General features: G+C 62.9%; 105 protein-coding genes, 1 tRNA gene and 1 other RNA gene (1 of these 107 cut by a window edge). 71 read left to right on the plus strand and 36 right to left on the minus strand.

Going from position 1 to position 113,383, the window contains the following annotated elements; translation table 11 throughout:
- Nucleotides 1-241 precede the first annotated feature (241 nt).
- Entirely contained in the window at nt 242-1,816 is a 1,575-nt protein-coding gene (locus NKJ40_RS07855) for an alkaline phosphatase D family protein (RefSeq protein WP_352465597.1), read from the plus strand.
- A gap of 46 nt (nt 1,817-1,862) precedes the next feature.
- On the opposite strand, the gene NKJ40_RS07860 is transcribed toward NKJ40_RS07855, so the two are convergent.
- Nucleotides 1,863-2,144: a hypothetical protein gene (locus NKJ40_RS07860; protein ID WP_352465598.1), complete on the minus strand. Its 282-nt coding sequence runs from the start codon at nt 2,142-2,144 to the stop codon at nt 1,863-1,865.
- Between the two features lie 198 nt (nt 2,145-2,342).
- On the opposite strand from NKJ40_RS07860, the gene typA reads away from it, so the two are divergent.
- Nucleotides 2,343-4,172 carry a translational GTPase TypA gene (gene typA / locus NKJ40_RS07865; protein WP_352465599.1) on the plus strand — a complete coding sequence of 610 codons (1,830 nt, stop codon included), beginning with the start codon at nt 2,343-2,345 and terminating at the stop codon, nt 4,170-4,172.
- Between the two features lie 57 nt (nt 4,173-4,229).
- Here the strand turns inward: typA and NKJ40_RS07870 are convergent, their stop codons facing one another.
- On the minus strand, nt 4,230-4,856 hold the full coding sequence (locus NKJ40_RS07870) for a DUF1062 domain-containing protein (protein ID WP_352465600.1): 627 nt from the start codon (nt 4,854-4,856) through the stop codon (nt 4,230-4,232).
- 394 nt (nt 4,857-5,250) lie between these two features.
- Here NKJ40_RS07870 and NKJ40_RS07875 point away from each other — a divergent pair, with 394 nt between their 5' ends.
- Complete coding sequence (locus NKJ40_RS07875) at nt 5,251-5,865, plus strand: LysE family translocator (RefSeq protein WP_292664324.1); 615 nt, start codon at nt 5,251-5,253, stop codon at nt 5,863-5,865.
- Nucleotides 5,866-5,874: 9 nt separating this feature from the next.
- Here NKJ40_RS07875 and NKJ40_RS07880 read toward each other — a convergent pair whose 3' ends face one another.
- Both NKJ40_RS07880 and NKJ40_RS07885 read right to left on the minus strand, forming a co-directional pair.
- On the minus strand, nt 5,875-6,198 hold the full coding sequence (locus NKJ40_RS07880; RefSeq protein WP_023678126.1) for a YciI family protein: 324 nt from the start codon (nt 6,196-6,198) through the stop codon (nt 5,875-5,877).
- Between the two features lie 137 nt (nt 6,199-6,335).
- Complete coding sequence (locus tag NKJ40_RS07885) at nt 6,336-6,899, minus strand: peroxidase-related enzyme (RefSeq protein WP_352465782.1); 564 nt, start codon at nt 6,897-6,899, stop codon at nt 6,336-6,338.
- Between the two features lie 137 nt (nt 6,900-7,036).
- Here NKJ40_RS07885 and NKJ40_RS07890 point away from each other — a divergent pair, with 137 nt between their 5' ends.
- A complete protein-coding gene (locus NKJ40_RS07890; RefSeq protein WP_352465601.1) occupies nt 7,037-11,845 on the plus strand; it encodes an NAD-glutamate dehydrogenase in 4,809 nt (1,602 codons plus the stop codon).
- A 173-nt stretch (nt 11,846-12,018) separates the two neighbouring features.
- On the plus strand, nt 12,019-13,395 hold the full coding sequence (locus tag NKJ40_RS07895; RefSeq protein ID WP_352465602.1) for an MFS transporter: 1,377 nt from the start codon (nt 12,019-12,021) through the stop codon (nt 13,393-13,395).
- Between the two features lie 40 nt (nt 13,396-13,435).
- Here NKJ40_RS07895 and purH read toward each other — a convergent pair whose 3' ends face one another.
- The 4 genes from purH to htpX form a co-directional block, all read right to left on the minus strand.
- Nucleotides 13,436-15,043 carry a bifunctional phosphoribosylaminoimidazolecarboxamide formyltransferase/IMP cyclohydrolase gene (purH, locus tag NKJ40_RS07900; RefSeq protein WP_352465603.1) on the minus strand — a complete coding sequence of 536 codons (1,608 nt, stop codon included), beginning with the start codon at nt 15,041-15,043 and terminating at the stop codon, nt 13,436-13,438.
- An 84-nt stretch (nt 15,044-15,127) separates the two neighbouring features.
- The gene (locus tag NKJ40_RS07905; protein WP_352465604.1) at nt 15,128-16,876 is read right to left on the minus strand and encodes a heparinase II/III family protein; all 1,749 of its coding nucleotides are present in this window, start codon (nt 16,874-16,876) and stop codon (nt 15,128-15,130) included.
- A gap of 146 nt (nt 16,877-17,022) precedes the next feature.
- Nucleotides 17,023-18,411, minus strand: a complete 1,389-nt coding sequence (locus tag NKJ40_RS07910; RefSeq protein ID WP_352465605.1) for an RsmB/NOP family class I SAM-dependent RNA methyltransferase — start codon at nt 18,409-18,411, stop codon at nt 17,023-17,025.
- The gene (htpX, locus tag NKJ40_RS07915) at nt 18,402-19,418 is read right to left on the minus strand and encodes a zinc metalloprotease HtpX (protein WP_352465606.1); all 1,017 of its coding nucleotides are present in this window, start codon (nt 19,416-19,418) and stop codon (nt 18,402-18,404) included. Before htpX ends, NKJ40_RS07910 begins: the two co-directional genes overlap by 10 nt.
- A 118-nt stretch (nt 19,419-19,536) precedes the next feature.
- Here htpX and NKJ40_RS07920 point away from each other — a divergent pair, with 118 nt between their 5' ends.
- Complete coding sequence (locus tag NKJ40_RS07920) at nt 19,537-19,749, plus strand: DUF1674 domain-containing protein (RefSeq protein ID WP_352465607.1); 213 nt, start codon at nt 19,537-19,539, stop codon at nt 19,747-19,749.
- An 18-nt stretch (nt 19,750-19,767) separates the two neighbouring features.
- On the opposite strand, the gene NKJ40_RS07925 is transcribed toward NKJ40_RS07920, so the two are convergent.
- A complete protein-coding gene (locus NKJ40_RS07925; protein ID WP_352465608.1) occupies nt 19,768-20,439 on the minus strand; it encodes an HAD-IA family hydrolase in 672 nt (223 codons plus the stop codon).
- Nucleotides 20,440-20,617: 178 nt separating this feature from the next.
- On the opposite strand from NKJ40_RS07925, the gene NKJ40_RS07930 reads away from it, so the two are divergent.
- From NKJ40_RS07930 to NKJ40_RS07940, 3 genes are all read left to right on the plus strand, one after another.
- Nucleotides 20,618-21,487, plus strand: a complete 870-nt coding sequence (locus NKJ40_RS07930; protein ID WP_352465609.1) for a transglutaminase-like domain-containing protein — start codon at nt 20,618-20,620, stop codon at nt 21,485-21,487.
- A gap of 328 nt (nt 21,488-21,815) precedes the next feature.
- On the plus strand, nt 21,816-23,177 hold the full coding sequence (locus NKJ40_RS07935) for a pilus assembly protein TadG-related protein (RefSeq protein ID WP_352465610.1): 1,362 nt from the start codon (nt 21,816-21,818) through the stop codon (nt 23,175-23,177).
- Between the two features lie 387 nt (nt 23,178-23,564).
- A complete protein-coding gene (locus NKJ40_RS07940; protein WP_352465611.1) occupies nt 23,565-24,833 on the plus strand; it encodes a class I SAM-dependent methyltransferase in 1,269 nt (422 codons plus the stop codon).
- Here the strand turns inward: NKJ40_RS07940 and NKJ40_RS07945 are convergent, their stop codons facing one another.
- Entirely contained in the window at nt 24,834-25,577 is a 744-nt protein-coding gene (locus NKJ40_RS07945) for an MOSC domain-containing protein (protein ID WP_352465612.1), read from the minus strand.
- Nucleotides 25,577-27,532: an acetate--CoA ligase gene (gene acs, locus NKJ40_RS07950; protein ID WP_352465613.1), complete on the minus strand. Its 1,956-nt coding sequence runs from the start codon at nt 27,530-27,532 to the stop codon at nt 25,577-25,579. Before acs ends, NKJ40_RS07945 begins: the two co-directional genes overlap by 1 nt.
- Before the next feature lie 305 nt (nt 27,533-27,837).
- On the opposite strand from acs, the gene NKJ40_RS07955 reads away from it, so the two are divergent.
- Nucleotides 27,838-28,110 carry an usg protein gene (locus tag NKJ40_RS07955; RefSeq protein ID WP_023719720.1) on the plus strand — a complete coding sequence of 91 codons (273 nt, stop codon included), beginning with the start codon at nt 27,838-27,840 and terminating at the stop codon, nt 28,108-28,110.
- Between the two features lie 45 nt (nt 28,111-28,155).
- Here the strand turns inward: NKJ40_RS07955 and NKJ40_RS07960 are convergent, their stop codons facing one another.
- Nucleotides 28,156-29,190 (minus strand): aldo/keto reductase, encoded by a 1,035-nt coding sequence (locus NKJ40_RS07960; RefSeq protein ID WP_352465614.1) that lies wholly within the window; start codon nt 29,188-29,190, stop codon nt 28,156-28,158.
- A 56-nt stretch (nt 29,191-29,246) separates the two neighbouring features.
- On the minus strand, nt 29,247-30,428 hold the full coding sequence (locus NKJ40_RS07965) for an MFS transporter (protein WP_352465615.1): 1,182 nt from the start codon (nt 30,426-30,428) through the stop codon (nt 29,247-29,249).
- A gap of 137 nt (nt 30,429-30,565) precedes the next feature.
- Between NKJ40_RS07965 and NKJ40_RS07970 the strand changes: the two genes are divergently transcribed.
- The gene (locus NKJ40_RS07970; RefSeq protein WP_352465616.1) at nt 30,566-31,474 is read left to right on the plus strand and encodes a LysR family transcriptional regulator; all 909 of its coding nucleotides are present in this window, start codon (nt 30,566-30,568) and stop codon (nt 31,472-31,474) included.
- Between the two features lie 58 nt (nt 31,475-31,532).
- Here the strand turns inward: NKJ40_RS07970 and NKJ40_RS07975 are convergent, their stop codons facing one another.
- Nucleotides 31,533-32,582: an aldo/keto reductase gene (locus NKJ40_RS07975; RefSeq protein WP_352465617.1), complete on the minus strand. Its 1,050-nt coding sequence runs from the start codon at nt 32,580-32,582 to the stop codon at nt 31,533-31,535.
- Nucleotides 32,583-32,690: 108 nt separating this feature from the next.
- Complete coding sequence (locus NKJ40_RS07980) at nt 32,691-33,353, minus strand: YggS family pyridoxal phosphate-dependent enzyme (protein WP_352465618.1); 663 nt, start codon at nt 33,351-33,353, stop codon at nt 32,691-32,693.
- 146 nt (nt 33,354-33,499) lie between these two features.
- On the opposite strand from NKJ40_RS07980, the gene leuS reads away from it, so the two are divergent.
- Nucleotides 33,500-36,124 (plus strand): leucine--tRNA ligase, encoded by a 2,625-nt coding sequence (gene leuS, locus NKJ40_RS07985; RefSeq protein ID WP_352465619.1) that lies wholly within the window; start codon nt 33,500-33,502, stop codon nt 36,122-36,124.
- A complete protein-coding gene (locus tag NKJ40_RS07990) occupies nt 36,111-36,692 on the plus strand; it encodes an LPS assembly lipoprotein LptE (protein WP_352465620.1) in 582 nt (193 codons plus the stop codon). Before leuS ends, NKJ40_RS07990 begins: the two co-directional genes overlap by 14 nt.
- Before the next feature lie 157 nt (nt 36,693-36,849).
- On the opposite strand, the gene fsa is transcribed toward NKJ40_RS07990, so the two are convergent.
- Complete coding sequence (fsa, locus tag NKJ40_RS07995; protein ID WP_352465621.1) at nt 36,850-37,503, minus strand: fructose-6-phosphate aldolase; 654 nt, start codon at nt 37,501-37,503, stop codon at nt 36,850-36,852.
- Nucleotides 37,504-37,593: 90 nt separating this feature from the next.
- Between fsa and NKJ40_RS08000 the strand changes: the two genes are divergently transcribed.
- A complete protein-coding gene (locus NKJ40_RS08000) occupies nt 37,594-39,777 on the plus strand; it encodes a primosomal protein N' (RefSeq protein ID WP_352465622.1) in 2,184 nt (727 codons plus the stop codon).
- Nucleotides 39,778-39,837: 60 nt separating this feature from the next.
- On the opposite strand, the gene NKJ40_RS08005 is transcribed toward NKJ40_RS08000, so the two are convergent.
- A complete protein-coding gene (locus tag NKJ40_RS08005; protein ID WP_352465623.1) occupies nt 39,838-40,083 on the minus strand; it encodes a type II toxin-antitoxin system Phd/YefM family antitoxin in 246 nt (81 codons plus the stop codon).
- Nucleotides 40,084-40,299: 216 nt separating this feature from the next.
- Between NKJ40_RS08005 and NKJ40_RS08010 the strand changes: the two genes are divergently transcribed.
- From NKJ40_RS08010 to lepB, 7 genes are all read left to right on the plus strand, one after another.
- Entirely contained in the window at nt 40,300-40,695 is a 396-nt protein-coding gene (locus NKJ40_RS08010; protein ID WP_352465624.1) for an AGROH133_08824 family phage infection protein, read from the plus strand.
- Between the two features lie 246 nt (nt 40,696-40,941).
- Nucleotides 40,942-41,502, plus strand: coding sequence for a F0F1 ATP synthase subunit delta (locus tag NKJ40_RS08015; protein ID WP_352465625.1), 561 nt, complete (start codon nt 40,942-40,944; stop codon nt 41,500-41,502).
- The gene (gene atpA, locus NKJ40_RS08020) at nt 41,502-43,031 is read left to right on the plus strand and encodes a F0F1 ATP synthase subunit alpha (protein ID WP_352465626.1); all 1,530 of its coding nucleotides are present in this window, start codon (nt 41,502-41,504) and stop codon (nt 43,029-43,031) included. The genes NKJ40_RS08015 and atpA overlap by 1 nt, the downstream gene beginning before the upstream one ends.
- 28 nt (nt 43,032-43,059) lie before the next feature.
- Nucleotides 43,060-43,944: a F0F1 ATP synthase subunit gamma gene (locus tag NKJ40_RS08025; RefSeq protein ID WP_352465627.1), complete on the plus strand. Its 885-nt coding sequence runs from the start codon at nt 43,060-43,062 to the stop codon at nt 43,942-43,944.
- A gap of 67 nt (nt 43,945-44,011) precedes the next feature.
- A complete protein-coding gene (gene atpD / locus NKJ40_RS08030; protein ID WP_023678097.1) occupies nt 44,012-45,577 on the plus strand; it encodes a F0F1 ATP synthase subunit beta in 1,566 nt (521 codons plus the stop codon).
- 118 nt (nt 45,578-45,695) lie between these two features.
- Nucleotides 45,696-46,103, plus strand: coding sequence for a F0F1 ATP synthase subunit epsilon (locus tag NKJ40_RS08035; protein ID WP_352465783.1), 408 nt, complete (start codon nt 45,696-45,698; stop codon nt 46,101-46,103).
- A gap of 277 nt (nt 46,104-46,380) precedes the next feature.
- The gene (lepB, locus tag NKJ40_RS08040) at nt 46,381-47,175 is read left to right on the plus strand and encodes a signal peptidase I (protein ID WP_352465628.1); all 795 of its coding nucleotides are present in this window, start codon (nt 46,381-46,383) and stop codon (nt 47,173-47,175) included.
- A gap of 2 nt (nt 47,176-47,177) precedes the next feature.
- On the opposite strand, the gene uxuA is transcribed toward lepB, so the two are convergent.
- Both uxuA and NKJ40_RS08050 read right to left on the minus strand, forming a co-directional pair.
- Nucleotides 47,178-48,356 (minus strand): mannonate dehydratase, encoded by a 1,179-nt coding sequence (gene uxuA, locus NKJ40_RS08045; RefSeq protein WP_352465629.1) that lies wholly within the window; start codon nt 48,354-48,356, stop codon nt 47,178-47,180.
- Entirely contained in the window at nt 48,353-49,855 is a 1,503-nt protein-coding gene (locus NKJ40_RS08050) for a mannitol dehydrogenase family protein (RefSeq protein ID WP_352465630.1), read from the minus strand. The genes uxuA and NKJ40_RS08050 overlap by 4 nt, the downstream gene beginning before the upstream one ends.
- A gap of 175 nt (nt 49,856-50,030) precedes the next feature.
- Here NKJ40_RS08050 and uxaC point away from each other — a divergent pair, with 175 nt between their 5' ends.
- The 9 genes from uxaC (at nt 50,031) to recQ (ending at nt 59,370) form a co-directional block, all read left to right on the plus strand.
- Entirely contained in the window at nt 50,031-51,440 is a 1,410-nt protein-coding gene (gene uxaC, locus NKJ40_RS08055; protein ID WP_352465631.1) for a glucuronate isomerase, read from the plus strand.
- Nucleotides 51,441-51,478: 38 nt separating this feature from the next.
- Nucleotides 51,479-52,456 carry a TRAP transporter substrate-binding protein gene (locus tag NKJ40_RS08060; RefSeq protein WP_352465632.1) on the plus strand — a complete coding sequence of 326 codons (978 nt, stop codon included), beginning with the start codon at nt 51,479-51,481 and terminating at the stop codon, nt 52,454-52,456.
- 103 nt (nt 52,457-52,559) lie between these two features.
- On the plus strand, nt 52,560-53,087 hold the full coding sequence (locus tag NKJ40_RS08065; protein WP_352465784.1) for a TRAP transporter small permease: 528 nt from the start codon (nt 52,560-52,562) through the stop codon (nt 53,085-53,087).
- A 4-nt stretch (nt 53,088-53,091) separates the two neighbouring features.
- On the plus strand, nt 53,092-54,372 hold the full coding sequence (locus NKJ40_RS08070) for a TRAP transporter large permease (RefSeq protein ID WP_292656436.1): 1,281 nt from the start codon (nt 53,092-53,094) through the stop codon (nt 54,370-54,372).
- Nucleotides 54,373-54,382: 10 nt separating this feature from the next.
- On the plus strand, nt 54,383-55,159 hold the full coding sequence (locus tag NKJ40_RS08075) for a FadR/GntR family transcriptional regulator (protein WP_352465633.1): 777 nt from the start codon (nt 54,383-54,385) through the stop codon (nt 55,157-55,159).
- Nucleotides 55,160-55,187: 28 nt separating this feature from the next.
- Entirely contained in the window at nt 55,188-56,045 is an 858-nt protein-coding gene (gene kduI / locus NKJ40_RS08080) for a 5-dehydro-4-deoxy-D-glucuronate isomerase (RefSeq protein WP_352465634.1), read from the plus strand.
- The gene (kduD, locus tag NKJ40_RS08085; RefSeq protein WP_352465635.1) at nt 56,042-56,809 is read left to right on the plus strand and encodes a 2-dehydro-3-deoxy-D-gluconate 5-dehydrogenase KduD; all 768 of its coding nucleotides are present in this window, start codon (nt 56,042-56,044) and stop codon (nt 56,807-56,809) included. The genes kduI and kduD overlap by 4 nt, the downstream gene beginning before the upstream one ends.
- Before the next feature lie 24 nt (nt 56,810-56,833).
- Complete coding sequence (locus tag NKJ40_RS08090; protein WP_352465636.1) at nt 56,834-57,172, plus strand: cupin domain-containing protein; 339 nt, start codon at nt 56,834-56,836, stop codon at nt 57,170-57,172.
- Between the two features lie 362 nt (nt 57,173-57,534).
- Nucleotides 57,535-59,370 (plus strand): DNA helicase RecQ, encoded by a 1,836-nt coding sequence (gene recQ, locus NKJ40_RS08095; RefSeq protein WP_352465637.1) that lies wholly within the window; start codon nt 57,535-57,537, stop codon nt 59,368-59,370.
- Between the two features lie 21 nt (nt 59,371-59,391).
- Here the strand turns inward: recQ and NKJ40_RS08100 are convergent, their stop codons facing one another.
- Both NKJ40_RS08100 and NKJ40_RS08105 read right to left on the minus strand, forming a co-directional pair.
- Nucleotides 59,392-59,715: a hypothetical protein gene (locus NKJ40_RS08100; protein ID WP_352465638.1), complete on the minus strand. Its 324-nt coding sequence runs from the start codon at nt 59,713-59,715 to the stop codon at nt 59,392-59,394.
- Nucleotides 59,716-59,820: 105 nt separating this feature from the next.
- Entirely contained in the window at nt 59,821-60,738 is a 918-nt protein-coding gene (locus tag NKJ40_RS08105) for an alpha/beta fold hydrolase (protein ID WP_352465639.1), read from the minus strand.
- Nucleotides 60,739-61,476: 738 nt separating this feature from the next.
- Here NKJ40_RS08105 and NKJ40_RS08110 point away from each other — a divergent pair.
- Both NKJ40_RS08110 and NKJ40_RS08115 read left to right on the plus strand, forming a co-directional pair.
- Nucleotides 61,477-62,076 carry a TetR/AcrR family transcriptional regulator gene (locus NKJ40_RS08110; protein ID WP_352465640.1) on the plus strand — a complete coding sequence of 200 codons (600 nt, stop codon included), beginning with the start codon at nt 61,477-61,479 and terminating at the stop codon, nt 62,074-62,076.
- A gap of 77 nt (nt 62,077-62,153) precedes the next feature.
- Nucleotides 62,154-62,729 (plus strand): DUF308 domain-containing protein, encoded by a 576-nt coding sequence (locus NKJ40_RS08115; RefSeq protein WP_352465641.1) that lies wholly within the window; start codon nt 62,154-62,156, stop codon nt 62,727-62,729.
- Between the two features lie 1,697 nt (nt 62,730-64,426).
- Here the strand turns inward: NKJ40_RS08115 and NKJ40_RS08120 are convergent.
- Complete coding sequence (locus NKJ40_RS08120; protein WP_352465642.1) at nt 64,427-65,401, minus strand: hypothetical protein; 975 nt, start codon at nt 65,399-65,401, stop codon at nt 64,427-64,429.
- A 113-nt stretch (nt 65,402-65,514) separates the two neighbouring features.
- Nucleotides 65,515-65,604 (minus strand) — tRNA-Ser (locus NKJ40_RS08125).
- A gap of 338 nt (nt 65,605-65,942) precedes the next feature.
- Between NKJ40_RS08125 and NKJ40_RS08130 the strand changes: the two genes are divergently transcribed.
- The 3 genes from NKJ40_RS08130 (at nt 65,943) to NKJ40_RS08140 (ending at nt 67,722) form a co-directional block, all read left to right on the plus strand.
- On the plus strand, nt 65,943-66,650 hold the full coding sequence (locus tag NKJ40_RS08130) for a 50S ribosomal protein L21 (protein ID WP_352465643.1): 708 nt from the start codon (nt 65,943-65,945) through the stop codon (nt 66,648-66,650).
- A 97-nt stretch (nt 66,651-66,747) separates the two neighbouring features.
- Entirely contained in the window at nt 66,748-67,017 is a 270-nt protein-coding gene (gene rpmA / locus NKJ40_RS08135; RefSeq protein WP_023678077.1) for a 50S ribosomal protein L27, read from the plus strand.
- 117 nt (nt 67,018-67,134) lie between these two features.
- Nucleotides 67,135-67,722, plus strand: coding sequence for a GNAT family N-acetyltransferase (locus tag NKJ40_RS08140; protein ID WP_254820471.1), 588 nt, complete (start codon nt 67,135-67,137; stop codon nt 67,720-67,722).
- A 10-nt stretch (nt 67,723-67,732) separates the two neighbouring features.
- On the opposite strand, the gene NKJ40_RS08145 is transcribed toward NKJ40_RS08140, so the two are convergent.
- Nucleotides 67,733-68,602 carry an endonuclease/exonuclease/phosphatase family protein gene (locus NKJ40_RS08145; RefSeq protein WP_352465644.1) on the minus strand — a complete coding sequence of 290 codons (870 nt, stop codon included), beginning with the start codon at nt 68,600-68,602 and terminating at the stop codon, nt 67,733-67,735.
- Between the two features lie 171 nt (nt 68,603-68,773).
- On the opposite strand from NKJ40_RS08145, the gene obgE reads away from it, so the two are divergent.
- Complete coding sequence (gene obgE / locus NKJ40_RS08150; RefSeq protein ID WP_352465645.1) at nt 68,774-69,805, plus strand: GTPase ObgE; 1,032 nt, start codon at nt 68,774-68,776, stop codon at nt 69,803-69,805.
- A gap of 2 nt (nt 69,806-69,807) precedes the next feature.
- Nucleotides 69,808-70,953 (plus strand): glutamate 5-kinase, encoded by a 1,146-nt coding sequence (gene proB, locus NKJ40_RS08155; protein ID WP_352465646.1) that lies wholly within the window; start codon nt 69,808-69,810, stop codon nt 70,951-70,953.
- 7 nt (nt 70,954-70,960) lie between these two features.
- Here the strand turns inward: proB and NKJ40_RS08160 are convergent, their stop codons facing one another.
- Nucleotides 70,961-71,449: a hypothetical protein gene (locus NKJ40_RS08160; protein ID WP_352465647.1), complete on the minus strand. Its 489-nt coding sequence runs from the start codon at nt 71,447-71,449 to the stop codon at nt 70,961-70,963.
- Nucleotides 71,450-71,526: 77 nt separating this feature from the next.
- Between NKJ40_RS08160 and NKJ40_RS08165 the strand changes: the two genes are divergently transcribed.
- The 3 genes from NKJ40_RS08165 (at nt 71,527) to NKJ40_RS08175 (ending at nt 75,009) form a co-directional block, all read left to right on the plus strand.
- Nucleotides 71,527-72,807 carry a glutamate-5-semialdehyde dehydrogenase gene (locus NKJ40_RS08165; RefSeq protein WP_352465648.1) on the plus strand — a complete coding sequence of 427 codons (1,281 nt, stop codon included), beginning with the start codon at nt 71,527-71,529 and terminating at the stop codon, nt 72,805-72,807.
- 250 nt (nt 72,808-73,057) lie between these two features.
- Nucleotides 73,058-73,645 (plus strand): nicotinate-nucleotide adenylyltransferase, encoded by a 588-nt coding sequence (locus NKJ40_RS08170; RefSeq protein ID WP_352465785.1) that lies wholly within the window; start codon nt 73,058-73,060, stop codon nt 73,643-73,645.
- Nucleotides 73,646-73,719: 74 nt separating this feature from the next.
- Nucleotides 73,720-75,009, plus strand: coding sequence for an MFS transporter (locus NKJ40_RS08175; protein WP_352465649.1), 1,290 nt, complete (start codon nt 73,720-73,722; stop codon nt 75,007-75,009).
- Between the two features lie 26 nt (nt 75,010-75,035).
- Here the strand turns inward: NKJ40_RS08175 and NKJ40_RS08180 are convergent, their stop codons facing one another.
- On the minus strand, nt 75,036-75,893 hold the full coding sequence (locus tag NKJ40_RS08180) for a mechanosensitive ion channel family protein (RefSeq protein WP_352465650.1): 858 nt from the start codon (nt 75,891-75,893) through the stop codon (nt 75,036-75,038).
- Nucleotides 75,894-76,132: 239 nt separating this feature from the next.
- Here NKJ40_RS08180 and rsfS point away from each other — a divergent pair, with 239 nt between their 5' ends.
- The 8 genes from rsfS to NKJ40_RS08220 all read left to right on the plus strand — a co-directional run bounded on the left by rsfS (nt 76,133) and on the right by NKJ40_RS08220 (nt 84,403).
- Nucleotides 76,133-76,510, plus strand: a complete 378-nt coding sequence (gene rsfS / locus NKJ40_RS08185; RefSeq protein WP_023678068.1) for a ribosome silencing factor — start codon at nt 76,133-76,135, stop codon at nt 76,508-76,510.
- Between the two features lie 61 nt (nt 76,511-76,571).
- The gene (gene rlmH, locus NKJ40_RS08190) at nt 76,572-77,054 is read left to right on the plus strand and encodes a 23S rRNA (pseudouridine(1915)-N(3))-methyltransferase RlmH (RefSeq protein ID WP_352465651.1); all 483 of its coding nucleotides are present in this window, start codon (nt 76,572-76,574) and stop codon (nt 77,052-77,054) included.
- 151 nt (nt 77,055-77,205) lie between these two features.
- A complete protein-coding gene (locus NKJ40_RS08195; RefSeq protein ID WP_352465652.1) occupies nt 77,206-78,549 on the plus strand; it encodes a murein hydrolase activator EnvC family protein in 1,344 nt (447 codons plus the stop codon).
- Nucleotides 78,550-79,875, plus strand: coding sequence for a S41 family peptidase (locus NKJ40_RS08200; RefSeq protein ID WP_023719673.1), 1,326 nt, complete (start codon nt 78,550-78,552; stop codon nt 79,873-79,875).
- Nucleotides 79,876-80,074: 199 nt separating this feature from the next.
- Entirely contained in the window at nt 80,075-81,274 is a 1,200-nt protein-coding gene (locus NKJ40_RS08205; RefSeq protein WP_352465653.1) for a divergent polysaccharide deacetylase family protein, read from the plus strand.
- 1 nt (nt 81,275) lies between these two features.
- Nucleotides 81,276-81,797, plus strand: coding sequence for an RNA pyrophosphohydrolase (locus NKJ40_RS08210; protein ID WP_352465654.1), 522 nt, complete (start codon nt 81,276-81,278; stop codon nt 81,795-81,797).
- 29 nt (nt 81,798-81,826) lie between these two features.
- Complete coding sequence (gene alr, locus NKJ40_RS08215) at nt 81,827-83,008, plus strand: alanine racemase (RefSeq protein WP_352465655.1); 1,182 nt, start codon at nt 81,827-81,829, stop codon at nt 83,006-83,008.
- 66 nt (nt 83,009-83,074) lie between these two features.
- Nucleotides 83,075-84,403, plus strand: coding sequence for a D-amino acid dehydrogenase (locus NKJ40_RS08220; protein ID WP_352465786.1), 1,329 nt, complete (start codon nt 83,075-83,077; stop codon nt 84,401-84,403).
- A 39-nt stretch (nt 84,404-84,442) separates the two neighbouring features.
- On the opposite strand, the gene NKJ40_RS08225 is transcribed toward NKJ40_RS08220, so the two are convergent.
- Nucleotides 84,443-85,324 (minus strand): LysR family transcriptional regulator, encoded by an 882-nt coding sequence (locus NKJ40_RS08225; protein ID WP_352465656.1) that lies wholly within the window; start codon nt 85,322-85,324, stop codon nt 84,443-84,445.
- Nucleotides 85,325-85,714: 390 nt separating this feature from the next.
- On the opposite strand from NKJ40_RS08225, the gene NKJ40_RS08230 reads away from it, so the two are divergent.
- The 3 genes from NKJ40_RS08230 to NKJ40_RS08240 all read left to right on the plus strand — a co-directional run bounded on the left by NKJ40_RS08230 (nt 85,715) and on the right by NKJ40_RS08240 (nt 88,435).
- A complete protein-coding gene (locus tag NKJ40_RS08230; protein WP_352465657.1) occupies nt 85,715-87,211 on the plus strand; it encodes a CoA-acylating methylmalonate-semialdehyde dehydrogenase in 1,497 nt (498 codons plus the stop codon).
- Between the two features lie 307 nt (nt 87,212-87,518).
- Nucleotides 87,519-87,815: a hypothetical protein gene (locus tag NKJ40_RS08235; RefSeq protein ID WP_292658513.1), complete on the plus strand. Its 297-nt coding sequence runs from the start codon at nt 87,519-87,521 to the stop codon at nt 87,813-87,815.
- A gap of 305 nt (nt 87,816-88,120) precedes the next feature.
- Nucleotides 88,121-88,435 carry a hypothetical protein gene (locus NKJ40_RS08240; protein ID WP_352465658.1) on the plus strand — a complete coding sequence of 105 codons (315 nt, stop codon included), beginning with the start codon at nt 88,121-88,123 and terminating at the stop codon, nt 88,433-88,435.
- 14 nt (nt 88,436-88,449) lie between these two features.
- On the opposite strand, the gene NKJ40_RS08245 is transcribed toward NKJ40_RS08240, so the two are convergent.
- Entirely contained in the window at nt 88,450-89,103 is a 654-nt protein-coding gene (locus NKJ40_RS08245; protein ID WP_352465659.1) for a GntR family transcriptional regulator, read from the minus strand.
- A 103-nt stretch (nt 89,104-89,206) separates the two neighbouring features.
- On the opposite strand from NKJ40_RS08245, the gene NKJ40_RS08250 reads away from it, so the two are divergent.
- The 13 genes from NKJ40_RS08250 (at nt 89,207) to NKJ40_RS08310 (ending at nt 103,799) form a co-directional block, all read left to right on the plus strand.
- Nucleotides 89,207-90,100 (plus strand): dihydrodipicolinate synthase family protein, encoded by an 894-nt coding sequence (locus NKJ40_RS08250; protein WP_352465660.1) that lies wholly within the window; start codon nt 89,207-89,209, stop codon nt 90,098-90,100.
- A 48-nt stretch (nt 90,101-90,148) separates the two neighbouring features.
- Nucleotides 90,149-91,399, plus strand: coding sequence for an NAD(P)/FAD-dependent oxidoreductase (locus NKJ40_RS08255; protein WP_352465661.1), 1,251 nt, complete (start codon nt 90,149-90,151; stop codon nt 91,397-91,399).
- Nucleotides 91,400-91,427: 28 nt separating this feature from the next.
- A complete protein-coding gene (locus NKJ40_RS08260; protein ID WP_352465662.1) occupies nt 91,428-92,429 on the plus strand; it encodes a 4-hydroxyproline epimerase in 1,002 nt (333 codons plus the stop codon).
- Nucleotides 92,430-92,762: 333 nt separating this feature from the next.
- Nucleotides 92,763-93,665: a branched-chain amino acid ABC transporter permease gene (locus NKJ40_RS08265; RefSeq protein WP_023678052.1), complete on the plus strand. Its 903-nt coding sequence runs from the start codon at nt 92,763-92,765 to the stop codon at nt 93,663-93,665.
- A 4-nt stretch (nt 93,666-93,669) separates the two neighbouring features.
- Entirely contained in the window at nt 93,670-95,298 is a 1,629-nt protein-coding gene (gene livM / locus NKJ40_RS08270) for a high-affinity branched-chain amino acid ABC transporter permease LivM (protein WP_352465663.1), read from the plus strand.
- Nucleotides 95,298-96,446 carry an ABC transporter ATP-binding protein gene (locus tag NKJ40_RS08275; protein WP_352465664.1) on the plus strand — a complete coding sequence of 383 codons (1,149 nt, stop codon included), beginning with the start codon at nt 95,298-95,300 and terminating at the stop codon, nt 96,444-96,446. The genes livM and NKJ40_RS08275 overlap by 1 nt, the downstream gene beginning before the upstream one ends.
- Nucleotides 96,446-97,174, plus strand: coding sequence for an ABC transporter ATP-binding protein (locus NKJ40_RS08280; protein ID WP_254816420.1), 729 nt, complete (start codon nt 96,446-96,448; stop codon nt 97,172-97,174). Before NKJ40_RS08275 ends, NKJ40_RS08280 begins: the two co-directional genes overlap by 1 nt.
- An 18-nt stretch (nt 97,175-97,192) precedes the next feature.
- Complete coding sequence (locus NKJ40_RS08285) at nt 97,193-97,540, plus strand: DUF6867 family protein (protein WP_254816421.1); 348 nt, start codon at nt 97,193-97,195, stop codon at nt 97,538-97,540.
- Between the two features lie 138 nt (nt 97,541-97,678).
- Entirely contained in the window at nt 97,679-98,809 is a 1,131-nt protein-coding gene (locus tag NKJ40_RS08290) for a branched-chain amino acid ABC transporter substrate-binding protein (RefSeq protein ID WP_352465665.1), read from the plus strand.
- A gap of 234 nt (nt 98,810-99,043) precedes the next feature.
- Entirely contained in the window at nt 99,044-102,502 is a 3,459-nt protein-coding gene (gene pyc / locus NKJ40_RS08295) for a pyruvate carboxylase (protein ID WP_352465666.1), read from the plus strand.
- 160 nt (nt 102,503-102,662) lie between these two features.
- Nucleotides 102,663-102,923, plus strand: a complete 261-nt coding sequence (locus tag NKJ40_RS08300; RefSeq protein WP_023719653.1) for a DUF2312 domain-containing protein — start codon at nt 102,663-102,665, stop codon at nt 102,921-102,923.
- Nucleotides 102,924-102,973: 50 nt separating this feature from the next.
- On the plus strand, nt 102,974-103,414 hold the full coding sequence (locus tag NKJ40_RS08305; protein ID WP_292658543.1) for a hypothetical protein: 441 nt from the start codon (nt 102,974-102,976) through the stop codon (nt 103,412-103,414).
- 70 nt (nt 103,415-103,484) lie between these two features.
- Nucleotides 103,485-103,799 carry a hypothetical protein gene (locus NKJ40_RS08310; RefSeq protein WP_352465667.1) on the plus strand — a complete coding sequence of 105 codons (315 nt, stop codon included), beginning with the start codon at nt 103,485-103,487 and terminating at the stop codon, nt 103,797-103,799.
- A gap of 3 nt (nt 103,800-103,802) precedes the next feature.
- Here the strand turns inward: NKJ40_RS08310 and msrB are convergent, their stop codons facing one another.
- The 5 genes from msrB to NKJ40_RS08335 all read right to left on the minus strand — a co-directional run bounded on the left by msrB (nt 103,803) and on the right by NKJ40_RS08335 (nt 107,743).
- Nucleotides 103,803-104,207, minus strand: a complete 405-nt coding sequence (msrB, locus tag NKJ40_RS08315; protein WP_352465668.1) for a peptide-methionine (R)-S-oxide reductase MsrB — start codon at nt 104,205-104,207, stop codon at nt 103,803-103,805.
- A 110-nt stretch (nt 104,208-104,317) separates the two neighbouring features.
- The gene (locus NKJ40_RS08320) at nt 104,318-105,139 is read right to left on the minus strand and encodes an MBL fold metallo-hydrolase (protein ID WP_352465669.1); all 822 of its coding nucleotides are present in this window, start codon (nt 105,137-105,139) and stop codon (nt 104,318-104,320) included.
- A complete protein-coding gene (locus NKJ40_RS08325) occupies nt 105,140-106,330 on the minus strand; it encodes a vWA domain-containing protein (protein WP_352465670.1) in 1,191 nt (396 codons plus the stop codon). It abuts the gene before it with no gap.
- 8 nt (nt 106,331-106,338) lie between these two features.
- The gene (locus tag NKJ40_RS08330) at nt 106,339-106,785 is read right to left on the minus strand and encodes a GNAT family N-acetyltransferase (RefSeq protein WP_352465671.1); all 447 of its coding nucleotides are present in this window, start codon (nt 106,783-106,785) and stop codon (nt 106,339-106,341) included.
- 118 nt (nt 106,786-106,903) lie between these two features.
- The gene (locus NKJ40_RS08335) at nt 106,904-107,743 is read right to left on the minus strand and encodes an AAA family ATPase (protein ID WP_352465672.1); all 840 of its coding nucleotides are present in this window, start codon (nt 107,741-107,743) and stop codon (nt 106,904-106,906) included.
- Between the two features lie 176 nt (nt 107,744-107,919).
- On the opposite strand from NKJ40_RS08335, the gene ssrS reads away from it, so the two are divergent.
- From ssrS to NKJ40_RS08355, 4 genes are all read left to right on the plus strand, one after another.
- Nucleotides 107,920-108,075, plus strand: a non-coding RNA gene (gene ssrS, locus NKJ40_RS08340) — 6S RNA.
- Nucleotides 108,076-108,197: 122 nt separating this feature from the next.
- Nucleotides 108,198-108,785 (plus strand): 5-formyltetrahydrofolate cyclo-ligase, encoded by a 588-nt coding sequence (locus tag NKJ40_RS08345; protein ID WP_352465673.1) that lies wholly within the window; start codon nt 108,198-108,200, stop codon nt 108,783-108,785.
- A gap of 80 nt (nt 108,786-108,865) precedes the next feature.
- On the plus strand, nt 108,866-109,690 hold the full coding sequence (locus NKJ40_RS08350; protein WP_023678036.1) for a TIGR00282 family metallophosphoesterase: 825 nt from the start codon (nt 108,866-108,868) through the stop codon (nt 109,688-109,690).
- Between the two features lie 70 nt (nt 109,691-109,760).
- On the plus strand, nt 109,761-110,525 hold the full coding sequence (locus NKJ40_RS08355; protein ID WP_352465674.1) for a TerC family protein: 765 nt from the start codon (nt 109,761-109,763) through the stop codon (nt 110,523-110,525).
- A 21-nt stretch (nt 110,526-110,546) separates the two neighbouring features.
- Here the strand turns inward: NKJ40_RS08355 and NKJ40_RS08360 are convergent, their stop codons facing one another.
- The 3 genes from NKJ40_RS08360 to NKJ40_RS08370 are packed head-to-tail and all read right to left on the minus strand — an operon-like array spanning nt 110,547 to nt 111,903.
- Complete coding sequence (locus tag NKJ40_RS08360) at nt 110,547-111,014, minus strand: SRPBCC family protein (protein ID WP_352465675.1); 468 nt, start codon at nt 111,012-111,014, stop codon at nt 110,547-110,549.
- A gap of 32 nt (nt 111,015-111,046) precedes the next feature.
- A complete protein-coding gene (locus NKJ40_RS08365; RefSeq protein ID WP_352465676.1) occupies nt 111,047-111,409 on the minus strand; it encodes a VOC family protein in 363 nt (120 codons plus the stop codon).
- A gap of 11 nt (nt 111,410-111,420) precedes the next feature.
- Nucleotides 111,421-111,903: an SRPBCC domain-containing protein gene (locus NKJ40_RS08370; protein WP_352465677.1), complete on the minus strand. Its 483-nt coding sequence runs from the start codon at nt 111,901-111,903 to the stop codon at nt 111,421-111,423.
- Between the two features lie 51 nt (nt 111,904-111,954).
- On the opposite strand from NKJ40_RS08370, the gene NKJ40_RS08375 reads away from it, so the two are divergent.
- The 3 genes from NKJ40_RS08375 to NKJ40_RS08385 form a co-directional block, all read left to right on the plus strand.
- Nucleotides 111,955-112,278: an ArsR/SmtB family transcription factor gene (locus NKJ40_RS08375; protein ID WP_352465678.1), complete on the plus strand. Its 324-nt coding sequence runs from the start codon at nt 111,955-111,957 to the stop codon at nt 112,276-112,278.
- Between the two features lie 235 nt (nt 112,279-112,513).
- Complete coding sequence (locus tag NKJ40_RS08380) at nt 112,514-113,263, plus strand: YebC/PmpR family DNA-binding transcriptional regulator (RefSeq protein ID WP_023678028.1); 750 nt, start codon at nt 112,514-112,516, stop codon at nt 113,261-113,263.
- Nucleotides 113,260-113,383, plus strand: the 5' portion of a protein-coding gene (locus NKJ40_RS08385) for an Rdx family protein (protein WP_352465679.1). It continues 188 nt past the right edge of the window; 124 of the gene's 312 nt are visible here — the first part of the coding sequence; it begins with the start codon at nt 113,260-113,262; the stop codon falls past the right edge of the window. Before NKJ40_RS08380 ends, NKJ40_RS08385 begins: the two co-directional genes overlap by 4 nt.

A 113,383-nucleotide genomic window follows, 5' to 3' on the forward strand; every position in this document is an offset into this window, starting at 1 on the left:
GCTGCCAAAGTTCCCATCAGCCATCGCATCAAGAAATGCGCCTGGAACGACGACTATCTCATCAATGCCATCACTCATATGCGATAGCCCTGCCCAGGAGGGGGAGATCAGCAGCTTCGCCGCCGAGCGGTCCAGCCTCCCCGCTTGTTGGTTGTAACGAAACCTTCATCGTTTCGAAATGTGCCTGAAACATTGAAGCTGGAGCTTGGCGGCGACGTTCAATGCCATCCAGGAGACAGCCATGAACAAGATTTCGATGACACGGCGCGCTTTCGTCACGTCGGCCAGCGCCGTTGGCCTGGTCGGCGCCTCGGGCCTCGCCCTTCCCTATTACTCGCGCGCCAATCAGCGCCCGGCTTTTACCCACGGTATCCAGTCCGGCGACGTCGACGCGACCAGCGGCATGGTCTGGACGCGCACGGATCGGCCGTCGCGCGTCATGTTCGAAGTGTCGTCGACCGAAAGTTTCGCCAATGCCGTCCGCCTGGCGCCGCTCGATACCTCGCCGGCCAGCGATTACACAGTGAAGCGGCTGCTCACCGATCTCGCCTCCGACCAGGACATCTTCTACCGCATGGTCGCGGCCGATCTTGCCGACATCAACGCCGTTTCGGAGCCGATCATCGGCCGCTTCCGCACGGCGCCTGCCTCGAAGCGCGACATTCGTTTCGCCTGGTCGGGCGACACCGCCGGCCAAGGCTGGGGCATCGACGACACCGGCATGAAGACCTATGCCACGATTGCGAAGCACACGCCCGACTTCTTCCTGCATTCGGGCGATACGATCTATGCCGATGGCGCGATGAAGGACGAGGTCGACCTGCCCAATGGCAGCAAGTGGAAAAACACAGTGCTGATCGACGAAAAGCGCAAGGTTGCCGAGACGCTGGACGAATACCGGGCGCAGTGGAAATACAACATGATGGACAGGCATGTGCTGGCGCTCAGCGCCATCTGCCCGACCTTCTATCAGTGGGACGACCACGAGGTGCTGAACAACTGGTCGGACTCGAAGGACCTGAGCGCCGACGATCGCTACACTGAAAAATCCATCCATGTGCTGGCGGCACGTGCGGCGCGCGCCTTCCACGAAATGACGACGATCCGTTACGAGCCGTCGGAGCCCGGTCGCGTCTACCGCAAGATCGCCTATGGTCCGCTGCTCGACGTGTTCTTCCTCGACATGCGTTCCTACCGCGGCCCCAACGGTCCGGATATGCAGGAGACGATGACGCCGCAATCGCGCATCCTCGGGGAACAGCAGATCAAGTGGCTGAAGCGTGAACTGGCGAATTCCAACGCAACCTGGAAAATCATCGCCGCCGACATGCCGCTCGGCCTCGTCGTCTGGAACGACGGCACCAAGAAGGTAGGGGCCGAGGCGGTCAGCAATGGCGACAATGGCCCGGCCAAGGGGCGTGAGCTGGAAATTGCCGACCTTCTTCGCTATATAAAGAATGCGGGTATCAGCAACACTGTCTGGCTCACCGCAGACGTGCATTACACAGCCGCCCATTACTACAATCCGGACAAGGCGCAGTTCCAGGACTTCAACCCGTTCTGGGAATTCGTTTCGGGTCCGATCCATTCCGGCACGTTCGGGCCTAATGGTTTCGACATGACATTCGGCCCGGAGCTGAAGTTCATAAAGGCACCAACTGCCGAACAAGGTCAAAACCTGCCGCCGTCGGCCGGCCTGCAGTTCTTTGGGCTCGTCGACATCGATGGCGCCACCGAGCAGTTGACGGTGCGGCTGATGGATCGCGACGACAGCGAACTCTACAAGGTCACGCTCGATCCGGTGCGGTCGGCGTGAGCGACTGCGCCACTACCCTCGGGCTAGCCCGAGGGTAGGACGTGTATCAATCGGGATAGCAAACGACGGGAATGTTGGGCCAGACGGCGCTGTCGCATCCAGCGTTTTGCTGCCTTTGCTTGAAGGCGGCGCTGACTGGCCCGGTCACAACCGGGTCGACGCCATCGGGAGCATCGGCAAAAAGCTGCTCGGCCGAAGGCGTGTCGGATTGCAGGGCAGGCCGCGTCTCCTTGAACGACGCCGCCGACTGCGCCGCGCCTGCCGCGAGGAGGACGGCGAGTGCGCTACATGCCAAAATCGGCCGGAGTCTGATGCCTGCGTCCATCATGAAATTCGAACTGCCCGGACCATGAAAGGTTCCGCCTTGTTTAATAATTCCACTTCACACCAAGACATTTAAGATTTGGTGACTTTATTTGGTGGCTCGCCTCCTCTTTCGCAATTGCGAAAAACCCTGTATGAGCCGCCCAACCGAAAGAGGCAGCGCCTTTTGGCCTGCTGCCTGCAACGCTCCCGAGACCAAAACATGAAAATCCGCAATATCGCGATCATCGCGCACGTCGACCATGGAAAAACCACCCTCGTCGACCAGCTTCTGAAACAGTCCGGCTCGTTCCGCGACAACCAGCGCGTCGCCGAGCGCGCCATGGATTCGAACGATCTCGAAAAAGAACGTGGCATCACCATCCTGGCCAAGGCGACCTCTGTCGACTGGAAGGATACCCGCATCAACATCGTCGACACGCCCGGCCACGCCGACTTCGGCGGCGAGGTCGAGCGCATCCTGTCGATGGTGGATTCGGCCATCGTGCTGGTCGACGCCGCCGAGGGGCCGATGCCGCAGACCAAATTCGTCGTCGGCAAGGCGCTCAAGGTCGGACTGAAGCCTATCGTCGTCATCAACAAGATCGACCGGCCGGATGCCCGCCACGTCGAAGTGGTCAACGAGGTGTTCGACCTGTTTGCGGCGCTTGACGCGACCGACGAGCAGCTCGACTTCCCGATCCTTTACGGTTCAGGCCGCGACGGCTGGGTCTCGGAAAACCCCGAAGGTCCGAAGGACCAGGCTCTGGCGCCGCTGTTCGACCTCGTCATAAAGCACGTACCGGCGCCGACAGTTCATCCCGGCCCGTTCCGCATGATCGGCACCATTCTGGAAGCCAATCCGTTCCTCGGCCGCATCATCACCGGCCGTATCGAATCCGGCACGCTGAAATCCAACCAGGCAGTCAAGGTGCTGCACCATGACGGCACCCAGGTCGAAACCGGCCGCATCTCGAAGATTCTCGCTTTTCGCGGGCTCGAGCGCCAGCCCATCGACGAAGCGCAGGCAGGCGACATCGTCGCCATCGCCGGCTTGTCGAAAGGCACCGTCGCCGACACGTTCTGCGACCTGTCGGTGACCGAGCCGCTGCACGCGCAGCCTATCGACCCGCCGACGGTGACGATGTCGTTCCTGGTCAACGATTCACCGCTGGCCGGCACCGAAGGCGACAAGGTGACCAGCCGCGTCATCCGCGACCGCCTGCTGCGCGAGGCCGAAGGCAATGTCGCGCTGAAGATCGAAGAATCGCCGGACAAGGATTCGTTCTTCGTCTCCGGACGCGGCGAATTGCAGCTGGCCGTGCTGATCGAGACGATGCGCCGCGAAGGTTTTGAGATCGCCGTGTCGCGGCCGCGCGTCGTCATGCAGAAGGGCGAGAACGGCGAATTGCTGGAGCCGGTCGAGGAAGTCGTCATCGACGTTGACGAGGAGCATGCCGGCGTCGTCGTGCAAAAGATGTCGGAGCGCAAGGCCGAGATGGTCGAGCTGCGCCCTTCGGGCGGCAATCGCCAGCGCATCGTCTTCCACGCGCCGACGCGCGGCCTGATCGGCTACCAGTCGGAGTTGCTCACCGATACGCGCGGCACCGCCGTGATGAACCGGCTGTTCCATGCCTATGAGCCTTACAAGGGCGAATTGCCCGGCCGCACCAACGGCGTGCTGATCTCCAACGAACAGGGTGAATCGGTGGCTTATGCCATGTGGAACCTGGAAGATCGCGGCCCGATGGTCATCGACCCAGGCGTCAAGGTCTATCAGGGCATGATCATCGGTATCCATTCCAGGGACAACGACCTCGAAGTTAATGTGCTCAAGGGCAAGAAGCTGACCAACATCCGCGCCGCCGGCAAGGACGAGGCGGTGAAACTGACGCCGCCGATCCGCATGACGCTGGAACGCGCGCTGGCCTGGATCCAGGACGACGAGCTGGTCGAAGTAACGCCGAAGACCATCCGCCTGCGCAAGCTCTATCTCGACCCGAACGAGCGCAAGCGTTTTGAGAAGTCGGCGAAAGTGGTCGGCGCGGCATAAGCCACTTTTCTCAGCAATTATGAGGGAGGGAGCACGTGCGTGCTTCCTCCCTTTATCTTATCCGCCGGCAGCCGCGATAATGCCGTCCCGGTCTGGTTCGCCAGACAGGTGGATGCGGATCGCCGTTTCCGCCCGGGCTGGCCTGCGCAAGGCTTTGGCCCCGTCCGGACCAACCACCAGCAATCGCTTCTCTTCCCAAACCTGTAGCCGCGAGCGCGGGACACCGAGTTCGCTGGCCAGCAACCGGTCGAGCCGCAAGGCTGTCGGCATTTCGAGGCCGAGCTGAAGTTCGAGAGCGCTGGTATTTTCCGGCCTGTCCCCGAGCACCTGCTTATGAACGATGGCTTCAGGAAACTCCTCAACGCGCCCGATCCTGCTTCGCAATGCGGCAACATCGAAAGCATGGCGCCGCGCCAGGACCGGATCGTTGCTTTCGAGCGCCTGCAATATTGCCGGTTCGATATCGCGGCGGCTGCAGCGCTCCAGAATGCCGAAATTCCAGGAATTGTCGCAGTCGATGCAGCGGTAGATCAACCAGGCGTCAATGCGTTTGCCATTGGCGTTGACGCGGAATTTGCCGCTGTAGCGATAGGCTTTCAGGCCGCCGCAGCGATTGCAGTTGAGGTGAGGTCGAGGTGCGGTTTTGGGCGCGATCGCCCAGCGGATACGCAGTATCGAAGGCATGCCGAAAAGCCCTTCCCGTCGGGAAGTTCGTCAGATCGGCGATGTCGAGATACCCATGCGGGCACGGCGTGGCGAGAGACTGCGGCAGTTGAAATCAGGTGTCGCGGGTGGCTATGCGCGACAGCGGTTCAGCAGTGCCAAACCGGTCTCGAACCGCCACCCTGAAGAACAGATCATGTGAAAACAGGCACCGCGACTGCGACGCCCTGCTCTGTGCTGGGGGAGTTGACGAGACCGGCGGTTACGTAGGCAAAATGAAGCTCGAAATGATGTCGGGACGATATTTCTAGCCGCGAGGCGCCTGGCCGACAAGCCTTGTTTCGGTGGACGCTACCGTCGCCGGAACAGTTGGGTTATGTTGAACGATCCAAAAATTTCAAACGAGATCCGCGTCATGCATTTCACATCGCTGCTGATTTTTGCCGGCGCCCTGCTTGTTGCCGCCGGCTCGCCCGGCCCATCGATCGCCGCTCTTGTGGCGCGGGTCATCGCAAAGGGGTTTCGCGACGTGTTTCCGTTCCTGGTTGCCATGTGGATCGGCGAAGCGATCTGGCTGTCACTGGCGGTGTTCGGCCTCGCCGTGGTGGCGCAGACGTTCCACTTTGCCTTTGTCGTCGTGAAATGGGTTGGCGTCGTCTATCTCGCCTGGCTTGCCTGGAAGATGTGGACGGCACCGGTCGAGGCCAAGGAAGGCACGCTGCCGCGCGAAGATTCGCCCGTCAGACTGTTCTTTGCCGGCATGGCGGTGACGCTCGGCAACCCCAAGATCATGATGTTCTATCTGGCGCTGCTGCCGACCATCATCGATCTCGGTTCAGTCAGCGTGATCGGCTGGGTCGAGCTGACGGCGACCATGGCCGTGGTCCTGGTCGCCATCGATTTGACATGGGTGCTCGCCGCATCGCAGGCGCGCAAGCTCTTGAGGAGCAAGCGGGCGATGAAGATCGCCAACCGCGTCAGCGCCGGTACCATGGCCGGCGCTGCGGCGGCGATCGCCGCGCGGTCCTGAGCCGGCGCGTCAACCCATTTCGATTATCGGCGCAATCTCGACGCTGAAACCCGGGTCCGTCAGGATAGGACAATCCTTGGCTTTGCCGACGGCATCGTCGATGTCTTTCGCTTCGATGATGGTGTAACCGGCGGTCGGATTGCTGCCGCCATTGTTCTCGACCTTGCCGCCGGGCAGCAGGGTCTTCGACATGCCGACTGGATTGCCACCGTCGACCACGGCGGAGCCAAGCTTGCCGTACCAGCCGTTCCAGGCATCCATCGCTGCCTTCCGTTCGGCCTCCTCGGTCGGCATCTTGCCCGAGCCGTGATAGACGTAGAGAAATTTCGCCATGTTCTCCTCCTTTGATCGGCGGCATCGAACCGGCATGCGGTCATGCCGCATGCCGATCATCGGACCAAACCGGCAAACAAGCAACGAGAATGCGAAGTAGCTAATATAATGTGCGGTTGGATCCCACCATCGGCGCCCTATCGCGCCATCGCGTGGTATTCATCGTTCGGCCGCATATCGATCGCCGATGCCAGCCGGTTCGACATGTTGAAGAACGCCGCGGTCGAGGCGACGTCCCAGATGTCGCGGTCGGAAAAGCCGACTTGCCGCAGCGCCGCCCGGTCCGCTTCGACGATCTTTGCCGGCTGTTCGGTCAGCTTCACCGCGAATTCGAGCATGGCGCGTTGCCTGTCCGACAGCTTGGCGGCGCGAAAATTCATCACCATCATCTCGCCCAAGGCCGGGTCGCCGGAAAGCTGGCGGACCGCCGCGCCATGCGCGACCAGGCAATAGTAGCAATGGTTGACCGACGAGACGGCCACCGCGATCATCTCGCGCTCGAGTTTCGACAGACCGGATTCACCCAGCATCAAATCATTGTACATGTCGGTGAAAGCCCGCAACTTCTTCTCGTCGAACGCGTAGGCGAATAGCACATTGGGGACGAGGCCGAGTTTCTCCTGGCATTTGGCGAAATAGGCCTTGGTCGCTTCGCTCAGCTCCGCCGGTGCGAGGTCAAGCGCGGTAATTTTGTCCATCATCATGGCGGATTTCTCCTCGTTTTTCGCCAGGCTGCCGGTGAATTCCGACATTTCGTCGCAAGCCGTCAAACCTTTGTCGCCAAATACCCGTCATCTGCTACCATAGTTGTAAAAACATGACGGGAGGGAATTAGCTCATGGCCGGCCTGAAATCCGCAAGCCAGTTGAAAAAGATGAGCGCGGCCAAGGGTAGCGAAAAGCCCGGCAGGCTTGCCGACTACTTGCTGGCCCGAGCTCCGGCCGAAGATGTCGCCGCCTACGACGTCATCGATCTCGAACGTGCTGCCGAACTCGCCGGCCGCGCCGTGGCCAGGCACAAGAAGGACGACTGCGTCGTTGCCATAGACGTCGATTCCGGTGTCGTCCGCCAGGGCCGGCCGATGACGGTGATCACCGTCGTCAACGACAACATGCCGTTCCTGTTCGATTCCGTCCTCGGCGAGATTACAGAAAGCGCCGGCGAGCCGCTGCTGGTTACCCATCCGGTCATCGTCGTCAGGCACGGCAAGAACGGCGTCGAGGAAATCCTCGGCGATGGCGGTTATGCCAAGGGCGACCACAGCCATGACCGGCTGAGCGTCATCCATGTCCATATCGGCCGCCTTTCGGCCGAGCAGGCCGAAGGCTTGGCCGCACGCCTGACGAAGCTGCTCGGCCAGGTACGCGCCGCCGTCATCGACTGGAAGCCGATGCTTGCCCGCCTCGACCAGGCGATCTCGGAATTCCGCTACTCGCCGGTGCCGCTCGACAAGGCCCATGTCACCGAGGCGATCGCCTTCCTCGAATGGCTGCGCGACGACAATTTCACCTTTCTCGGCATGCGCGAATTCAACTACACCGGCGGTGAGACGAGCGGCATGCTCGAGCGCGCCGAAAAGCCCGGCCTCGGCATCCTTTCCGATCCCGACGTGCTGGTGCTCAGGCGCGGCACCGAAGCGGTGAGCACGACGCCGGAAATCCGCGCCTTCCTGCATGGGCCGGAACCGCTGATCGTCACCAAGGCCAACGCCAAGTCATCGGTGCACCGCCGCATCTACCTCGACTACATCGGCATCAAGACCTACACCGGCAAAGGCGTGCTTTCAGGCGAGCTCCGCATCGTCGGCCTGTTCACCTCGACTGCCTATACGCGCTCGGTGATGAAAATCCCTTATCTGCGCTCGAAGGCGGAAACCGTCATTGCCAAATCCGGCTTCAATCCAAGCGACCATTCCGGCAAAGCTTTGATCAACGTGCTGGAGAGCTATCCGCGCGACGAGCTGTTCCAGGTTCCGGTGCCGATCCTGCGCAAGCATGCCGAAGCCATCCTGGGCTTGATCGAGCGGCCGCGCGTCAGGGCATTGGTGCGTGTCGACCAGTTCGACCGCTTCGTCTCCGTGCTCGTCTTCGTGCCGCGCGACCGCTACGACAGCGTCGTGCGCGAGAAGATCGGCACCTATCTGAAGACCGTCTTCGAAGGCCGGCTGTCGGCCTATTATCCGGCCTTCCCGGAAGGCGGGCTCGCGCGCGTCCATTTCATCATCGGCCGCTCCGGCGGCAAGACGCCGAAGGTCGAGCAGGCGACGATCGAGGCGGCGATCCGCGACATCGTACGGACCTGGGACGATGCACTGCGCGAGACCGCGACCGAGACCGGCGCCGATGCGAGACTCACGGCCATCGCCTCGCGTTTTTCGGAAAGTTATCGCGACAGTTTTCCGCCGGGCGTGGCGCTGGCCGACGCCGGGCGCATCGCCAAGCTCGATGCGTCAAATCCGATCGCCATCGACTATTACCGTCACGCCGCCCAGAAGCCGCATCAGGCGGCGCTGAAGATCTACCACCATGGCAGCCCGGTGGCGCTGTCGCGGCGCGTGCCCGTACTGGAAAACATCGGTTTCCGCGTCATCAGCGAGCGCACTTTCGAGGTCGGCGACAATCAATCCGGCATGATCAATGGTGATCAGCCCGGCATGGTCTTCATCCACGACATGGAACTCGAGAACAGCTACGGCACGCCGATCGACCTCGGCAATGGCGGCGCGCTGTTCGAGGATGCGTTCCTTTCCGTCTGGCGCGGCGATGTCGACAATGACGGCTATAACGGCCTTGCCCAGACCGCCGGCCTGTGGTCGGGCGAGATCACCGTCCTGCGCGCCTATGGCCGCTATCTGCAGCAGGCCGGTATCCCGCAGAGCCAGGATTTCATCGCCGCCGCACTCAACCGTTATCCCGAGATCGCCCGCGGCCTGCATGCGCTGTTCGTCGCCCGGCTCGGCCCGACGGCTGAAACGGAAGGCGTCGTCCAGGCCAAACATCTGAAGGCCAAGATCACGGATGCGCTGGAAGACGTTCCCAACATCGACGACGACACCATCATCCGCCGTTATCTGAACCTGATCGAAGCCTCGCTGCGCAGCAATCATTTCGTTGCCGATACGAAAGAGAAAGGCCAATCGCTGGCGATCAAGCTCGATTCGCAATCGGTCGACGGGCTGCCGGCGCCGCGGCCATGGCGGGAGATCTTCGTCTACGGCTCCGAGGTCGAGGGTGTGCATCTGCGCTTCGGCCCGGTCGCGCGCGGCGGCCTGCGCTGGTCGGACCGTGCGCAGGACTATCGCACCGAGGTGCTCGGCCTGGTCAAGGCACAGCAGGTCAAGAATGCGGTGATCGTGCCGGTTGGCGCCAAGGGCGGCTTCTACCCGAAAAAGCTGCCGATGAGCGCCGGGCGCGACGCCATTTTCGAGGCCGGCACGGCCGCCTACAAGAATTACGTCTCCAGCCTGTTGTCGATCACCGACAATATCGGGCTGGACGGCGTCATCCCGCCAGCCGGCGTGGTGCGGCGCGACCAGGACGATCCGTATTTCGTCGTCGCCGCCGACAAGGGCACGGCGACCTTCTCGGACACCGCCAACGCCATCAGCGAAAAGCACGGCTTCTGGCTCGATGACGCTTTCGCAAGCGGCGGTTCGGCCGGATACGACCACAAGAAGATGGGCATCACCGCGAAGGGCGCCTGGGAAGCGGTCAAGCGCCATTTCCGCGAGATGAACCGCGACATCCAAACCACGCCGTTCACTGTCGTCGGCGTCGGCGACATGTCGGGCGACGTGTTCGGCAACGGCATGCTGCTGTCGGAGCAGACCCGGCTGATAGCCGCCTTCGATCATCGCGACATCTTCATCGATCCCGATCCCGACATGGCGGCTTCGATGGCCGAGCGCCGGCGTATGTTCGCTCTCGCCCGTTCAAGCTGGCAGGATTACGACAAGACGAAGCTGTCCGAAGGTGGCATAATCGTCTCGCGCAGCCAGAAGTCGATCACCTTGCCGGCGGCCGCGGCTGCAGCGATCGGCCTCGGCAAGACAACGGCCACGCCGGTCGAGATCATGAGTGCCATCCTCAAGGCGCCGGCGGACCTTTTGTGGTTCGGCGGCATAGGCACCTATGTCAGGGCATCGGGCGAGACCAACCAGGATGTCGGCGACCGTGCCAATGACGCGATCCGGATCACCGCACTCGACCTGCGTGCCAAAGTCATCGGTGAGGGCGCCAATCTCGGCGTCACGCAGCGGGCGCGCATCGAATTCGGATTGAATGGCGGCCGCTGCAACTCAGATGCGATCGACAATTCGGGCGGCGTGAACTGCTCCGACGTTGAGGTCAACATCAAGATCGCGCTGGCTTCCGCCATGCGCAAGGGATCGTTGACCCGGACAGCGCGCAACAGATTGCTGGCCGAGATGACCGATGAGGTCAGCGCCCTGGTGCTGTCCAACAATTACCAGCAGACGCTGGCGCTGTCCCTTGCCCGTAAGCGCGGCCTCGCCGACATCGCCCATCAGAGCCGCTTCATGGCGGCGCTGGAGGCGCGCGGACTACTGGACCGTGCCGTCGAGACGCTGCCGTCGCCGGCGGCCCTTGCCGAGCGCGAGACGCGCGGCGAGCCGCTGACCCGGGCTGAGCTCGGCGTGCTGCTTGCCTATGCCAAGATCGTGCTGTTTTCCGATATCGTCGCCAGCGATGTACCGGACGATCCGCATTTCGACCGCGACCTGATGGGCTACTTTCCCGACCGCATGGCAAAGAAATATGCTGCGGAAATCCACCGCCATCGCCTCCGCCGCGAGATCATCGCCCGTGTCGTCGCCAATGATCTGGTCAATCGCGGCGGCCCGTCCTTCGTCAACCGGCTGCAGGAAGCGACTGGGCGCAGTGCGGCCGATGTCGTGCGCACCTTCGCTGTGGTGCGGGACGGCTTTGCGCTGCCGGCGCTCTATCGCCAGATCGACGCGCTCGACAACCAGATCGACGGGCAGATCCAGCTCGATCTCTATCAGGCCGTCAGCCGGCTGATCTTTGTGACCAGCGGCTGGTACCTGAAGAACGATGCCGGCACTGCACCGCTCGGGCAGCGGATTGCCGAGTTGCAGGATGCGCGCAAGGCGCTGGAGCCGAAGCTCGTTTCGCTGTTGCCGGCCTTCTCGCGCGAGCGGATCGAGGAACGGCGGCACAGCCTGTCGAAGGGCGGCGCGCCCGAGAGCCTTGCCGAGCAACTGGCGTTGACCGATGTGGCGGAACTCATCCCCGACATTGCGCTGACAGCGCGGACGTCAAATGCCGGCATCGTCGCTGCCGCCAAGGCGTTTTTTGCAGTCAGCGATGTCTTCCGCATCCCGCGCGTCGAAGATGCGGCGCGCTCGATCACGCCCTCGGATTATTACGATCAACTGGCGCTTTCCCGCGCCACCGACACGATCGGCGCGGCCAGGCGCGGCATCGCCGTGGCGGCACTCACCAGTCATGCCGAGGCGGCGGATCCAGTGACGGCATGGTTGGAGGCCGGCGGCGAACGGGTCGGACGCATCCGCGAGCGGCTGCAGGCTCTGACCGAGGGCGGCGACATCACCGTGTCGCGGCTGTCGGTGGCGTCCGGCCTGATGAGCGATCTGACGGGGCTGTGAGACGTCTTCCACATCGCGCGGGATTGCCGGGAAGAACTGCGCTATAGAGCGAATGGCGCGCTGCCTTGGGGGCCCAAAAGTGACGATCGGCTTTTGGACAAGATCGTGCTCAACAAGAAGACGGAGCGTCATTCCGATTCGATCGGCAGGGAGCAAGCTCCAGCGGAGGGGACATGGCTGAGATGGCAGTGCAGCGGGCATCGGGACGCGGCATCTGGGGATGGATGCTGTTCGACTGGGCGGCACAGCCGTTTTTCACGGTCGTCACCACCTTTATCTTCGGTCCTTATTTCGTCTCGCGCATGGCCAGCAATCCGGAGACCGGACAAGCGGCCTGGGGCTACGGCATTGCCGCCGCCGGCCTCGTCATTGCCGTTTTGTCGCCGGTCCTCGGCTCGATCGCCGATCAGACCGGACCACGCAAACCGTGGATAGCCTTCTTCGCAGCGGTCAAGATCACCTGCCTCACCCTGCTGTGGTTCGCCGCGCCCGGCTCTAATCTTTTTCTGGTCGTGGCGTTGTTCTCGCTGGCGTCGGTCGCGGCGGAATTCTCGACCGTGTTCAATGATTCGATGATGCCGCGCCTGGTGCCGAAGAGCGACATCGGCAGGATCTCGAACATGGCCTGGGGGCTCGGCTATCTCGGCGGCATGATCGCGCTGATCTTCGTCGTTACCGTCATGGCCGGCTCGCCTGAAACCGGCAAGACCGTCGTTGGGCTCGACCCGATCTTCGGCCTCGATCCCAGGCTAGGCGAGGACGCGCGCGCCACCGGACCGTTGTCGGCGGCCTGGTATTTCCTGTTCATCCTGCCGATGTTCTTCTTCACGCCTGATGCGATCAAAGGCATTCCAATCGGGCCGGCGGTGCGCGAGGGACTATCGGAACTGAAGTCGACGCTGGCCGAAGTGCGCAAGCGTAGCGGCATTTTTCGCTTTCTCGTCGCCCGCATGATCTATCAGGACGGCGTCAACGCACTGCTGGCGCTGGGCGGAACGTTTGCGGCGGCAATGTTCCATTGGTCGATTACCGAGATCGGCCTGTTCGGCATCATCCTCAACGTCGTTGCCATCGTCGGCTGCCTGGTTGCCGCACGCCTCGACACAGCACTGGGTTCCAAGACCATAGTGATGATTTCGCTTGTCATGCTGAGCATCGCCACGATCGGCATCGTCTCGACCGGCCCGGGCTATACGCTGTTCGGTGCCTGGGTGATGCCCGGACTGGACGGCGGGGGATTGTTCGGCACGGCGGCGGAAAAAGCCTACATTTTCTACGGCCTGCTGATCGGGCTTGCCTTTGGGCCGGTGCAGGCATCGTCGCGCTCCTACATGGCGCGCAGCGTCACCGCAGCCGAATCGGGCCGCTATTTCGGCATCTATGCGCTGGCCGGTCGGGCAACGAGTTTTGCTGCACCCTTCATGGTGGCCACGATCACCCTGGCCAGCGGCTCGGCGCGGCTCGGCATGGCGGCGATCGTGCTGTTCCTCGGCGCCGGCATGGCGATCCTGATCGGCACGCCCTATCCGGCGGATCGGCCGGCGGAGTGAGCTGCTCTTCCCTCCTCCCCCAAGGGGGAGGGTAAGGCGTTCAATGCCGGAAATGCCTCACTCCGGTGAAGACCATGGCAATGCCGTGGTCGTCGGCGGCGGCGATGACATCGTCGTCGCGCATCGAGCCGCCGGGCTGGATGACCGCGGTGGCGCCGGCTTCGATTGCCGACAAAAGCCCATCCGCGAACGGAAAAAAGGCATCCGAGGCGACGACCGAGCCCTTGGTCAAAGGCTCCGTCAGACCGGCCGCGTCGAGCGCCTTGCGCGCTGCGATGCGTGAGGAATCGACCCGGCTCATCTGGCCGGCGCCGATGCCGACAGTGGCGCCATCCCTGGCATAGACGATGGCGTTCGACTTGACGTGCTTTGCCACGCGAAAGGCGAATTTCAGATCGGCCAATTCGGCCGGCGTCGGAGCGCGCCGGGTCACTATTTTCAGGTCGAGATCATCCACCACCGCATTGTCGCGGCCCTGGACCAGCAACCCGCCGGCAACCGATTTTAAGCCAAGGCCCGCCGCGCGCGGGTCGGGCAGGCCGCCGGTGACCAGCAGGCGTAGGTTCTTCTTGGCGGCAATGATGCGGACCGCTTCTTCGGACGCCTCCGGCGCGATGATTACTTCGGTAAAGGTCTTGACGATCTCTTCGGCGGTTGCGGCATCGAGGGTGCGGTTCATGGCGACGATGCCGCCGAAGGCCGAGACCGGATCGCAGGCCAGCGCCTTGGCATAGGCCGCCTGCAGCGAAGCGCCTTCGGCGACACCGCACGGGTTGGCGTGCTTGATGATGGCAATTGCGGCGGAGCGTGACGGGTCGAACTCGCCGACCAGCTCGAAGGCGGCGTCGGTGTCGTTGATGTTGTTGTAGGAAAGCTGCTTGCCCTGAAGCTGGCGCGCCGTGGCGACGCCCGGCCGCCTGTCACCATTGACATAGAAGCCGGCGCCCTGATGCGGGTTTTCGCCATAGCGCATCACCGATTGCAGCTTGCCGCCGAAGGCGCGCCATGTCGGATGCTCGATCTCAAGCGCCTCGGCGAACCATCCCGAGATCGCCGCATCGTAGGTGGCGGTGCGGGCAAAGGCCTTGGCTGCCAGCTTCTTGCGGAAATCCAGCGACAACGAGCCGAAATTCATCTCCAGCGCGTTGAGCACCGAGGCATAGTCGTCGGGGTCGGTGACGATGCCGACATAGGCGTGGTTCTTGGCCGAGGCACGGATCATCGCCGGGCCGCCGATGTCGATGTTCTCGACTATCGCCGCGTAGTCGGCGCCGGAGCGACGCACCTCCTCGAACGGATAAAGATTGGAGACGACGAGATCGATCGGCTCGATGCCGTGATCGCGCATCGCCGCGGCGTGCTCGGGATCGTCGCGCACGCCAAGCAGTGCGCCGTGCACCGACGGGTGCAGCGTCTTGACGCGGCCGTCCATGATCTCGGGAAAGCCGGTGAGCTCGGACACGTCGCGCACCGCCATGCCTGCCTCGGCAAGGGCCCTTGCGGTGCCGCCGGTCGAGACCAGCTCGACGCCGGCCGAAACCAGCGCCCTGGCGAAATCGATCAGGCCGGTCTTGTCGAAGACGGAGAGCAGCGCGCGACGGATGGGTACAAGGTCGGGCGCGGGAATATTCTTGGCGGCGACGGCCATGGGCTGGCGGCCTTTCCAGTTCTGGTTGGAGAGCGTCCGCGGGCCGTAGCATATGAGGCCCGGAAATCAAGCCGCAAGGCTTGATCAGTGTCTGCCGTTGCCACCCGCTTCAGCTTTTTCCGGACGGCCGGCGATGATGGTGCGCGTCAATTGCCAGTGGACCTCGGAAATTTCCGAGGCCTTGAACGCAAGCACGATCTGGCGGCTGCGGCGCGGGCCGCCGAGCCCGGCGAAATAGATCGATTCCTCGACCTCGGGTGCCACTTCGGTAGAGGTAAACACCCAGGTGTCGGCGTGGTCGGCGGCCAGCACCAGACGGTCATGCTCATCCTGGAGCAGGTTTATGTCGGGATGGACATGGAAACGCACCGTAACGAAATCACGGCCATTGTTGCGGATAGAGGCGCCGCCCGGCCGCAGGAAGCGGTCCCTGCCGGCAAGCACATTGCCTTCGGTCGATAATTTCAGCTCGCGCTCATGCAGGAAGCCGAAGCGCGCCACATAGCCGTCATGGCGGGCGATGAAGCCTTGGCTGCCCTTCTGGTCGGTACGCTTGCAAGGCACATGCTGCGGCCCGCCGATCAAGGGCGTGCCGAGCAGGTCGTTGACGCGTAGGGAGTGGTTGAAGCGCGCCGACGACGTGTCGTTGATGGTGGCGGTCGAGTGGGCGGCGGTGGCGCGCGCAAGCGGCCGGAATTCGGCGGCGCCATAAGTGTCTATTCCGGCGTTGACGATATAGTGCTGGCGGCCCGACGACAATTCGAAGGCGAGGCATCCGGCGTGAGCGGCATTGGATACGTCGACGGGCGGCGGTGAGCCGGTATCGGCGATCACAGTGGCACCACCCATCGACAGGCGCTCATAACCCGAATGCGGCGCGTGCAGCAATGGTGCGCCGGCGGTGTCGTCGTGATGCAGGATGCTGGCGATACGGTCGTGAATGGTGGCGCCCATGCCGTTGAAGCGGGCAAGGCTACCATCCTGATGGCGAAAGAAGCGCAGTGCCGGCAGCATCCGGTCGATGGCGCCGATCAGGGCGACCGGCGGCGTCTCGGCCTGATTGGCGTATGTCTGGCGCAACGGCAGAAGGTCGGCGAGTATTTCAAGCACCGCCATCGGATTGCGCGAGATATGGCCGCCGTCAGGCAGTATCTGCCGGTCGAGCTCGTCGGCGAGATTGCGGGTGGCACCGCGCAGCGCCGAGGCTGGCGCCGGCAGCGACAAAGCGGCAAAGGCCAGCGCAATGCGCGCGCGCAGCCTGTCCTTGCCGTCCGGCATCTCGCGCGCCATGGCGCGCAGATAGCGGATCTGGACGGCGAGCGATTTCAGAAACGCGCGGTAGAACGGAAATTCGGCGCCCTGCAACACGATCGAGGAATGCTGCAGCCAGGCAATGACACGCTTGGCCGTCGTGCCGGGCTCCCAGGCGACGCCGGAAATATAGCTGCCATGGATTGCAATCCAATCGGAAACCAACGCCCGCGCGTTGGCGGCGGCGAGCTCGGTACCCGCGGCACGCATATGGCGCAGCCAGCGAAAGCCATGCAGCGTTTTTTGCCAGCCGGGGTTGGGCACGTCGATCTGGAAGGGCGATTTGCCACCGGTCTCGACCAGATGCCCCGAAAGCGGATAGCGGCCGTAATAGATCTCGAGCGCGATCTGAGGATCGGCGAGGCGCAGGTCCGGCGGGGCAATCAGGACGCGCTCCGGCGTGCGGCCGGAGTAGCGCCAGCGATAGAGTGGCCCGGCGCGCAAGCGCCGGCGCGTCTTGCGCCAGAACTCCCTCGCGACAAGCGTCCACAGACGCGTCGTGTTACCGGCAGCGATTGCCAAAACCCCTCCTGATCGTCCTCACCCAAGCACAAGTTTATATGATTCAAGAACTTGTGCGAAGGCGAATTCCGCGGCAGCGTGGCCGTTCAGCCTGTTTTCCATGCCTCCTCGCCCCAAGAAGTCGGATGGCGCTTCAAGATCGGCCCTTAGCCGGCTCTGCGCATGCGGGCGGCGAAGAAGCCGTCCAGCCCGGAGCGGCCCGGCGAGCCTAGCTCCAGATCGGCAGGCGTGGTGCGCAACGTGCCTTGCGGCGTCAGGAACGGGTCGATGCCGGCGATCTCACCCGGCCGAAGCGGGTCGTCGACAATCTCCGCATTGCCGGCGAGAAAGTCGCGATAGAGCTCTTCGCCTTCCAGCGGATCGAGCGAGCAGTTGGAAAAGACGATGCGTCCACCATGCTTGACCAAGGTGACGGCGCGGGCAAGCAGCCGGCGTTGCAGGTCGGCCAGTTTTTCGACGTCGGCCGCCGTCTTCGTCCAGGGGACGTCGGGATGCCGCCGCACCGTGCCGGTCGAAGAGCAAGGTGCGTCGAGGAGGACGGCGTCGAAGAGGTCCTTCGGCTCGTATTTGAGCAGATCGGCCTGGACGATCTCGGCGGCCAGACCGAGCCGTTCGAGGTTCTGCGTCAGCCGTGCCAGCCGCGTTTTGGACATGTCGAGCGCGGTGACGTGGGCGCCGGCGAGGATCAACTGGGCGGTCTTGCCGCCGGGGGCGGCACAGAGGTCGGCGATTCGCAAACCATTGACGTCGCCGAACAGCCGGGCCGGCAGGCTGGCCGCCGCGTCCTGAACCCACCAGGCGCCTTCCGCGAAACCGGGCAGTTCGGTCACGGAAGCGCTGAGCTTTTCCACCCGCACCGTGCCGGTCGGCAAGACGAAGCCACCGAGCCGTTCGGCCCACAGCGCCGGGTCCGACTTGACCGAAAAATCGACCGGCGCCTCATGGCGATGGGCGAGCAGTATCTGCCTGGCCTTGTCGAGGCCGTAGACCGTTTTCAAACGGTCGGAAAACCATTTTGGCGCCTCGTCGGTGGCGGCAAGTGCGGCCGCGAGCTCTTCCTGCTTGGCCCGCGCCAGCGTGCGCAGCACGCCGTTGACGAGGCCGGAAAAGCGTGCCGTGCGCGGATCGGACTTGGCGTGCGTCACGGCGAGGTCGACGGCGGCGCTGTCGGGAACATCGAGGAACAGGATCTGCGCTGCCGCCACATGCAAGATGTGCGAAAGCGCCGTGGCGTTGGGCGGCAGCGGCTTTTCCAGGCGGCGGGCCAAAAGGCCTGATATGGTCATGCGGTAGCGCAGGGCGGTGACCAGAATCGCACGCACCAGGGCGCGGTCGCGCAGGTCGAGCGCCTTGTATTGCGGATGGCCGTTCTCATGGTCGGTCAGCCCGTCGAGTGGCGTTTTCGCGTCAATGACGGCGGCAAGCAGGCGCGCGGCCGCCTTGCGCGCGGCGAGACCGGCTACGGCCTCGCCGCCCGAATTGTGTTCACGATCGCCTGAAATTCCGTGCCGGCGCTTCGCTGAACTCACGACCACGGGCCTTTGGGTCCGGTCGGATTGCGTCCCCAGGGATTGGGTCTCGGCTTAGCCGGCTCAGCCGGCCTCTCGGGCCGGGCGGCCCTGTCCCACGGACCAGACGGCTGCTGCCCGGTCCCTTCCGGCGCCGGCCTTGGCGTCGCGGCCGCTTCGGGTGCGCCGGCCATTTCGCTCGACATCCTCTGCAACGCGGCGATGCGGTTTTCTGTGCTCGGGTGAGTGGAAAACAAACTGTCCATACGCTCGCCGGAAAGAGGATTGATGATGAAGAGATGGGCGGTTGCCGGATTGCGCTCGGCATCCGGGTTGCGGATGCGTTCGGCGCCCCGCGCGATCTTGTCAAGTGCCGAGGCGAGCCACAGCGGGTGTCCACAGATTTCGGCACCGCGCCGGTCGGCCTCGTATTCGCGAGTGCGGCTCACCGCCATCTGCACGATCATGGCGGCCAGGGGCGCGACGATCATCGCCACCAGCACGCCGACGATGCCAAAGGAATTGTTGTTGTCGCGGTTGCCGCCGAAAAAGAAGGCGAAATTGCCGAGCATCGAAATTGCGCCGGCAAAGGTGGCGACGATCGTCATGGTCAGCGTATCGCGGTGCTGCACATGGGCGAGCTCATGCGCCATCACCGCCGCGACTTCTTCATGCGAGAGCTGCTCGAGCAGGCCGGTGCTGGCGGCGACAGCGGCATTTTGCGGATTTCGGCCGGTGGCGAAGGCATTGGGCTGCGGATTGTCGATGAGATAGGTTCTCGGCATCGGCAGGCCGGCACGTTGCGCGAGACCCTTCACGATGGCGTAATATTCAGGCGCGTTGCGTTCGTCGACCTCGATCGCACGGTGCATCGACAGCACCATCTTGTCGGCGTTCCAATAGCTGAACAAATTGGTGCCGGCGGCGATCAGCAAGGCAATCATCATGCCGCCGGATCCGCCGACCAGATAGCCGACGCCCATGAACAGGGCCGTCATTGCGGCCAAAAGCATGGCGGTGCGAAGGGTGTTCATCGTCTGCTCCGTTCTGGCCCAACAAAGGGGGTCGATCCTTGTGGGCCCATCGCTATATGATGGGAAACAGCGGTTCCCGTTTCAATCGGGGGCCTGTTTCAATCTAGCGGAAGATCGCATGATCGACGAAACCAGCACAACGAATGCTAACGGCGAGCCGCAACAGCCGGTGACGCCAGCAGCACGGCGTGCCTTGGCCGAGGCCGAGGCCCGGCGGGAGAAATATCGCGAGAAGGAAGCCGCACAACCGAGAGAGATCGGCGGCCGCGGCGGCAAGGAGCCCGGCCGCTATGGTGACTGGGAGGTCAAGGGTCTGACCAGCGACTTTTAGCCCAAGCAGGGTGCCAAACTACGCAGGCTGCGCGGTCCGCTCCGCTTCGATGGCAATCCAGCCGCTGGCATCGACGGCGATGCCGATCGCTTGATAGCCGGCGATGGTGGCATGCGGCGTCTCCAACGGATGCCGGTGCGTGGCGCTGATCACCACGATTGCGGCGCCCGCGGCTTCGGCCGCCGCAATGCCGGCCGGCGCGTCCTCGAAGACGAGGCAGTTGCCCACATCGACGCCGAGCCGTTCGGCCGCCAGCCGGAAGCAGTCGGGTGCCGGTTTGCCGCGGGAGACGTCCTCCGCGGCAACGATCACGGCGGGAGCCGGAATACCCGCGGCCTGCAGGCGCAGCAGGGCAAGCTCGCGCGGCGCCGAGGTCGCGATCGCCCAGCTTCCGGGCGGAAGCGACGCCAGGAACGCCGCGGCGCCCGCAATCGGGCGAATGCCCTCGACATCGGCCGCCTCGGCCTGCAGAAGCGAATCGGCTTCGCGGGCAGGATCGACGCCTGGGAGCGCCAGCCGGCCGATGGTCTCGATCGCCCGCACGCCGTGGATGGTCGGCAGGAATGCGGTGACGTCAAGACCTTGCCGATGCGCCCAAGCTGCCCAGACCCTTTCCGCCGCGGCAATCGAATTGAGAATCGTGCCGTCCATATCGAACAGGAAGGCCGCGAATTTTCTGCCTGCAAACATCGGTTTTCCCGGGTCATCTTGGAGGGATTATTTCGAAGGAAGCATGTCGATCGACCGTAACGTTGCCGCGTCCGTATGGGAAGCCGCGAGGCGTCGTTTTCGACGTTCGCAAGGAACCGCCGCGCACTCTCCTGCGTTGACCAGCACTATCTTCCATGACGATCGTAGGGGGACGGCGATGCTGATCAGGCTCGGCTATGAAATTGCCATCGAATGCCCTGCAGCCACGCCGGTCGTTTCGCTGCTCGATATCCACAGGGATCGCCAGGCCGACATCAAGCGGCAGACGCGCGTGCTGACGTCACCGTCGGTCCCGACCAGGGCCTACCACGATCTTTTCGGCAATAGCTGCCGCCGCTTCACGGCGCCAGCCGGAAGCTTCCGCATCCTCTATGACGCGGTGGTCGAGGACAGCGGCGGGCGGGACGAAGTCAACACGCTGGCCAGGGAAGTCCCGGTCGCCGAATTGCCGGACGAGGTGCTCGGCTATCTGCTCGGCAGCCGTTACTGCGAGACCGACCATCTCGGCGACTTGGCATGGCAACTGTTCGGCCAGCTCCCGCCGGGCTGGGCGCGGGTGCAGGCGATCGTCGACTATGTCCACAACCGGCTGTCGTTCGGCTACGGCTATGCGCGCTCGACCCGCACGGCGGCGCAGGCGCATGAGGAACGCGTCGGCGTCTGCCGCGATTTTGCCCATCTGGCGATCACGCTCTGCCGCTGCATGAACATCCCGGCCCGTTACGTGAACGGCTACCTCGGCGATATCGGCGTGCCCGCCGATCCGGCGCCAATGGATTTCTCGGCGTGGGTGGAAGTGTTCCTCGACGGCAGATGGTACACTTTCGATCCTCGCCACAATGTGCCGAGGATCGGCCGCGTCGTCATCGCCCGCGGCCGCGACGCCACCGACGTGCCGCTGCTGCACAGTTTCGGCCCGCATCGGCTCAGCCTGTTCAAGGTCTGGACGCACGAGCAGGAAGGCAATCTGTTCAAGCCGCCTTATCGTGGCGTCGACAAGACCGTCAGCGCACGGATGCTGGCCTAGTCTTTCGGGACACATTCACAGTCCGTGTTTCCATTTCCCGCCACCGCGGTCGTGCTGAACCGGTTCGATACATCTCGTCTGTACCGGATTGGGACGCAGTCCAGTCGTCCTGAATTGCGCGCCTGATCTTGGTAAGCGCTTTGTCAACAAAGCCGCGCCGACGCGGCTTTCGTTTACCCGCTGTTTACCTTGCCGCCGCTCGAAACCGTTTGGAAACAATGCCTGGGCGGGAGCCGCTCGCTTTCCCGCGCCCGGCGGCGCGATCCGGCCGGATTCCTGCAATGCACGTTCGGACAGCTGCAGGCTGTAGCGAATGGAGGCGGAAGGAATGCGGCGTTTCGGGGGTCTTGTTCAGACGATCGGCGGCTTTGCCGGGGATCGCAGCGGAAATTTCGCGGTCCTGTTTGGGATAATCGGCTCAGTGCTGGCACTGAGTGTCGGCTTTGCCGTCAACGTATCCCAACTCTACAATGTAAAATCGAGCCTGCAAGGCGTCGTCGATGCAGCGGTCACCTCGACGGCCCGCGACCTGACAACCGGCGTTATCAGCGAGGCCGACGCCAGCAAATCGGTGCAGGCCTTTCTCGATGCCAACAGCACGGCGGGTATCCTCCAGGACAACCAGATCGTTCTCGACAATCTGGTTGTCGACAGGACAGCCAAGACTGTCGAGGCGGACGCCCATGTCAACGTCAACTACTATTTCCCGCTTTTCAGCACGGGTGGCATGCAGCGCGTTCCAGCATCGACGACGGCGCTCTACTCGGACAAGCAGATCGAAGTCGCGATGATGCTGGACGTGACCGGGTCGATGGCCGGCCAGAAAATCATCGATCTGCGGGCGGCTGCGGCGAATGCTGTCGACAGCTTTCTGGGCGGCCAGGACCCTGCCAACCCGCGAGTGCGCGTCTCCATCGTGCCCTACGCGAATTCGGTGAATGCCGGCGCGCTTGCCGCCAGCAGCGTCTATGTCGAAACCTCCACCAGCCAGCGCAAGCAGGCGCCCGGCAATGGCGCCGTACAGTATGTCTCCGGCTTTGTGCGTCCGGACAATTGTGCCACCGAGCGCAAAGGGACCTATCAGTATTCGGATGCAGGCCCCGACGTCAGCATGGTCAATCGCGACTACCTGCTGTCATCCTTCGCCTGGCAGACCGGCACGGCTGCCTGCCCTGCCGCCGCGTTGAAACCGCTGACGGCGGACGCCACGGCGCTCAAGAACGTCATCAAGACCTTTGTCGCGTCGGGTGGCACCGCCGGCCATGTCGGCGTGCAGTGGAGCTGGTACATGCTTTCGGAAAACTGGGGCAGTGTGATGAAAGCCTCGGAACGGCCGGCCAAGATGGATCCAAAGAAGGTTGCCAAGATCGCGATCCTGATGACCGATGGCGAATTCAACCTGTCCTATTTCGACGCCAGCACCGTCGGTGACGTCTACAATAGCGCGGGCAAGGAGCCGCCCCGCACGGCGGCCAAGACACTCTGCGCTGCGATGCGCAACAAGGGCATCGAGATATTCACCATTGGGTTTGACCTAAACGAAACGAATGCCAAGGTGACGCTCCAGGATTGTGCGAGCCCGGACACCGCCAAGATCAAGCACTTCTATCAGGCGGCCAATGGAACGGAACTCAACCAGGCTTTCCAGGATATAGCGCGCAACGTCGAGATGTTGACCGTAACCAAGTAGGGGACAACAGCCCAAAAAGGAAAAGGCCGCCGCTTCTCGCGAAGCCGGCGGCCTTCCGTGTTTCCGTCCATGGCGCGGCTCCTGGCGGCGACACTGGTCGCCAGCCGCGCATTTCGCGCCTTAACGGGAAGACTGCTTCCCGAAAGTGCAATCCGCTGAGGCCACGTTCTGGAAAACGAAATCACTCGACATCGGATCACCTCCTTTCGATTTGTTGAACACTTCCTCATGATGGGGTGTCATCCGGCAAATGGCAAGGCGCGGCGCCCGAAAATCCTGAACAAGCGTGCTTGCGCGCCCAAGCGGCTTGCGGCCCGCCGATCGGGCAGGCAAGATCGAGCCGCTATTGTTCCGGGCCACTATTTTGCCGGGTAAGGGAGGACGGGGATGGAAGCAGCCGAGAGAGCGGCCCGGATTGTTCGGACGGTCATCGAAACGCTGAAGCCGGGTTTCGCGGTGAGGCTGTGGACAGGCGAGCGGATCGGCCCGGCTACCGGCCCGGTGCTCACCATCAACGATCAGGACATCGTCTGGCAGATCGTACGTCGGCCCTCTTTATCGACGCTGATCGAGATGTGGATTGCCAAGGCGGTCGACGTCGAAGACGGATCACTGTTCGATTTCTACGCCTTGCCGACGCATGGCAAGCTCAGGACCAAGCTCAAGACACTGCCGAAGCTGGCGATCCTGCGCGACCTGCCGGCGGTGCTGTTTTCGCGAAAACAGATGACGACGCGAACCGATCTTTCCGGCCGCAATCCTTACGTCAGCGGTTCGAGCCAGGAGGCGATCCAGCATCACTACGACATTTCCAACGCATTCTACCGGCTCTTCCTCGACGAGCGCATGGTCTACAGCTGCGGCTACTTCAAGGATTTCGCCAACGATATCGATCAGGCCCAGAGAGACAAGCTCGACCATATCTGCCGCAAGCTTCGGCTGAAGCCCGGCGAAAAACTGCTCGACATAGGCTGCGGCTGGGGAGCAATGCTCATCCATGCGGTGAAGAATTATGGCGTCGTCGGCCACGGCGTCTCGCTGTCGGAGGCACAGACCGAGCTCGCCCGCGAACGCATCCGCGCCGAGGGGCTGGAGGACCGCATCACCATCGAGATCAAGTCCTATGCCGAGCTGTCCGGCTCCTTCGACAAGATCTCGTCGATCGGCATGTTCGAGCATCTGGGGCTTGCCAACCATGCGGCCTATTTCTCGAGGATCCATCGCCTGCTCAAGCCCGGCGGCATCTATCTGCACCACGCCATCACTCGGCGCGACAAGGGCAACATGAAGAAGACGCTGCGCAAGGGGCCGGAATTCAAGGCGCTGATCAAATACATTTTTCCGGGCGGCGAACTCGATACGATCGGCATGACGCTCGGCAATCTCGAGGCGCACGGCTTCCTCGTCTACGACGTCGAAAATTTGCGCGAGCACTATGCGCGCACCTGCAGGCTGTGGGCCGAGCGCCTCCACGCACGCTTCGACGAAGCCATCGCCGAGGTCGGCGAAGCCAAGGCGCGGCTCTGGCTGCTTTATCTCACCGGCTGCTCGATTACCTTCGAACGCGCCTCGGCGCAGATTTTCCAGACCGTCGCCACCAGGCGCGCGCGTGGGCCGAGCGGCCTGCCGCCGACGCGGGCGGATTTGTACCGATAGCTACAGGAGGCGCATCGGGGCGCCGATCTCGACGCAGGCCGGTCGATCGACGGTACAGTAGACGCCGAGGTTATGGGCGTTGTGGCGGACCAGGCTGCGCAGGATTGCCGGGTCGTGGTCGAACCCGTCCTGGCCAATGATGGTGAAGCCGCAGCGGCGGCACGGCTCGGAGATGGTCAGGAGCAGGTCGCTGATTGCCAGCTTGCGCCCGATCCATTCCGTTTCGGGGAACGACCCCTCGACCTCCGGCATATCGACGACGATGTTGGGGCGGAAGCGGCGCGGGTTGGCGGTGCCCTCTGGATGCAGCACTTTCAAACGCGCCAGTGAGGCGGTGGTCAGCAGATGAATAGGGGCTTTGACGTAGCGTTCCGTCAGCAGAGGGCCGGCGTAATCCGGAGCCGCATTTTCCCGGCGGAACGGCCGGATGGAAGCCGCAAAGCCGAGATAGGCGGAAATGGCGCGGTCGCTATCGGCGCCAGGTGCGGCCAGCCAGTCGCCGTCCGGGACCGCGACTTGCAATTCGCCGGCCTGCGACAGCCGGGTGCGGATGCGGGGCACCTTGTGCCATTTCGCTTCGCGGTCGGGCCGTGCGATTTCATCGGTTGAGGTATCGACAAGACCAAACAGGCGGTCGCCTTCGACGGTATACCAGTCGACGGAGATCGCCTCCTGGAACTCGCCGGCGAGCGAGCTCGCGGGATAGCGCCAAAGCTCGGTGACGGCGCCCAATGCGGGTTGCATCAGCCCTTCTTGTTTTGCCGGTTGGCGATCAGGTCGTCGACGACCGCCGGATCGGCGAGCGTCGAGGTGTCGCCGAGCGTGGCAAAATCGTCCTCGGCGATCTTGCGCAGAATGCGCCTCATGATCTTGCCGGAACGCGTCTTCGGCAGGCCGGGCGCGAACTGGATCTTGTCGGGCGAAGCGATGGCGCCGATCTCCTTGCGGACATGGGCGACGAGCTCCTGGCGCAATTCCTCGCTTGGCGTCTCGCCGGCCATCAGCGTGACATAGCAGTAGATGCCCTGGCCCTTGATATCGTGCGGGTAGCCGACGACGGCCGCCTCTGAGACCTTCTCATGCGAAACCAGCGCCGATTCGACCTCGGCGGTGCCCATGCGGTGGCCTGAGACGTTGATGACGTCGTCGACGCGGCCGGTGATCCAGTAGTAGCCGTCAGCATCGCGGCGGCAGCCGTCGCCGGTGAAGTACCTGCCCTTGTAGGTCGAGAAATAGGTCTGCACGAAGCGGTCGTGATCGCCATAGACGGTGCGCATCTGGCCCGGCCATGAGTCGGCAATACAAAGATTGCCGCTGGCTTCGCCTTCCAGTACCTTGCCGTCGGCATCGACCAGCTGCGGGTTGACGCCAAAGAAGGGCCGCGTCGCCGAACCCGCCTTGAGGTGGGTGGCGCCCGGAACCGGCGTGATCATGATGCCGCCGGTCTCGGTCTGCCACCAGGTGTCGACGATCGGCACCTTGCCGTTGCCGACGACGTTGAAATACCACTCCCAGGCTTCCGGATTGATCGGCTCGCCGACGGTGCCGAGCACGCGCAGCGACTTGCGCGACGTTTTGGTGACATGGGCATCGCCAGCACCCATCAGCGCGCGCAGCGCCGTCGGCGCAGTGTAGAAGATGTTGACCTTGTGCTTGTCGATCACGTCCCAGAAACGCGACTGCGACGGGTAGTTCGGCACGCCTTCGAACATCAGCGTGGTGGCGCCGTTGGCGAGCGGCCCGTAGACGATATAGCTGTGGCCGGTGACCCAGCCGACATCGGCGGTGCACCAGTAGATATCACCGTCGTGATAGTCGAAGACATATTGGTGGGTCATCGAGACATAGACGAGATAGCCGGCGGTGGTGTGCAGCACGCCCTTCGGCTTGCCGGTCGAGCCGGATGTGTAGAGGATGAACAGCGGGTCCTCGGCGTTCATCTTCTCGGGCTTGCATTCGGCCTTAACCGTGGCGACCTCGTCATGGTACCAGACGTCGCGCCCGGCAGCCCAGCCGGTCTTGCCGCCGGTGCGGCGTACTACCAAGACCTTTTCGACTTTCGTTCCAGCCTTGGCGGCGATCTCGATCGCCTTGTCGGTGTTGTCCTTCAACGGGATAGACTTGCCGCCGCGTAGGCCTTCGTCGGCGGTGATGACGAAGGTCGACTTGCAGTCGTCGATGCGTCCGGCCAGCGCATCCGGCGAAAAGCCGCCGAAGACGACCGAATGAATGGCGCCGATGCGCGTGCAGGCGAGCATCGCATAAGCGGCCTCCGGGATCATCGGCATGTAGATAGTGACGCGGTCGCCCTTCTTGACGCCGTGCTTCTTCATCACATTGGCGAGGCGGCAGACATGCGCGTAAAGCTCGTTATAGGTGATCTTCCTGTCGTCGTAGGGATTGTCGCCTTCCCAGATGATGGCGGTCTGTTCGCCGCGCTTCTTCAGATGCCGGTCGATGCAGTTCCAGGAAACGTTGGTCTGGCCATCCTCGAACCATTTGATCGAGACCTTGCCGTCGAAGGACGTGTTCTTGACCTTGCTGTACGGCTTGAACCAGTCGATGCGCTTGCCGTGCTTGCCCCAAAACTTGTCCGGGCTCTTGACGCTGTCGGCGTACCATTTCAGGTAGGTGTCATTGTCAATCAGCGCGTACTTCTTCCACGCCGGCTGGACGCGATGGACATGAACATCGGACATTCTTCACCTTCCTCCCCAAAACCAAACCGCCGGCTTGACTGCCGGCAGGATCGCAGCGATGCGGCTGCGAATTCGCGCGCATTATTAACAGTTCGGCCGCGACGGCAACATTAGACGTTGGATTCGCGCGGCGGGATGCCGCAGGCGCCTTTACCAGGCGGTGTCAGCACTCTCGTGAGGTGGCTGCTAAGCACATGTTTTTGCGGGAGGAATCTGGTTCGATCATAGAAATATCAATAGACGATTAAGCAAATGGGGTGCACAATTTCAGGCCGGGAGGAAGGAGAATCAACCAGGGGACCGCAATGCGCGACCATTCCGAAATGGACCTGATGCTCAAGGGCTATGGCTTGACCACGGCCAAGATTCTTTATCACTTTCCCGATCATCCGCATCTGCTGCAGAGCTTCATCTGGCAGGATTACGACATCGCCCCGAAATTTCCGGTGCTGATCCGCTTCATCGAGTTCTGGCAGGCCAAGCTCGAAGGCCCGCTGCATTCGGTCAGCTACACGCATCAGAAGCTGATCGCGCCGAACGAATGGCGCAAGGTCGACGGCGAGTTCGTGCTACATTAGCCGGGCGGGCGGCAGCCTGGGAGCCGCCGCCCAGCTTTTGGAGCGTCAGACTGCGGGCGGGTTCAGCCGGGCAAACCCCTCCTGCCGGCGATAGGGAAAATACGGGTAGGGTGCGGTGACCTCACTTGCCGTGTCGAGCTTCTCCATCTGCTCGGCTGTCAATGACCATCCGACGGCGCCGAGATTCTGGCGCAACTGCTCCTCGTTGCGCGCGCCGATGATGACGGAGGCGACGGTCGGCCGCTGCAGCAGCCAGTTGATGGCGATCTGCGGTACGGTCTTGCCGGTTTCCTCGGCGATAACATCAAGCGCGTCGACCACCCGATAGAGATGCTCGTCCTCGACGGGCGGTCCGAAGCTTGCGGTATCGTGCAGTCGGCTTTTCTCCGGCAACTTTTCGCCGCGGCGAATCTTGCCGGTCAGGCGGCCCCAGCCGAGCGGGCTCCACACCAGCGCACCGACGCCCTGGTCGAGGCCGAGCGGCATCAACTCCCATTCATAGTCGCGCCCGATCAGCGAATAATAGACCTGATGGGCGACGTATCGGGGATAGCCGTATCTGTCCGCCAGGCCGAGCGATTTCATCGCTTGCCAGCCGGAAAAATTGGAGACGCCGACATAACGCAGCTTGCCGGCGCGCACGAGACTGTCCAGTGTCGACAGCACCTCCTCGATCGGTGTTGCGGCGTCGAAGGCGTGCAGTTGCAGCAGGTCGATGTAATCGGTGCCAAGACGCTTCAGCGCGTCTTCGACGACCTTGATCAGGCGTGAACGTGACGAGCCGGCATCGTTGGGACCGTCGCCCATCGGCAGCGAGGTCTTGGTCGAGATCAGCACGGCGTCGCGGCGGCCCTTGATGGCAGCGCCGAGCACTTGTTCGGAAGCGCCATTCGAATAGACATCGGCGGTGTCGAACAGGTTGACGCCGGCCTCAAGGCAGATATCGACCAGCCGCCGTGCTTCCGTCGCATCGCTGTTGCCCCAGGCGCCGAACAGCGGGCCTGAACCGCCGAAGGTTCCAGCGCCGAACGAGAGCGCCGGGACCTTCAGGCCTGATGCGCCAAGATTTCGATAATCCATGGGTTTGCTCCTTGTGGAAGGATGGCTGTTTCAAAGATTGGTTGAGGTTTGCTGTTCTATGACCGCGCGATTTCCGGTGTGGCGAGGACAGGATCTCGGTCGAGGCGCAGCGCAAACGCCGCCACGGCAAGCGCTGAAAGCGGCAACAGGGCCGCGACCCAGGTGACGGCGTCGAGGCCGGGACCATGGGCGATGACCACGCCGCCGAGCCAGGCGCCGGCCGCATTGCCGAGGTTGAAGGCGGCGATGTTGAAGGATGAGGCGAGGCTCTGGCCGGCGCCTTGTGCCTTTTCCAGTACCCACATCTGCAGCGGCGCCACAGTGGCGAAGGCGGCGGCGCCGAGCAGGCCGACATAGATAACGGCCATGACCTGGCTGTGCAGGGCGAAGGTCATGGTGCCGAGCACCAGCGCCAGGACGACGAGACTTCCGAGAACGGAAGGTACCAGCCAGCGGTCGGCGAACTTGCCGCCGGCGAGGTTGCCGGCGATGAGGCCGCCGCCGAAGACCAGCAGGATAGGCGACACCGCTGCTTCCTCAAAACCGGTGATCTCGGTCAGCAACGGGGCGATGTAGGTGAAAACGGCGAAGACGCCGGCATAGCCAAGCACGGTGGTGGCAAAGCCAAGCAGGACAGGCGTGCGGCCGAGCACGGCGAGATCGGCGCGCAAATTGCTCTCCTCAGGTTCTGTTCGGCTGCGCGGCACCAGCAGGAGAATGATGGCGAAGGCGGCGATGCCGACCAGCGTCACCGCCCAGAAGGTCGCGCGCCAGCCGAAGGCCTGGCCGAGCCATGTGCCGAAGGGCACGCCGAGGATGTTGGCGATGGTCAGGCCGGTGAACATCAGGGCGAGCGCCGAGGCTTTCTTGTTGGGCGCCACCAGTCCGGTCGCCACGACCGAGCCGACGCCGAAGAAGGTGCCGTGGGCGAAGGCGGTCAGCACGCGCGCACCCATCAGCGTCCAGTAGTCTGGGGCAAGCGCACAAGCGAGGTTGCCCAGCGTGAAAATTGCCATCAGCGCCAGAAGCACGGTTTTGCGCGGCCAGCGGCCGGTTGCGATCGTCAGCAGCGGCGCGCCGATGACAACGCCGAGCGCATAGCCGGAAATCAGCTGGCCGGCAGCTGAGATCGAGACGCCGAGATCGGTGCTGACGTCGAGCAGCAGGCCCATGATGACGAATTCGGTGACGCCGATGCCAAAGGCGCCGGCGGCTAGAGCGTAAAGAGCAAGGGGCATGGCGGTTCCCACTTCGATGACGACCGGTTTTGACGACGGGCGCCGTGTCCTCCCACGCCCCAATCCGGAAGATCGTGCCGCGATGTGCTGTGAACCAGCCTTGCATCGGGCACATCGTCTGTGAAATAGATTCACCAATGGCTAGGCCCGACATCAATCGCTCCGGCGAGATCGAAGTGTTCGTCCGCGTCGTCGAGGTGGGCAGCTTTTCGGCCGCTGCCCGCGCGTTGCGGATGACGCCGTCGGCGGTGAGCAAGCTGATCGCGCGGCTGGAGGCGCGGCTTGGCGCGCGGCTGGTCAGCCGTTCGACGCGCAAGCTGCAACTGACGCCGGAGGGGGCGGCGTTCTTCGACAGCGGCGTGCGCATCCTGGCCGACATGGCAGCGGCCGAGCGCGAGGCAGCGGCGGGTGCCGCGCCGCGTGGCCGGCTGCGGATCAACAGCTACGTGCCTTTCGGGCAGCATCGGCTGATCCCGCTTTTGCCGCGTTTCCTAGAACGCTACCCCGAAATCTCGGTCGATCTGGTGTTGACCGACGATGTCATCGACCTGATGGAGGAGCGCGCTGACGTCGCCATCCGCGCCGGACCGCTCGGCGAATCGCGGTTGGTGGCGCGCAAGCTCGGGCAGAGCCGGGTGGTCGTCGTTGCGGCGCCGTCGTATCTCGAAGCGCGTGGCACGCCCAAGACGCCCGCCGATCTCGATCGTCACAACCGGATGGGCTTCCGTTTCGTACGTCACCTCGAGGGCTGGCCTTTTATCGACGCGGCCGGCAAGCCGACCACCCTGTCGATCATCGGAAATACGCTGGTCAGCGACGGCGAGGCGATGCGGCTGATGGCGCTCTCTGGGGCGGGCATTGCCCGGTTAGCACGTTGGCACGTGGAGGCCGACATTGCCGCCGGCCGGCTCCTGCCGCTGCTGGAAGAGTTCAACCCCGGCGACGAGGAACTCACCCACGCCGTCTATGTCGGCCAAGGCAAGCATCTGCCGGCGCGGGTGCGGGCCTTTTTGGACTTTTTGGTCGAGACTGTCCGGCTGACCTGAGCCCAAAACGATCGGGAGCCGGCCGGCTCCCGAAGCATCAAATCGAAGGTAAGATTAACTACTTTTTCGGCACAAAGGGCGCCGGACGCCGACCGGCCGCCTGACGCTCCAGCATCCAGCCAGGGTATTCGGCGGGCAGGGCACTGACTTCGTCGAGCCGAACAAGGTCATCGGCATCGAGCTGCAACTCGGTGGCCGCAAGGTTCTGTTCCAGCTGCTCCATGCGGCTGGCGCCGATGATGACGCTCATCACGAACGGTTTGGCCAGGACATAGCCGAGCGCCACCGTGGCGACGCTGACACCGTGCTTGGCCGCGATCTCGCGCATGACGGCGACCGCTGCCCAGGCACGGTCCTCATTGACCGGCGGGAAATTGAAGCTGGCGCGGCGGCCCTCGCCATTGCCGGGGGCGCCCGGTCCGTATTTGCCGGAGAGCAGGCCGCCCGCCATCGGCGACCAGACCATCAGCCCGAGCTTCTCTTCGTTGAGCAGCGGCACGATCTCGCGCTCGAGATCGCGGCCGGCGATCGAATAATACGATTGCACGGTCTCGAAGCGGGCAAAGCCCTTGCGCTCGGCAATACCCAGCGCCTTGGCGATGCGCCAGGCCTGCCAGTTCGAGGCGCCGACATAGCGGACCTTGCCGGCGGCAACCAGGTCGTCGAGCGCCCGCAGTGTCTCGTCGATCGGCGTCACTGTGTCGGTGCCGTGCAGTTGGTAGAGATCTATGTGATCGAGCTGTAGCCGCTCGAGGCTGCTCTCGACCGAATCCATGATGTGGCCGCGCGAGGAACCGCGCTGGTTCGGGCCGCCGCCCATGGCGCCATGAACCTTGGTGGCGATGATCACGTCCTGTCGGTTGACGCCAAGGTTCCTGAGCGACTGGCCGAGAAGCCGTTCCGAGGCGCCGAAGGAATAGACATCCGCCGTGTCGAAGAAATTGACGCCGGCGGCGAGCGAGCGGGCGACGATCTCGTCGACGCCCCTCTGGTCGAGGCTGGCGATCAGACCCCATTGGGCATTCTCGCCGGCCGCGCCGAACGTCATCGTGCCGAGGCAAAGTTCGGAGACGAACATCCCCGTATTTCCAAGTTGATTGTAACGCATGGTGGCTCCAGACGGGTTGAGAATAACTCGACCATATAGGAACGAAACGTTCCGTTTCTATACGCTGGCTTAGTCAATGTCAGCCTGTGGCCTAAGGCCGGCTGCGCCTCATCTGGCGCCGAAAATCGCCGATCCAACCCTGACACTGGTCGCGCCGAAGGCGATCGCGGTTTCGTAGTCGGCGGACATGCCCATGGAGAGCTTGTCGACGCCGGCCTCAAGCCCAAGCTTTTCCAGCAGCGCGAAATGCGGACCGGGGTTCTCGTCGGCCGGCGGGATGCACATCAGCCCTTCGATGGCGAGGGCGTGAACCGAGCGGCAGCGGGCGACGAAGGCGACGGCCTCGCGCGGCTCGATGCCGGCCTTTTGCGGCTCGGAGCCCGTGTTGACCTGGACATAGAGCCTTGGTGACCGGCGCTGCCTGGCGATCTCCTTGGCCAGTTCCGCGGCAATCTTTTCGCGATCGACGGTCTCGATGACGTCGAACAGCGCGACCGCTTCCTTTGCCTTGTTCGATTGCAGCGGACCGATCAGATGTAGCTCGATGTCGGGAAACACCGCCCGCAGGGCCGGCCATTTGGCTTGTGCTTCCTGGACGCGGTTTTCGCCGAAGACGCGCTGGCCGGCTTCGATGACCGGACGGATATCGGCGGCGTCGAAGGTTTTCGAGACCGCGACCACCGTCACCGCTCCGGCCTCGTGTCCTGCCTCGCGCTCGGCGGTAGCGATCCTTGCTTTGACGGTGAAAAGCTGTTCGACGGCGCTCGCCATGCCTATATCCTGCCTGTGTTTGGCTTTTCGCCGGATCGCCGCAGTTGACGGGTCCGGTAATCCATGGTGAACACCGCGACGACATTTCCTGAGCCGCCTGGGCATTGTCCGGCGGCTCGCGCATGCTTTTAAGTGAAAAACACCCGATGGCAACCGAACGATACAATCCGCGCGCGTCAGAGCCCAAATGGCAGAAGGCCTGGGACGCCAAGAAGCTGTTCGAAGCCGACAATGACGACCCGCGCCCGAAATACTACGTGCTGGAGATGTTCCCCTATCCTTCGGGCCGCATCCATATCGGCCATACCCGCAACTATACGATGGGCGACGTGGTGGCGCGCTACAAGCGGGCCAAGGGTTTCAACGTGCTGCACCCGATGGGCTGGGACGCCTTTGGCATGCCAGCCGAAAACGCAGCGATGCAGAACAAGGTCCATCCCAAGGACTGGACCTATCAGAACATTGCCGCCATGCGCGAGCAGCTCAAGGTCATGGGCCTGTCGCTCGATTGGGCGCGCGAGTTCGCCACCTGCGATGTCGACTACTATCACCGCCAGCAGATGCTGTTCCTCGATTTCGTCGAGAAGGGTCTGGTGACGCGCAAATCCTCCAAGGTCAACTGGGATCCGGAGGACATGACGGTGCTTGCCAACGAGCAGGTCATCGACGGGCGCGGCTGGCGCTCGGGCGCGCTGGTGGAACAGCGCGAGCTGACGCAGTGGTTTTTCAAGATCTCCGACTACGCGCAGGATCTGCTGGATTCGCTCGATCAACTCGACGACTGGCCGGAAAAAGTGAAGCTGATGCAGGCGAACTGGATCGGCCGTTCGGAAGGCCTGCTGATCCGCTGGCCGCTGGCCAAGCCGGTCGCCGGCGAGCATGAGCTCGAAGTCTATACGACCAGGCCCGACACCATCTTCGGCGCCTCCTTCATGGCGATTGCGGCCGACCATCCGCTGGCCAAAAAGGCCGCCAAAGACAATCCGGCGCTGGCAAAGTTCATCGACGAAGTCCGCCACATGGGCACTTCGGTGGCGGCCTTGGAGACGGCCGAGAAGAAGGGTTTCGATACCGGCATCCGCGTCGTCCATCCGTTCGACGAGAAGTGGACGCTGCCCGTCTACGTCGCCAATTTCGTGCTGATGGACTACGGCACCGGTGCCATTTTCGGCTGCCCGTCCGGTGACCAGCGCGACCTCGACTTCGCCAACAAATACGGCCTTCCGGTCATTCCGGTGGTGATGCCGGAAGGCGAGAATCAAGGAAGCTTCCAGATCATCGACGAGGCCTATGTCGGCGACGGCGTGATGATCAATTCGCGCTTCCTCGACGGCATGAAGCCGGATCAGGCATTCGACGAGGTGGCGAAGCTGCTCGAACAGAAGACCATCGGCAACCGGCCGATGGCCGAGCGCAAGGTGAATTTCCGCCTGCGCGACTGGGGCATTTCGCGCCAGCGCTATTGGGGCTGCCCGATCCCGATGATCCATTGCGAAGATTGCGGCGTGGTGCCGGTGCCGAAAGCCGACCTGCCGGTCAAGCTGCCGGATGACATCGAGTTCGACCGGCCTGGCAATCCGCTCGATCGCCATCCGACATGGCGGCACGTCAAATGCCCGCGTTGCGGCAAGGATGCGCGGCGCGAAACCGACACGATGGACACGTTCGTCGATTCTTCGTGGTATTTCGCGCGCTTCACCGCGCCCTGGGCCAACGATCCGACCGATCCCAAGGCCGCGACTGAATGGCTGCCGGTCGACCAGTATATTGGCGGCATCGAGCACGCGATCCTGCATTTGCTCTATTCGCGCTTTTTCACCCGCGCCATGCGCGAGACCGGCCATGTCGATCTCGCCGAGCCGTTCAGGGGCCTGTTCACGCAAGGCATGGTGGTTCACGAGACCTATCGGGTTGGCGGCGCCTCGAACGGCCGCTGGCTCGCGCCAAGCGAGGTCAGGCTGGAGGACGCCGACGGCAAGCGCCGCGCCTTCGAAATCGCCACTGGCGAAGAGGCGGTGATCGGTCCGCTCGAAAAAATGTCGAAGTCGAAGAAGAATACGGTGAGCCCGGAAGAGATCACCGACGGCTACGGCGCCGATACGGCGCGCTGGTTCATGCTGTCGGACTCGCCGCCCGAACGCGATGTCGAATGGACCGACGAGGGTGCGGCCGGCGCGCATCGCTTCATCCAGCGCATCTGGCGGCTGGTGTCGACGGCTGCCGAATCGCTCGCCGGAGTTCGGCCAGAAAAAGCGAAGGACGGCGAGGCCGGGGCAGTGTCCAAGGCAGCGCACAAGATCCTGAAGTCGGTCGGCGAGGATATCGAAAAGCTCGCCTTCAACCGCGCCATCGCGCGCATCTATGAGCTCGCCAATGCCTTGACAGTACCGCTCAACGAGGCGGCTGAGGGCAAGGCCGGTCCGGCGCTGCAAGCGGCCTGCCGTGAGGCCGTCGAGATCCTAGTGCACCTGATCGCGCCGGTCATGCCGCATCTTGCCGAAGAGTGCTGGCAGATGCTCGGCGGCACCGATCTTGTCGCCGAACGGCCCTGGCCGGACTACGATCCGTCGCTTGTCGTCGACGCCGAGATCGTGCTGCCGGTCCAGGTCAACGGCAAGAAGCGCGGCGATTTGACAATTGCCCGCGACGCGGACCAAGGTGCGGTCGAAAAAGCGGTTCTGGCCCTCGACTTCGTGCAGAAAGCGCTCGAAGGTAAGGCGCCGCGCAAGGTGATCATCGTGCCGCAGAGGATCGTCAATGTTGTTGCCTGATCCGAAAAAAGCGGAGCTGACGCTGCGCCGTTTCGTGCTTTGCGGGCTGCTCGCCTCGGTGGCGCTGGTTTCCGCCTGCACGGTGCGGCCGCTCTATTCAAGCGCGCCGCTGGTCGCCGGCTCGCAGTTCGGCGCTGCTGCCGAACTGGCATCGATCTCGGTCAAGCCGGTCAAGACCCGCTACGCCCAGCAGGTCCGCAACAATTTGATCTTCGCGCTCGGCCAGGGCGCCGGCGAGCCGGCTTCGCCGGTCTATTCGCTTGATCTCGGCGTCTCCGAACTCGTCGAATCGGCGGCAATCGAGCAGGTCACGACCGACGAGGACGAGCCGACCGCCGGCACGGTGACGCTGACCGCGAACTATGTGCTCAGCGATGCCAAGACCGGCACGGTCATAGCGAGGGGCAAGCGCTCGATTCCGGCCTCATACGACAGGCCGCGCCAGGAATTCGCGTCATACCGGGCACAGATCGACGCCGAGAACCGTGCGGCGCGCGAACTGGCAGATGTGCTGCGGCTGTCGATCGCCCAGGATCTGATCAAGCACGGCAAAACAGTGGCGGGTTAGAACCTCGGCACGGCGGTCGTCGATAAATCTTTCAGCGGCAAGCCTTCGACATTGGCCGAAACATCTTTCGCTTCGTCATCCCAGGGCCTGCGCTCCGCTTCGCGTTCGCTTCGCCCCGGGAATGACGAAGGTGTGATGGCCGCCGCCGACCTTCGCTTCAGCCGATCGTCTGGCCAGTCTTTGCCCAGTCGGCGAGGAACAGCTCCAGGCCCTTGTCGGTCAGCGGGTGCTTGACCAGTGCCTTGAGCGTCGCCGGCGGGGCGGTGATGACATCGGCACCGATCAGCGCCGCCTGCTTGACATGGTTCACGGTGCGCACCGAAGCGGTCAGGATTTCGGTCTGGAAGTCATAATTGTCGTAGATGGTGCGGATATCGGCAATCAGCTCCATGCCGTCCCAGCCGCTGTCGTCGATGCGGCCGACGAAGGGCGAGATGAACGAGGCGCCGGCCTTGGCGGCGAGCAGCGCCTGCGTGGCCGAGAAGCACAGCGTGACGTTGACCATGCGGCCGTCCGACCGGATGTCCTTGCAGGCTCTCAGGCCGTCGAGCGTCAGCGGCACCTTGATGCAGACATTGTCGGCGATTCTGGCCAGGATCTTGGCCTCCGCCATCATGTCCTTGTATTCGGTGGCGACGACTTCGGCCGAGACTGGGCCCTTGACGATCTCGCAGATCTCTCTTGTGACGTCGGCGATCTTGCCGCCGGATTTCAGGATCAGCGACGGATTGGTGGTTACGCCGTCGAGCAGCCCCAAATCGTTCAGCTCGCGGATTTCCTTGACATCGGCGGTGTCGACAAAAAATTTCATGGCTGTCTCCTGAAGATTTTTCATGCGCATGTCATGCACATTTGGGGTCGGACTTTGATCTAGACCAAAGTCGGGGCAAGGTCACGCCTCATGATCGAAGATTCGCCCTTTGTCGCGGCCGCACCGGTGCTGGTGCCGATGCCCGCCGAGCGCCCCTACACCTATGCCGTGCCGGCTGGCATGCGCGTGGTGCCGGGCTCGATCGTGCGCGTTCCGCTTGGGCCCCGCCAGGTCGCCGGCATCGTCTGGGACGGCGCCGTCGAAAAGGTCGACGCGAAGAAATTGCGACCGATCGAGCAGGTTTTCGACTGCCCGCCGATCGACCGCGCGATGCGGCGTTTTGTCGATTGGGTGGCGCAATACACGCTGTCGCCGCCCGGCATGGTGGCGCGCATGCTGCTCAGGGCACCGGAGGCGTTCGACCCGGAACCGTGGATCGAAGGGCTGCAGCGCACCTTCGCCAAGCCCGACCGGATGACGGAGGCGAGGACGCGCGTGCTGGAGACAACTGAAGGCGGACTTGCCTGGACGCGGTCGGGCCTGGCGCATGCGGCAGGCGTGTCGTCGACGGTGGTGGACGGGCTGAGGGCGCAGGGCGTATTCGAGACGGTGATGATCCCGCCGCGGCCGGTGGTCGCAGCACCCGATCCCGGCTACGCCGTGCCGGCACTGATGCCCGACCAGAGCGATGCCGCCGAGACGCTGCGCGCCAATGTCGCGACCGGTACATTCGGCGTCACCCTGCTCGATGGTGTAACCGGATCCGGCAAGACGGAGGTCTATTTCGAGGCGGTCGCGGCCGCGCTCGACCGTGGCACGCAGGTGTTGATCCTGCTGCCGGAAATTGCGCTGACCCACGCCTTCCTCGAACGTTTCCAGGAGCGGTTCGGCGCCAAGCCGGCGGAGTGGCACTCGGACCTGCCGCCAAGGATGCGCGAAAAGGTTTGGCGGCAAGTAACGGAAGGCGGCGTGCGGGTCGTCGCCGGCGCTCGTTCGGCGCTGTTTCTGCCGTTCAGGGAACTTGGACTGATCATCGTCGACGAAGAGCACGATCCCGCCTACAAGCAGGAGGATCGCGTCTTTTACAACGCCCGCGACATGGCCGTGGTGCGCGGCCATATCGGCGGTTTTCCGGTCGTGCTCGCTTCGGCCACACCGTCAGTCGAAAGCCGGGTCAATGCTAGCCAGGGCCGCTACAGCAGGGCGGTGCTTTCGGCGCGCTTTGCCGAGGCGGCACTTCCCGATCTCAAGACGGTCGACATGCGGCGCGCGCCGCCGGCACGCGGCGGCTTCCTGTCGCCGGTGCTGCTCGGCCATATGCGGCAGACGCTGGAAAGAAAGGAACAGTCGCTGCTGTTCCTCAACAGGCGCGGCTATGCGCCGCTGACGCTCTGCCGGGTCTGCGGCCACCGCTTCGGCTGTCGGGTCTGCTCGGCCTGGCTGGTCGAGCACCGCTTTCGCGGCCAGCTCGTCTGCCACCATTGCGGGCACAATGAACGCCGGCCAGAGGCCTGCCCCGAATGCGGCACGCTCGACCATCTGGTCGCCTGCGGGCCGGGCGTCGAGCGCATCGCCGAGGAGGTCGTCGCGCATTTCCCCGATGCCCGCACCATCGTACTGTCGTCCGACCTGATGGGTGGCGTGCGGCGGCTGCGGCTCGAGCTCGAAGCCATCGCCAACGGCGAGGCCGACATTGTCATCGGCACGCAACTCGTCGCCAAGGGGCATAATTTTCCCAACATGACGCTGGTCGGTGTGGTCGATGCCGATCTCGGCCTTGCCAATGGCGATCCGCGCGCCGCCGAGCGCACGTTCCAACTGCTCAGCCAGGTGACCGGCCGCGCCGGCCGCACCGGCAAGAAAAGCCTCGGCCTGCTGCAGACCTTCCAGCCGGACCATCCGGTGATGCGGGCGATCGTCTCCGGCGATGCCGAGGCCTTCTACGAGCGCGAGATCGCCGAGCGTGAGCGGGCGGGGCTGCCGCCCTTTGGCAGGCTCGCCGGCGTCATCGTCAGCGCGGCGACACGGGCCGAAGCCGAAGGGCACGCCCGTGGCCTGCGTCGCGCCGCGCCGCAAGCCATCGACCTGTTCGTGCTCGGCCCGGCCGAGGCGCCGCTGTCATTGATCGGCGGCCGCCATCGCTTTCGCCTGCTGATCCAGGGCGAACGGCGCGCCGACATGCAAGGGTTCATTCGCACCATGCTGGCCGAAGGACCGAAGATAAGGGGCTCGGTGCGAGTCCAGGTCGACATCGACCCGCAGAGCTTTTTGTGAGGTATCGAATTACGCTTCCGAGCAGTCAAACGGACAGGCTGTTCCCCAGCAGTTAGCCGGTCAGAGCTCCGCTTCCCGCGATGGCGATTCGTTCCGCTCAAGCTCCATGCCGCCTGGATACTGAAGCAGGAAATCCACGAAATCTTTTTGGCTGTTCTTCGGATGGAGCTTTCTTCCTTCATCAATTGGCCCAACCATGGCTGCGGGCTCGCCGTGCTTGGTGATGACCGTGGGCTCGCCGTTCTCCGCAGCCTCAACCAGTGCGGAAAGGCTGGCCTTCGCTTCTCGTAGTTGCATTGTCTTCATGCGCCGAACTCCTTGTGGTCTTATGTGCTTACAATAAACGAATTGTACGGAGAGCCACAGCTCATCCTATGGAGTCCTTAGTCAGCGCGGTCGAAGCGACAGTCGCGTTCACGTTGGGCTTATAGCTTTCCGTAAATTGCCGGTGCCTATCTGGCGCATGTCTCTTGCTTCGCTAGAATGCGCGAAATTTCGAGCATGCATTTACGAGGGGACAAGATGGAATTTGCGTTTCCATGGCCGATGAGCCAGGGCGAGTGGCTGGCATGGTCGAGCGCCGTCGTGACCCTGCTGTTCGGCCTGCTGCTGTTCCTGGCTCCACAGCTGGCGTTCCGCATCCTGCGGCTGCAGGTCAGACCGGAGAAGGCAGCGGCCATCGCCGAGGGGCGCGGCCGGATGTCGGGGTTCTATCTCGGCCTCAGCTTGTGCTGCATCCTCTTGGCGCAGCCGCTACTCTACATGGCGCTCGGCTTCTCCTGGCTATTCACCGCCTTCGGCCGGCTGCTGTCGATGATGTCGGACGGCGCCAACACGCCGTTCAACTGGGCGTCCATCGTCGTCGAGCTGGTGCTGGCGGCGCTGCCGCTTGCCTTCGCCTTCGGCTTTTTGCCCTGAATCGGGGACCAATCCGGGGTTGGTTGCTGAACTCGCCCACCGGATGCGACAATAGTGCCTGAAAACCATGCCGGACGACGCATTGCGGTCTGAAAATGCCTGTGCTAGACGGCAATCGACTTTCGACCGGGGATAGCGGAAGCCGCGCCTCCGTGCTTGGAAAAATGCAGTAAGGTCAAAGATTTAGCCAGAGTTTTTGCTCGCGCCAACAATCTGCGGCCTGTCAGACAAGAGAAAAGACGGTCCGTGGCCCAATCGTCATCGCCAATCTCAGGTGTCGCAGAACGCTATGCGGGTTCGCTGTTCGAACTCGCGCTGCAGACCAATTCGGTCGCCAGCGTCGAGGCCGACCTCAACAGGTTCGAAACGATGCTCGAAGGCAGCGCTGACCTTTCGCGGCTGATCAGGAGCCCTGTCTTCTCCAGCGAGGACCAGGCCAAGGCGATCGCCGCGATCGCCGACAAAGCAGGGATTACCGGCCTCACCGGCAATTTCCTGCGCGTCGTTGCCCAGAATCGCCGGCTGTTTGCCGTGCCCGGCATGATCAAGGCGTTCCGCCAGATCGCCGCCGAACACCGTGGCGAGACCGCTGCCGAGGTCACCTCGGCGCATGCGCTGACGCCTGCCCAGGAAACCGAGCTGAAAGCGGCGCTGAAAAGCGTCGCCGGCAAGGACGTGGCGATCACCGTCACCGTCGATCCGTCGCTGCTCGGCGGACTGGTGGTCAAGATCGGCTCGCGCCAGATCGATACGTCGCTCAAAACCAAACTCAATTCGCTCAAGCTTGCACTGAAAGAGGTCGGCTGATGGACATCCGCGCCGCGGAAATTTCCGCAATTCTGAAAGATCAGATCAAGAATTTCGGCAAGGAGGCCGAGGTCTCCGAAGTCGGCCAGGTGCTGTCCGTCGGTGACGGTATCGCCCGCGTCTACGGCCTCGACAATGTCCAGGCCGGCGAGATGGTCGAGTTCCCCGGCGGCATCCGCGGCATGGCGCTCAACCTCGAAGCCGACAATGTCGGCGTCGTCATCTTCGGCGCCGACCGCGACATCAAGGAAGGCGACACCGTCAAGCGCACCGGCGCCATCGTCGATGCGCCCGTCGGCATGGGCTTGCTCGGCCGCGTCGTCGACGCGCTCGGCAACCCGATCGACGGCAAGGGCCCGATCCAGGCCACCGAACGCAAGCGCGTCGACGTCAAGGCGCCCGGCATCATTCCGCGCAAATCGGTGAACGAGCCGATGTCGACCGGCCTCAAGGCCATCGACGCGCTGATCCCGGTCGGCCGCGGTCAGCGCGAGCTGGTCATCGGCGACCGCCAGACCGGCAAGACCGCGATAATCCTCGACACCATGCTCAACCAGAAATCGGTGCACGACAACGGCCCTGAGAAGGAAAAGCTGTACTGCGTCTATGTCGCCGTCGGCCAGAAGCGCTCGACGGTGGCGCAGTTCGTCAAGGTGCTGGAAGAGCGCGGCGCGCTCGACTATTCGATCATCATCGCCGCAACCGCCTCCGATCCGGCGCCGATGCAGTTCCTGGCGCCGTTCACCGCCTGCACCATGGGCGAATATTTCCGCGACAACGGCATGCACGCGCTGATCAGCTACGACGATCTGTCGAAGCAGGCCGTCGCTTACCGCCAGATGTCGCTGCTGCTGCGCCGTCCGCCGGGCCGCGAAGCCTATCCCGGCGACGTTTTCTACCTGCACTCGCGCCTGCTCGAGCGCGCCGCCAAGCTCAACGACGAAAACGGCGGCGGTTCGCTGACGGCGCTGCCGATCATCGAGACGCAGGCTAACGACGTTTCGGCCTACATCCCGACCAACGTCATCTCGATCACCGACGGCCAGATCTTCCTGGAAACCAATCTGTTCTTCCAGGGCGTCCGTCCGGCGGTCAATGTCGGCCTGTCGGTGTCGCGCGTCGGCTCCTCGGCGCAGATCAAGGCGATGAAGCAGGTTGCCGGGTCGATCAAGGGCGAGCTCGCGCAGTACCGCGAAATGGCTGCTTTCGCGCAGTTCGGCTCCGATCTCGATGCCGCCACGCAACGCCTGCTCAACCGCGGCTCGCGCCTGACCGAGCTGTTGAAGCAGCCGCAATTCTCGCCGCTCAAGGTCGAGGAGCAGGTCGCGGTGATCTTCGCCGGCGTCAACGGCTATCTTGACAAGCTGTCGATCAACCAGGTCGGCAAGTTCGAGCATGGTCTGTTGTCGCATATGCGCTCGGCCGGCAAGGATGTGCTCGACGGCATCCGCAAGGAGAAGGCGCTGTCCGACGATTTGCGCGCCAGGCTGAAGGCAGAAATCGACGCCTTCGCCAAGACCTTTGCTTGAGCGGGACGGACGGGATCAGGTTTGAAGCATGCCTTCGTTAAAAGACCTTCGTAACCGTATCGCCTCGGTCAAGGCGACGCAGAAGATCACCAAGGCGATGCAGATGGTCGCCGCGGCGAAGCTGCGTCGCGCGCAGGAAGCGGCGGAAGCGGCGCGTCCCTATTCGGAGCGCATGGGCGCGGTGCTGGCCAACATCACCCAGGCGATCGGCGGCGGCGGCGATGCCCCGGCGCTGATGACCGGCACCGGCAAGGACGACGTGCATCTACTTGTCGTCTGCACGGCCGAACGCGGCCTGTGCGGCGGCTTCAATTCGCAGATCGCCCGTTTTGCCCGCGACCACATCCGCAAGCTTCTGGCCGATGGCAAGCAGGTCAAGATCATCTGCGTCGGCAAGAAGGGGTTCGACATATTGCGCCGCGACTACGGGGCGCTGATCATCGAGCGTGTCGACCTGCGCGAGGTCAAGACGCTGGGCTTCGTCAATGCCGATGCCATCGCCAAGAAGGTGATCCACCTGTTCAACGAAGGCGGCTTCGACATCTGCACGCTGTTCTATTCGCAGTTCAAGTCGGTGATCAGCCAGATCCCGACGGCGCAGCAAATTATTCCGGCGGGCGCGCCTTCGGCTGCCGCGGAAGTGAGGGATGGCGGCAGCGCCGTCTACGAATACGAGCCGGAGCCGGGCGAAATCCTCTCCGATCTCATCCCGCGCAACATTTCCGTGCAGGTTTTTCGCGCGCTGCTCGAGAATGCTGCCGGCGAGATGGGCGCCAAGATGAGTGCCATGGACAATGCGACGCGCAACGCCGGCGACATGATCAACAAATTGTCGATCACCTACAACCGCCAGCGGCAGGCGCAGATCACCAAGGAATTGATCGAAATCATTTCGGGCGCCGAGGCGCTCTAGGCACGCTCACAAGGAGGTCATCGACCTCAAGCGTGTGAGAAACAAAGAGACGAAAAGGGTAAAGACGATGGCGAAAGCAGCGACCCCGAAGACGGCAGCCCCTAAGGCCGCGGCACCAGCAAAGGCTCCGGCAGCAGCAAAGGCCGCTCCGGCCAAGAAGGCGGCAGCTACCAAGGCCGCCGCTGTGAATACGCCGGCCGCCACCATCAAGAAAACCGGTCTGGCAGGCAAGGTTCGCCAGGTCATCGGCGCCGTTGTCGACGTCCAGTTCGGCGAACATCTGCCCGCGATCCTGAACGCGCTTGAGACGATCAATGTCGGCAATCGCCTGGTGCTCGAGGTTGCCCAGCATCTCGGCGAGAACACCGTGCGCTGCATCGCCATGGACTCAACCGAAGGTCTGGTCCGCGGCCAGGACGTCTATGACACTGGTGCACCGATTACCGTGCCGGTCGGCCCGGGCATGCTCGGCCGCATCATCAACGTCATCGGCGAGCCGGTCGACGAGGCGGGCCCGGTCGACGGCATCGAGATGCGCTCGATCCACCAACCGGCGCCGACCTATGTCGAGCAGTCGACGGAAGCGCAGATCCTGGTCACCGGCATCAAGGTGCTCGACCTGCTGGCGCCCTATGCCCGCGGCGGTAAGATCGGCCTGTTCGGCGGCGCCGGCGTCGGCAAGACGGTGCTGATCCAGGAACTGATCAACAACGTCGCCAAGGCGCATGGCGGCTTCTCGGTGTTCGCCGGCGTCGGCGAGCGCACCCGCGAAGGCAACGACCTCTATCACGAGTTCATCGAGTCCGGCGTCAACAAGAAGGGCGGCGGCGAAGGCTCGAAGGCCGCGCTCGTCTATGGCCAGATGAACGAGCCGCCGGGCGCGCGCGCGCGCGTCGGCCTGACCGGCCTGACGGTTGCCGAATATTTCCGCGACCAGGGCCAGGACGTGCTGTTCTTCGTCGACAACATCTTCCGCTTCACGCAGGCGGGCTCGGAAGTGTCGGCGCTGCTTGGCCGCATTCCTTCGGCCGTGGGCTACCAGCCGACGCTGGCCACCGACATGGGCGCCCTGCAGGAGCGTATCACCACGACCACCAAGGGCTCGATCACCTCGGTGCAGGCGATCTATGTGCCGGCCGACGATCTGACCGACCCGGCACCGGCGACCTCGTTCGCCCACCTCGACGCGACCACCGTGCTCAACCGCGCGATTTCGGAAAAGGGCATCTATCCGGCGGTCGATCCGCTCGATTCGACCTCGCGCATGCTCGACCCGATGGTTGTCGGCGAAGAGCATTACCAGGTCGCCCGCCAGGTGCAGTCGATCCTTCAGCGCTACAAGTCGCTGCAGGACATCATCGCCATTCTGGGCATGGACGAGTTGTCGGAAGAGGACAAGCAGACGGTGGCCCGCGCCCGCAAGATCGAGCGCTTCCTGTCGCAGCCCTTCTTCGTCGCCGAAGTGTTCACCGGCGCGCCGGGCAAGCTGGTCGACCTCGCCGACACCATCAAGGGCTTCAAGGGCCTTTGCAACGGCGACTACGACCATCTGCCGGAGGCCGCCTTCTACATGGTCGGCGGCATTGAGGAAGCGGTCGAGAAGGCACAGCGCCTGGCCGCCGAAGCGGCCTGATGGCGAATGGTCGATAGTGAATTGTGAATGGGGAGTAGCGGATAGGAAATCGGGGCTGAGTGAAGGTCATTCTTTCTGACCATTCACCATTCACCATTCACCAGTCGCTAAACTGATGATGCCTGAAGCTTTCAAATTCGAACTGGTCTCGCCGGAGCGCCTCTTGGTTTCCGAGCAGGTCGAAACCGTCGTCATCCCGGGCGCCGAAGGCGAGATGACCGTCATGGCGCATCACGCGCCGGTCATGACCACAATCAAGCCGGGCGTCGTTACGCTGAAGACCGCGCAAGGCAAGGAAGAGCGCTATGTGGTGTTCGGCGGCTTTGCCGACATCGTTCCGGCCGGCTGCACGCTGCTGGCGGAATCGGCGGTGGCCGTCGGCGACATCGACCGCGCCGACCTTGCCCGCCGCATCCAGGAAGCGAGGGAAGACGCCGCCGACGCCAAGGACGACCAGACCCGCAGCAAGGCCGAGCAGTTCCTTAGCCAACTCACCACGCTAGAAGGTGCCATCCTGCCGGCTTGAGGTTCGCTCAAATGACCGACTGAAAAAGCGGGCTTGCCCCGCTTTTTTGTTTGGTGGACAGTCTGGCTGCCTGGGCATTGAGGGGTGGCCGTGACGGAAGAAACAGCGCAACGAGAAACTGCCTCGCGATCCCTGTGGTCGACGGCCCTGGTGTCAGCCTTTGGCGGACCGTTCGGCGGGTTCCTCTGGGTCGGCAGCGGCAGACTGGCGGTTGCCAGCCTGCTAGCTAGTGATCGGCGCCCTCGTTTTCGCGCTTGTCTATATCGGATTTCCGGTATTGCCCGGCGTCGATCTTGCCTGGCTGGCCGATCTTTCAAGTATCGGCTTGATGATCTTGTGGGCAGCGCTTGTCGTGCCGTTCGCGCGCCGATTCAAGCCGGATAGATGGTATGCGCACGGGCTTTGGGTGCTGGCGCTTGTCTTTCTCACTTCGCCCCTAGCCGCCTTTGCGATCCGTTCCTTTCTGTTCCAGCCATTTTCGATCCCATCTGGCAGCATGGTGCCGACACTGCAGGAAGGCGACCATCTCTTCGTCTCCAAAAGTGCATACGGCTACGGTCGCTACAGCGTGCCGTTCAACGTGCTTTCAGTTGAAGGACGCATATTCGGTGCGGAGCCCAAGAGAGGGGACGTGGTGGTATTCAAGTTCCCGCCTGACCCGAAGGTGGACTACATCCAGCGGGTCGTCGGCCTCCCCGGCGAGAAGATCCAGATGGTCGATGGGGTGCTTCACATCAACGATGTCGCGGTGGGACTCGACGATATCGGCACTTTTTCGTCTGAAGAGTTCTCGAAAGCCAAACTTCAACGCGAAACTCTGCCAGGGGGCGTCACCCATTCCGTCCTCGACCTCAACGACAACTCGATTGGTGACAATACGCGCGTTTTTGAGGTGCCCGCAGGCCATTATTTCGTCCTTGGCGACAACCGCGACAATGCCTCCGACAGCCGATTCACTGTCGGCTTTGTTCCCTACGAGAATCTGGTCGGCAAGGCTGTGCGGTTGTTCTGGAATTCCAAGGGCACCGATTATTCATCTCGACAGACGCTGGACGACCAGGCCAGCAAGTAGCCTCAGACCGTCAGTGCCTCCACTGTGCGCATGACGCCGCGCAGTTCGGCGAGACCCTTCAGGCGGCCGATGCAGGAATAGCCGGGGTTCACCTTCTTGCCGATGTCGTCGACGATGGCGTGGCCATGATCTGGACGCATCGGCACCAGCCAGTCCGCCCTGCCTGCCGTCTTGCGCCGCCGCTCTTCGGCAAGCAGCGCCGACACGACGGCCACCATGTCGGTGTCGCCGTCGAGGTGCTCGGCTTCGTGGAAGGAGCCGTCGGGCTCCTTGGTGACGTTGCGCAGATGGGCGAAGTGGATGTTTTCGGCGAAGGCCCTGGCCATTGCCGGCAGATCGTTCTGCGCGCCCGCGCCGTAGGAGCCGGTGCACAGTGTCAGCCCGTTAGCCGGCGAAGCGACGGCGTCGAGCAGCGCGCGGGCATCATTGGCGTTGGAAACGATGCGCGGCAGGCCGAACAGCGAAAAGGGCGGGTCGTCGGGATGGATCGCCATCCTGACGCCGGCCTCTTCGGCCACCGGCACGATCTCGCGCAGGAAGGCAAACAGGTTTTCGCGCAGGCCTTCAGTGGAGACGTCCTTGTAGAGGTCGAGGGCGCGGCGGAAGCTTGCCCGGTCGAAGATGAATTCGCGCGCTGGCACCCAGCCAATCAGGTTGCGCTCCAGTCTTGCCTTGTCGCTTTCGCTCATGCCTTGCAGCCGCACACGCGCGGCCTCGACGCGCGCCGGTGGGTGATCGGCCTCGGCGCCTTCTCGCTCAAGGATGAAGACGTCATAGGCGCAGAGCTCGACGACATCGAAGCGCAGCGCGGTGCCGCCATGCGGCATCGGATAATCGAGGTCGGTGCGCGTCCAGTCGGTGATCGCCATGAAATTATAGCAGACGGTGTTGATGCCGGCGGTGGCGACGGCGCCGATCGAGGCCTTGTAATTGTCGATCAGGGTCCGCCAGTCGCCGCTGCGGGTCTTGATGTCCTCATGGACGACGATGCTCTCGACCACGTCCCAGGTCAGGCCTGCTGCCTCGATCTCGGCCTTGCGCCTGGCGATCTCGTCCACCGGCCAGGCGCGGCCGTCATTGAGGTGATGCAGCGCGCTGACGATGCCGACGGCGCCGGCCTGACGGACATGGGCGAGCGTCACCGGATCGTCGGGCCCGAACCAGCGCCAGGTCTGTCTCATGGCTTCTCACTCCCTATGCCAAGCGCCGCGAAGGCAGCGGCAGGGCCGCCCCGCCGCAGGCGCTCGAGATGGGCTGCCGTCAGATCGATCAGTGTCATGCGATGTGAATGGTCCTTGGCGAAGCCGGCGAGATCGAACATCGCTGTCACCGTTTCGACAGCCAGCCGGCTGCCGAGCGCCGTAAGCCGAGTGTCGATCGGGTCGGTAAAATGGGCTTCCGGCAAAGTTTTCCCGCGCGCCTCGCAAGCGGCGATCCAGGCCGCCACCACCAGCATGAGGTGCGCAGGCGGATCACCGGCACCCAGCCGTTCGAGGGCCGAGGCGACGATGCGCTGCGGCAGCTTCTGGCTGCCGTCATTGGCGATCTGCGCCGTGCGATGGGCGAGCGCGGTGTTCGAGTACCGTTCGGCGAGCTGGGCCGTGTAGCCGGCCGTATCGAGCCCGGCGTCCTGCGGCAGTGTCGGGATGGCCTCGGCCCATAGTCCGTCGACGAATTGCCGGATCGCTGGGTCGGCAAAGGCGCGGTCGACCGTGTCGTAGCCGCTGAGCAGGCCGAGATAGGCGATTGCCGAATGCGAACCGTTGAGCAGCCGCAGCTTCATGTCCTCGAACGGCCCGACGTCGCCGACCATGGTGACGCCGAACTTTTCCCAGGCCGGCCTGCCTGCCGGGAAATCGTCCTCGACCACCCATTGGCAGAACGGCTCGGTCATCACCGGCCAGGCATCCTCGACGCCGAGCTCGACGGCGATACGCGCCCGGTCGGCGTCGGTAGTCGCCGGCACGATACGGTCGACCATGCTCGACGGAAACGCGACGCCGTCGGCGATGTGTGCGGCGAGCCTGGCATCGCCTGAAGTGACGAGCCTGGAATCGCGCAGTGCGGCGAATTCGACCAGCAGGCGGTGCAGCGTGGCGCCATTTGCCGGAAGGTTGTCGCAGCAGAGCACGGTGAAAGGCTGGATGCCGGCGGCACGGCGACGCGACAGCGCTTCGGTGAGAAAACCATGCGCCGTCCGTGGCATTTGTGGGTTAGCCAAATCATGGGCGATGTCCGGATGGGTGCTGTCCAGACCGCCGCCGGCTGCTCTCAGATAAGCCTTTTCGGTGATCGTCAGCGTGACGATGCGGGTGCGCTGATCGGTCAGGGCGGCGAGCACGGCAGCCGGATCTTCCGGCGCCACCAGCAGCGTCAGGATCGAACCGACGACGCGTAGCTCTTCGCCGATGCTGCTCCTGATCGCCAGCGTGTAGAGGCCATCCTGCGGCGCTAGTGCGTCGCGCGTGTCTGGACTGCGCAAGGACACGCCGACAATGCCCCAGTCCGCCTCTCCCGCCGCCAGGCAGTCGTCGACATAGGCCGCCTGGTGGGCGCGATGGAACGCACCGACGCCGAGATGGACGATGCCCGGTGCGACGCCGCCGCGGTCGTAGCGCGGAACCGCGACCGAAGCCGGCAGTGCCTTCAGCGTGCTGTTGGAAAGGCGTCTATTGGTCATTGCGCCACGTGTCTGATCGAGATTGTTGGGTCACTGCTTGCAGGCGGCGTAACACCCGATGCCGTCACGCACAATGGGCAATAGCCGTCGAAAAGTCATCATACAACAACCCAGTTTTTGTATGTTGACATTATTTCTTTCCAACCCTACCGATGTCCGGATTGGGAGGATTTACGTGGCCGCATTGACGGATCCGGATCTGCTGTTTGCCGCCGAGGGGCGCCCGCTTTCGCTGGCCCGCGATCTCTATGCCGCGGTCAAGGACCTGCCGATCGTAAGCCCGCACGGCCACACCGACCCGCGCTGGTATGCGCTCAACGAGGCGTTTCCCGATCCGGCGCAGTTGCTGATCGTGCCGGACCACTACATTTTCCGCATGCTGTTCAGCCAGGGCGTTCGGCTTGAGGAGCTTGGCGTGCCGACGCTTGACGGCTCGCCGGTGGAGACCGACGGCAGGACGATCTGGCGGCGCTTCGCCGAGCATTACTACCTGTTCCGCGGCACGCCGACCCGGCTGTGGTTCGATCATGTTCTTGCCCATCTGTTCGGCATCGACGAGCCGCTGAATGCCAAGACGGCCGACCGTCATTACGACATGATCGCGACCTTGCTGCAGTGGGAGAATTTTCGCCCGCGAGCGCTGTTCGAGCGCTTCAACATTGAGGTCATCGCGACGACCGAAGGCGCGCTCGACGATCTCAGATGGCACCAGATGATCCGCGACAGCGGCTGGGAGGGCCGCGTTGTCACCGCCTATCGTCCGGATGCGATCGTCGATCCCGACTTCGAAGGCTTTTTGGCCAATCTCGACCGGCTTGGCGAGGTCACCGGCTGCGACACCGGCAACTGGACCGGCTATCTCGATGGGCATCGCCAGCGGCGGGCCTTCTTCAAAAGTTTCGGTGCGACGTCCTCCGATCACGGCCATCCAACGGCCGAAACCGCCAATCTCTCGGATGCCGCCGCGCAGGAGTTGTTCAACCGCATCCGCCGAGGCTCGGACGACGAGCGGGAGCGAAAACTGTTTCGCGCCCAGATGCTGACCGAGATGGCCAAGATGAGCCGCGACGACGGGCTGGTCCTGCAGATCCATCCCGGCTCCTGGCGCAATCATTCGCCGGCTATCTTTCACAGGTTCGGCAGGGACAAAGGCTTCGATATTCCGACGCGGACCGATTATGTGACGGCGCTGAAGCCGTTGCTCGACTGTGTCGGGCTGGAGCGCGACCTCACCATCATCCTCTTCACCCTCGACGAGACCAGCTATGCGCGCGAGCTGGCGCCGCTCGCCGGCGTCTACCCGGCATTGAAGCTCGGGCCGGCCTGGTGGTTCCACGACAGCCCCGAAGGGATGCGCCGGTTCCGTGAGATGACCACCGAAACGGCCGGTTTCTACAACACCGTCGGTTTCAACGACGACACCCGCGCGTTTCCATCCATACCGGCCCGCCATGATGTGGCGCGCCGGGTCGATTGCGCATATCTGGCGCGTCTCGCCGCCGAGCATCGGCTCGGCGAAGACGAGGCGCACGAGCTGGCGCAGGAACTTGCCTATACGCTCGCGAAAAAGGCGTACCGGCTCTAACGGCGCTTGCCGCCATCGTTCAAAACGGGAGGAAACCAATGCTGCATTTTTCGAGACTGGCGGGAGCTACGCTACTTGCCGCCGCACTGATGGCCGGAACGGCAAGCGCCCAGACGGTCCTGCGCTCGTCCGACACGCACCCGGACGGCTATCCGACGGTCGAGGCGGTCAAATATTTCGGCGAGCTGGTGAAGGAGCGCACGGCCGGCCGCTATGTGGTCGAGATCTATCCTTCCGCGCAACTCGGCGAGGAAAAGGACACGATCGAGCAGGTGCGCACCGGCGTGATCGATCTCAACCGCGTCTCGATGGCGCCGTTCAACGGGCTCATCCCGGAGACCACCGTGCCCTCGCTGCCCTACATCTTCCGTTCTGAAGAGCATATGCACAAGGTCATGGACGGGGCGATCGGCGACCAGATCGCGGCGGCGTTCGACCAGGTCGGGCTGGTGCTGCTCGCCTTTTACGACGGCGGCTCGCGCTCCTTCTACAATTCGAAGAAGCCGATCAACACCGTAGCCGACATGGCCGGGATGAAGTTCCGCGTCATCCAGTCCGACATCTTCGTCGACATGGTGGCGGCACTCGGCGCCAACGCGACGCCGATGCCGTATGGCGAGGTGTATTCGGCGATCGAGACCGGGGTCATCGACGGCGCGGAGAACAATTTTCCGAGCTACGACACCGCCAAGCATGCGGAAGTCGCCAAGTACTATTCGCTCGACGAGCACACGATGGTGCCGGAAGCCTTCGTCATGGCGAAGTCGAGCTGGGACAAGCTGACGCCGGAAGACCAGGCGATCTTCAAGGCGGCCGCCAAGGAAAGCGTCGCCAAGCAGCGCGAGCTGTGGACTGCCAAGGTCAAGGAATCGCGCGCCAAGGTCGAGGCGGCCGGTTCGCAGATCACGACGCCGGATAAGCAGCCCTTCATCGACGCGATGGGGCCGGTCTACGAGAAGCATGTCAAGGACGACAAGCTGAAGGCCATGGTCGAAGCCATCAAGGCCGTGCAGTGATCAAGCGGCGGCGCGGACATTCCGCGCCGCCATCCTCCTGGGGAGAAAACCGGTGACTTCCAGCCCAAAACCAACACCGCTCCTGTCGGGCGTCGCGCAAGTGATGTCGCGCGTCAGCACGGCGGCGCTGTCGATCGCCGGCATCGGGCTGGTGCTGATGACCGCGTTCGTCGCCTGGCAGGTGTTCGGCCGCTACGTCCTGAACCGCTCGCCGAGCTGGACCGAGCCGGGTTCGGTGATGCTGATGAGCTGGTTCATTTTCCTCGGCGCTGCCGTGGGTGTGCGCGAGAACTACCATCTTGGCTTCGACGTCCTGCTCTACGTGCTGCCGAAAGGCGGCAAGCGCTGGCTGCGGATGATTTCGGATCTCGTCGCGCTCGCCTTCGGCATCGGCATGATCTGGTATGGCAGCCAGCTGGTCGCATTGACGTGGGGCTCTGTCTTGCCGTCACTCGGCATATCGGGGGGCTGGGATTACGTCCCACTTGTCGCCGGAGGCGCGCTCATCGTGCTTTTTACACTGGAGCGCATCGTGCTTCGCGTCTCCGGCGCACCGATCGACGATGCCCTCGATGAACTGCCGCCGGCCGAAGTCGCGGCCGAACTCGACACCGCCAACGTGAAGGTCTGACGCCATGGAACTGTGGATTCTGTTCGGCGTCTTCACCCTGCTGATGCTTATCGGCACGCCGATCGCTTTCTGCCTCGGCGTCGCAAGCCTTGCCACCGTCCTTTATATGGGCCTGCCGCCGCTCATCGTGTTCCAGCGCCTGAATTCCGGCATGAGCGTCTTTTCGCTGCTGGCCATTCCGTTTTTCATCTACGCCGGCGATTTGATGGTGCGCGGCGGCATCGCCAGCAAGATCGTTGCCTTCGCCGGCTCGCTCGTCGGCCATTTGCGCGGCGGCCTCGGCCAGGTCAACATCGCCACCGCCACACTCTTCGGCGGCATTTCCGGCTCGGCGGTTGCGGAGGCAGCGGCGGTAGGCGGCCTGATGATCCCGCAGATGAAGGCGCGTGGATATGGAGCGGACTATGCCGTCAATGTCACGTCGATGGCGGCGCTGATTGCGCTGCTGCTGCCGCCGTCGCACAACATGATCATCTACTCGATCTCGGCAGGCGGAAAGATCTCCATCGCCGATCTGTTCACGGCCGGTATCATCCCGGGCCTGCTACTGGCCCTGTCGCTGATGGTCACCGCCTATATCGTGGCGCGCTCCCGCGGCTATCCGACCGAGGCGTTTCCAGGCTTTACCGCCGTCGCGCATCTCTTCGCCGTTGCGGTGCCCGGCCTGCTGCTGATCGCGATCATCTTCGGCGGCGTACGATCGGGCGTCTTCACCGCCACCGAGAGTTCCTGTATCGCCGTCATCTATGCGTTGCTCGTGACCGTCTTCGTTTACCGGCAAATGACCTGGGAAGGGTTCGTTCATGCCACCCATGGCGCCGTGCGCACCACGGCCATGGTGCTGCTCATCATCGGCATGGCGGCGGCGTTCTCGTGGCTGATGGCCTTCCTGAAAGTGCCGGCAGCGTTGATAGCCTCCATGAACGCGATCTCGGACGATCCGCTGGTCGTGCTTCTGCTGCTCAACCTCTTGATGCTGTTCCTCGGCACGTTCATGGACATGGGGCCGACGATCATCATTTGCACGCCGATCTTCCTGCCTGTGGCGCAGGCATACGGCGTCGATCCGGTGCATTTCGGCGTCATCATGATCCTCAATTTCGGCATCGGACTGAACACGCCGCCGGTGGGCGCAGTGCAGTTCGTGGCGTGTGCCGTGGGCAAGATATCCGTCTGGGAATCGATGCGCTCGATCTGGCCGTTCTATGCGGCAGGCCTCGTGGTGCTGGCGCTCGTCACTTACATTCCGGCCATTTCGCTATGGCTGCCGAGCGTCTTCAAATAGGGGGTGCGACATGGCCTCGGACACCGCAGTCGACCTCCGCGTCGAACGAAGACCGAAGCTTTCGGAAATCGTCGTCGCGGCGATCCGCAAACAGCTGCAGGCGGGCGAGATCCAGCCGGGGCAAAAGCTGCCGACCGAGGGTCAGTTGACTGAAACCTTCGGGGTCAGCCGCACCGTGATACGCGAGGCGCTGGCCAAGCTTGCCGCGGACGGCCTGGTCGAACCGCGCCAAGGCGCCGGCGTCTTCGTCACCGAGCATATCTCGACAGCGTTCGGTGCTCTGGCAGCAGAGATGGGCAGCAAGGATTCGATCGCCCTCAACGTGCTCGAAGTCAGGTTGGCGATCGAGATCGAATCCGCCGGGCTCGCTGCCATCCGCCGCAACGCCGCACAGGAAGCGGCCATCCAGGAAGCTTTTTTCGAATTCGAACGGCTGCTCCTCAACAGCGAGCCGACAGGACCGGCCGACCTTGCCTTCCACCGCGCAATCGCCAGCGCCACCAATAATCCGTTCTATGTCGAGATGCTCGACGTGCTCGGCCGCCGCGCCATCCCTTGCGATGTGACCTCGCCCTGGTCGACCGAGATCGCCCAATCGAACGCCTATCAGCGCGGCCTGCAGCGCGAGCATCTGGTGATCCTCAATGCCATCTCGGCAGGCGATGCCGAGGCGGCCCGGGAGGCAATGCGCGCGCATCTCGGTGCCAGCCAGCAGCGCTATCGCGAGCGCCTGCACGCGCGCCAGGTTTTTTATGCCGACTCGGTCAAGGCCGCGGCAACTGAATAAGCAATTGAGGCAGCCCCATGGGACAGCAATGAATCACACTGACAATCATACGGATTTCACCTCCCGCTTCGCCATCGATCCTGTTTCTGCCGGAGCCATGGGAACGGACGAACTGCGTCACAATTTCCTGATCGAGGACTTGTTCCAGCCCGGCCGCATCAGCCTGACCTACACCCATTACGACCGCATGATCGTCGGCGGAGCCATGCCCGCCGGCGCACCGCTGCCGCTGCAGGCGATCAAGCCGACCGGGACCAAGAATTTTCTCGACCGCCGTGAGATGATCATCGTCAACATCGCCGGTGCCGGCGTCGTGAAAGCTGGCGGTCAATCCTACGAGCTGCAGGCGCGCGACATGCTCTACCTCGGCATGGGCACGGATGAGGTATCGTTTGCTGCGACCGATCCGGATGAGCCGGCTAAATTCTATCTGCTCAGCGCGCCGGCGCATCAGGGCCATCCCAACCGGCTGATCCGCATCGACGATGCCAAGCGGCTCGATCTCGGCAGCCAGGCGACTTCCAACGAGCGCTCGATCTTCCAGTTCATCCATGCCGACGGCGTAAAGACCTGTCAGCTGGTCGTCGGCATGACGCAGCTTGCCCCGGGTTCCGTCTGGAACACCATGCCATGCCATGTGCATGACCGGCGCATGGAGGCCTATCTCTATTTCGACCTGCCGGAGGCGGCGCGGGTGTTTCACTTCATGGGCGAACCGGACGAAACGCGCCATCTCGTCATGCGCAACGAGGAGGCGGTGCTGTCGCCGGGATGGTCGATCCATTCGGGCGCCGGCACCTCGAACTACGCCTTCATCTGGGCGATGGCCGGCGACAATGTCGACTATACCGATGTCGACCTGGTGGCGATGGAGGAGCTCAAGTGAGCGACCTCTCGGCCTTCAGCCTTACCGGCAAGCGTATCCTCGTCACCGGCGCCAATACCGGCATCGGCCAGGGCATCGCCATGTCGATCGCGCGCGCCGGCGGCGCGGTCGTCGGCGTCGGCCGCTCGGCGATGGACGAGACGGCGGAGAAGATTGCAGCGGCCGGCGGCCGCTTCGAGGCGGTCCGCTGCGATCTTGGCGACGATGCCGCCGCCCAGGCGATGCTTGACCGCGTCTGGGACGATACGGGGCCGCTCGACGGCCTGGTCAACAATGCCGGCATCATCCGGCGTGCCGATGCGGTCGACCTGACCGAAGCCGACTGGGACGACGTCATCGGCGTCAATCTGAAGACCGTGTTCTTCCTCAGCCAGCGCTTTGCCAGGCGTGTGCTCGCCGATCAGGCGCGGCGCGGCAAGATCGTCAACATCGCTTCGGTGCTGAGTTTCCAGGGCGGCATCCGCGTCGCCTCCTACACCGCCTCCAAACATGGCGTGCTCGGCATCACCCGGCTGCTTGCCTGCGAGTGGGCGGCAAAGGGCATCAACGTCAACGGTATTGCGCCCGGTTATATCGAGACCAACAACACCGAGGCGCTGCGCGCCGATCCCGACCGCAGCGCTTCGATCCTGGCGCGTATTCCGGCCGGACGCTGGGGTGCGCCGGAAGACATCGGCGACGCAGCCGTATTCCTGCTGGCGCCCGCGTCGAACTACATGCATGGCGCGGTGGTACCGGTGGATGGCGGCTGGCTGGCGCGATAAGCAGCAAATGATAAGAGTTTGGCGATGACCGGAACCAAAATCTTCTCGCATGCCGACGAGGGTGCGTGGACGCCGACGCCGGATGGCAACCGCAGACGCGTGCTCCTGCACACGGATGAACTTATGATGGTCGAGTTCGGTTTCGACAAGGGCGGCGTCGGCGCGCTGCACTCGCACCCGCACGTCCAGGCGAGCTACGTCGCCGAAGGCCGTTTCGAGGTCACCATCGACGGCAGGACCGAGATCCTGGAGACCGGAAGCAGCTTCATCGTCCCGTCCAACCTTGTCCATGGCGTCAAGGCGCTGGAGGCGGGACGACTGGTCGACAGTTTTACGCCGCACCGCGCCGATTTCCTCGACTGAGCCGCTGGCCCGAAGATCAGGCAGCCGGTTCTCGGAACGAAAAACCCGCGCCTCCGGAGAGACGCGGGCGTGTTGCCTGGGCGCTTGTGGCGCCGCGGTACTCAAAACATCACCGCAGAACCTGAACCTGCCGAATGATGGTGAAGATAGGATTAACCGCTCCGAGGCGGCGCGATATTCACAGCCAAGGCGAATAGGGGCTGGAACGACGGTCCGATATCGGCCAATGAGAGAGAAGGTCGCCTCAGGCGGTGCCGCGGACAGGACCAGAGGGGTCGATAAATGTTCGAATCTGCTGTCCAGGCAATCACCGGGCGATTCGCCGGAGAATTTCGGCAGGTCGCGTCCCCGAAAGTTCTGTAATGCAGATTGCAGCGAGCATCCCGGCAGAGGATTCCAAGCGGCGCGTTCTGAAGGATGTGTTCGGCTTCGATGATTTTCGTCTCGGCCAAGCGGCCGTGATGGAGGCGCTGCTGGCCGGGCGCCATGTGCTGGCTGTCATGCCGACCGGCGCCGGCAAATCGCTCTGCTACCAGGTCCCGGCGCTGGTGCTGGGCGGGCTCACCATTGTCGTTTCGCCGCTCGTGGCCCTGATGCAGGATCAGGTCGCCGCATTGCGCCTTGCCGGCGTGGCGGCCGATACAATCAATTCCTCACTCGACCGCGATGCCAATGTCGCTGCATGGCGCCGCGTCGCGGCAGGCCAGACGCGCCTGCTCTACCTTGCACCGGAGCGGCTCATGACGGTGCGAATGCTCGAGGCGTTGACCAAGCTCGATGTCCGGCTGATGGCCATCGACGAGGCGCATTGCATCTCGCAATGGGGACCAGCGTTCCGGCGCGAATACGAAGAATTGTCACGGCTGCGCGGCATCTTCCCCGATGTGCCGATCATTGCGTTGACGGCGACGGCGGACGAGGCGACGCGCACCGACATTGCCGCGCAACTGTTCGACGGGCGCGTCGATACCGTGGTGCTCGGCTTCGACCGGCCGAACATCAAGCTAAGCATTGAGCCCAAGCAGGACAGCAAGCGCCAGTTGCTAGGCTTCGTGCAGCGCCATGCGGGCCGCAGCGGGATCGTCTATTGCCTGTCACGCAAAAAGACCGAGGAGATGGCGGCGTTCCTCGAGCGGAACGGTGTACGTGCGCTCGCCTATCATGCCGGCATGAGCAAGGACGCGCGTGAAGCGAATCAAAACGCTTTCATGACCTTGTCCGGCGTGGTGATGGTGGCGACCATCGCCTTCGGCATGGGGATCGACAAGCCGGATGTCGCCTATGTCTTCCACACCGACCTGCCGGGCAGCTTGGAGGCCTATTATCAAGAAATCGGGCGGGCGGGCCGCGACGGGCGGGCGGCCGAGGCACATATGCTCTTCGGTCTCGGCGATATCCGCATGCGCCGGCTTTTCATCGAAGACGAGGACGCGCCGGCTGAGCACAAAAGGCGCGCGCATGGCCGACTCGATACGCTGATCGGTTATTGCGAGACGACGCAGTGCCGCCGTCAGATCCTGCTTGGCTATTTCGGCGAAAGTGCTTCGCCTTGCGGCAATTGCGACAACTGCCTCGACCAGGCGCCGCATGCGGATGGTGAGGCGGAGGCGCGGCTCATCTTGGCGGCGATCGCACAGACCGGCGAGCGCTTTGGCGGCGCCCATGTCGTCGATGTCTTGCTCGGCCATGAGACCGAGAAGGTCCTGGACAGGAACCACCACAGGCTTGCCAGCTTCGGCACCGGTGTGGCGCACAAGAAGAATCTCTTGCTGTCGCTGCTCCGCCAACTCGTCGCGGGAGGGTTCCTGACATTGGACTCAGCCGGCCACGGCGGCCTCGCCATTGCCGAGAAGGGCCGTGCGCTGGCTCGGGGTGAGGCCTCGTTCCGGTATCGCGTGGACGCGCGCCAGTCATCGCGAGGCAAGATACGTCCTGAGGATACCGCAGCAGGCACGGAAGGTCTGGATTCGGCGCTCCTGGCCGCGCTCAAGGCTGTACGGCTGCGTCTTGCCCGGGAACGCCAGGTGCCGGCCTTCGTGATCTTTTCGGATCGTACACTGATCGATATGGCCGAACGCTGCCCGCGTGATCTGGACGCCTTCGCCGCGGTCAACGGCGTCGGCGCCGCCAAGCTCAAGGATTTCGGCGAGATATTCCTCGGCGCGATCGCTGCGCATCAATCCGGTCTGTCGGGTTGAAGACCCATTCCAGCGGCGCAATCAGCACCGGCTTCGTCTCGCCGCTGCAATCGCTGCCTCCTGCTGCCGCAAGCGCTCGATCTTCGCACTCTGGCGGGCAGCGACGGTCGCGGCGACACGCTGTCCTCCCAACAGCCAGCTCGGAATGTTGGTGTGGACGACTTTGCCGCGAGCAATGGCCGTTGCCAACATTTCGTCGGCGACCGCGCCCATCGCCACGTTGAGCTCGACGCAACTCATCTTGTCGTATTTCGCAGCATCAAAGGATGCTGGCAAAGGCGATGCGCAACTTCCGACAAACATCAGGCTGCATATTACAGGCGCGGCCGTGGAGATCGCCTTCATTCCCTTATCAAGCACGTTGATGCCGGACGGGCGGATTTCCGGAGGGTTCTCGATCTCGGGCCGCGAAGCGCTCCCGAGGTTCCGCGTACCTGAAGCATGTGACCTCTACAATACTCTGTGCTGACCGTCCTGTTTGTCTTCGAAGAATTCCGAGAGAACCGCTGCGATCTTTTCGGGGTGCTCTTCTGGGAAAAAGTGCCCGCCTTGGACAGCGCGTCCTTCCACTCTGTCGGCCCATTTCCTCCAGATGGCCAGCGGCCCGCCTTCTTGCGCGTACCAATTCTCCAGGGCGCCTTCGCCACTCCATAGGGCCATTAGCGGACACTCGATGCGACGACCGTTTGCCTGGTCCAGCGCATCATGTTCACGATCGATCGTCGCAGCGGCGCGGTACTCTTCGCAGATAGCGTGAATATGAGCGGGCTCGCGAAGCGCATCAATATAGGCGTCCCTGACCTCTTTGGAGACCATTTTCGCCGACGATCCCCATTGCGTTATTGCATCGTCGACGACAGCATCGGGAGCCGCGCCGATCAGACGCTCCGGCAGGGGCTCCGGCTGGGCAAGAAGGCTCCAGGGCCAGAAGCCGAGCGCCAGTCTGGCATCCGCCCGATCCCATGTTGCGGCGGTGGGAATGATGTCGAGGACCGCGATTTTGAGCACTTTGTCGTGACGATCGAGCGCCAGGCGATAGGCAACCCGCCCGCCACGATCATGCCCGGCAACCATGAACCGCTCAAACCCCAGCTGCTTCATGGCCTGAACCATGTCGCCGGCCATGGCGCGCTTGGCGTATGGGCTATGATCGGCAGAGGAAACCGGGCATCCGCTTTGCCCATAGCCTCGAAGGTCGGCGGCGACCACCGTGAAGCGGGGCGCCAAGGCTGCGGCGACATCCCTCCACATCAGATGCGTTTCTGGAAAACCGTGAAGAAGCAGCAGCGGCGGACCGGTGCCTCCGACCCTTGCGAAAATGGTCGTATCGTCCAGTCGTAGGCTGGTGGCTCTGAAACCTGCAAACACCGTCAGCCTCCTCGGGCGCCCTTAGGCAAGCTCTCTAAGGGCGCTAACGGTCGCCTGAGGCAAAAACCCCGGCCGCGATGGCCAGGGTTCAAGCCGGCTAGTTGCTAGAATCGAAACCAGACCCACACTCGCCTGCGGAAGCACCGCCTGCGCCGATAGCCATTTCGCCAGTAAACGCGACAGACCCTTCTCCAAGCACGCCGGCGGCGGCGACGCGGCCGGTGCCACCGGCGATGGTAGACTGGTTGCAACTCTGCTTGAGTTTCGTCGTCGTCGAAGGTCTCGACATCCGGCGCCTCGAGTTCATCGAGAATGCCGCTTCTGGCAGTTGGAACGCCGGCCACTGCGTTGATTGGCCGAACTGTGCTTGCAAGGGCCGCAGCCCCGGCAATGCCAAACATTCCTGTCAAAAATAGTCGCCGATCCATGGAAACCTCCCGATCTTCAACCAGCGATAGAACAAGGCTAACGATGGGGAGATAGCGCAGTCGGTGCAAACGCCCAGAGCCGCGCGGCGATTAGCGGTGGTCCGGTCGGCCGGAGGGTGTTGCCTCGCCCTCGAAGTGGGATGGCTACCTCGATCGACAAACACCCGGACTTTCTGAATGGATGGCGGGCCGAAAACAATGAAAATCGAATGACGTCTACGCCATAGCCACCCAATTCCACGCTACTCTCTCTTTGGCGCTGCGTTACAAGAAGGCTTGACTACCATCCTACCAGAAGGTAGGTAAGGGCATGAGCAACTTGTCTACCACCTCTGACGACATCCTGGCTTGTGCACGTTCACTGATCGTCGCTGGCGGCTACAACGGTTTCAGTTATGCTGACATCGCTGATGTGGTCGGGATCCGTAAGGCGAGCATCCATCACCATTTCCCAAGCAAGGTCGATCTGGTCCGAACGCTGGTTGCGCGGTATCGGGAAGAAGCTGAAGCGGGGATGGCAAATGTCGAACTTCACGAATCCGATCCGCTCGAACAGTTGCGGATCTATGCCGGGTATTGGGAAGCCTGCATTGCGGACGCCAGCGCCCCGTTTTGTATCTGCGCGCTGTTGGCAAGCGAGCTCCCCGTTCTGCCCGAGGAAGTTGGCCTTGAGGTCCGGGCGCATTTCCGCTCCCTGTCGGCTTGGCTGACATCCGTGCTGGAGCGCGGCGTGCGGCACGACCGATTTCAACTGATGAGTACCCCTCGTGCCGAGGCTGAAGCGTTCATGGCGACTGTCCACGGCGCGATGCTTTCGGCACGGGCCTATGGCGATCCGAAGATATTCGGCGTCGTGACGGGCCCGCTCCTGGAGCGGCTCGCTCCGCGTTCCCTCCAGATACAACCCTAAGACCTCAACCAACCATAGCCGTAACGGCTCCGCGACGTTCGTCGAGAGCCCTACCTACTAGTCGAAAGGATGATCCAATGACGATTCACGATGGCGATCTTTCCCGCGCCAGCCAGGAACAATGGCTCAAGCTCTATTACTTCGCTCGGACGGCGTTCTCGGCTGTCTGGGTGGCGGCTGCCTTTACGGTGGGACAGCATTCCGGGGTGGTCGCGGCGGTTTTGCTCGTGGCTTATCCTGCATGGGATGCCCTGGCCAATTTTGTCGACGCATCGCGCAGCGGAGGATTGGGACGGAATCGCACGCAGACCATCAACGTCGTGGTCAGTGTGGCGACGACGCTCGCGGTCGTTGTTGCGCTGAAGATGAGCATGAATTGGGTGCTCGGGGTGTTCGGCCTATGGGCGATAATGTCTGGCCTGCTTCAACTCGGCACCGCTGTCCGCCGTTGGAGGAGCTCTGGTGCGCAGTGGGCGATGATCCTGAGCGGAGGGCAATCAGCACTGGCAGGCACGTTTTTCATCGCGCAAGCGCGGATGCCGATGCCGCCATCCATCAGCAACGTGGCTGGCTATGCCGCAGTAGGCGCCCTCTACTTCCTGGTTTCGGCGGTGTGGCTGAGCGTGAGCCAATTGCGGCGGAGGGCTGCATAGCGCGCCATCTTGAGCCAGCACCGACCTTGTCTTTAAGGAACTGGAAAGCAGACCGATAGTTGGGATTTCACCACGCGGCTGGGTGCATTCACGCGGCAGCCTGCCTGTCTCCGGCTACTCGCCCAGCGGTCGAGGTCGAGGAACAAGGAGGTCCGCATTATGGGGTCCAAGAGCAACCTGCTTCCGAACCTTATGGCGATCTCTTAGCTCCGGCGCAAAATTTGACACCCTGGGCGTGGCCAGTTTTGTTCTGAAATGGCGGAGAAGGAGGGGCACATTCCTCCAAGGCTCCACACGAGTGGAAAGTTGATGCTGAACATCTTTGGGGCAATCGCCGAGTTCGAACGAGCGCTAAATGCTTGAGAGGCAACGCGAGGGATCGCGAAGGCCCAGGCAGAGAGCATATGCTGGGAGGCAACCAACGGCCCGCGCAAAGCAGGAGACGTGTTGAGGGTGCGAGCGGACGGGAAATCTGTTAGCGATACTGTCGCGGCGTTGGGCATCAGCCGTGCCAGCGTCTTTCGGATACTGGCGCAACACACTGTGGCAAGACCTTCGAGCGAATTCGCGGAAGGTGAGACAGAGTGCACGTCGCCGAGTGGCACTCGTGGGTTCGCCCGATGCTTCGGGCCGGCTGCCGGTGAACTCTTGGGGGTTATTTTAAATGAATGACGTGCCAACATCAAGAATAAAAAAGGCCGTGGATTTCACAACGAGTAATTTCGCCCTCGTATCCGCATCTGCCTTCATTTTGGCGATAATATCATCGGCGATGTTTACCACAGGATATTTAGGAGTTTTCAATAGAGGCTTAATCTGGATAGTCGAGTATACAGACTTGGTAAAAATTAGTCTAGTAATTACTCTATTCTTGACTGGCTTTTTTTGGTTCATTGACAGTTATCTATCTGGTGTACTGTTTTTATTCGATGAGAATGCAACGCGGAAATCGAAGATAATAAACTCCGCTGTCCTGCTAACGCTTGTGTCAATTTCCTTTGTTATTTTGTTATATGTCGACTACCTATCCGGAAAACCGAGAATCGTGGAACGCATAGCTCAGGCGTTGGCTGTATTCCTCTTTGTTGCACTCCTTTTCAGGATAAACAACTGCAAACGTCAAAGACTTTTCCGCCATTTGAGAAGATATTTAGCGACATCGGTATTCTGCTTGTGTTTCTAACAACTTGTGGTGCACTGTTTGGGTTTTACACCAAGAACACACCTTCCCTCAAAGAAACTATTTACCTAGATGATCGCATTCTATATGATGGAGTTTTGGTTCTGTTCACGTCAAGTTACGCCGTTTTTTACACGAGCGATAACGCTGTCTTGGTGGTCCCTGCCTCTAGGGTGCGTGAGATCAGATCCAAGAGCAGTCTCTAAGGGCGTTATGTGCAACCTCTACAATATCGCCACGTCGCAAGGAGCTGTCCGCCAATGGACCCGGACTTGCGGGGGCATCCTAGGCACCCTTGAGCCGTCCATAGACATCTATTTAACCAGTTCGGTCCGGTGGTCCGCAATGCACCGGACGGTGAGCGCGAGCTTGCCAATCTGCGGTGGGGAATGCCGACGCCGTTGGAGCGGGTCAGGGTCAACGCGGACTCTTGTACCACGAACATCCGCAATCCGCAGTACGGCCATTGGCAGCAGTATGTCGGCGTAGCTGGGCTGCGGCGAGCGCGACTTCCAGCTCAGTTCCAAAAAACCACGTCTTGAATGTTGTACTCCGCCATAGCTAGCAAACCGGGGTCGTCGTAGTAATAGGCGCGAAGACGTTCAATCACGTGGACGGGAATGCGGTCGATACCTGATACGTCAAAAAAGACATTTGGCAGTGCCCGACCGTCACCGAAATCCATTCCGTCCTTGCGATCCATAAGGTCACGTTCGGCGGCTCCCTCGATGAAATAGTTCAAGTGTCGAAGGACAACGACGGCGTCTAGGTTGGGGTAGGTTCGGGGTTCGCCGTTTTGGTCCCGCTCAAAAGTGTTCGGCGTGAGAAGGCCGGACCGCTGGTTGGCCAGTATGGAGATGGGCTCGTAGATGAAGTCGTCCCATACGACTACGAGCAGTGAGGCCGTATTGCCGTCCCTGAATCCGGCAAACTTTCGATCCGCATCCGCCAAAAAATCTCTAACAGGGTAGTCGCGTGGCAACGTCAGGCCGTCTTGGCCTGCGGTCCTTCGGGCATCATCGGGAGTGAGAACGCCCCGATAAGCAAGCTGAGCGCCATTCGCGTGTCGTTGTCGAACATGGTTCAACATGGAAGGCGTTTTGACCTCAACCACTAGACGTCCGCCTGGGAAGGCTACTAGAAGCTCGGGACGCGGTCCGCCGGAAAAAGCGGATGGCTCGTGTTCAAAAGTAGTACCTTCGGGCCAGTCAGAAGTGACGATCCGCTCGATCACCAGAATTTCAGCGAGCTTCTGCATGAGCTGTTCGTAGTGCGGCTGGTGCCTATCGACACCGCCTATGCTGAGAAGCTCTCGAAACAGTGTCGTGCCCATTCCGGCCGAGTGATCGTTGATCCTCCCACAGGCCTCGATAATGCACCTAGCAAAAGGCCGAGGACCGTTGAAGAAATGGAACGAAAACCAATGCCAGCCTGTCTTCTCCAGCTCTTCCCACGCGAGTGTCAAAAAGACTCCAAATTCCGGAGCGGTCATCGGCGATCCGTAGTTTCGAATAGTTCATTTTGGGGCACCTGTATGGGGCACCGGCTGACTGGGCTTCTGCAAAATCTAAAGACTATGAGCCACTTATACGGCCACGGTCGACATGGCGGAGAGGGAGGGATTCGAACCCCCGATGGGCTTGCACCCATGCCGCATTTCGAGTGCGGTGCATTCGACCACTCTGCCACCTCTCCGCGGTCATGGTCCGCCGTTGCCGACGCGGCGCACTAGATAACGGCTGGACAGGCAGGTTACAAGGGCCAATCTGCCCCGGCGCCACAGGTTCCCGTTCGTGCTTTCTTCAAGGCTCCGGTAGCCGCTGTTCGATATTTGCCGGACTGGGCTCAACTCATTCGCCGCTTGCCCGCGGCGCTTGCCTTGACTCAAGCCGAACCTTCGGTTAGGGACAGCGCGCAATCGGCGTGGAGGGATCTTCCGCGCCGCTTGTTTTTTGAACCCGCAGACTGACAAAAAGACGGCCGAACCGCCTGAGGCGGTTCATCAAGGCCGACCGAACAGCGAAAGGCAAAAAATGTTCGCAGTCATCAAAACGGGCGGCAAGCAGTATCGCGTTGCCGCCAACGATCTCCTGAAGATCGAAAAACTCGAAGCCAATGTCGGCGATATCGTCGAAATCGGCAATGTGCTCGCGCATGGCGAGGGCGAGAACGTCACGTTCGGCGCGCCGTTCGTCGATGGTGCGATGGTCACCGCCGAAGTCGTCGAGCAGGGCAAGAACCGCACCGTCATCGCCTTCAAGAAGCGCCGCCGGCAGAATTCGCGCCGCAAAATCGGCCATCGCCAGCTTTTGACCACCGTCAGGATCGCCGAGATCCTGCTGGGTGGCGCCAAGCCGGCGAAGAAGGCCGCGGCCAAGACCGAAGCGAAGGCCGAGGTTGCGGCCAAGACCGAGGCGAAGGCTGAAGCCGCGCCGAAGGCCGCAGCGAAGGCAGAGCCTGCGCCGAAGAAGGAAGCCAAGGCCGAGACGACCGAGGACAAGACTGCCGAAGCCGCCGCACCGTTGTTCAAGGCGCCGAAGGGCGAGCCGGACGATCTGACGGTGATCAAGGGCATCGGTCCGGTTGCCGCCGGCCAGCTCAACGAACAGGGCATCACCACTTTCGCCCAGATCGCCAAGCTGTCCGACAAGGACGTCGCCAAGATCGACGAGCACATGCCGTTCAGCGCCGACCAGATCAAGGACTGGCGCGAGCAGGCCAAGGAATTGGCGAAGAAGTAAAACGAACGGCGCAATCGTCGCCGGATCGGACTTGAAACGGAACGCGAACGCGTTCATAAGATCGTTTAGGCGCCTCGCGGCGCATCGGAGTAGTTAGATGGCACACAAGAAAGCTGGCGGATCGTCGCGCAATGGTCGCGACTCCCATTCCAAGCGGCTCGGCGTGAAGAAGTTCGGCGGCGAAGCCGTGATTCCGGGCAACATCATCATTCGTCAGCGTGGCACGACGTGGCATCCCGGCACCAATGTCGGCATTGGCACGGACCACACGCTGTTTGCGCTGGAAGCTGGCGCAGTCACCTTCAACAAAAAAGCCAATGGCCGAACCTACGTATCGGTGAACCCGATGACGAAGGCAGCGGAGTAGCCGGTTCCGCACGAGAACACCGGCACCCATCTCGGGACCGGTGTCTGGCCAAGCCAGGAAAAGGATCAGGGGAGATGGGTTTCCATCTCCCTTTTTTCTTGCCTGGAGGACTTTGACATGGTTGCCGAAGCGGAAGACTCAGACGACGAAAGTTACACGATAGATTGCCCGGTGCTCGCGACCGAGCGGCTGGTCATGCGTGCCCCGCGTGAAAGCGACATCGAGCAATTGGTGGCGCTCGCCGACAACCGCCATGTCGCGGAAATGCTGGCCCGCATGCCGCATCCCTATGGCGAGGCCGAGGCACGCGCTTTCCTGGCCATGACGGCATCGCGCCGGGCCGGAATCGCCTATGCGTTGACGCTGGCCGGCACCGAGACCTTCGTCGGCTGTGCCGGGCTCAACACCACGGATCGCGGGCTGGAGCTCGGCTACTGGATCGGCGAGCCGTACTGGAAACGCGGCTACGCGACGGAGGCAGCGCACGCACTGGTCGACCTTGCCTTCCAGAGAACCACGATCCAGGTGCTGCACGCCTCGACGCGGGTGATCAATCCGGCCTCGCGCCGGGTCATCCACAAATGTGGCTTCCAGTATGCCGGCCAGGGCATGCTGAATTCGATCGTTGCCGGCCAGGTGCCGGTCGAGCGCTACCGCCTCGATCGCAAGACCTGGACCAGCCTGCGGAACTGGGTGCATTTTTGATGGATGCGGCTCACGCCATCTCGAGCCAGACCGGCAGGTGGTCCGAACCGGCCGCTTGCCGGTCGACCCACAGGCGCTTCAGCGATTTGGCAAGCGAAGCGCTGGTGAAGATGTAATCGATGCACTTGTGGCGGCTGGCATCGTCCGGCCGCTTGGGGTCGACCCAGGTGACGAGATCGGCGCCGGCAGCGCCGAGGCGCGCGGCGGCATCGACGGCGAGGTCGGCGGTCACCGGCATGCCGAATTCATGGTCAGGCTGGCCGGCGAGTTCGACATGTTCCGGCGATCCGGCCAGCATGTTGAAGTCGCCCATGACGACGAAGGCATCGGGACAAGGCAGCTCCGGCAAGCCGATCTCGGCGACGCCGGAGAGCCCGCCGCCCTCGAGCGGGTAGTTCAACAGGCGCTGGCGCAGAAAGCGGATCTGGCTCAGGCGCTCGACCGGGCTGCGGTGGTCGAGATGGGTGGAATAGAAGCGGATCGGACCAAGCGGCGTTTCGATCAGCGCCTCCAGCGCGCCGCGCTGGAAGTTCATCGCCTCGAAACTGCGGCTGCGCGGCAAAAGGAGATTGCGCGACAGATGGATCGGCGTCCTCGACAGCACCATGTTGCCGAGCTGGAAGGTGGTCGTGATGGCACGGCCGTTCTCCAGGCGCGAGCCGGCGTCGGCCTCGAAATTGCTGCCGTAGACGGCAAAATAGTCGGGCAGCGCCTCGCCGAGCTCGGCCACCATGTCGCGGCCGCCATTCTTCGGGTTGGCGCGGGTGACCTCCTGCAGCGCGATCACGTCGGCGCCGCGCACGGCATCGGCGATACGGCCGACATCGTAGCGGCTGTCGAGTCCGACGCCGTAGTGGATATTGTAAGTTACCAGCTTCATTCCGACATCTCGCGCTTGAAAAGCCGAGGATCTATTTTCGGCAAGGATCAACCAAATGCTACGCGTCCAGAGATACACGCGACGTTACAGTAGCAAAAACGGCCCTCGCCCTTCGACCCGCCTTGGTTTAGAGCAATCCCGCAAAGCCAATAACAGAAACCATACAATCCGATGAAATTTCTCGATCAAGCCAAGGTCTACATCCGCTCCGGCGACGGCGGCGCCGGTTCGGTGTCGTTCCGGCGCGAAAAGTTCATCGAGTTCGGCGGCCCGGACGGCGGCGATGGCGGCCGCGGCGGCGATGTCTGGGTCGAGGCGGTCGATGGGCTGAACACGCTGATCGACTATCGCTACCAGCAGCATTTCAAGGCCAAGACCGGGACGCACGGCATGGGTCGCAACATGACCGGCGCCAAGGGTGCCGACGTGACGCTGAAAGTGCCGGCCGGAACACAGGTCTTTGCCGAGGATAATGAGACGCTGATCTGCGATCTGACGGTCGTCGGCCAGCGCTTTCTTTTGGCCAAGGGCGGCAATGGCGGCTTCGGCAACCAGCATTTCAAGACCTCGACCAACCAGGCGCCGCGCCGCGCCAATCCCGGACTGCCGGGCGAAGAGCTCAATATCTGGCTCAGGCTGAAGCTGATCGCCGATGCCGGCCTTGTCGGGCTGCCCAACGCCGGCAAGTCGACCTTCCTGGCGGCGGTCACCGCGGCCAAGCCGAAGATCGCCGACTATCCCTTCACCACGCTGCATCCGGGCCTTGGCGTTGCCCGCATCGACGGTCGCGAATTCGTCATTGCCGATATTCCGGGCCTGATCGAAGGCGCGCATGAAGGCGTCGGTATCGGCGACCGCTTCCTTGGCCATGTCGAGCGCACGCGTGTCCTTCTGCATCTTGTCTCGGCGCAGGAAGAAAATCCGGCCAAGGCCTACAAGACCGTGCGCGCCGAACTCGACGCCTACGGCAACGGGCTGACCGACAAGGTCGAGATCGTCGCGCTTTCCCAAGTCGACATACTCGATGCCGCCGCGCGCAAGACGAAAGCCGCCTCGCTGAAACGCGCCGCCGGCCGCGCGCCGATGCTGCTTTCGGCGGTCACCGGCGAAGGCGTCGAGGCGGTGTTGCGCGCGCTGATGGCTGTGGTGGCCGATGCGCGCGAGGCTGTCGCTGCGCCGGTCGAGACGCGCTGGAACACATAGCCATGGCCGCGCAATCGCTGAAAAATTATCGGCGCATTGCCGTCAAGATCGGCTCGGCGCTGCTTGTCGACCGCACGGCGGGCCTGAAGCGCGACTGGCTGGCCTCGCTTGCCGACGACATCGCCGTGCTGGCCAATGGCGGCGCCGAAATTCTCGTCGTGTCTTCCGGGGCGATTGCACTTGGCCGCACCATCCTCGGCCTCGGCAGGCGAGCGCTGAAGCTCGAGGAGAGCCAGGCCGCTGCTGCCGTCGGGCAGATCGCCTTGGCCGGCGCCTGGTCGGATGCGCTCGGCAAGAATGGCTTGAAATCGGGCCAGATCCTGCTGACGCTCGGCGACACCGAAGAGCGCCGCCGTTATCTCAACGCGCGGGCGACGATCTCGACGCTACTCAAGATGAAGGCGGTGCCGGTCATCAACGAGAACGACACGGTGGCCACCTCCGAAATCCGTTATGGCGATAATGACCGGCTGGCGGCGCGCGTCGCCACCATGATGGGCGCCGATCTACTGGTGCTGCTCTCCGACATTGACGGGCTCTACACGGCACCGCCCGCGCGTGACCCGCAAGCTCGGTTCATTCCGGTCGTCGACCGCATCACCCCCGATATCGAGGCGATGGCGGGCGCCGCCGCTTCGGAATTGTCGCGCGGCGGCATGCGCACCAAGCTCGACGCCGGCAAGATCGCCACCGCAGCCGGCACCGCCATGATCATCACGTCAGGCACGCGGCTGTCGCCGCTGCTGGCAATCGAGCGCGGCGAGCGCGCCACGTTCTTCCGGCCGAGCGCCAATCCGGTCAAGGGCTACAAGACCTGGATCGCCGGGCAGCTCGAACCGGCGGGGCGGCTGACCGTCGACGCCGGCGCCATCGGCGCGCTGCTCTCCGGCAAATCGCTGCTGCCGGCCGGCGTTAAGCTGGTCAGCGGCAATTTTGCGCGTGGCGACACGGTGGCGATCCTGTCGCCCGAGGGCCGCGAGATAGCGCGCGGACTGGTTGCCTATGATGCCGCCGATGCCGTAAGGATCGCTGGCCTGAAGACGACCGAGATCGAAACGGTGCTCGGCTACGAAGCGCGTTCGGCGATGATCCACCGTGACGACCTCGTGGTGAGCGGCGCGGCTGACGGAGATGCAGCCCGCCATTGACGGCGCGCTACTGGTCAGGCTCGTGCGGCCATTTGGGTGGGTTGCGATATCGATCCTGAAAGTCCTGGTATATCTTCAGAAGTTCGCTGCAACCTCCCAACTCCGCTTCGATGCCAGCCTTGGCACGTCGATCCACTTCGGCTTGGGGAACATCCTTGTCGTCTTCGACGACGAGATCGCGGATGAGCGCGTCAGTCGTCATTGCTTCTGCCCCTTTTTCCTCTTCCATCCTTTTTTTGAATTCCGCCTCAAGCCGAGCGCGCGGCCCACATCCATGCAACTCTTCAACAACGACGTCGATCTGGGAAAGCGGTGTCGGTGGCGCGCCGCAATAGCGCTCAGCGAGTGCGAGGGACATCATCGAGCTTACCATAAGCATGGCCTTGCCGTCGGGGCTCTCTCCGGGTTCAAACTTGTCGTCGCAGTAGTCGGCGGCACGGAGGCCTGTCGGTATGAGCATCGCGCCGAGAGCAACGAGGATTATAACTCTCTTCATTCTGCTTCCTCAAATTTGCGGCCATTGCCGCGAAGCCTGGCCGCGTGTAAATCCACCAGCTTCACTGGATCGGTCAAATGCTGAACAAACACCAAGGCGATGATGTAGCCAGTTTGATGGCACGGATAGGCCGCAAGGCGCGCGCTGCCGCCCGACCGCTGGCCATTGCGAACACTGCCGCCAAGAATGCCGCGCTCCTCGCCATGGCCGACGCCATCATCGCCCGTGAGCAGGACATTCTCGATGCTAACGCCATCGATGTTTCGAATGGTCACGAATCCGGGCTTTCCGCCTCCTTCATGGACCGGCTGAAGCTCGATCCCGCCCGCATCCGGGCCATGGCCGACGGTATCCGCGAGATCGCAAACCTCAGTGATCCGGTCGGCAATGTCATTGCCGCATGGGACCGGCCGAACGGGTTGCATATCGAACGGGTGCGCACGCCGCTCGGCGTCGTCGGCGTCATCTATGAGAGCCGGCCTAACGTGACCGCCGACGCCGGCGCTCTCTGCCTCAAGGCGGGCAATCCGGTGATCCTGCGTGGCGGCTCGGATTCGGCGAATTCTTCCGCCGCGATCCATGCCTGCCTGGTCGAGGGGCTGAAGACAGCCGGGCTGCCGGAGGATGCCATACAATTGGTGCCGACCACCGATCGCGCCGCCGTCGGCGAAATGCTGAAAGGGCTTTCCGGCAATCTCGAAGTCATCATTCCGCGCGGCGGCCGCAGCCTGGTCGAGCGTGTGCAGAACGAGGCGCGGGTGCCGGTGTTTGCCCATCTCGAGGGCATCTGCCATCTCTATATCGACCGATCGGCCGATCTCGACATGGCGGTCAGGATCGCGGTCAATGCCAAGATGCGGCGCACCGGGGTCTGTGGTGCTGCCGAGACGCTGCTGGTCGACCGTGCCGTCGCCGGCACGCACCTGGTGCCGATCCTCGAGGCCCTACGGGCGGCAGGCTGCGAGATCCATGCCGATGCCGGGGTGCTGAGGCTTTATGCCGATGCCCAGCCGGCGACCGATGCAGACTGGGTGACCGAATATCTCGACGCCATCATTGCGGTGAAGCTGGTCGACGGCATTGCCGGCGCGATCGAGCACATCGAGACGTTTTCCTCGCATCACACCGAGGCGATCATCGCCGAGGATGCAAAGGCCGTCGAACGGTTCTTCAACGAGATCGATTCGGCGATCCTTCTGCACAACGCCTCGACCCAGTTTGCCGATGGCGGCGAGTTCGGCATGGGCGCCGAGATCGGCATCGCCACCGGCAAGATGCATGCGCGCGGTCCGGTCGGCGTCGAGCAACTGACCTCGTTCAAATACCGCGTGCGCGGGTCGGGACAGGTGAGGCCTTGAATCCGTTCGCAGTCAGAGCCTGAGAGGCGTGCGCGCAGCCACCCCCCTCTGTCCTGCCGGACATCTCCCCCTCAAGGGGGGAGATCAGCTCTCTTTCAGGATTTCGCCAAATGCCGGGCGGGCAGAATTCATGCCGTCATTGAAGCTGACAATCTTCCCCCTTGAGGGGGAGATGCCCGGCAGGGCAGAGGGGGGTGCCTGACGCATGCTTGCCTTGTCCGAACATGCCATATCCTCCCGCTACCTCAAGATGCCGCATGCCGGGAAAGGCGTGGCGGTCGGGCTGTTCGGCGGTTCGTTCAACCCGCCGCACGCCGGCCATGCGCTGGTCGCCGAGATCGCGCTCAGACGCCTTGCGCTCGATCAGCTGTGGTGGATGGTGACGCCCGGCAATCCACTCAAGAATGCCGGAGACCTGGCGCCGCTGGCCGAGCGGCTGCAGCTATCCGAAAAGATCGCAAAGAACCCAAAGATCAAGGTCACCGCATTCGAGGCGGCCCACCGCGTCCGCTTCACCGCCGACACGCTGGCGCTGGTCAAGGCGCGTAACCCGGGCGTCGATTTCGTCTGGATCATGGGGGCCGACTCGCTTCGCGACTTCCACCGCTGGCAGCGCTGGCGCCGCATCGTCATGACCTTCCCGATCGCGGTGGTCGACCGGCCAGGCGCGACGCTGTCGTTCCTGTCGTCGGTGGTCGCCAAGACGTTCGACTATGCCCGCGTCGACGAGGGTGACGCGCCGCGGCTCGCCCGCATGGACGCGCCGGCCTGGACCTTCATTCACGGCCCGCGTTCGTCGCTGTCGTCGAGCGCGATCCGCAAGGTGGGAAAGGGCTGAGCCAACACGGAAGGCAAGACCGGTGATGTCGCTTTTGCCGCTGCCTTGATCTGCTTGATGGGCGATCCTCGGTCATGACGATTCTCGAGCGCGACCAGGACAAGAACGGTCTAGGGCAGCCGGCGCCGTCGATCGCCGTTGCCAGCATCCTCTTGTCGATGGCGCTGATCGCCGTCGGTAATGGGCTGATGTTCGCCTATATTCCAGTCCGGCTCGGCGCCGAGGGCTTCGATCCGACATGGGCGGGGCTGATCGTCACCGGCCTTTCGGCTGGCGGCCTCGCCGGCTGTATCCTGACCGGGCCGCTAGTGCGGCGTGTCGGTCATGCCCGCGTGTTCATGGTGCTGTCGGCACTGATCGTGCTGTCCAACGCCGCGGTCGGCGCCGGGCCGCACCCATTGCCATGGATCGCGGCACGGGCGCTCTACGGCTTTGCCATATGCGGCCTGTTCATCGTCGCGCAAAGCTGGCTGAACGATGTCGTCGCCAACGCCATCCGCGGCCGGGTCATGGCTATCTTCTACGTTGCCTATGTCGCCGGGCTCGGGGCCGGCTATTCGACACTGGCGTTGATCGATATCCGCACGGCCGACGCGCCGCTGATCGGCATTGCCTTCACCGCGCTGTCGATCCTTCCCGTCGGGCTGACGCGGCTCGCGCAGCCGCCGGCGCCGCAAGCGGCGTCCGTGGCGCTCGGCCGCGCCTGGCGGATCTCGCCGGTCGGCGTTGCCGGCATGCTTGCCGTCGGCGGCCTGTCGATGACGATTTCGGGTTTTGCGCCAATCCATGCCACCGCCAAAGGCTACAGCCAGGCCGACGTCGCCTTGCTGCTTTCGGCAATGCCGGTCGGCACGCTGATCCTGCAGATCCCGCTCGGCTGGATTTCCGACCGCACCGACCGGCGCTTTGTGCTGATCGCGGCGTCGGCGCTTGCCACCGCGGCGGGCCTGTTTGCCCTCGGTTTCGACGGTGGCGCGCTGGTGGCGCTGCTCGTCATCTACGTGGTCTGGGACGGCGCCTCGGAATCGATCTACTCTCTGGCCAGCGCCCATGCCGGCGACCGCGCCGGCAAGGACGACATGGTGGCGTTGTCGAGCTCGCTCTTGTTTGCCTGGTCGCTATCCGGCTTCGTCGTGCCCGGCATTGTGACCGGGCTTTCCGCCATCTACGGCACGCAAGCCTTCATCTATGTGGCGATCCTCATTGCCGCCGCCTATTGCCTGTTCGTTCTCTGGCGCGTCGTCGTGGTGCGGCCGGTGCCCGCCACCGAGACCGGCAGTTTCGCGCCGATGACGGCGCAGGCGCCGTTGCCTGTCGATCTCGCCTTCGCGCCCGAAGATCAGCGCCGGCGCGAAGGACTTTGAACACCCTCCAGCTGGTTTCAAATGCTCTATTGCCGCGTGGCTGAGGCATCCGGCTGAGGCGCTTGCGGCGCCGGCGCCGGAATTGAAAGGCCTTCGGCATCGAATGCCTGCTTGACGCTCTTGGTGAGGTCGATCTGGGCGACGAAGAAATCGGCGGCCGCCGTCCAGTAGCGCAAGGTGATGGCGACGGTGCTGTCGCCGACGGTCGCGACAAAGGCGATCGGCGCCGGCTGCCGCCTGACGCGCCGGTCGGCGGCGGCGACGCCAAGCATGGTCTTTTGCGCGAAATCGATGTCGTTCCACGAGCCGATGCTGAGCGTGATGTCGCCACGGCGCACGCCGTTGCGGGTGAAATTGCGGACCGGCTGGTTCCACAGGGTCGAGTTGGGTGCAAGCACGTAGACGCCTTCGACCGTCCTCAGCGTTGTGGCAAACAGCCCGATCTCCTCGACGGTACCGGATATGGCGCCGACTTCGACATATTCGCCGATGCGGAACGGCCGCAGCGCCAGGAGCATGATGCCGGCGGCAATGTTCTGCAGCGTGCCTTGCAGCGCCAGGCCAATAGCCAGGCCGGCGGCACCGATAGCGGCAATGATCGAGGCCGTCTGCACGCCGAACTGGCCGAGAACCATGATCACGACAAGCCCCAGGATGGCGTAGCGGACGACCTGCGAGAAGAAATGGCGGAGCGTTTCGTCGAAGCCGTGAACGTGGCCGAGGCCGGCATAGATCGAACGCTCGGCGAGGCCGGCGACGATGTAGCCGATGACCAGCAGGATGACGGCGCCGACCGCCGAAAGCGAGTAGGAGACGATCAGCGTGCTGAGCTGCGCAAGGCCGGATTGCACGGTGAGGAGAGCGTTCTGGGGATCGATTGGCATGTCGGGATTCCGGTTCGGGGATGAGCCGATAACCGCTGCGGGGCGAGGCGGTTCCGAATTTCTGGCCCGAAAAGCCGGATATTCGGCTGCTGCCGGGTGCCTGCTTGCGAGCGGTGTCTTGAAACTGCAACCTAACTCTGCCTATCTAAGCAGTGTCACCTGATTTCAGAGGTGATTTGGTTGTTCTTGCTGCGAAAGGAAATACACTGAGAACAGCACTGCGGAAGAAGGCCGACATCGTGCCTTCGCCGGCCGGGATCAGCGTAAACGACGCCGTGTCCCGCGCCATCAAGACAGTCCTTGCCAGTCTGGAAGACTCCAAGGCCGAAAACATCGTCTCAATCGACATTCAGGGAAAATCGAGCCTCGGCGACTACATGGTCGTCGCATCGGGCCGATCGCACCGTCATGTCTCGGCTGTCGCCGATCATCTCCTCAAGGCGCTCAAGGATGCCGGGCTCGGCACGGCGCGCGTCGAGGGGCTGGCTGGCGCCGACTGGGTCCTGATCGATTCGGGCGACATCATCGTCCATGTCTTCCGCCCCGAGGTCCGCGACTTCTACAATCTCGAAAAGATGTGGCAGGCGCCTGATCTCGAGGAGGAGACCCTCCACTGAGCCGTATTCGTCTTGATGCATGTCGTTGTCCGACATGCATCAGCGGCTCTTCGAGGCAAGGATGAAGATTACCGTTCATGCCGTGGGCCGAATGAAAGCCGGCCCCGAGGAGCAGTTGGCCGATCGCTATTTCGAGCGTTTTGCCAAGAGCGGTCCTGCCGTAGGCCTCGAATTCGCCGGAATCGTCGAGATTGCCGAAGGCCGCGCGCAGACGGCCAATGAGCGCCGGCGCGAGGAAGGCCAGAAGCTGCAGACGCACTTGCAACCGGGCACGGCGCTGATGCTGCTGGATGAGCGCGGCAAGAACCTCTCCTCCGAGGATTTCGCCGGCCGCATGGGCTCGCTGCGCGATGGCGGGCGCAAGGCGCTGGTGATCGCCATTGGCGGCGCCGACGGCCATGACCAGTCGCTGCGCGACCTGGCTGATCTGACGGTGTCGCTCGGCGCGCTGACCTGGCCGCATCAGCTGGTCCGCGTGATGCTGGGCGAGCAGCTTTACAGGGCGGCCACGATCCTTTCCGGTCACCCCTACCATCGTTCATGAAGTCGGCTCGGTCGGCGAATTGACGCCAGCCGCCCGGATTTTTGCCCCAATGCTCATCGACAGTTTGGGCTCATGGGGTTTGCGGATGGCGGCGGGGGCTCGAACATGGTTGATGGTTCGTTAACGAAGCCGCGCATAGAGTTAGGCTTCAATGTCTGAAGACTGGAAATCACGAACGGGCTCCTGGCGCGTGCGCTGCGGCATCGCCGTGGCGGCGATCGCGCTTTCGCTCGGCCTCGCGCGGGCCGAGAACACGCTCGACCTGGCGCCCGATCCGGACCAGAGCCGCGCCGAATACGAAAAGGTGTCGAAAGAGATCACGCTGTCGTCCGAGCGGCTGGCCAAGCTTGCCGCCGACATAGCGGCTGTCAAGAAGGACCACGCCTCGATCACCGCAGCGCTGATCCAGTCGGCGATGACCGAGCAGAAGCTCGGCCAGGACATCGAGGACATCGGCGGCAAGCTGGAAGGGCTGAAGGCGCAGGAGCAGAAGATCCGCGCCTCACTGGCTGCCCGACGCGACGTTCTGGCCGAAGTGCTCGGCGCGCTGCAGCGCATGGGGCTCAATCCGCCGCCGGCGATCCTGGTCAAGCCGGAGGACGCATTGTCGTCGGTGCGCAGCGCCATCCTGCTCGGCGCCGTGGTGCCGGAACTGCGCCAGCAGACCGACATGTTGCTGGCCGACCTCAAGGAGCAGTCGCGGGTGACGGCCTCGAGCGCGGCCGAGCGGGCGCGGCTGACGGCAGCGGTCGGCGAGCAGGCGGCGGAAAAAAAGCGGCTCGGCATGCTGCTCGAAGCCAAGCAGAAGCTCGCCGCCGATACGCAAACCGCGCTGGCCGCCGAAAAGCAGCGGTCCGCGACGCTGGCGGCCAAGGCCGGCAGCCTGAAAGAACTGATCGCCTCGCTCGAGGCCGATAGGGCCCGCAAGGCGGCGGATGCGGCCAAGGCAGCCGAGCAAAAGACGGCGGACGCCGACAAGGGCCCGGCATCAACCCCGGCCCCGACGGAATTGGCCTCGCTGCCGGTGCCGGAGAGCAACAGGCTCACCGCTGCCGCGCCGTTTTCCGCGCTTCAAGGGCAGATCGCGCTGCCGGTCACCGGCAGGATCAAGCGGCGCTTCGGCGCCAACGACGGTAACGGCGCGGTGATGCTCGGTGACATGGTTGCGACACAATCGGGAGCCATCGTCACAGCGCCGGCGGATGGAAATGTGCTTTATGCGGGGCCTTTCCGCTCTTACGGTCAACTCTTGATCCTGAATGCGGGTGACGGCTATCATGTCGTCCTGGCGGGGATGAGCAGAATCAGCGTCGCGTCTGGCCAGTCGGTGCTCGCAGGAGAGCCGGTCGGCGCGATGGGAGAGGCCCGGGTGGCGAGCACCTCGGCATCGAAGAATGGAAATGCCACGCCGGAGCTCTATGTCGAGTTCCGCAAGGATGGAAAACCCGTCGATCCGGCCCCATGGTGGGCGGACCGTTTTTCTGGAAGGACGTGAATGATGCGGAAACTGTCGCTTCTGTTTGCCGGTGCGCTGATGGGTGCATCGGCGATGAGCCTGGTCTATGGCGCGCCCGGCTCGACGGCGAAGGCTGCGGGCTCCGAGACCTATAAGCAACTGGCGATCTTCGGCGATATCTTCGAACGGGTGCGGGCGAATTATGTGACGCCGCCCGACGACAAGTCGCTGGTTGAAAATGCCATTAACGGCATGCTGTCCTCGCTCGACCCGCACTCCTCCTACATGAACGCCGAAGAAGCGCAGGACATGCGCGTGCAAACCAAGGGCGAGTTCGGCGGCCTCGGCATCGAGGTCACCATGGAAAACGATCTGGTCAAGGTGATCACGCCGATCGACGATACGCCGGCCGCCAAGGCTGGTGTGCTCGCCGGCGACTATATCGCCAAGATCGACGGCGAGGAGGTCCGCGGCCTGACGCTCAACGACGCCGTCGAGAAGATGCGCGGGCTGGTCAACACGCCGATCAAGCTCACCATCCTGCGCCAGGGCGCCGACAAGCCGATCGAACTGACGGTGGTGCGCGACATCATCAAGGTCAAGGCGGTCAAGTTCCGGGTCGAAAACGACATCGGGTACATGAAGATCACCTCCTTTACCGAAAAGACCTATGACGATCTCGAGAATGCCATCGACACCATCAAGAAGCAGGTGCCGAACGACAAGCTCAAGGGCTATGTGCTCGACCTGCGCCTCAATCCGGGCGGTTTGCTCGACCAGGCGGTGAGCGTTTCGGATGCCTTCCTCGACCGTGGCGAGATCGTCTCGACGCGCGGCCGCGATCCGAAGGACGTGACCCGCTTCGACGCGCGCGCCGGCGATGACATCGGCGGCAAGCCGCTGATCGTGCTCGTCAATGGCGGCTCGGCCAGTGCATCGGAAATCGTTGCCGGCGCGCTGCAGGATCTGCGCCGCGCCACGGTGGTCGGCACGCAATCCTTCGGCAAGGGTTCAGTGCAGACCATCATCCCACTTGGTGAGAACGGGGCGCTGCGGCTGACGACGGCGCTCTATTACACGCCGTCCGGCAAGTCGATCCAGGGCAAGGGTATCACGCCCGACATCAAGGTCGACCAACCGCTGCCGGCGGAACTGCAGGGCAGGGACCTGACGCGCGGCGAATCCGACCTCAAGGGCCACATCAAGGGCGCCGACGAAGGCACGACCGGTTCGGGTTCGGCAGCCTATGTGCCGCCGGAACCGAAGGACGATTTGCAGCTCATCTATGCCGAGCAGCTGCTGCGCGGCCAGAAGACGGATCCGGCGTTCCCGCCGAATCCGCAAAAGGCCGTGTTGAACCAGTAAGGGCGGCAAGCCGGGCCAAACAGGTCTGGCTGCCTGAGCGAAGCGATGCGATGCTGCCGGGGCCGCGAGGCTCCGGCAGTTTGATTCGGGGCTGCGGCCGGCATGCTGCGCGTCAGTGAAGCAAGGGGACGCGCCGACATTTTGGATTTTGCGCCTCCGGAGAAGGTTTACTTCGGGGATGCACGCCGGGGGTGCGGGCTTGGCTGATATCGGCAAGGACATAGAACGACCTCTCGGACAGGCGATCCGGCCGCCGCGCTCAGGCAGCGGGATCAGCGCCGGTGCGGTCGCGGCCGCGCTTGTTGTGCTGTCCGTGGTCGGCGTCTCCAGCGCGATCGCCCTGCGAGACAAGCCGTTCCGGAAGCTGCAAGAAGTAGCCGTTTCGACGCCGAAGACGCCGGCGGCGGCGGATACCGCCGTGGCGTCGGCCAAGGCGACGCCCGACTTGGCAGCGCCAAGCAACGCAAGTGGCGCCAACATAAGCGGGCCGAAGGCGGGCGGTCCGCAGATCATCCATGTCCAGACCGAAGAGGGCGACGGTCCACCCGAGGCAGCCATCGTCATTCGCGACCCTTCGACGATCGGCCAGAATCTCAGGATCGCGCACATTCCCGACAAGGCGCTGGTCGAGGCCAGCGAGACCGGTCTGCTGCCGATCCGCGCCGCCGACGGCCGGCGCCCGTTCGATGTCTATGCGCGGCCGTGGTCGGGGGCTCGCGGCGCACGCGTGGCGCTCGTCATCGGCGGGCTTGCCGTGTCGCAGACCGGCACGCAGGCAGCCATCGCCAAGCTGCCGGCGGAAGTGACACTGGCCTTCGCGCCGCAAGGCAACAGCATCGGCCGCTGGATGCAGGTGGCGCGGCAGAGCGGCCATGAGGTCATCATGCAGGTGCCGCTCGAGCCGTTCGACTATCCGAACGTCAATCCCGGCCGTAACACGCTGACCGTGGCTGCAACGCCGGATGAGAATTTGAAGAATTTACGCTGGGCGCTGTCACGAACGACCAACTACACCGGCGTCATGAACTATATGGGCGCCCGCTTTTCGGCCGACGCGACGGCGATGGGGCCGTTGATGGCCGAGCTTGGCAAGCGTGGTCTGGCCTATGTCGACGACGGTTCGTCGGCGCGCAGCCTGGCACCCGAACTGGCGCTGAAGGACGGCGTGCCGTTCGTCGGCGGTGATACGGCGATCGACGCGGTACAGGACCGCGGCGCCATATTGAAGAAACTGGATGGGCTGGAAGCGACGGCGCGAGCGAAAGGCTTTGCCGTCGGCATCGGCTCGGCCTTTGACCTGACGGTGGATACCGTGTCGTCCTGGGTGACCGAGGCCAAGAAGCGCGGCATCGAGATCGTGCCGATTTCGGCGGTGGCGATAGATCCGGAAAAAGGCTGAGATGGCAAAGAACAAGCTCGTTGACCCCGAGACGCTGCCCTACCGGCCCTGCGTAGGGGTGATGGTCCTCAATGGCGACGGCCTGGTCTGGGTTGGTCATCGCATTGCCGAGCCGGACAGCGAGTTCGCGGGAACGACGCAGCTCTGGCAGATGCCGCAGGGCGGCATCGACGATGGCGAGGAGCCGCTGCTGGCGGCGGCGCGTGAGCTCTACGAAGAGACCGGCATGCGCTCGGTGTCGCTGCTAGCCGAGGCGCCGCACTGGATCAACTACGATCTGCCGGCGCATCTGGTCGGCGTCGCCTTCAAGGGACGATATCGCGGCCAGACGCAGAAATGGTTTGCCTTCCGTTTCCACGGCGACGAAAGCGAGATCGCGATCAATCCGCCACCCGGTGGCCACAAGGCCGAGTTCGACCGGTGGGCGTGGCGGCCGATGCTGGAATTGCCGGACCTGATCGTGCCGTTCAAGCGCAAGGTCTACGAAGACGTGGTGGCAGCGTTCCGGCACCTGGTGGCGTAGCCGCCGGCCTTCCGTTAAAACAGGTCGGCATGAACGACATCTCCTCCAGGAAATCCAGCGAATCTCTTCCGCAGACCGTCGCTCTACCGCAGGCCGGCGCCCCGAGCGAGCCGATCAGCGAATCGGCGGCGGGGGCGATCCTGACCATCGATCTCGGCGCCGTCCGTGAGAATTACCGGCGGCTGAAGGCGCGGCTGGGCGGCGTCGGCTGCGCTGGAGTGGTCAAGGCCGACGGTTACGGGATTGGCGCGGCACCGGTGGCCGCGGCGCTGATGGCTGAGGGCTGTAACATTTTCTTTGTTGCGCATTTGGCCGGCGGCATCTTGCTGCGCAAGGCGCTCGGCTCAGACCCGGCCATTTATGTGCTGAACGGCATTCCGCCGGGTGCGGAAACGGAAGCGGTTGCGGCAGGGCTTTGCACCGTCGTCAACAGCGCCAGCCAACTCGCGGCATGGCGCGAGATGGCCGGGCGGGTGGGCCGTAAGTTGCCGGCCGCCGTCCAGATCGACAGCGGCATGTCGCGGCTCGGCATGACGCCGTCCGAGGTGAAAGCCGTGGCGCGGGATCCGCAGGGCTTCGACGGTGTCGAACTGACATTCGTGATGAGCCATCTCGCCTGCGCCGACGAACCCGAGCAACCGGCCAACGAGCGGCAGCGGCTGGAATTCGAACGGCTGCGCCTGATGCTGCCGGAGGCGTCGGCTTCGCTTGCCAATTCATCGGGCATTTTTCTCGGGCAGCGCTATCACTACGACCTCGTCCGTCCGGGTGCCGCTCTCTATGGCATCAATCCGACGCCGGCGAAGGACAATCCGATGCTGCCGGTGGTGCGATTGCAGGCCAAGGTCATCCAGACGCGAATGCTGGAGGCCGGCGCCGGTGTCGGCTACGGTCACACTTTCCACACCAAGGCTCCGCTTGCCGCGGCGACCATTTCGCTCGGCTATGGCGATGGCTGGCATCGACGCGCCGCTTCCTCCGCCTGGTTCGAAAATGTGCGGCTGCCCTTCATCGGCCGGGTTTCGATGGATTCGATCATCCTCGACATTTCCGCATTGCCGCCCGGCAGGCTGCATGCCGGCGACCTCGTCGAACTCATCGGGCCGTCGTCGCAGACGGTGGACCAGGTAGCCGGCCAGGCCGGCACCATCGGCTACGAGGTCTTGACCAGCCTCGGCCACCGTTTCCACCGGCGCTATGTGAATGGCTAGGACGCAAGCTTGTCGTCCTCACGCATGTCTTTTCCCTAAGCATCGGGCCTTGGCTGACGCCACAGAATCCGGCAGACAGAAGGCGGCGATGATCCTGGTCTCGAATCCCGACGAGATGCCGCTGCGGAGAACCAAACGATGAAGATCTTCGTGCTGGGCGGCGGCGTGATCGGGGTCACCACCGCCTATTTTCTTGCCGAGGCCGGCCATCAGGTGACCGTGATCGATCGCCAGAAAGGCCCGGCGCTGGAAACCAGCTTTGCCAATGCCGGCGAGATCTCGCCCGGCTATGCGTCGCCTTGGGCCGGGCCCGGCGTTCCGCTGAAGGCCATCAAATGGCTTTTGATGAAGCACGGTCCACTGGTGGTGCGACCGGCCCTCGATCCGCATATGTGGATATGGCTGGTCAAGATGCTGCGCAATTGCACGGCTGAACGCTACGCGCTGAACAAGGCGCGCATGGTGCCGCTGGCCGAGTACAGCCGCGACACGCTGAAGGCGCTGCGCGCGGCGACCGGCATCGCCTATGACGAGCGCGCCAAGGGCACGCTGCAGCTCTTCCGAACGCAAAAGCAGCTCGACGGCGTCGGCGGCGATGTCGAGGTGCTGAAGACCTATGGCGTCCCCTACGAGGTCCTCGACCCCGACGGCTGCATTGCGGCCGAGCCTGGGCTGGCCGGCGTGCGCGAAAAATTCGTCGGTGGCCTGCGGTTGCCCGGCGACGAAACCGGCGACTGCAAGATGTTCACCGACAGGCTTGCCGAGCTTTGCGCGGCACGCGGCGTCACTTTCGAATACGACACGGAGATACGGCGCGTCGTCAAGAAGCGCGATCGCATCACCAATATCAGCACCAGCAAGGGCTGGATGGTCGCTGATGCCTATGTGATGGCGATGGGCAGCTATTCGGCGCGGTTCATGCGCATGCTGAAGCGGCCCATCCCGGTCTACCCGGTCAAGGGCTATTCGATCACCTTGCCAATCAAGGACGCCGCCGCCGCACCGGTCTCGACCGTGATGGACGAGAGCTACAAGGTAGCGATCACGAGGCTCGGCGACCGTATCCGGGTTGGCGGCACGGCGGAGATTTCCGGCTTCGACCTGCGGCTGCACGAATCGCGGCGGCGCACGCTCGAACATTCGGTCGGCGACCTGTTCCCGGGCAGCGGCGACATGCGATCGGCGACCTTCTGGTGCGGGCTGCGGCCGATGACACCGGACGGGCCGCCGCTCATCGGCCGCACCGATTTCTCCAATCTCTATCTCAACACCGGCCATGGCACACTCGGCTGGACCATGGCCTGCGGCTCGGCCAAGGTTCTGGCCGACATCATCTCCAGCCGGGTGCCCGACATCGACGTCGGCGATCTCGGGCCGGGACGATACGCCAAGTAAGACCCCCAGCAGCTTAAGACAGCCGCCGGCCGATAGGCTTCACGCGAACAAACCCCTGTCCCGTTCGACGGCCTTGGTGATGAAGCTCGAGACGATCTGGACGCGGCGCAGCGGCCTGACCGATTCATGATAGACCAGCCAGTAGGCGCGGCGGATGGGTGCGACGATATCGAGAGGCACCAGTTCCGGCATCGAGCGGGCAACGAAGGTATGCAGTATGCCGATGCCGGCGCCGGAACGCACCGCTTCGGCCTGGCCGAGCGCTGAGGAAATGGCGAAGCTGGTGCGCCAGTCGGCGCTGAATTCGGCCGCGTAGTCGAGCGAAGGACTGACGATCAGGTCCGGCACGTAGCCGATCAGCGTGTGCTGCCCTAGCTCGGCGGCGTTTCCGGGCAGGCCATGCGTGTCGGCGTAGGCCCGCGACGCGAACAGGCCGAGCGTGTAGTCGACCAGCTTTCCCGCCACCAGGCGGCCTTCCGTCGGCCGTTCGACGGTGATGGCAATGTCGGCCTCGCGCCGGGATAACGAGAAGGAGCGCGGTACCGGCACCAGCTGGATGGTGAGTTCACGGTGCAGAGCGGTCAGCGCGCCGAGGCGCCTGGCCAGGAAGGCGACGCCAAAACCGTCCGGCGCGCCGATCCGCACGGTGCCCGAGACGTCGTCGCCTTCGCCTGAAACAGTCGAGCGCGCGGCGATCATGTCGCCCTCCATGCGTTCGGCGATCTCGAGGAAACGCTCGCCCGCCGGCGTCAGCTCGCTGCCGGTGGTAAGCCGGCGAAACAGTTTTGTCCTGAGCGCATCCTCGAGGGCGGCAATGCGGCGCGAGACGGTGGCGTGATTGAGCTCCAGCCGCCTGGCGGCGCCGAGGATCTGGCCGGCCCGCGCCACGGCAAGGAAGATGCGAGCGTCATCCCAGTTCATGGGGATGGTCCGTTTCGATAGGGAGCGCCGCGTTCCCGCCCACCCCCCTCTGGCCTGCCCTCTTTGCCACCACTTGGCATCTCCCCCGCAAGGGGGGAGATCGGATGCCGGGTCGGCTTTCGCCAATCTCCAACGTCGCAAAAAGGGCGGTAAGGCCGAAGCCGCCAATCTCCCCCCTTGCGGGGGAGATGTCCGGCAGGACAGAGGGGGGTGTGAAGAAACTCAACTCAGCAATCCAAGCGATAGGAGTACACTCCCTACCATTTGCGCCATTTGATGCACAGGCACCTCTCGCACTCTATTTTATGCACAACGGTTGCGTTTTCGCTCGCGTTGCCATCGCTCCCGCAAAGGCGGACAATGCCTCATCACAAACCAGGGAGAGAGATCATGATCGAATATGGTCATTTCATCGGCGGCAAGCGTGTCGCAGGAACCAGCGGCCGCAAGCAGGACGTCATGCAGCCGATGGACGGCACGGTGCGCGGCACGGTGGCGTTGGCTTCGCAGGCGGAATTGCGCGCGGCGGTCGAAAACGCCAAGGCGGCACAGCCCGGCTGGGCGGCGACCAACTCGCAGCGGCGTGTGCGCGTCTTGATGCGATTCCTCGAGCTGGTCGCCAAGGAGTATGACGCGCTGGCCGAGATATTGGCGCGCGAACACGGCAAGACCATCGCCGACGCCAAGGGCGACATCCAGCGTGGCCTCGAAGTGGTCGAGGTCTGCATCGGTGCGCCGCATATGATGAAGGGCGAGTTCACCGATGGCGCCGGCCCCGGCATCGACGTCTATTCGATGCGCCAGCCGCTCGGCGTTGTCGCCGGCATCACGCCGTTTAATTTTCCGGCGATGATCCCCCTGTGGAAGATCGCGCCGGCCATCGCCTGCGGCAATGCCTACATCCTCAAGCCGTCGGAGCGCGATCCGGGCGTGCCGATGCGCATTGCCGAACTGTTCATCGAGGCCGGCCTGCCGGCGGGCATCCTCAATGTTGTCAACGGTGACAAGGAAGTGGTCGACGCTATCCTCGACGATCCCGATATCAAGGCCATCGGTTTCGTCGGCTCGACACCGATCGCCCAGTACATCTATTCGCGCGGTTGCGCGGCCGGCAAGCGCGTGCAGTGCTTCGGCGGCGCCAAGAACCACATGATCATCATGCCCGATGCCGACATGGACCAGACCGTCGACGCGCTGATCGGCGCCGGCTACGGCTCGGCCGGCGAGCGCTGCATGGCGATCTCGGTGGCCGTCCCGGTCGGCAACGACACCGCCAACCGGCTGATGGAAAGACTGGTGCCGCGCGTCGAGAGCCTGAAGGTCGGTCCGTCGACGGATTCTTCCGCCGATTTCGGCCCGTTGGTCACGGCGCAGGCGCTGGAGCGGGTCAAGTCCTATGTCGACACCGGCGTCAAGGAAGGCGCCAAGCTGGTGGTCGATGGCCGCGGCTTTTCCATGCAGGGCTACGAGAACGGCTACTATATGGGCGGCTGCCTGTTCGACAATGTGACCGCCGACATGCGCATCTACAAGGAAGAGATCTTCGGGCCGGTGCTGTCGGTGGTGCGCGCACCGACCTACGAGAACGCGATCAAGCTCGCCAACGAGCACGAGATGGGCAATGGCGTCGCCATCTTCACCCGCGACGGCGATGCGGCGCGCGACTTCGCCTCGCGGGTCCAGGTCGGCATGGTAGGCATCAACGTGCCGATCCCGGTGCCAATCGCCTACTATACGTTTGGCGGCTGGAAGGCTTCCTCCTTCGGCGACCTCAACCAGCACGGGCCGGACGCGTTCCGCTTCTACACCAAGACCAAGACGGTGACGTCGCGCTGGCCGTCCGGCGTGAAGGATGGCGCCGAGTTCGTCATTCCGACGATGAATTAGCCGGACGGTTTTCTGTCTGCGCGTCCTCGCCTTCGGCGGCGCGCGCGCGGGCCGGCGTGAAGGATGGCGCCGAGTTCGTCATCCCGACGATGAACTGATCCAAATCGCAGAAAGCAAGAAAAGGCCCGGGCACCAAGCTTGGGCTTTTTTGTCGCGGTCTTCATCGGCGTGAACACTAATGTGATGGAACCAAGAAGGCAGCAATCTTCTTAGATTGCAGTCCTGCCGCGAAGGAGACGCTGGCAGATCAACCAACGGCGCTGGTGACGGCTCCGGGGGATGTCGTCCGGCGCAAAGGAGATGTCAGATGACACGTCTCATGGCGACTATAGCTTGCGCTGCGATGGCCCTTTCCGCCGTCCCGGCAATGGCTGCCGAGCAATGTGCGGCACGCGCCGATATGGTCAAGGCGCTCGGCGAGAAGTTTCATGAAAACCCGAGGGCGGTCGGCGTCGTCAATCCGAATGTGGTGCTTGAAGTCTTCGTTTCCGACAGGGGCACCTGGACCATCCTCGCCAGCGATACAAAAGGTCAAAGCTGCGTGATTTCAGTCGGCGAAGGCTGGGAGAGCGCGATGACGATAGCGGCGCTGCCCGGTACATGAAGTAGGCCTTTCCTATTCACCTGGCCGCAGCCTCGGCACGGTAGCCGGGCAGCGGCCTTATTCTCGGCGACCTTGAAACGGATCTCCCCGCGCCCGCTTGAGGCGCGCATCGCTTGCTATTTTTCGTTAGCGATACCATATATCGAACATAGCGAGAACATCCAGAATCGTTCCCGCTGACGGCAGACCGGAACACGGAAAGGAGCGACGCGATGATGACGTCGGAACCGGCCTGGATCGCTCCGGCAAAATGAGGCCGTCAATCACCTCCCTTTGCCGGATCGCGATGGCAAAGGAGGTGCCCTATGGCACGCAAATCGCTGTTAGGATGGGTGAAGACCGTAGCTTTTGCCGGCTTATTCGCGGTGGGTACGAATGCCGCAAGCGCCCAATATCAATACTGCGTTGAACATGGCGCCCTCGTCGCCCACCTGACTGAGAATTTCCAGGAAAAACAGTTTGCTCTCGGACTGATCGGTCAGGAGGCGGTCATGGAAGTTTTTGTCGCCGATAGCGGAAGCTGGACGGTCATCGTGACCGACGTCGCCGGCAGAAGCTGCATTGTCGCAGCCGGCGAAAATTGGGAAAGCGTGGAGGCCCTGCCCGGCCAAAACTCATGAGGGAGCGGGCGGCGTCAGCGCGTCGCAGCTGCCTCGGCGTGGCCGCGCAGCAGCGCCATCAGCCGCTTGGCGTCCTTGGCCGCGGCCTCTTCGTCGCCGGCGAGTATCGAGCGGATCAGCGCGACGTGGTGCTCGGCGGATTCGGCCAAGCCGGTGTCGGCCTTGTAGCGGAACCAGAAGCGGCGGCTGTGGGTTTGCAGGGGTGCCGCCAGGCGCGCGGCGAACGGGTTGTCGGCAGCCAGCGCCAGCGCCTCGTCGAGCGCCTTGTCGGCTTGGATGAAGTAAAACACATTTTCCGAAATCACCGCCTTTTGCATGGCAAGGGCAGCGTCATGGAACAGGTCGGCGGCTTCGCGGGTGACGAAGCGGGCGGCCGAGCGGGCAAGCACGACCTCGACGCCACGGCGGGCGTCGAGGACACGCACCCAGTCACCGGGGTGAAGCGGGGCAATGGCAATGCCGGCGCGCGGCCGGACCTCAAGCAGCCCCTCCCAGGCCAGCCGCTGGATCGCTTCGCGAACCGGGGTGCGGCCGAGGCCGAGCCTATCGATCAGCGCCCCCTCGGTGATAAAGCTCGCCGGCGCCAGTTCGAGCGTTACGATCATGTGCTCGAGCCTGCGGTAGGCCTTCGCAGTCGCCGGCTCGGAGCCCGGGTTGTCATATACCAATACGGCGTCTCCTGATATATTGTTGATATATCATATCAGATTCAACGTTGACAGCTGGCTTCTTAAGAAATATACGACTGATATATCAGATGGAGCGACCGACATGTGGGCCGGAGTCTTCCCCGCCGTTACGACTAAGTTCACCGAGGATGACCGCCTCGACCATGCCGAGATGGAGCGCTGCTTTGCGCTGCAGATGGAGGCCGGCTGTGACGGCATCATCGTCTGCGGGTCGCTCGGCGAAGGCCCGATGCTGTCGCATGACGAGAAGATCGACGTGCTGAAGACCGCGCAGAAGATCGCCGGCAAGAAACCGGTGCTGTTGACGGTCAACGAGGCCGGCACACGCGAGGCGGCGGCGATCGCGCGCCGCGCCGCCAAGGAAGGCGCCAACGGTTTGATGGTGGTGCCGAGCCCGATCTACCATACCAATACCGAGGAGACGGTCGCGGCACTCAGCGCCGTCGCCGCGGCCGGCGACCTGCCGGTGATGATCTACTCCAACCGGCTCGCCTACCGCGTCGACGTCACCGTCGACCAGATGGAGGAGTTGGCGAAGGACCAGCGCTTCGTCGCCATAAAAGAGTCCTCCGACGACATCCGCCGCTCGACCGAGATCATCAACCGCCTCGGCGACCGCTACGACCTGTTCACCGGCGTCGACAATCTCGCCTTCGAGGCGCTGTCGGTCGGCGCCATCGGCTGGGTGGCGGGCCTGGTCACCGCGTTCCCGCGCGAGACCGTCGCCATCTACCAGCTGATGAGACAGGGCCGCCGCGAGGAGGCGTTGAAAATCTACCGCTGGTTCCGGCCGCTGCTCGACCTCGACGTCTCGACCTATCTGGTGCAGAACATCAAGCTCGCGGAGGTCTTCGCCATCAATACCAATGACCGGGTGCGCATGCCGCGCCAGCCATTGGCGGGCGAGCGGCGCAAGGCTGTCGAAAAGATCGTCAGGGATGCGCTGGCGGTGCGGCCACAGCTGCCGACATTCTGATCCAGTCCCTTTGAGGCTATTTGCAGATGTGCAGCGCGGCGCATGGCAATGAATGATGACGCTACGCTCGATGTTGCCATCGTTGGTGGCGGCATCATCGGCATCTGCGCCGCCGCCTTTCTGGCCGAGGCGGGGCGAAACGTCACGATCTTCGATCGGACGGGGATCTGCGAGGAAACCAGCTCCGGCAATGCCGCTGCCTTTGCCTTCTCCGATGTGCTGCCGCTGGCTCACAAGGGCATGATCAGGCAGTTGCCGAAATGGCTCGCCGACCCGCTCGGCCCGCTCAGCATTCCGCCCGCCTATTTGCCGAAGCTGTTGCCCTGGCTGGTCCGCTTCTGGCGTGCCGGCCGAAGCGACCGCTATGAAGCCGGCCTTGCCGCGCAGGCCGGGATGATGAAGCTCGCCGAGGCGGAATGGATGGGCTTGCTCGACCGTTCCGGCACACGGCCGATGCTGCACGAGGACGGCTCGCTCGAACTCTATGACAGCGAGGCCGAGTTCAAGGCGTCGCTGCCCGGCTGGGCGGCAAGGCAGCGCTTCGGCATCGGCTTCAGCCATGTCGAGGGCAACGCTCTCGCCGCCTTGCAGCCCGGTCTGTCGCCGCGCTTCGTCAAGGGAACATTCGTGCCGGGGTGGAAAACCGTCGCCGACCCCAAGCTGCTTGGAAAGGCCTTATGGGCCTATGCCGAGGGGTTGGGCGCGGGGTTCGAAAAGGCCCGGATCGAGCGTGTCGAGGCGGGACAGGACGGCGCGATCCTGACCACGGCCGACGGCACGCGGCGAGGGGCGAAGCATCTCGTCATCGCTGCCGGGGCCTGGTCGCATCTGCTGGCGAGACATCTCGGCGACAGCATCCCGCTGGAGACCGAGCGTGGCTACAACACGACGTTGCCGAAGACTGCCTTCGACGTAAAGCGACAATTGATCTTCTCCGGGCATGGCTTCGTCATCACGCCGCTTGAGACGGGCCTGCGCGTCGGTGGTGCGGTCGAATTCGGCGGCCTCGAGAGGCCGCCGAATTATGCGCGCTCGAAAGCGCTGCTCGAAAAGGCGCAGAAATTCCTGCCGGGACTTGATCCGGCCAATGGCCGCGAATGGATGGGGTTCCGGCCGTCGCTGCCGGATTCGCTGCCGGTGATCGGACATTCGCAACAAACGCCGTCGGTGGTGTACGGTTTCGGCCATGGTCACCTCGGGCTGACTCAGGCTGCGGCGACCGGGCGCTTGATCCGCGAGCTCGTTCTCGGGCAGAATCCATCGCTCGATCTCGGCCCGTTCAGCCCGCAACGGTTTTGAGTTCGACGACATTCAGTTGGGAGCCGGCATGGCCAAGAATTCCTTCTTCTGCATAGACGGCCACACCTGCGGCAATCCGGTGCGGCTGGTCGCCGGCGGTGGGCCTTTACTCAAGGGCTCGACGATGATGGAGCGGCGAGCGCATTTCCTGGCCGAATATGACTGGATCCGCACCGGCCTGATGTTCGAGCCGCGCGGCCATGACGTGATGTCCGGCTCGATCCTCTATCCGCCGACGCGTGAAGATTGTGACATCGCCATCCTGTTCATCGAAACCTCGGGCTGCTTGCCGATGTGCGGCCACGGCACAATCGGCACGGTTACTTTTGCCGTCGAGCATGGGCTGATCAAGCCGAAGACGCCGGGCATGCTCAGGCTGGATACGCCGGCGGGCCTGGTCGTCGCCGAGTACAGCCAAGTCGGCGACTATGTCGAGGAGGTGCGCATCACCAATGTGCCGTCGTTCCTCTATGCCGAGGGACTGACGGTCGAATGCCCGGGGCTCGGCGAGATCAGCGTCGATGTCGCCTATGGCGGCAATTTCTACGCCATCGTCGAACCGCAAAAGAGCTATCGCGACATGGCCGATCATTCGGCCGGCGACCTGATCGCCTGGAGCCCGGTGGTGCGGCAGCGGCTCAACGAGAAATATTCCTTCGTCCACCCGGAGAATCCCGGCATCGACAAGCTGTCGCACATATTGTGGACCGGTGCGCCGACCAACCCGCAAGCCGATTCCCGCAACGCCGTATTCTACGGCGACAAGGCAATCGACCGCTCGCCCTGCGGCACCGGCACCTCGGCGCGGATGGCGCAGCTTCACGCCAAGGGCAAGCTTGGGGTAGGCGACGACTTCGTCCATGAATCGATCATCGGTTCGCTGTTCAAGGGCAGGGTGGAGAAAGAGGTCACCGTCGCTGGCAAGCCGGCAATCATTCCGTCGATCGGCGGCTGGGCACGAATGACCGGATTGAACACGATCTTCATCGACGACCGCGACCCGTTCGCGCACGGCTTTGTCGTCAAATAGAAAAACACTGACGCAAGGGAATGAAAGAGAGCGCAAGCGGATTGACGTCAACGGCGCAACGATCCCGCTCATCAACTTATTTTGACGGCGATTTCTTCGAAATGGAGCCCATGCTGCGATTGAATCGTCAAAGACATTGCGTTAGGCCAATGGTAGGGTCCGCGATAGTCCAGGGTCGGACGGGAACAAAACGGGCAATCGGACGGCATGCGGCGAAAACACGCATAACCATCGAAAAATCACGTTGCAATCCGGGCTCGAAACTTTACGACTAGGGGAAATACGAAAAGGAATGCGTCTGCATGGGCGACATTCCAGGGGAGCCACGACAGCATGCAGTATTTTGTCCAGCAGCTTATCAATGGGCTGACGCTGGGATCGATCTATGGGCTGATCGCGATCGGCTATACGATGGTCTACGGCATCATCGGCATGATCAATTTCGCCCATGGCGACATTTTCATGATCGGCGCTTTCACCGCGCTCATCGTTTTCCTTATCCTCGGTGCGTTGTTCTATTCGTTGCCGATCGTCGTTGCGCTGCTGATCATGATGATCGTCGCGATGCTGCTGACCAGCCTGTATAATTGGACGATCGAGAAGGTCGCCTACCGGCCTTTGCGCGGTTCATTCCGGCTGGCGCCGCTGATCACCGCGATTGGCATGTCGATTGCGCTGTCCAATTTCGTCCAGGTGACGCAAGGGCCGCGCAACAAGCCGGTCCCGCCAATGGTGTCCAAGGTCTACAACATCGAAGGCATCAGCGTCTCGCTGAAGCAGATCATCATCGTCCTGGTCACCATAGTCCTGCTGGCGCTGTTCTGGTACCTGGTCAACAAGACCTCGCTCGGTCGGGCGCAGCGCGCCTGCGAGCAGGACCGCAAGATGGCGGCGCTGCTTGGCATCGACGTCGACCGCACCATCTCGATCACCTTCATCATGGGCGCCGCCCTTGCCGCCGTCGCCGGCACGTTGTTCCTGATGTACTACGGTGTGGTGGTGTTTTCCGACGGCTTTACGCCCGGTGTGAAGGCATTTACTGCCGCGGTGCTCGGCGGCATCGGCTCACTGCCCGGCGCCGTGCTCGGCGGGCTGATGATTGGCTTCATCGAAAGCATGTGGTCGGCTTATTTCTCGATCGATTACAAGGACGTCGCCGCCTTCTCCATCCTGGCGATCGTGCTGATCTTCCTGCCTTCCGGCATTCTCGGCCGGCCAGAAGTCGAAAAGGTCTGAGTTCATGGCGGTCACCGTATCTCCGGAAAACACCGTCGTCGCCACCCCGGTCCAGCGCGCTTTTCGCGAAGCGCTCTATGCCGGCGCCATCTCGCTTGGCCTGTTCGTGCTGTTCATCGGCCTGAAGACCGACCAGAACATCTCCAACGAACTGATCCTGTTGCAGCGCTGGGGCTTGCTCGCGGGCGTCGTGATCACCACTATGGCCGGACGCTTCCTTTACGTCGCCTATGGCCAACCTTTCCTGGCGAACCAGAAGATCGTCGACGTCGCCACCGGCCTGCTGCCGGTCAGCCTGGCTTCGCGATTCTTCCGCCTTCCCGCGTTCATCGTGGCGGTCGCCGTCGCCGTTATTCTGCTGGCGCTCAGCGGCTTCCTGACCGAGGCCTTAGGGCCGGAACTTTCCGATTTTGTGCGATTCCTGCGGGCGCTTGCAATCATCTATGCGCTGGCCTGGCTGATTTATCGTTTCCGGGCCTTCATTCATGCTCATTTCTCGGCATTGGGCATAACCGCACTGGCGCTCTACCCGATCGTCGTGGTGTTGGTGCTGGCGCTATATGCCGGGTCCATGGCGGTCGGTTTCCAGGGTTCGCTGAAGTATGTCGACAATTTCGGCATCCAGATCCTGATCTACGTGATGCTGGCCTGGGGGTTGAATATCGTTATTGGCTTGGCCGGCCTGCTCGACCTCGGCTATGTCGCCTTCTACGCCGTCGGTGCCTATGCCTATGCGCTGCTCGGCACGCATTTCGGCCTTTCCTTCTGGATCCTGCTGCCCGCCGCCGGCCTGATGGCTGCATTCTGGGGCGTGATGCTGGGCTTCCCTGTGCTACGCCTGCGCGGTGACTATCTGGCGATCGTGACGCTCGCTTTCGGCGAGATCATAAGGCTGGTGATCATCAACTGGCGCGAAGTGACCAACGGCTCGGCCGGGATTTCCGGCATCCCGAAGGTCTCGTTCTTCGGCCTGATGTCATTCAACGTCTCCGACCCGAACTACATCTCCAAGGTGCTCGGCATCGCGCAGTCCGGCGCCTACTACAAGATCTTCCTCTACTACCTGATCCTTGGACTCTGCCTGCTGACCGCCTTCGTCACGGTGAGGCTCAGGCGCCTGCCGGTCGGCCGCGCCTGGGAAGCGCTGCGCGAGGACGAGATCGCCTGCCGCTCGCTCGGCATCAACACCACCACCACCAAGCTCACGGCCTTTGCCACGGGCGCGATGTTCGGCGGCTTCGCCGGTTCGTTCTTTGCCGCGCGGCAAGGCTTCGTCAGCCCGGAATCCTTCGTCTTCCTGGAATCGGCGATCATCCTTGCCATCGTCGTGCTTGGCGGCATGGGCTCGCTGGTCGGCATTGCCGTCGCCGCCATGGTGATGATCGGCGGCACCGAAATCCTGCGCGAACTGGATTTCCTCAAGACCGGCCTGAGTTGGGGCAACATCAAGGTCATACCCGGGTTCGGCCCCGACTTCACGCCGGAACTTTATCGCATGCTGTTGTTCGGCATGGCCATGGTCATCGTCATGCTGTGGAAGCCGCGCGGCTTCGTCGGCAGCCGCGAGCCGACGGCCTTCCTGAAGGTGCGCAGGGCGGTGTCCGGGTCCTTCACCAAGGAGGGACACGGCTGATGAACGCGAGCCCCTCCGTGAACAATGCCATCCTGCAGGTCGAGCATCTGTCGATGAAGTTCGGCGGTCTCATCGCCATCGGCGATTTGTCATTCCAGGCCAAACGTGGCGAGATCACCGCGCTGATCGGTCCCAACGGCGCCGGCAAGACCACCGTGTTCAATTGCATCACCGGTTTCTACAAGCCGTCGGAAGGCATGATCACGCTCAACCGGCGCGACGGCTCGGTCTTCCTGCTTGAACGTTTGCCGAACCATGAGATCCCGGCGCGTGCCAAGGTGGCGCGCACTTTCCAGAACATCCGGCTGTTCTCGGGCATGACGCTGCTGGAGAACCTTCTGGTCGCCCAGCACAACAAGCTGATGAAGGCGTCCGGCTATACTATTCTCGGCCTGTTCGGCTATAGCGGATACAGACAGGCTTCGGCGGAGTCGGTTGAACTGGCCGAGCACTGGCTGGAGAAGGCTGATCTCGTCGACCGCGCCGACGATCCTGCCGGCGATCTGCCATATGGCGCGCAGCGACGGCTCGAAATTGCTCGCGCCATGTGCACCGGCCCTGAGCTTCTGTGCCTCGACGAGCCGGCTGCCGGCCTTAATCCGAAGGAATCGGCGGCGCTCAATGCGCTGCTGATGGACATCAAGGACAACACCGGTACGTCGATCCTTTTGATCGAGCACGACATGGCGGTGGTTATGCAGATTTCAGACCATGTCGTCGTGCTCGAATACGGGCGCAAGATCTCCGACGGCAACCCGCAATCGGTACGCACCGACCCGCGCGTCATCGCCGCCTATCTGGGCGTTGAAGACGAGGACGTCGAGACGGTATTGACCGAAGTCGGCGACGAGGACGTCATCGAGCAATTGGATACGGGTCCGGATGCCGCGCATGGACCGGGCACATCGTCTTCCTATCTTGCCGGACCGGTGGCCGATACGGTCGGCCATAGCGAGGGCGAGCGCGTCACAGTGTCAAAGGGCGCTTCGAAGGCCGGGCAGATCGATGCAAGGTCGAGCGCTGCTGCAAAGTCCGGATCGCCGGCCAAAGCCAAATCGGCCGCGAAATCTTCCACGGCAAAGCCGGGCAAGGCTCCGGCGAAGTCGAAAACTCCCGGCACCTCTAATCGGCGTGGGGGGCGGAAATAATGGCCGGCACAACGCTGCTCGATATCAAGGGCGTCCAGACCTACTACGGCAACATCAGGGCGCTGAACGGCGTCGACGTCACCGTCAAACAGGGCGAGATCGTGGCGCTGATCGGCGCCAATGGCGCCGGCAAGTCGACACTGATGATGACCATCTTCGGTGCTCCGCGCGCTCGTGCCGGCACTATCACTTTCGCCGGCACCGATATCACCCAGATGCCGACCCACGAGATCGCGCGCATGCGTATCGCGCAGTCGCCGGAGGGCCGGCGCATCTTTCCGCGCATGACGGTGATGGAAAATCTGCAGATGGGCGCCAGCCTCGACGGTCTCAAGCATTACGACGAGGACGTCGAAAGGGTCTTCACGCTGTTCCCGCGGCTCAAGGAACGCGTCGGCCAGCGTGGCGGTACGCTTTCGGGCGGCGAGCAGCAGATGCTGTCGATCGGCCGCGCGCTGATGGCAAGGCCGAAGCTGCTCTTGCTGGATGAGCCGTCGCTAGGCCTGGCGCCGCTGATCGTCAAGCAGATCTTCGACGCCATTCGCGAGCTAAACCGCACGCAGGGACTGACCGTGTTCCTGGTCGAGCAGAACGCCTTCGGCGCACTGAAGCTCGCCACGCGCGGCTATGTCATGGTCAACGGCAATGTGACGATGAGCGGCACCGGCAAGGAACTGCTCGCCAATCCGGAAGTGCGCGCCGCCTATCTCGAGGGCGGCCATCACTGAGTTTCAGGAGTCTTCATCATGCAGGGCATTCTTTATGAGGAACCCTCGATTTGGCAGTTCTTTTTCGTCACCTGCCTGCTCGGTGGCTGGGCGGCCTGGATGACGGGCAAGGCGTGTGCCCAAACATGGCGCAGCTTCGCCCAGCTATTCGCCTATATGCTGGGGCTCGGCATCGGCGTAAGATTCATCCATCATGCGCTGTTCGGCGGAACGATGTTTTCGCTGCATTACTACGTGGTCGATACCATCGTGCTGATGATATTGGGCTTCATTGGCTACCAATACACGCGCACCAACCAGATGGTAACGCAGTATAATTGGCTTTACGAGAGAGCCTCTCTTTTGAGCTGGAAACCAAAAGGTTGACATTTATCGTTAACGGCGTTTCAGGGATGAATCGGCGTGACAAGTGCCTGAAAATCGGCAAAGTACTCTTTCTGCGAGCAAGAGTGGGCATCGCATGAAAGCAACATCCACGCCCACTCGGTAAATGGGAGCGTTTCAATGAAAAAGTCACTTTTGTCCGCCGTCGCCCTGGCCGCGCTTGTCGCGTTCAGCGGCAACGCGTGGGCTGACATCCTGATCGGCGTTGCCGGTCCGATCACCGGTCCGAACGCAGCGTTCGGTGCCCAGCTTCAGAAGGGTGCCGAACAGGCAGTCGCCGATATCAATGCGGCGGGCGGCGTTCTTGGCCAGCAGCTCAAGCTTGAAGTCGGCGACGACGTCTCCGATCCCAAGCAAGGCATCTCGGTCGCCAACAAGTTCGTCGCCGACGGCGTCAAGTACGTCGATGGCCACTTCAACTCCGGCGTCTCGATCCCGGCATCGGAAGTCTACGCCGAGAACGGCATGCTTGAGATCACGCCGGCCGCGACCAATCCGAAGTTCACCGAACGTGGCATGTGGAACACCTTCCGCACCTGCGGACGCGACGATCAGCAGGGCAAGGTCGCTGGCGACTATCTCGCCGCGAACTTCAAGGATGCCAAGATCGCTGTCATCCATGACAAGACGCCTTATGGCCAGGGCCTCGCCGACGAAACCAAGAAGGCGCTCGCAGCCAACGGCGTGACTGAGGCCATGTATGAAGGCATCAATGTCGGCGACAAGGATTTCTCGGCCCTCATCGCCAAGATGAAGGACGCGGGCGTCTCGGTCGTCTACTATGGCGGCCTGCACACCGAAGCCGGCCTGATCATACGCCAGCTCGCTGACCAGGGCCTCAAGGCAACCTTCATGTCCGGCGACGGCATCGTGTCGAACGAATTGGCCTCCATCGCCGGCGACGCCGTCGAGGGCACGCTGATGACGTTCGCTCCGGATCCGCGCAAGAATCCGAACGCCAAGGAGCTCGTCGAGAAGTTCCGTGCGGCCGGCTTCGAGCCTGAAGCCTATACCCTCTACTCCTACGCAGCGATGGAAATCATCGCGGCCGCCATCACCAAGGCCGGTTCAGCCGATGACGCTCAGAAGGTAGCCGAGACCATCAAGTCGGCCGGCCCCTGGAAGACCGCGATCGGCGAGATCGGCTACGACGCAAAGGGCGATATCACCCGTCCGGACTACGTCATGTACACCTGGAAGAAGGGTGACGACGGCAAGTACACCTATGTTGAGAACGCACCCGGCAAATAACCGGACGTTGCTACATGAAAATGCCCGGCGCCTCGCGCCGGGCATTTTTCATGAGGGTTTCCCGAACGCCTGGATCGGAACTGCCCAGGCGTTCTCCGGATCGACACGCAATGCGTCGACGTGATAGATCAAACTAAATCGATTTAATCCTCTTTTCGATTTTGTTTGCACTGCAACATTTTCGCGTTAATCATGTCGTCAGTTTCCTTACCCTCCGCGTCCGGAGCCTTGTCCTTGGCAATCTCGAAAATCCTTGTCGCCAACCGCTCCGAAATTGCCATCCGCGTCTTCCGCGCGGCCAATGAACTCGGCCTCAAAACCGTGGCGATCTGGGCGGAGGAAGACAAATACTCGCTGCATCGCTTCAAGGCCGACGAAAGCTACCAGGTCGGCCGTGGGCCGCACCTGACCAGGGATATGGGGCCGATCGAAAGCTATCTGTCGATCGAGGAGGTTATCCGCGTCGCCAGGCTTTCGGGCGCTGATGCCATCCATCCGGGTTACGGGCTGCTGTCGGAGAGCCCGGAATTCGCCGAGGCCTGTGCCAAGGCCGGCATCATCTTCATCGGACCAAAGCCCGATACGATGCGCCGGCTGGGCAACAAGGTCGCCGCGCGCAATCTGGCGATCGAAGTCGGCGTGCCTGTAATTCCCGCTACCGATCCCTTGCCGGACGACATGGCGGCGGTAAAGGAACTCGCCAAGACGATCGGCTACCCGGTGATGCTCAAGGCGTCGTGGGGCGGCGGCGGCCGCGGCATGCGCGCCATCCGCTCCGAGGCGGATCTCGCCCGCGAGGTGATGGAAGGCAAGCGTGAGGCGAAGGCGGCTTTCGGCAAGGACGAGGTCTATCTCGAAAAGCTGATCGAGCGCGCCCGCCATGTCGAGGTGCAGGTGCTGGGCGACCGCCAAGGCAACGCCGTGCACCTGTTCGAACGCGATTGTTCGATCCAGCGCCGCAACCAGAAAGTGGTCGAGCGGGCGCCGGCGCCGTATCTTGAAATGCCACAGCGCGAGGAGCTTTGCGGCTACGCGCTGAGGATCGCGCGCGAAACCAGCTATATCGGCGCCGGCACGGTCGAGTTCTTGCAGGATGCCGATACCGGAAAATTCTATTTCATCGAGGTCAATCCGCGTATCCAGGTCGAGCACACCGTCACCGAACAGGTGACCGGCATCGACATCGTCAAGGCGCAGATCCATATCCTCGACGGCTTTGCCATCGGCACGGCGGAATCGGGCGTTCCGGCGCAGAAGGACATCAGGCTCAACGGTCACGCCCTGCAGTGCCGCATCACCACTGAAGACCCCGAGCATAATTTCATCCCCGATTATGGCCGCATCACCGCCTATCGCGGCGCCACCGGCTTCGGTATCCGCCTTGATGGCGGCACCGCCTATTCGGGCGCGGTCATCACCCGCTTCTACGATCCGCTGTTGGAAAAAGTGACGGCGTGGGCGCCGACGCCGGCCGAGACCATCGCCCGCATGAACCGGGCGCTGCGCGAATTCCGCATCCGCGGCGTGGCGACCAATCTCACCTTCCTCGAGGCGATCATCAATCACCCGAGCTTCGCCGACAATTCCTACACCACCAAGTTCATCGACACGACGCCGGAACTGTTCGCCAGTGTGAAGCGGCAGGACCGCGCGACCAAGCTGCTCAACTATCTTGCCGACGTTTCGGTCAATGGTCATCCCGAGACGCGCGGCCGCCCGCAGCCAAAGGCCGATGCGGCGCCACCAGTGGTGCCATATCTCAACGGCAATGTGCCTCAAGGCAGCAAGCAGAAGCTCGACGTGCTCGGGCCGGAGAAATTCGCCGCGTGGATGCGCGAGCAAAAAGAGGTGCTGGTCACCGACACGACAATGCGCGACGGGCATCAATCTTTGCTCGCGACGCGTGTGCGCACCTATGACATCGCCGGAATTGCCGGCACCTATGCGCGCGCTCTGCCGCAGCTTTTGTCGCTCGAATGCTGGGGCGGCGCCACATTCGACGTCGCCATGCGCTTTCTCACCGAAGACCCATGGGAGCGGCTGTCGCTGGTGCGCGAGGCAGCATCCAACCTTCTGCTGCAGATGCTCCTGCGCGGTGCCAACGGCGTTGGCTATACCAATTATCCCGACAACGTCGTCCAGCATTTCGTCCGCCAGGCCGCTGCCGGCGGCATCGACCTGTTCCGGGTCTTCGACTGCCTGAACTGGGTCGAGAACATGCGCGTCGCCATGGATGCGGTCGGCGCCGAGGGCAGACTGATCGAAGCGGCGATCTGCTATACCGGCGACATACTCGATCCGGCGCGGGCGAAATACGATCTGAAATATTATGTCGGCCTGGCCAGGGAATTGCAGGCGGCAGGCGCCCATATCATCGCCGTCAAGGATATGGCCGGGCTTTTGAAACCGGCGGCGGCCCGCGTCCTGTTCAAGGCACTGCGCGAGGCAACGGACCTGCCGATCCACTTCCACACCCACGACACATCCGGCCTGTCGGCGGCAACCGTGCTGGCGGCAGTGGAGAGCGGCGTCGACGCCATCGACGCGGCGATGGATTCGCTATCGGGCAACACCTCGCAGCCGTGCCTGGGTTCGATCGTCGAGGCGCTGAAAGGCACCGAGCGCGATCCGGGCCTCGACCCGCAATGGATCAGGAACATCTCGTTCTACTGGGAGGCGGTGCGCAACCAATACGCCGCCTTTGAAAGCGACCTGAAGGGGCCGGCATCGGAGGTCTATCTGCACGAAATGCCGGGCGGGCAGTTCACCAACCTCAAGGAACAGGCGCGCTCGCTCGGGCTGGAGACACGCTGGCACGAAGTGGCGCAGACCTATCACGACGTCAATCTGATGTTCGGCGACATCGTCAAGGTGACGCCGTCATCCAAGGTCGTCGGCGACATGGCGCTGATGATGGTGAGCCAGGACCTGACCGTCGCCGATGTCGAGAATCCGGCGAGGGACATCGCCTTCCCGGATTCGGTGGTGTCGATGTTGCGCGGCGATCTCGGCCAGTCGCCGGGCGGCTGGCCAAAGCCATTGCAGAAGAAGGTGCTGAAGGGCGAAAAGCCGATCACGGTGCGGCCGGGTTCGCTGCTCAAGCCGGCGGATCTCAAGGCCAGCCGCACGGAGGTCGAGGAAAAGCTCGAGCGCAAGCTCAGTGAGTTCGAGTTCGCGTCGTGGCTGATGTATCCGAAGGTGTTTTCCGATTTTGCCGCCGCGCAGGAGACCTACGGGCCGGTCAGCGTACTGCCGACGCCGACCTATTTCTACGGCATGAAGCCGGAAGACGAGATTTTCGTCGACATCGAAAAAGGCAAGACGCTGGTGGTGCGCTGCCTTGCCCTGGGCGATGTCGACGAAAAGGGCATGGTCACCGTGTTCTTCGAGCTCAACGGCCAGCCGCGCCGCGTGAAGGTGCCGGACCGGGCGCATGGCGTGTCCGCCGCCAAAGCGCGGCGCAAGGCGGAGCCGGGCAATGAGGCGCATGTCGGCGCGCCGATGCCTGGCGTCGTCTCGGCGCTTGCGGTCGCTGCCGGCCAGGCGGTGAAGGCCGGCGACGTGCTGCTGTCGATCGAAGCAATGAAGATGGAAACGGCGTTGCATGCCGAACGCGACGGCACCATAGCCGAAGTGCTGGTCAAGGCCGGCGACCAGATCGATGCCAAGGATCTGCTGATCGCGTTCGGGTGAAATAGGCCGGCATCAGACAGCCTTGTCGGCGCCTGGCAGCAGCCCTTCATGCCGCATCGATAGCACCTTGACCCGCCGCGCCCGGTCGGGCATCGAACCGCTGCAATTCGCCGCTCGGGTCACCCCGAGTCGCGGCGAGAAACGACGCGGAGAGAAGACTATGGCCGACGACATCACCGAGACCAGCCAGACTGTTGCCGCCGGCCAGCTGCGCGCCTTCATCGAACGCATCGAGCGGCTCGAGGAAGAGAAGAAGACGATTGCCGACGACATCAAGGAAGTGTTCGCAGAGGCCAAGGGCACCGGCTTCGACACCAAGGCGATGCGGTCGATCATCCGGCTGCGCAAGAAGGACCAGGCCGAGCGGCAGGAAGAGGAATCCATTCTCGATCTGTACAAGGCCGCGCTTGGAATGGTGTAGGCCGGTAACAGCCTTGGGCACCGGTTGCAGCGCCCCTCGACGGTTCGAACATGAGCGAATTCGATTTTGGCGCCCGCCGCGCCTCTGAATTCCGCCAACGCAGCTTCTGGACGCTGTTCGCGGAACGGCATCCGGATGAAAGGGCTCTGCTGGCGAGGCGCGGACCGTGGTTCTGGCAGCGTGGGCTGCCCGACTTCGCATTGGTCCTTTCCATGTATGTCGCGCCTGCGCACAATCATGTCGGCGTCTTCTTCGGCCGCAACGAGAAGTTCGGTGCCACGCAAGCCTGGTCGCGGTTGAAGCCGTTCCAGCCGGCCATCGAAGACAGGCTGAAGCTCAGGCCAGAACAAAGTTGCGACGGCCTCGGGATCAATTCGATGTGGCGGGTGAATTGTTTTGCCGAGGACAATTGGCCGGCGATGACCGATTGGCTGGTGACGGAAGCCTCGCGTTTCGAGCGCGCGATTGCCGAAGTTCTGGGTCAGGAATAAAGCTGGGTTCCAGACGCAATCCTTGTGGAAGGGTTGCTCTGGTGAGCAGAGCGAGGGAGCCGGTTGATCGATGACGATCATGTCGCGCGTTGCCGCCTTTTTCCGCTCACGCTGGCTCGGCAGCGTGTCGCTCGATCGGCTGTTCTGGCGCGACCTGGTCGTTGTCGGCACAGCCATCAACATCGCGTCGTCGGTGGCGGCACTCATTCTGCTCGGGCTGAAGCTGCCGCTTGCGCTCGTCCTGGCGGTGCATTTCGCGCCGGTGCCCTACAATATCTTCCTGACCTTTGCCGTTTGGCGAACTGCCGGAAAATCAACTGGCGCCAAGGCCGCGCTGATGACGCTTGGCGCCACGTTGTGGCTGATCCTGGTGGTCGTGGCCTGACGATCAGGCGGCCGGCTCGAATTTGAGCGCCACGCCGTTGATGCAGTAGCGCACGCCGGTCGGCGGCGGGCCGTCGTCGAAGACATGGCCGAGATGGCTGCCGCAGCGGGCGCAATGGCACTCGGTGCGGACCATGCCGTAGCTGCGGTCGACGGTGGTCTCGACCGAGCCCGGCACGGGATCGTTGAAGCTCGGCCAGCCGGTGCCGCTCTCGAATTTCAGCTTGGATTCAAACAAGGGCTGGTCGCAGCCGACGCAGGAGAAGGTGCCGGCGCGCTTCTCGTGCAGCAGGGCGCAGCTTCCCGGCCGCTCGGTGCCGTGGTTGCGCATCACCGCATATTGCTCAGGCGTCAGCCGGGCGCGCCATTCGGCGTCGGTGCGGGTAACGGGGTAGGTGTGGCTGTCCATTTTTTTCCTCTTAGCTTATGTCGCTATTTGGGTTGCCTTCCCAACTTCGCCTGAAATAGGCATTTGTTACGGCGTTTGCCCGTATTTCCAACCCTGTTGCAAAGAATTCCTCAGGCGATGGCCGCGAGATAGCGCGCAACCGATGCTGAAAATGCCGCCTTTGCATCTCCGATGACGTTCTGGTTCCACCACGCGCCGTAGATATGGTCGAACGCGAAAGGCTCCAGCGCAGCCTTGATGCCGAGCACTTTCATCGCGTTGAGCGGGATGTAGTTCGGATAGCTGTACATGAAGCTGACATGACGGCGGGTCGGCGTCACCTGCAGGATGTCGCCGGCCAGGATGGCATTGCCGTCATCGCGCTTCCAGTGCAGCACCTGGCCACCGGCAAAGTGGCCGCCGCAGCGGATGAGCGCCAGCGACGGGTTTATGGCGCGCGTCTCGCCTTCCCAGCTGATGATCGCCGGATGCGGCCGCATTATCCACTGACGATCATCGGCGTGCAGATAAATCGGCACGCCGCCAAACGCCTCGCTCCACTCGACCATTGCCGAATAATAATGGCAGTGCGAAATGGCGATGGCGGCCAGGCCGCCCCGGCGGTTGACCTCGGCCACCGCCTCGTCGCTGACCATCGAGATGCAGTCCCACAGCACGTTGCCGTGCGGCGTTTGCGCCAGCAATGCCCGCTGGCCGATGGCGAAGCGCGGCTCGATGCCGAAGGCGAGCACGCCTGCATCATCCTTGATCACGACCCGATGCCCGCCGGCGAGCTCTTCCGGCGTGATCCAGGCCTGGCCCTCCCAGCGCACATATTGCCGCTGGTCCTCGCAGATCGGGCAATGTCGCGGCGGCGTCGCTGTCGCCGCGAACTGGACACCGCATTGCAGGCAAAGGAAACAGGTCGACCCTCCTGTTTTGCGTGGATCCATTCAGTGTTTCCTTGAAAGTTGCTTCGTCGCGGCTTCGAGGCCGGCGAGCGTCAGCGGAAACATGCGGCCGCCAAAGATATCGCGAATCATGGCAATCGAATGGGTATACCCCCAGTTCTTCGCGTCTTCCGGATTGAGCCAAATGGCGTGCGGCCATTGCTGCAGCAACCGGCCGAGCCAGACGGCGCCGGCCTCCTTGTTCCAGTGCTCGACCGAGCCGCCGGGTTGGGCGATCTCATAGGGGCTCATCGAGGCGTCGCCGACGACGATCACCTTGTAGTCGAGGCCATATTTATGCAGGAGATCGGACGTCGGAACCACCTCGGCATGGCGGCGGCGATTGTCCCTCCACACACCTTCGTAGAGGCAGTTGTGGAAGTAGAAATACTCGAGCTGGCGGAACTCGGCGCGGGCGGCCGAAAACAGCTCCTCGACACTCCTGATATGGTCGTCCATCGAGCCGCCGACATCGTAGAACATCAGCAGCTTGACTGCGTTGCGACGTTCGGGTTGTGTCTTAACGTCAAGATAACCGTGCTCGGCGGTGGCGTGGATGGTGCCGGGCAGGTCGAATTCCTCGTCCACGCCTTCGCGCACCCAGCGGCGCAGGCGCTTCAGCGCGACCTTGATGTTGCGGGTGCCGAGTTCGACGGCATCGTCGAAATTCCTGAATTCGCGCTTGTCCCAGACTTTTACCGCGCGGCGGTGGCGGCTTTCGTGCTGGCCGATGCGCACGCCTTCGGGATTGTAGCCATAGGCACCGAAGGGCGAGGTGCCGCCGGTGCCGATCCATTTCGAACCGCCCTGATGCCTGCCCTTTTGCTCTTCCAACCGCTTCTTCAGCGTCTCCATCAGCTTTTCGAAGCCGCCCAGCGCCTCGACCAGTTTTTTCTCCTCGTCGGACAGGTGCTTTTCAGCGAGCCTCCGCAGCCATTCCTCGGGGATGTTTGCGACATCGACCGCGTTTTCGCCGGCCAGCGCCTCGACACCCCTAAAGATGTGCGAAAAGACCTGGTCGAAGCGGTCGATGTGTCGCTCGTCCTTCACCAGAGCGGCGCGGGCGAGATAGTAAAAGCCCTCGACATCATAGTCGACCAGCCCGGCCTCCAGCCCCTCCAGCAGCGACAGATATTCGCGGAGCGAGACCGGAACCCGCGCTGCCTTCAGTTCGAGGAAGAAGGGGATGAACATCTCACCGTCTACAGCAGATCATATTCGATGAAGCCGGTCCTGCGCGCCACGTGGTCGTAGAGGTTGCGTGCGGTGGTGTTGGTCTCGTGCGTCATCCAGTAGACATTCTTGACGCCGATCTTGCCGGCTTCCTGCTTGACCGCTTCGATCAGGGCGGCGCCGACGCCCTTGCCGCGCACATCGGGGTCGGCGAACAGGTCCTGCAGGTAACAGTTGTTTATCTCCGACCAGCAGGAGCGATGGTAGAGATAGTGCGTCAGGCCGACGGCCTTGCTGTCGAGGGTGGCGATGAAACCCTTTGGCTCGAACTCGCCCGCCGTGAACAGCCGCTTCCAGGTGACGGCGTAAACCTCTTCCGGCAGCTTGGTTTCGTAGAAGGTGAGATAGGCGGTCCACAGACGTCGCCAGTCGGTATGGTCGGATTGCGCCAATGGGCGGACGGTGATCTCGGTCATTTCGTTTCCCTCTGAACTCGGCAACACGAAGCTGCCTTCACGCCTCACTGGCGGCAACGGTCCAGCGACGGGAAAGCGCTGTCCGGCGGCTTTCGGCGGCTTCCGACTGACCGGCCCTTCACCCTTGCCGTCTCGCCATGAAGGCTAGGCGCTCGAACAGATGCACGTCCTGTTCGTTCTTCAGCAACGCGCCATGCAGTTTCGGCAGCGCGTTTTTCGGGTCGCCGCGCAGGTCCTCGGGCGCGATGTCGTCAGCGACCAGCAGGCGGATCCAGTCGAGTGCCTCGGAGGTCGACGGCTTCTTCTTCAGGCCCGGCACGTCGCGGATCTCATAGAACTGGGTCAGTGCTGCTCGCACGAGGTTCCGCTTGATGCCGGGATAGTGCACGTCGACAATTTTGTGCAGCGTCTCGACATCGGGAAAGCGGATGTAGTGGAAGAAGCAACGGCGCAGGAAGGCGTCCGGCAATTCCTTCTCGTTGTTGGAGGTGATGATGACGATGGGCCGGACCGTAGCGCGGATGGTCTCGCCGGTCTCGTAGACGAAGAAGTCCATCCTATCCAGTTCCTGCAACAAATCGTTAGGGAATTCGATATCGGCCTTGTCGATCTCATCGATCAGAAGCACGACTTTCTTGCCGGCGGCAAAGGCGTCCCACAGCTTGCCGCGCTTGATGTAATTGCGAATGTCGTTGAAGCGCTCGTCGCCGAGCTGGCTGTCGCGCAGCCGCGAGACGGCATCATATTCATAGAGACCCTGCTGCGCCCGCGTGGTCGATTTGACGTGCCATTCGATCAGATCCAGGCCGAGCGCCGCCGCCACCTGGCGGGCAAGTTCGGTCTTGCCGGTGCCGGGCTCGCCCTTGACCAGCAACGGCCGCTCCAGCGCGATCGCCGCGTTGACCGCCACCATCAGATCCTTGTCGGCAACATAGGCTGCCGTGCCTTTGAAACGCATTTTTGCTCCCGGGTTCATCGCGCGACCCTAAGGACGCGGCCTTCGCTGTGCAAGGCGCTGCTGGCGAAGCGGGGATCTTGCCGGCGCTGACCTCGTTGAGGGGTTCTGCGTCGATTTAAGACTCGAAGCGTGTCGTCTCTCTGGCGCTGGGCCTGCCGTCTGCCTATATTGGCGGGGACGGTCTGCGCTTCCCGGCAGGAGAACATTTTCCCCGGGGCCTTAATGATCCCTAGGGAGCTGTCCCTGGGAAGACCCGTGGGTTTTCTCATACGGCGCCCACCTACTTTGTAGGTTCCCGGGATCGCTCTCTCCACCGGTTGTGTGGATCGTCACCTATCGAAAAGGCCATATCTGGCGGATATTGTCGTCGCGCCGCTTTGTGCGGTTCGCCCCGCTCCTCCAAAACGTCGCTCGTAAAACTCTATCCAAATCTGACCTTTTCCACCATCGGCGCATGACATCCCCAAAAGACCTGAAAAAAAATTTCCGCAACCAAGCCCTCGGGCGCCGCGACGCGCTCGATCCTTTCTGGCGGGTGGAGGCAGCACTCGAAATGGCCGAGACGGCGCGCGACCAGATCACGGTCGAGCCGGGCCAGATCGTCTCCGGTTTCTGGCCGATGCGCTCGGAAGTCGACGTCCGGCCGCTGATGTTTGCCTTGCGCGAGAAGGGCGCAAGGCTCTGCCTGCCGGCCATTCTCGACAAGACCACCATCGTTTTTCGCGAGCTGGTGCGCGGCGCGCCGATGATCGACATGGGCTTCGGCACCGTCGGGCCGCATGAGGAAGCCGAGGTGCTCGATCCTCAGGTGATGTTGGTGCCGCTTGCCGCCTTCGATGCGCGCGGCCACCGTATCGGTTACGGCGCCGGCTATTACGACCGGGCGATCGCGCGGCTGGTCGACAAGGGGCAGCAGCCGCGGCTGATCGGCATTGCCTTCGACTGCCAGGAGGTGGCCCTGGTGCCGGACGAGCCGCATGACATGATCATTCCGGAAATACTCACCGAGAGCGGGTTGCGCCGGTTCGCGCCGAAATTGTAGATAAGTTCCTGGACGCATGGTCTTTTCCGAAAGTCATGCCGCTTTTGCTTCGCTGACCTTCAGTTCAGGATCACGCTTATATGAGACTTCTCTTCCTCGGCGACATGGTCGGCAAGACAGGACGTACGGCGGTGTGGGAACAACTGCCCGGCCTGATCTCGGATTTCAAACTCGACTTCGTCATCGTCAATGGCGAGAACGCCGCCGGCGGCTTCGGCATCACCGAGGAGATTTTTCGCGAGACGATCTCGGCCGGCGCCGATGTCGTCACCACCGGCAACCATGTCTGGGACCAGCGCGATGCGCTGATTTTCGCGCCGCGCGAAGAGCGCTTCCTGCGTCCGTCCAATTTCCCCAAGGGTACGCCGGGGCGCGGCTCAGGCGTCTACATCGCCAGGAACGGCGCGCGCGTGCTGGTCGCCAACATCATGGGCCGGGTGTTCATGCATCCCGAACTCGACGATCCGTTCCAGGCCGGCGAGCGCGAACTTGCCGCTTGTCCGCTTGGCGAGCAGGCCGATGCGATCGTTATCGATTTCCATGCCGAGGCGACCTCGGAAAAAATGTGCTTCGCTCATTTCGTCGACGGCCGTGCCAGCCTTGTTGTCGGTACCCATACGCATCAGCCGACCGGCGATCATCAGATCCTCAATGGCGGCACCGGTTATATTTCCGATGCCGGCATGTGCGGCGATTACGATTCCTCGCTCGGCATGGACAAGGAGGAGCCGCTCAACCGGTTCTTGTCCAAGGTGCCGAAAGGCCGCTTCGAGGCGTCGACCGGACCGGCGACATTGTGCGGCGTCGGCGTCGACATCTCCGACCGCAGCGGCCTGACTGAACGGATCGCGCCGTTTCGCCGCGGCCCGCGGCTGGAGGAAACGGCTCCATCCTTCTGGTCGTGACATTGATATGGACGCTTGCAGTACCCAATTGCCGGCGAAACTGCTCTAGATCGTAGAGGGGACGACCTCCATGCAGCTAGTCGAATTCCTGGCGCCGCATTTCGCCTTTGTCTCCGACCCGACGGCATGGGTCGCGCTGCTGACGCTGATCGTGCTGGAGGTCGTGCTCGGCATCGACAATCTGATCTTCATCTCGATCCTGACCAACAAATTGCCGGTAGCGCAGCGGGCCCGCGCCCGGCGGCTCGGCATCTCCGCCGCGCTGGTGATGCGGCTGATCCTGCTGGCCACCATCTCGATCATCGTCCAACTGACTACGCCGATATTCACCGCCTTCAGCCATGGCTTTTCATGGCGCGACCTGATCCTGATCGCCGGCGGCCTGTTCCTCGTCTGGAAGGCGACCAAGGAGATCCACCACACGGTCGATCTCGATGATCACCAGGACACGATGATGGGCGAGACACTGCAGCTGTCGCTGGCCGGCGCCATTTTCCAGATCCTGCTGCTCGACCTCGTCTTCTCGATCGACTCGATCATCACCGCCGTCGGCATGACCGACGAAATCGCGATCATGTACATCGCGGTGATCGTGGCGGTGAGCGTGATGATGCTGGCGGCCGGACCGTTGGCCGATTTCATCGCCAGGAATCCCAGCATCGTCATGCTGGCGCTCGGCTTCCTGCTGATGATAGGCATGACGCTGATCGCCGACGGCATGGGTTACCATGTGCCGAAAGGCTACATCTACGCCGCCATGGGTTTTTCGGCACTGGTCGAAGGGCTCAACATGCTGGCGCGGCGGCGGAAGAAGGCAAAGGGCGGCGGGCACTAAGGATGGCCCACCGCGGCTAACCTAATTTGCCGGGACGCCTTCCGGATGGCGGTCGCCGATCAGGCCAAGCGTCAGGCCTTGCTCCAGCCACGCCTTGGCGCCGGCGAGCACCAGCGCAAAACCGCCGGTCGAGTCGATCGCCTGCTTGACCTGCTGATCGGGGCTGCCGGCAAAGCCGAAATTGCGGACCTCGACAAAGGTCGTACCGCCGGGCATCTCGGCGAAAGTCCACACAACCGTGGTCGGTGGATCGCTCCATTGCATGACGATCTTCTTGTTTTCGACGACCTCACTGACATTGACCGTCGTCGAGACGCCGTACATGCGCCATTCCCAACTGATTTCCTTGCCGCTGTCCAACCTGTCGCTGCCATGGGTGAACCAGAACTTCGTCGTGATCGCCGGATCGACGAAGGCTTCGAATACGTCGGCGACCGGCCGCCTTATTAGCATGCCGGCTTCGGCGGTCGGTGTTTCACGGATTTCCATATCGTCCTCCTTTCCACGGCACTGCGGCCTGTTCACCAGGCATCGGGCTCGCGCACGAGGTGAATGATGTTGGCCGGGTTGGTGATCCAGCCGCCGCGAAAGCCTTCACCGAGTGCCTCGATGGCGTCGCAGCGCACGACGCCGGCCTTGGCGAGATGCTCCGCAGCGGCCGGAAAATCATCGGTGAACAGCTCCAGCCAGATCTCGGCTTGGCTAAGCATCGGCGCCTCGTCGATCCACAGTCGATTGGGACCGAGTTCGAAGCCGACGGCCGGCGGCTTGGCCGTGAATGGCTTCAGGCCGACGACGTCGCGATAGAAGGCGATCGTCGCCTGGTATTGATGTGGCGGCACCTTCATGGCGATGTTGATGCCGCCGGTGATCTTCGCGGCCATTTTTGCTGCTCTCAGATGTTGTTCTCATCGGCCGGCTCGCCCTTCATCTCGCTGCGGTAATAGCCGTCGCGCAGATTGATGCCGTATTCGATATAGGCCTTCATGCAGGCCAGCATCTGCGACCAGCCCTCGCAATTGAGGTAGGATTTCTTCAGGCCGACCGCGTCCTCGTGCCAGCCGGTCTCGGCGATGGTGACGAAGGTGCCGCCATCGTCGAGCGGTTCGAAATTTATCTCGATGCGGGTCTTGTAGGCTGGCTTGCCGTCGGCGTCGCTGGCATCCCAGCGCAGCACGATGCGGCTGTCTTTCTCCACCTTGTCGACCTCCACGGGAACCTTGCCCCACCAGATGACGGTGGCGCCCGCCACCAGCGGTGCGCTGGCGCCGCCGATCGTTGTGAAATAGCCGCTAAGTTTCTTCGGATTGACGACCGCATCGAAGACTTCGGCGACAGGTTTGCTGATGCGGCCAGAAACCCTGAATCCAAGAGACATATCCACAGCTCCTTCCTTGAATGGCTCAATGATATGTTATAGAAATATAACATGTCAAGCCAATCACGAGACGACAATGTTTTCAAGGCGCTGGCGCATCGGCGCCGGCGTGCGTTGCTGGACCAGCTGAAGGATGCGCCGCAGACCACCGGCATGCTGTGCGATGCCTTCCCCGACATGGACCGCTGCACGGTCATGCTGCACCTGAAGGTGCTGGAGGAGGCCGACCTGGTCGTGGCGCGGCGCGAGGGCCGCGAACGCTGGAACCATCTCAACGCCCTGCCGATCAAGCGCATCCACGACCGCTGGATCAGCCAATATGCCACGCACGCGATCAGCATCCTCGATCGGCTGAAGTCCGACCTGGAGGGATGAATGGCCGCAGAAGCCTGCCACTTTCGGGTCTTGAGACACTTGCGTGTCCGACGCAATGGCGCGGCTGGACGAATTGAGCCGATTTATCTATAAGCCGGCCATTCCGACAGAGAGCGCCGTCCGTCCGTCAGGGACGCAGCAGGACGTTCTGAAATTTTGAATTCGAGCATTTTGCAAGATGTCGGGTGGTTCACCGGGCGGCAGATGCTCTAGCCGAGAAGACGACAGGGGTGCCATGGCTGGCCATTCACAGTTCAAGAACATCATGCATCGCAAGGGCCGCCAGGATGCGGTGCGATCGAAAATGTTTTCCAAGCTGGCGCGCGAAATCACCGTCGCCGCCAAGAGCGGTACGCCCGATCCATCGATGAATCCGCGCCTGCGCCTCGCGGTGCAGAACGCCAAGGCGGTGTCGATGCCGAAGGACAATATCCAGCGCGCCATCAACAAGGCGTCGATGGGCGATGCCGAGACCTACGAAGCCGTTCGCTACGAGGGTTACGGGCCAGGCGGCGTCGCGCTGATCGTCGAGGCGCTGACCGACAACCGCAACCGCTCTGCGTCGAATGTGCGCGCTGCCTTCACCAAGGCCGGCGGGGCGATGGGCGAGACCGGCTCGGTTTCGTTCATGTGGGACCGCGTCGGCGAGATCTACTATCCGGCATCGGCCGGCAGCGCCGAGAAGGTGATGGACGCGGCGATCGAGGCTGGCGCCGACGACGTCCAGTCGGACGAGGAAGGCCACACGATCTATTGCGCCTTCGAGAATCTCGGCGAAGTGTCGAAGGCGCTGGAAGGCGCGCTCGGCGAGGCTGAATCGGTGAAGCCGATCTGGAAGCCGCAGACCAATATCGCGGTCGACGAGGAGCGGGCACAATCGCTGATGAAGCTGGTCGCGACGCTCGAAGACGACGACGACGTGCAGAGCGTCTACGCCAATTTCGAGGTCGACGAGGAGACCTTGGCGAAGCTTAGCGCGGCATGACCCAACACGCGCTGCCCACAGTCCGCATCACCTATTGCACCCAGTGCCTATGGCTGCTCAGGGCCGGCTGGATGGCGCAGGAGCTGTTGTCTACCTTCGGCACCGATCTCGGCGAAGTGA

Origin of the sequence: Mesorhizobium sp. M0119 (assembly GCF_040322615.1) — a bacterium.
Lineage (GTDB): Bacteria > Pseudomonadota > Alphaproteobacteria > Rhizobiales > Rhizobiaceae > Mesorhizobium.

Coding starts and splice junctions, on each gene's coding strand:
- NKJ40_RS08250 (WP_352465660.1), top strand. CDS start 89,207: ATGTGGGCCGGAGTCTTCCCCGCCGTTACGACTAAGTTCACCGAGGAT.
- NKJ40_RS07885 (WP_352465782.1), bottom strand. CDS start 6,899: ATGATGGACAAAATTACCGCGCTTGACCTCGCACCGGCGGAGCTGAGC.
- NKJ40_RS07955 (WP_023719720.1), top strand. CDS start 27,838: ATGCGCGACCATTCCGAAATGGACCTGATGCTCAAGGGCTATGGCTTG.
- NKJ40_RS08180 (WP_352465650.1), bottom strand. CDS start 75,893: ATGCCAATCGATCCCCAGAACGCTCTCCTCACCGTGCAATCCGGCCTT.
- NKJ40_RS08280 (WP_254816420.1), top strand. CDS start 96,446: ATGGCCGGCACAACGCTGCTCGATATCAAGGGCGTCCAGACCTACTAC.
- rlmH (WP_352465651.1), top strand. CDS start 76,572: ATGAAGATTACCGTTCATGCCGTGGGCCGAATGAAAGCCGGCCCCGAG.
- NKJ40_RS08165 (WP_352465648.1), top strand. CDS start 71,527: ATGCTGAACAAACACCAAGGCGATGATGTAGCCAGTTTGATGGCACGG.
- NKJ40_RS08100 (WP_352465638.1), bottom strand. CDS start 59,715: ATGAAGGCGATCTCCACGGCCGCGCCTGTAATATGCAGCCTGATGTTT.
- NKJ40_RS08070 (WP_292656436.1), top strand. CDS start 53,092: ATGGAACTGTGGATTCTGTTCGGCGTCTTCACCCTGCTGATGCTTATC.
- NKJ40_RS08050 (WP_352465630.1), bottom strand. CDS start 49,855: ATGACCAATAGACGCCTTTCCAACAGCACGCTGAAGGCACTGCCGGCT.
- NKJ40_RS08230 (WP_352465657.1), top strand. CDS start 85,715: ATGATCGAATATGGTCATTTCATCGGCGGCAAGCGTGTCGCAGGAACC.
- NKJ40_RS07990 (WP_352465620.1), top strand. CDS start 36,111: ATGTTGTTGCCTGATCCGAAAAAAGCGGAGCTGACGCTGCGCCGTTTC.
- NKJ40_RS07965 (WP_352465615.1), bottom strand. CDS start 30,428: ATGCCCCTTGCTCTTTACGCTCTAGCCGCCGGCGCCTTTGGCATCGGC.
- NKJ40_RS08130 (WP_352465643.1), top strand. CDS start 65,943: ATGTTCGCAGTCATCAAAACGGGCGGCAAGCAGTATCGCGTTGCCGCC.
- NKJ40_RS08345 (WP_352465673.1), top strand. CDS start 108,198: ATGACATCCCCAAAAGACCTGAAAAAAAATTTCCGCAACCAAGCCCTC.
- NKJ40_RS08075 (WP_352465633.1), top strand. CDS start 54,383: ATGGCCTCGGACACCGCAGTCGACCTCCGCGTCGAACGAAGACCGAAG.
- NKJ40_RS07930 (WP_352465609.1), top strand. CDS start 20,618: ATGCTGATCAGGCTCGGCTATGAAATTGCCATCGAATGCCCTGCAGCC.
- uxuA (WP_352465629.1), bottom strand. CDS start 48,356: ATGAGACAGACCTGGCGCTGGTTCGGGCCCGACGATCCGGTGACGCTC.
- NKJ40_RS07970 (WP_352465616.1), top strand. CDS start 30,566: ATGGCTAGGCCCGACATCAATCGCTCCGGCGAGATCGAAGTGTTCGTC.
- NKJ40_RS07975 (WP_352465617.1), bottom strand. CDS start 32,582: ATGCGTTACAATCAACTTGGAAATACGGGGATGTTCGTCTCCGAACTT.
- NKJ40_RS08090 (WP_352465636.1), top strand. CDS start 56,834: ATGACCGGAACCAAAATCTTCTCGCATGCCGACGAGGGTGCGTGGACG.
- NKJ40_RS08060 (WP_352465632.1), top strand. CDS start 51,479: ATGCTGCATTTTTCGAGACTGGCGGGAGCTACGCTACTTGCCGCCGCA.
- NKJ40_RS08305 (WP_292658543.1), top strand. CDS start 102,974: ATGAGCGAATTCGATTTTGGCGCCCGCCGCGCCTCTGAATTCCGCCAA.
- alr (WP_352465655.1), top strand. CDS start 81,827: ATGAACGACATCTCCTCCAGGAAATCCAGCGAATCTCTTCCGCAGACC.
- NKJ40_RS07895 (WP_352465602.1), top strand. CDS start 12,019: ATGGCTGAGATGGCAGTGCAGCGGGCATCGGGACGCGGCATCTGGGGA.
- NKJ40_RS08355 (WP_352465674.1), top strand. CDS start 109,761: ATGCAGCTAGTCGAATTCCTGGCGCCGCATTTCGCCTTTGTCTCCGAC.
- NKJ40_RS07890 (WP_352465601.1), top strand. CDS start 7,037: ATGGCCGGCCTGAAATCCGCAAGCCAGTTGAAAAAGATGAGCGCGGCC.
- NKJ40_RS08265 (WP_023678052.1), top strand. CDS start 92,763: ATGCAGTATTTTGTCCAGCAGCTTATCAATGGGCTGACGCTGGGATCG.
- NKJ40_RS08025 (WP_352465627.1), top strand. CDS start 43,060: ATGCCTTCGTTAAAAGACCTTCGTAACCGTATCGCCTCGGTCAAGGCG.
- proB (WP_352465646.1), top strand. CDS start 69,808: ATGGCCGCGCAATCGCTGAAAAATTATCGGCGCATTGCCGTCAAGATC.
- NKJ40_RS08140 (WP_254820471.1), top strand. CDS start 67,135: ATGGTTGCCGAAGCGGAAGACTCAGACGACGAAAGTTACACGATAGAT.
- NKJ40_RS07920 (WP_352465607.1), top strand. CDS start 19,537: ATGATCGACGAAACCAGCACAACGAATGCTAACGGCGAGCCGCAACAG.
- NKJ40_RS08320 (WP_352465669.1), bottom strand. CDS start 105,139: ATGGATCCACGCAAAACAGGAGGGTCGACCTGTTTCCTTTGCCTGCAA.
- NKJ40_RS07980 (WP_352465618.1), bottom strand. CDS start 33,353: ATGGCGAGCGCCGTCGAACAGCTTTTCACCGTCAAAGCAAGGATCGCT.
- NKJ40_RS08145 (WP_352465644.1), bottom strand. CDS start 68,602: ATGAAGCTGGTAACTTACAATATCCACTACGGCGTCGGACTCGACAGC.
- NKJ40_RS08210 (WP_352465654.1), top strand. CDS start 81,276: ATGGCAAAGAACAAGCTCGTTGACCCCGAGACGCTGCCCTACCGGCCC.
- NKJ40_RS08300 (WP_023719653.1), top strand. CDS start 102,663: ATGGCCGACGACATCACCGAGACCAGCCAGACTGTTGCCGCCGGCCAG.
- NKJ40_RS08365 (WP_352465676.1), bottom strand. CDS start 111,409: ATGGCCGCGAAGATCACCGGCGGCATCAACATCGCCATGAAGGTGCCG.
- NKJ40_RS08170 (WP_352465785.1), top strand. CDS start 73,058: ATGCCGCATGCCGGGAAAGGCGTGGCGGTCGGGCTGTTCGGCGGTTCG.
- NKJ40_RS07875 (WP_292664324.1), top strand. CDS start 5,251: ATGCATTTCACATCGCTGCTGATTTTTGCCGGCGCCCTGCTTGTTGCC.
- NKJ40_RS08285 (WP_254816421.1), top strand. CDS start 97,193: ATGCAGGGCATTCTTTATGAGGAACCCTCGATTTGGCAGTTCTTTTTC.
- NKJ40_RS07860 (WP_352465598.1), bottom strand. CDS start 2,144: ATGATGGACGCAGGCATCAGACTCCGGCCGATTTTGGCATGTAGCGCA.
- htpX (WP_352465606.1), bottom strand. CDS start 19,418: ATGAACACCCTTCGCACCGCCATGCTTTTGGCCGCAATGACGGCCCTG.
- NKJ40_RS08350 (WP_023678036.1), top strand. CDS start 108,866: ATGAGACTTCTCTTCCTCGGCGACATGGTCGGCAAGACAGGACGTACG.
- NKJ40_RS07940 (WP_352465611.1), top strand. CDS start 23,565: ATGGAAGCAGCCGAGAGAGCGGCCCGGATTGTTCGGACGGTCATCGAA.
- NKJ40_RS08035 (WP_352465783.1), top strand. CDS start 45,696: ATGCCTGAAGCTTTCAAATTCGAACTGGTCTCGCCGGAGCGCCTCTTG.
- NKJ40_RS08375 (WP_352465678.1), top strand. CDS start 111,955: ATGTCAAGCCAATCACGAGACGACAATGTTTTCAAGGCGCTGGCGCAT.
- NKJ40_RS08255 (WP_352465661.1), top strand. CDS start 90,149: ATGAATGATGACGCTACGCTCGATGTTGCCATCGTTGGTGGCGGCATC.
- leuS (WP_352465619.1), top strand. CDS start 33,500: ATGGCAACCGAACGATACAATCCGCGCGCGTCAGAGCCCAAATGGCAG.
- NKJ40_RS08330 (WP_352465671.1), bottom strand. CDS start 106,785: ATGACCGAGATCACCGTCCGCCCATTGGCGCAATCCGACCATACCGAC.
- NKJ40_RS08310 (WP_352465667.1), top strand. CDS start 103,485: ATGACGATCATGTCGCGCGTTGCCGCCTTTTTCCGCTCACGCTGGCTC.
- recQ (WP_352465637.1), top strand. CDS start 57,535: ATGCAGATTGCAGCGAGCATCCCGGCAGAGGATTCCAAGCGGCGCGTT.
- fsa (WP_352465621.1), bottom strand. CDS start 37,503: ATGAAATTTTTTGTCGACACCGCCGATGTCAAGGAAATCCGCGAGCTG.
- livM (WP_352465663.1), top strand. CDS start 93,670: ATGGCGGTCACCGTATCTCCGGAAAACACCGTCGTCGCCACCCCGGTC.
- acs (WP_352465613.1), bottom strand. CDS start 27,532: ATGTCCGATGTTCATGTCCATCGCGTCCAGCCGGCGTGGAAGAAGTAC.
- NKJ40_RS08010 (WP_352465624.1), top strand. CDS start 40,300: ATGGAATTTGCGTTTCCATGGCCGATGAGCCAGGGCGAGTGGCTGGCA.
- NKJ40_RS08175 (WP_352465649.1), top strand. CDS start 73,720: ATGACGATTCTCGAGCGCGACCAGGACAAGAACGGTCTAGGGCAGCCG.
- NKJ40_RS07870 (WP_352465600.1), bottom strand. CDS start 4,856: ATGCCTTCGATACTGCGTATCCGCTGGGCGATCGCGCCCAAAACCGCA.
- rpmA (WP_023678077.1), top strand. CDS start 66,748: ATGGCACACAAGAAAGCTGGCGGATCGTCGCGCAATGGTCGCGACTCC.
- NKJ40_RS08200 (WP_023719673.1), top strand. CDS start 78,550: ATGATGCGGAAACTGTCGCTTCTGTTTGCCGGTGCGCTGATGGGTGCA.
- NKJ40_RS08260 (WP_352465662.1), top strand. CDS start 91,428: ATGGCCAAGAATTCCTTCTTCTGCATAGACGGCCACACCTGCGGCAAT.
- NKJ40_RS08160 (WP_352465647.1), bottom strand. CDS start 71,449: ATGAAGAGAGTTATAATCCTCGTTGCTCTCGGCGCGATGCTCATACCG.
- NKJ40_RS07855 (WP_352465597.1), top strand. CDS start 242: ATGAACAAGATTTCGATGACACGGCGCGCTTTCGTCACGTCGGCCAGC.
- NKJ40_RS08290 (WP_352465665.1), top strand. CDS start 97,679: ATGAAAAAGTCACTTTTGTCCGCCGTCGCCCTGGCCGCGCTTGTCGCG.
- NKJ40_RS07880 (WP_023678126.1), bottom strand. CDS start 6,198: ATGGCGAAATTTCTCTACGTCTATCACGGCTCGGGCAAGATGCCGACC.
- NKJ40_RS08235 (WP_292658513.1), top strand. CDS start 87,519: ATGACACGTCTCATGGCGACTATAGCTTGCGCTGCGATGGCCCTTTCC.
- msrB (WP_352465668.1), bottom strand. CDS start 104,207: ATGGACAGCCACACCTACCCCGTTACCCGCACCGACGCCGAATGGCGC.
- NKJ40_RS08000 (WP_352465622.1), top strand. CDS start 37,594: ATGATCGAAGATTCGCCCTTTGTCGCGGCCGCACCGGTGCTGGTGCCG.
- NKJ40_RS08115 (WP_352465641.1), top strand. CDS start 62,154: ATGACGATTCACGATGGCGATCTTTCCCGCGCCAGCCAGGAACAATGG.
- NKJ40_RS08195 (WP_352465652.1), top strand. CDS start 77,206: ATGTCTGAAGACTGGAAATCACGAACGGGCTCCTGGCGCGTGCGCTGC.
- NKJ40_RS07960 (WP_352465614.1), bottom strand. CDS start 29,190: ATGGATTATCGAAATCTTGGCGCATCAGGCCTGAAGGTCCCGGCGCTC.
- NKJ40_RS08225 (WP_352465656.1), bottom strand. CDS start 85,324: ATGAACTGGGATGACGCTCGCATCTTCCTTGCCGTGGCGCGGGCCGGC.
- NKJ40_RS07925 (WP_352465608.1), bottom strand. CDS start 20,439: ATGTTTGCAGGCAGAAAATTCGCGGCCTTCCTGTTCGATATGGACGGC.
- NKJ40_RS08380 (WP_023678028.1), top strand. CDS start 112,514: ATGGCTGGCCATTCACAGTTCAAGAACATCATGCATCGCAAGGGCCGC.
- NKJ40_RS08240 (WP_352465658.1), top strand. CDS start 88,121: ATGGCACGCAAATCGCTGTTAGGATGGGTGAAGACCGTAGCTTTTGCC.
- NKJ40_RS08370 (WP_352465677.1), bottom strand. CDS start 111,903: ATGTCTCTTGGATTCAGGGTTTCTGGCCGCATCAGCAAACCTGTCGCC.
- atpA (WP_352465626.1), top strand. CDS start 41,502: ATGGACATCCGCGCCGCGGAAATTTCCGCAATTCTGAAAGATCAGATC.
- obgE (WP_352465645.1), top strand. CDS start 68,774: ATGAAATTTCTCGATCAAGCCAAGGTCTACATCCGCTCCGGCGACGGC.
- NKJ40_RS08110 (WP_352465640.1), top strand. CDS start 61,477: ATGAGCAACTTGTCTACCACCTCTGACGACATCCTGGCTTGTGCACGT.
- NKJ40_RS08325 (WP_352465670.1), bottom strand. CDS start 106,330: ATGTTCATCCCCTTCTTCCTCGAACTGAAGGCAGCGCGGGTTCCGGTC.
- NKJ40_RS08005 (WP_352465623.1), bottom strand. CDS start 40,083: ATGAAGACAATGCAACTACGAGAAGCGAAGGCCAGCCTTTCCGCACTG.
- NKJ40_RS08275 (WP_352465664.1), top strand. CDS start 95,298: ATGAACGCGAGCCCCTCCGTGAACAATGCCATCCTGCAGGTCGAGCAT.
- NKJ40_RS08120 (WP_352465642.1), bottom strand. CDS start 65,401: ATGACCGCTCCGGAATTTGGAGTCTTTTTGACACTCGCGTGGGAAGAG.
- purH (WP_352465603.1), bottom strand. CDS start 15,043: ATGGCCGTCGCCGCCAAGAATATTCCCGCGCCCGACCTTGTACCCATC.
- NKJ40_RS08065 (WP_352465784.1), top strand. CDS start 52,560: ATGTCGCGCGTCAGCACGGCGGCGCTGTCGATCGCCGGCATCGGGCTG.
- typA (WP_352465599.1), top strand. CDS start 2,343: ATGAAAATCCGCAATATCGCGATCATCGCGCACGTCGACCATGGAAAA.
- NKJ40_RS07935 (WP_352465610.1), top strand. CDS start 21,816: ATGCGGCGTTTCGGGGGTCTTGTTCAGACGATCGGCGGCTTTGCCGGG.
- atpD (WP_023678097.1), top strand. CDS start 44,012: ATGGCGAAAGCAGCGACCCCGAAGACGGCAGCCCCTAAGGCCGCGGCA.
- NKJ40_RS08360 (WP_352465675.1), bottom strand. CDS start 111,014: ATGGAAATCCGTGAAACACCGACCGCCGAAGCCGGCATGCTAATAAGG.
- kduI (WP_352465634.1), top strand. CDS start 55,188: ATGAATCACACTGACAATCATACGGATTTCACCTCCCGCTTCGCCATC.
- NKJ40_RS08335 (WP_352465672.1), bottom strand. CDS start 107,743: ATGCGTTTCAAAGGCACGGCAGCCTATGTTGCCGACAAGGATCTGATG.
- NKJ40_RS07945 (WP_352465612.1), bottom strand. CDS start 25,577: ATGCAACCCGCATTGGGCGCCGTCACCGAGCTTTGGCGCTATCCCGCG.